Source organism: Parasutterella secunda, assembly GCF_024733725.1.
GTDB lineage: Bacteria > Pseudomonadota > Gammaproteobacteria > Burkholderiales > Burkholderiaceae_F > Aphodousia > Aphodousia faecalis.
In genome coordinates this window covers 115,343-230,685 of record NZ_JANRHP010000002.1, presented here as the reverse complement: position 1 = coordinate 230,685, position 115,343 = coordinate 115,343, and the positions used below count along the sequence as shown (strand labels likewise).

Annotated in this window: 100 protein-coding genes, 1 tRNA gene, 1 other RNA gene and 1 pseudogene (1 of these 103 cut by a window edge); 50 read left to right on the top strand and 53 right to left on the bottom strand. The window is 47.5% G+C overall.

All coding sequences use genetic code 11. The annotated features are described in order from the left end of the window. A protein-coding gene (locus NW199_RS02940; RefSeq protein ID WP_022473438.1) for an NAD(P)/FAD-dependent oxidoreductase crosses the window boundary here: on the top strand, positions 1-742 show its 3' portion. It extends 338 nt beyond the left edge of the window; the window shows 742 of its 1,080 coding nt (coding positions 339-1,080); its start codon lies off the left edge, out of view; its stop codon occupies positions 740-742. A 57-nt stretch (positions 743-799) separates the two neighbouring features. Here NW199_RS02940 and glnE read toward each other — a convergent pair whose 3' ends face one another. After that, entirely contained in the window at positions 800-3,616 is a 2,817-nt protein-coding gene (gene glnE / locus NW199_RS02935) for a bifunctional [glutamate--ammonia ligase]-adenylyl-L-tyrosine phosphorylase/[glutamate--ammonia-ligase] adenylyltransferase (protein ID WP_258333585.1), read from the bottom strand. Between the two features lie 160 nt (positions 3,617-3,776). On the opposite strand from glnE, the gene NW199_RS02930 reads away from it, so the two are divergent. The 5 genes from NW199_RS02930 to hydG all read left to right on the top strand — a co-directional run bounded on the left by NW199_RS02930 (position 3,777) and on the right by hydG (position 11,938). After that, positions 3,777-7,811 (top strand): YhdP family protein, encoded by a 4,035-nt coding sequence (locus NW199_RS02930; RefSeq protein WP_258333584.1) that lies wholly within the window; start codon positions 3,777-3,779, stop codon positions 7,809-7,811. Positions 7,812-7,825: 14 nt separating this feature from the next. Beyond that, positions 7,826-8,632 carry a carbon-nitrogen hydrolase family protein gene (locus NW199_RS02925; protein WP_258333583.1) on the top strand — a complete coding sequence of 269 codons (807 nt, stop codon included), beginning with the start codon at positions 7,826-7,828 and terminating at the stop codon, positions 8,630-8,632. A 141-nt stretch (positions 8,633-8,773) separates the two neighbouring features. Beyond that, on the top strand, positions 8,774-9,367 hold the full coding sequence (locus NW199_RS02920; RefSeq protein ID WP_022472991.1) for a lysophospholipid acyltransferase family protein: 594 nt from the start codon (positions 8,774-8,776) through the stop codon (positions 9,365-9,367). A 1-nt stretch (position 9,368) separates the two neighbouring features. Further along, positions 9,369-10,325 (top strand): phosphatidate cytidylyltransferase, encoded by a 957-nt coding sequence (locus NW199_RS02915; protein WP_022472990.1) that lies wholly within the window; start codon positions 9,369-9,371, stop codon positions 10,323-10,325. Between the two features lie 194 nt (positions 10,326-10,519). After that, positions 10,520-11,938, top strand: coding sequence for a [FeFe] hydrogenase H-cluster radical SAM maturase HydG (gene hydG / locus NW199_RS02910; protein ID WP_022472989.1), 1,419 nt, complete (start codon positions 10,520-10,522; stop codon positions 11,936-11,938). 99 nt (positions 11,939-12,037) lie between these two features. Here hydG and NW199_RS02905 read toward each other — a convergent pair whose 3' ends face one another. From NW199_RS02905 to dcuC, 3 genes are read right to left on the bottom strand one after another with little or no spacing between them, the layout of a single operon-like run. After that, a complete protein-coding gene (locus NW199_RS02905) occupies positions 12,038-12,571 on the bottom strand; it encodes a MarR family winged helix-turn-helix transcriptional regulator (RefSeq protein WP_022472988.1) in 534 nt (177 codons plus the stop codon). A gap of 2 nt (positions 12,572-12,573) precedes the next feature. Beyond that, complete coding sequence (locus NW199_RS02900; protein WP_022472987.1) at positions 12,574-13,857, bottom strand: amidohydrolase; 1,284 nt, start codon at positions 13,855-13,857, stop codon at positions 12,574-12,576. A 17-nt stretch (positions 13,858-13,874) separates the two neighbouring features. Next, positions 13,875-15,242 carry a C4-dicarboxylate transporter DcuC gene (dcuC, locus tag NW199_RS02895; protein WP_022472986.1) on the bottom strand — a complete coding sequence of 456 codons (1,368 nt, stop codon included), beginning with the start codon at positions 15,240-15,242 and terminating at the stop codon, positions 13,875-13,877. A gap of 203 nt (positions 15,243-15,445) precedes the next feature. On the opposite strand from dcuC, the gene NW199_RS02890 reads away from it, so the two are divergent. The 3 genes from NW199_RS02890 to NW199_RS02880 all read left to right on the top strand — a co-directional run bounded on the left by NW199_RS02890 (position 15,446) and on the right by NW199_RS02880 (position 19,097). Beyond that, complete coding sequence (locus NW199_RS02890) at positions 15,446-16,357, top strand: DMT family transporter (protein ID WP_258333582.1); 912 nt, start codon at positions 15,446-15,448, stop codon at positions 16,355-16,357. 82 nt (positions 16,358-16,439) lie between these two features. Then, positions 16,440-17,729 (top strand): amidohydrolase, encoded by a 1,290-nt coding sequence (locus NW199_RS02885; protein WP_258333581.1) that lies wholly within the window; start codon positions 16,440-16,442, stop codon positions 17,727-17,729. Positions 17,730-17,786: 57 nt separating this feature from the next. Next, on the top strand, positions 17,787-19,097 hold the full coding sequence (locus NW199_RS02880) for an NCS2 family permease (RefSeq protein WP_258333580.1): 1,311 nt from the start codon (positions 17,787-17,789) through the stop codon (positions 19,095-19,097). Between the two features lie 57 nt (positions 19,098-19,154). Here the strand turns inward: NW199_RS02880 and gap are convergent, their stop codons facing one another. Together gap and tkt are read right to left on the bottom strand one after the other, a co-directional pair. Beyond that, positions 19,155-20,183: a type I glyceraldehyde-3-phosphate dehydrogenase gene (gap, locus tag NW199_RS02875; protein WP_258333579.1), complete on the bottom strand. Its 1,029-nt coding sequence runs from the start codon at positions 20,181-20,183 to the stop codon at positions 19,155-19,157. A gap of 23 nt (positions 20,184-20,206) precedes the next feature. After that, the gene (gene tkt / locus NW199_RS02870) at positions 20,207-22,231 is read right to left on the bottom strand and encodes a transketolase (protein ID WP_258333578.1); all 2,025 of its coding nucleotides are present in this window, start codon (positions 22,229-22,231) and stop codon (positions 20,207-20,209) included. Between the two features lie 286 nt (positions 22,232-22,517). On the opposite strand from tkt, the gene NW199_RS02865 reads away from it, so the two are divergent. Continuing rightward, positions 22,518-24,017, top strand: coding sequence for a C69 family dipeptidase (locus NW199_RS02865; protein WP_022472980.1), 1,500 nt, complete (start codon positions 22,518-22,520; stop codon positions 24,015-24,017). 115 nt (positions 24,018-24,132) lie between these two features. Next, positions 24,133-24,852, top strand: a complete 720-nt coding sequence (locus NW199_RS02860; protein ID WP_258333577.1) for a 16S rRNA (uracil(1498)-N(3))-methyltransferase — start codon at positions 24,133-24,135, stop codon at positions 24,850-24,852. Here NW199_RS02860 and mgtE read toward each other — a convergent pair. From mgtE to mpl, 6 genes are all read right to left on the bottom strand, one after another. Continuing rightward, a complete protein-coding gene (gene mgtE, locus NW199_RS02855; RefSeq protein ID WP_258333576.1) occupies positions 24,849-26,363 on the bottom strand; it encodes a magnesium transporter in 1,515 nt (504 codons plus the stop codon). The two genes, NW199_RS02860 and mgtE, sit on opposite strands and share 4 nt — an antisense overlap. Positions 26,364-26,533: 170 nt before the next feature. Beyond that, a complete protein-coding gene (locus NW199_RS02850; RefSeq protein ID WP_258333575.1) occupies positions 26,534-28,339 on the bottom strand; it encodes a C69 family dipeptidase in 1,806 nt (601 codons plus the stop codon). Positions 28,340-28,468: 129 nt separating this feature from the next. After that, positions 28,469-30,427 (bottom strand): ribonuclease catalytic domain-containing protein, encoded by a 1,959-nt coding sequence (locus NW199_RS02845; RefSeq protein WP_258333574.1) that lies wholly within the window; start codon positions 30,425-30,427, stop codon positions 28,469-28,471. Further along, the gene (locus NW199_RS02840) at positions 30,427-31,038 is read right to left on the bottom strand and encodes a MarC family protein (protein ID WP_022472974.1); all 612 of its coding nucleotides are present in this window, start codon (positions 31,036-31,038) and stop codon (positions 30,427-30,429) included. The genes NW199_RS02845 and NW199_RS02840 overlap by 1 nt, the downstream gene beginning before the upstream one ends. A 15-nt stretch (positions 31,039-31,053) precedes the next feature. After that, positions 31,054-31,608 (bottom strand): YqiA/YcfP family alpha/beta fold hydrolase, encoded by a 555-nt coding sequence (locus NW199_RS02835; protein ID WP_258333640.1) that lies wholly within the window; start codon positions 31,606-31,608, stop codon positions 31,054-31,056. Positions 31,609-31,619: 11 nt separating this feature from the next. Next, positions 31,620-32,960 (bottom strand): UDP-N-acetylmuramate:L-alanyl-gamma-D-glutamyl-meso-diaminopimelate ligase, encoded by a 1,341-nt coding sequence (mpl, locus tag NW199_RS02830; RefSeq protein WP_022472972.1) that lies wholly within the window; start codon positions 32,958-32,960, stop codon positions 31,620-31,622. A gap of 388 nt (positions 32,961-33,348) precedes the next feature. Between mpl and accB the strand changes: the two genes are divergently transcribed. Genes accB through prmA form a run of 3 tightly spaced genes read left to right on the top strand, consistent with a single transcriptional unit; the run spans position 33,349 to position 36,087 of the window. Further along, positions 33,349-33,804 (top strand): acetyl-CoA carboxylase biotin carboxyl carrier protein, encoded by a 456-nt coding sequence (gene accB / locus NW199_RS02825; protein ID WP_258333573.1) that lies wholly within the window; start codon positions 33,349-33,351, stop codon positions 33,802-33,804. A gap of 5 nt (positions 33,805-33,809) precedes the next feature. Continuing rightward, complete coding sequence (gene accC / locus NW199_RS02820) at positions 33,810-35,186, top strand: acetyl-CoA carboxylase biotin carboxylase subunit (RefSeq protein ID WP_022472970.1); 1,377 nt, start codon at positions 33,810-33,812, stop codon at positions 35,184-35,186. Position 35,187: 1 nt separating this feature from the next. Then, entirely contained in the window at positions 35,188-36,087 is a 900-nt protein-coding gene (gene prmA, locus NW199_RS02815) for a 50S ribosomal protein L11 methyltransferase (RefSeq protein ID WP_249092485.1), read from the top strand. 29 nt (positions 36,088-36,116) lie between these two features. Here the strand turns inward: prmA and NW199_RS02810 are convergent, their stop codons facing one another. Then, complete coding sequence (locus NW199_RS02810; RefSeq protein ID WP_249092484.1) at positions 36,117-36,623, bottom strand: GNAT family N-acetyltransferase; 507 nt, start codon at positions 36,621-36,623, stop codon at positions 36,117-36,119. A gap of 140 nt (positions 36,624-36,763) precedes the next feature. Here NW199_RS02810 and NW199_RS02805 point away from each other — a divergent pair, with 140 nt between their 5' ends. Both NW199_RS02805 and NW199_RS02800 read left to right on the top strand, forming a co-directional pair. Beyond that, the gene (locus tag NW199_RS02805; RefSeq protein ID WP_258333572.1) at positions 36,764-37,732 is read left to right on the top strand and encodes a DUF3426 domain-containing protein; all 969 of its coding nucleotides are present in this window, start codon (positions 36,764-36,766) and stop codon (positions 37,730-37,732) included. Positions 37,733-37,768: 36 nt separating this feature from the next. After that, on the top strand, positions 37,769-38,713 hold the full coding sequence (locus NW199_RS02800) for a carbohydrate kinase family protein (protein WP_258333571.1): 945 nt from the start codon (positions 37,769-37,771) through the stop codon (positions 38,711-38,713). Here the strand turns inward: NW199_RS02800 and NW199_RS02795 are convergent. Genes NW199_RS02795 through NW199_RS02780 form a run of 4 tightly spaced genes read right to left on the bottom strand, consistent with a single transcriptional unit; the run spans position 38,710 to position 40,930 of the window. After that, positions 38,710-39,270 (bottom strand): YggT family protein, encoded by a 561-nt coding sequence (locus tag NW199_RS02795; RefSeq protein ID WP_022472965.1) that lies wholly within the window; start codon positions 39,268-39,270, stop codon positions 38,710-38,712. The genes NW199_RS02800 and NW199_RS02795 overlap by 4 nt on opposite strands. Continuing rightward, on the bottom strand, positions 39,270-39,866 hold the full coding sequence (ampD, locus tag NW199_RS02790) for a 1,6-anhydro-N-acetylmuramyl-L-alanine amidase AmpD (RefSeq protein WP_258333570.1): 597 nt from the start codon (positions 39,864-39,866) through the stop codon (positions 39,270-39,272). The genes NW199_RS02795 and ampD overlap by 1 nt, the downstream gene beginning before the upstream one ends. Continuing rightward, complete coding sequence (locus NW199_RS02785; protein ID WP_022472963.1) at positions 39,863-40,102, bottom strand: PP0621 family protein; 240 nt, start codon at positions 40,100-40,102, stop codon at positions 39,863-39,865. Before NW199_RS02785 ends, ampD begins: the two co-directional genes overlap by 4 nt. Positions 40,103-40,111: 9 nt before the next feature. Continuing rightward, on the bottom strand, positions 40,112-40,930 hold the full coding sequence (locus NW199_RS02780; protein ID WP_022472962.1) for a cytochrome C assembly family protein: 819 nt from the start codon (positions 40,928-40,930) through the stop codon (positions 40,112-40,114). A gap of 110 nt (positions 40,931-41,040) precedes the next feature. On the opposite strand from NW199_RS02780, the gene ffh reads away from it, so the two are divergent. The 10 genes from ffh (at position 41,041) to NW199_RS02730 (ending at position 48,348) form a co-directional block, all read left to right on the top strand. Then, positions 41,041-42,450 (top strand): signal recognition particle protein, encoded by a 1,410-nt coding sequence (gene ffh / locus NW199_RS02775; protein WP_258333569.1) that lies wholly within the window; start codon positions 41,041-41,043, stop codon positions 42,448-42,450. A 3-nt stretch (positions 42,451-42,453) separates the two neighbouring features. Then, positions 42,454-43,041 carry a crossover junction endodeoxyribonuclease RuvC gene (gene ruvC, locus NW199_RS02770; protein ID WP_022472960.1) on the top strand — a complete coding sequence of 196 codons (588 nt, stop codon included), beginning with the start codon at positions 42,454-42,456 and terminating at the stop codon, positions 43,039-43,041. Further along, positions 43,042-43,611, top strand: coding sequence for a Holliday junction branch migration protein RuvA (ruvA, locus tag NW199_RS02765; RefSeq protein WP_258333568.1), 570 nt, complete (start codon positions 43,042-43,044; stop codon positions 43,609-43,611). Positions 43,612-43,623: 12 nt separating this feature from the next. Beyond that, positions 43,624-44,658 carry a Holliday junction branch migration DNA helicase RuvB gene (ruvB, locus tag NW199_RS02760; protein WP_022472958.1) on the top strand — a complete coding sequence of 345 codons (1,035 nt, stop codon included), beginning with the start codon at positions 43,624-43,626 and terminating at the stop codon, positions 44,656-44,658. A gap of 18 nt (positions 44,659-44,676) precedes the next feature. Then, a complete protein-coding gene (ybgC, locus tag NW199_RS02755; RefSeq protein ID WP_249092479.1) occupies positions 44,677-45,120 on the top strand; it encodes a tol-pal system-associated acyl-CoA thioesterase in 444 nt (147 codons plus the stop codon). Positions 45,121-45,130: 10 nt separating this feature from the next. Next, positions 45,131-45,799: a protein TolQ gene (gene tolQ, locus NW199_RS02750; protein WP_258333567.1), complete on the top strand. Its 669-nt coding sequence runs from the start codon at positions 45,131-45,133 to the stop codon at positions 45,797-45,799. Positions 45,800-45,801: 2 nt separating this feature from the next. Next, positions 45,802-46,224, top strand: coding sequence for a biopolymer transporter ExbD (locus tag NW199_RS02745; RefSeq protein WP_022472955.1), 423 nt, complete (start codon positions 45,802-45,804; stop codon positions 46,222-46,224). 3 nt (positions 46,225-46,227) lie between these two features. Beyond that, positions 46,228-47,190, top strand: a complete 963-nt coding sequence (gene tolA, locus NW199_RS02740; RefSeq protein WP_258333566.1) for a cell envelope integrity protein TolA — start codon at positions 46,228-46,230, stop codon at positions 47,188-47,190. 18 nt (positions 47,191-47,208) lie between these two features. After that, positions 47,209-47,781: a hypothetical protein gene (locus NW199_RS02735; RefSeq protein WP_022472953.1), complete on the top strand. Its 573-nt coding sequence runs from the start codon at positions 47,209-47,211 to the stop codon at positions 47,779-47,781. Positions 47,782-48,051: 270 nt separating this feature from the next. After that, on the top strand, positions 48,052-48,348 hold the full coding sequence (locus tag NW199_RS02730) for an HU family DNA-binding protein (RefSeq protein WP_022472952.1): 297 nt from the start codon (positions 48,052-48,054) through the stop codon (positions 48,346-48,348). A 113-nt stretch (positions 48,349-48,461) separates the two neighbouring features. On the opposite strand, the gene NW199_RS02725 is transcribed toward NW199_RS02730, so the two are convergent. Then, positions 48,462-50,198: a proline--tRNA ligase gene (locus tag NW199_RS02725; protein ID WP_258333565.1), complete on the bottom strand. Its 1,737-nt coding sequence runs from the start codon at positions 50,196-50,198 to the stop codon at positions 48,462-48,464. A 98-nt stretch (positions 50,199-50,296) separates the two neighbouring features. Here NW199_RS02725 and NW199_RS02720 point away from each other — a divergent pair, with 98 nt between their 5' ends. From NW199_RS02720 to leuD, 5 genes are all read left to right on the top strand, one after another. Then, on the top strand, positions 50,297-50,818 hold the full coding sequence (locus NW199_RS02720; protein ID WP_022472950.1) for an RNA pyrophosphohydrolase: 522 nt from the start codon (positions 50,297-50,299) through the stop codon (positions 50,816-50,818). A 286-nt stretch (positions 50,819-51,104) separates the two neighbouring features. Next, positions 51,105-52,676, top strand: a complete 1,572-nt coding sequence (gene leuA / locus NW199_RS02715; protein WP_258333564.1) for a 2-isopropylmalate synthase — start codon at positions 51,105-51,107, stop codon at positions 52,674-52,676. Between the two features lie 28 nt (positions 52,677-52,704). Further along, positions 52,705-53,799: a 3-isopropylmalate dehydrogenase gene (gene leuB / locus NW199_RS02710; protein WP_258333563.1), complete on the top strand. Its 1,095-nt coding sequence runs from the start codon at positions 52,705-52,707 to the stop codon at positions 53,797-53,799. A gap of 2 nt (positions 53,800-53,801) precedes the next feature. Continuing rightward, entirely contained in the window at positions 53,802-55,205 is a 1,404-nt protein-coding gene (leuC, locus tag NW199_RS02705; protein ID WP_258333562.1) for a 3-isopropylmalate dehydratase large subunit, read from the top strand. An 11-nt stretch (positions 55,206-55,216) separates the two neighbouring features. Then, complete coding sequence (gene leuD, locus NW199_RS02700; protein WP_249092474.1) at positions 55,217-55,834, top strand: 3-isopropylmalate dehydratase small subunit; 618 nt, start codon at positions 55,217-55,219, stop codon at positions 55,832-55,834. 45 nt (positions 55,835-55,879) lie between these two features. On the opposite strand, the gene NW199_RS02695 is transcribed toward leuD, so the two are convergent. From NW199_RS02695 to rplU, 4 genes are all read right to left on the bottom strand, one after another. Next, positions 55,880-57,679, bottom strand: a complete 1,800-nt coding sequence (locus NW199_RS02695) for a M3 family metallopeptidase (protein ID WP_258333561.1) — start codon at positions 57,677-57,679, stop codon at positions 55,880-55,882. Between the two features lie 90 nt (positions 57,680-57,769). Next, complete coding sequence (gene obgE / locus NW199_RS02690) at positions 57,770-58,861, bottom strand: GTPase ObgE (protein WP_249092472.1); 1,092 nt, start codon at positions 58,859-58,861, stop codon at positions 57,770-57,772. Positions 58,862-59,012: 151 nt separating this feature from the next. Continuing rightward, on the bottom strand, positions 59,013-59,270 hold the full coding sequence (gene rpmA / locus NW199_RS02685; RefSeq protein WP_022472943.1) for a 50S ribosomal protein L27: 258 nt from the start codon (positions 59,268-59,270) through the stop codon (positions 59,013-59,015). A gap of 27 nt (positions 59,271-59,297) precedes the next feature. Further along, entirely contained in the window at positions 59,298-59,609 is a 312-nt protein-coding gene (rplU, locus tag NW199_RS02680; RefSeq protein WP_022472942.1) for a 50S ribosomal protein L21, read from the bottom strand. A 287-nt stretch (positions 59,610-59,896) separates the two neighbouring features. Between rplU and NW199_RS02675 the strand changes: the two genes are divergently transcribed. From NW199_RS02675 to NW199_RS02665, 3 genes are all read left to right on the top strand, one after another. Then, the gene (locus tag NW199_RS02675; RefSeq protein WP_258333560.1) at positions 59,897-62,143 is read left to right on the top strand and encodes an inorganic phosphate transporter; all 2,247 of its coding nucleotides are present in this window, start codon (positions 59,897-59,899) and stop codon (positions 62,141-62,143) included. Positions 62,144-62,224: 81 nt separating this feature from the next. Then, the gene (locus NW199_RS02670) at positions 62,225-63,220 is read left to right on the top strand and encodes a polyprenyl synthetase family protein (RefSeq protein ID WP_258333559.1); all 996 of its coding nucleotides are present in this window, start codon (positions 62,225-62,227) and stop codon (positions 63,218-63,220) included. 13 nt (positions 63,221-63,233) lie between these two features. Next, positions 63,234-63,310 (top strand) — tRNA-Pro (locus NW199_RS02665). Between the two features lie 20 nt (positions 63,311-63,330). Here NW199_RS02665 and NW199_RS02660 read toward each other — a convergent pair. After that, positions 63,331-65,055 carry an ATP-dependent nuclease gene (locus NW199_RS02660; RefSeq protein ID WP_258333558.1) on the bottom strand — a complete coding sequence of 575 codons (1,725 nt, stop codon included), beginning with the start codon at positions 65,053-65,055 and terminating at the stop codon, positions 63,331-63,333. A 107-nt stretch (positions 65,056-65,162) separates the two neighbouring features. On the opposite strand from NW199_RS02660, the gene NW199_RS02655 reads away from it, so the two are divergent. After that, positions 65,163-66,287, top strand: a complete 1,125-nt coding sequence (locus tag NW199_RS02655; protein WP_258333557.1) for an LOG family protein — start codon at positions 65,163-65,165, stop codon at positions 66,285-66,287. A gap of 1 nt (position 66,288) precedes the next feature. Here NW199_RS02655 and NW199_RS02650 read toward each other — a convergent pair whose 3' ends face one another. The 8 genes from NW199_RS02650 to NW199_RS02615 all read right to left on the bottom strand — a co-directional run bounded on the left by NW199_RS02650 (position 66,289) and on the right by NW199_RS02615 (position 72,508). Then, positions 66,289-66,531 carry a rubredoxin gene (locus NW199_RS02650; protein WP_258333556.1) on the bottom strand — a complete coding sequence of 81 codons (243 nt, stop codon included), beginning with the start codon at positions 66,529-66,531 and terminating at the stop codon, positions 66,289-66,291. Between the two features lie 18 nt (positions 66,532-66,549). Beyond that, a complete protein-coding gene (locus tag NW199_RS02645) occupies positions 66,550-67,335 on the bottom strand; it encodes a hydrogenase expression/formation C-terminal domain-containing protein (RefSeq protein WP_258333555.1) in 786 nt (261 codons plus the stop codon). A 23-nt stretch (positions 67,336-67,358) separates the two neighbouring features. After that, positions 67,359-67,841: a thioredoxin domain-containing protein gene (locus NW199_RS02640; protein WP_258333554.1), complete on the bottom strand. Its 483-nt coding sequence runs from the start codon at positions 67,839-67,841 to the stop codon at positions 67,359-67,361. A 9-nt stretch (positions 67,842-67,850) separates the two neighbouring features. After that, on the bottom strand, positions 67,851-68,183 hold the full coding sequence (locus tag NW199_RS02635) for a HypC/HybG/HupF family hydrogenase formation chaperone (protein ID WP_258333553.1): 333 nt from the start codon (positions 68,181-68,183) through the stop codon (positions 67,851-67,853). A gap of 28 nt (positions 68,184-68,211) precedes the next feature. Then, complete coding sequence (locus tag NW199_RS02630) at positions 68,212-68,823, bottom strand: HyaD/HybD family hydrogenase maturation endopeptidase (protein ID WP_249092252.1); 612 nt, start codon at positions 68,821-68,823, stop codon at positions 68,212-68,214. 98 nt (positions 68,824-68,921) lie between these two features. Further along, a complete protein-coding gene (gene cybH / locus NW199_RS02625; protein ID WP_022472929.1) occupies positions 68,922-69,632 on the bottom strand; it encodes a Ni/Fe-hydrogenase, b-type cytochrome subunit in 711 nt (236 codons plus the stop codon). Between the two features lie 12 nt (positions 69,633-69,644). Then, a complete protein-coding gene (locus NW199_RS02620) occupies positions 69,645-71,411 on the bottom strand; it encodes a nickel-dependent hydrogenase large subunit (protein ID WP_249092251.1) in 1,767 nt (588 codons plus the stop codon). Next, the gene (locus NW199_RS02615) at positions 71,411-72,508 is read right to left on the bottom strand and encodes a hydrogenase small subunit (protein ID WP_022472927.1); all 1,098 of its coding nucleotides are present in this window, start codon (positions 72,506-72,508) and stop codon (positions 71,411-71,413) included. Before NW199_RS02615 ends, NW199_RS02620 begins: the two co-directional genes overlap by 1 nt. A 303-nt stretch (positions 72,509-72,811) precedes the next feature. Here NW199_RS02615 and hybE point away from each other — a divergent pair, with 303 nt between their 5' ends. The 10 genes and pseudogenes from hybE to yacG all read left to right on the top strand — a co-directional run. After that, positions 72,812-73,327 (top strand): [NiFe]-hydrogenase assembly chaperone HybE, encoded by a 516-nt coding sequence (gene hybE / locus NW199_RS02610; protein ID WP_258333552.1) that lies wholly within the window; start codon positions 72,812-72,814, stop codon positions 73,325-73,327. Continuing rightward, the gene (locus NW199_RS02605) at positions 73,314-74,399 is read left to right on the top strand and encodes a hydrogenase expression/formation protein HupK (protein ID WP_022472925.1); all 1,086 of its coding nucleotides are present in this window, start codon (positions 73,314-73,316) and stop codon (positions 74,397-74,399) included. The genes hybE and NW199_RS02605 overlap by 14 nt, the downstream gene beginning before the upstream one ends. After that, entirely contained in the window at positions 74,399-74,749 is a 351-nt protein-coding gene (hypA, locus tag NW199_RS02600) for a hydrogenase maturation nickel metallochaperone HypA (protein WP_022472924.1), read from the top strand. Before NW199_RS02605 ends, hypA begins: the two co-directional genes overlap by 1 nt. Before the next feature lie 24 nt (positions 74,750-74,773). Beyond that, positions 74,774-75,589 (top strand): hydrogenase nickel incorporation protein HypB, encoded by an 816-nt coding sequence (gene hypB / locus NW199_RS02595; protein WP_258333551.1) that lies wholly within the window; start codon positions 74,774-74,776, stop codon positions 75,587-75,589. 13 nt (positions 75,590-75,602) lie between these two features. Continuing rightward, positions 75,603-77,939 (top strand): carbamoyltransferase HypF, encoded by a 2,337-nt coding sequence (gene hypF, locus NW199_RS02590; protein WP_258333550.1) that lies wholly within the window; start codon positions 75,603-75,605, stop codon positions 77,937-77,939. Between the two features lie 17 nt (positions 77,940-77,956). After that, on the top strand, positions 77,957-78,184 hold the full coding sequence (locus NW199_RS02585; protein WP_022472919.1) for a HypC/HybG/HupF family hydrogenase formation chaperone: 228 nt from the start codon (positions 77,957-77,959) through the stop codon (positions 78,182-78,184). A gap of 4 nt (positions 78,185-78,188) precedes the next feature. Beyond that, positions 78,189-79,328 carry a hydrogenase formation protein HypD gene (hypD, locus tag NW199_RS02580; RefSeq protein ID WP_249092245.1) on the top strand — a complete coding sequence of 380 codons (1,140 nt, stop codon included), beginning with the start codon at positions 78,189-78,191 and terminating at the stop codon, positions 79,326-79,328. A gap of 3 nt (positions 79,329-79,331) precedes the next feature. After that, the gene (gene hypE, locus NW199_RS02575; RefSeq protein WP_289567980.1) at positions 79,332-80,381 is read left to right on the top strand and encodes a hydrogenase expression/formation protein HypE; all 1,050 of its coding nucleotides are present in this window, start codon (positions 79,332-79,334) and stop codon (positions 80,379-80,381) included. Positions 80,382-80,554: 173 nt separating this feature from the next. Beyond that, positions 80,555-81,184 (top strand): dephospho-CoA kinase, encoded by a 630-nt coding sequence (gene coaE, locus NW199_RS02570; RefSeq protein WP_258333549.1) that lies wholly within the window; start codon positions 80,555-80,557, stop codon positions 81,182-81,184. Next, positions 81,181-81,345 (top strand): annotated as a pseudogene (gene yacG / locus NW199_RS02565) (DNA gyrase inhibitor YacG); the annotation flags it as partial. The gene coaE and the pseudogene yacG, both read left to right, overlap by 4 nt. 64 nt (positions 81,346-81,409) lie before the next feature. On the opposite strand, the gene NW199_RS08745 reads toward yacG, so the two are convergent. Together NW199_RS08745 and secA are read right to left on the bottom strand one after the other, a co-directional pair. Then, positions 81,410-82,264 carry an NUDIX domain-containing protein gene (locus tag NW199_RS08745; protein ID WP_309148108.1) on the bottom strand — a complete coding sequence of 285 codons (855 nt, stop codon included), beginning with the start codon at positions 82,262-82,264 and terminating at the stop codon, positions 81,410-81,412. A 56-nt stretch (positions 82,265-82,320) separates the two neighbouring features. After that, on the bottom strand, positions 82,321-85,098 hold the full coding sequence (gene secA, locus NW199_RS02555) for a preprotein translocase subunit SecA (protein WP_258333547.1): 2,778 nt from the start codon (positions 85,096-85,098) through the stop codon (positions 82,321-82,323). A gap of 230 nt (positions 85,099-85,328) precedes the next feature. Here secA and NW199_RS02550 point away from each other — a divergent pair, with 230 nt between their 5' ends. Further along, the gene (locus NW199_RS02550) at positions 85,329-85,787 is read left to right on the top strand and encodes a hypothetical protein (protein ID WP_022472912.1); all 459 of its coding nucleotides are present in this window, start codon (positions 85,329-85,331) and stop codon (positions 85,785-85,787) included. Here NW199_RS02550 and NW199_RS02545 read toward each other — a convergent pair whose 3' ends face one another. The 17 genes from NW199_RS02545 to NW199_RS02465 all read right to left on the bottom strand — a co-directional run bounded on the left by NW199_RS02545 (position 85,788) and on the right by NW199_RS02465 (position 107,240). Beyond that, the gene (locus NW199_RS02545; protein WP_258333546.1) at positions 85,788-86,438 is read right to left on the bottom strand and encodes a LysE family translocator; all 651 of its coding nucleotides are present in this window, start codon (positions 86,436-86,438) and stop codon (positions 85,788-85,790) included. A gap of 111 nt (positions 86,439-86,549) precedes the next feature. After that, positions 86,550-87,461: a UDP-3-O-acyl-N-acetylglucosamine deacetylase gene (gene lpxC / locus NW199_RS02540; protein WP_022472910.1), complete on the bottom strand. Its 912-nt coding sequence runs from the start codon at positions 87,459-87,461 to the stop codon at positions 86,550-86,552. A 14-nt stretch (positions 87,462-87,475) separates the two neighbouring features. Beyond that, entirely contained in the window at positions 87,476-88,759 is a 1,284-nt protein-coding gene (ftsZ, locus tag NW199_RS02535) for a cell division protein FtsZ (protein ID WP_258333545.1), read from the bottom strand. A 156-nt stretch (positions 88,760-88,915) separates the two neighbouring features. Beyond that, positions 88,916-90,208 (bottom strand): cell division protein FtsA, encoded by a 1,293-nt coding sequence (gene ftsA, locus NW199_RS02530; protein ID WP_249092240.1) that lies wholly within the window; start codon positions 90,206-90,208, stop codon positions 88,916-88,918. Then, positions 90,205-91,023, bottom strand: a complete 819-nt coding sequence (locus NW199_RS02525) for a cell division protein FtsQ/DivIB (RefSeq protein ID WP_258333544.1) — start codon at positions 91,021-91,023, stop codon at positions 90,205-90,207. The genes ftsA and NW199_RS02525 overlap by 4 nt, the downstream gene beginning before the upstream one ends. A 20-nt stretch (positions 91,024-91,043) precedes the next feature. Further along, positions 91,044-92,012: a D-alanine--D-alanine ligase gene (locus tag NW199_RS02520; protein ID WP_249092238.1), complete on the bottom strand. Its 969-nt coding sequence runs from the start codon at positions 92,010-92,012 to the stop codon at positions 91,044-91,046. A 15-nt stretch (positions 92,013-92,027) separates the two neighbouring features. Then, positions 92,028-93,425, bottom strand: a complete 1,398-nt coding sequence (gene murC / locus NW199_RS02515) for a UDP-N-acetylmuramate--L-alanine ligase (RefSeq protein WP_258333543.1) — start codon at positions 93,423-93,425, stop codon at positions 92,028-92,030. 31 nt (positions 93,426-93,456) lie between these two features. Beyond that, positions 93,457-94,539, bottom strand: coding sequence for an undecaprenyldiphospho-muramoylpentapeptide beta-N-acetylglucosaminyltransferase (murG, locus tag NW199_RS02510; protein WP_022472904.1), 1,083 nt, complete (start codon positions 94,537-94,539; stop codon positions 93,457-93,459). Beyond that, entirely contained in the window at positions 94,539-95,750 is a 1,212-nt protein-coding gene (gene ftsW / locus NW199_RS02505; protein ID WP_022472903.1) for a putative lipid II flippase FtsW, read from the bottom strand. The genes murG and ftsW overlap by 1 nt, the downstream gene beginning before the upstream one ends. After that, positions 95,747-97,204, bottom strand: coding sequence for a UDP-N-acetylmuramoyl-L-alanine--D-glutamate ligase (murD, locus tag NW199_RS02500; protein ID WP_258333542.1), 1,458 nt, complete (start codon positions 97,202-97,204; stop codon positions 95,747-95,749). The genes ftsW and murD overlap by 4 nt, the downstream gene beginning before the upstream one ends. Positions 97,205-97,217: 13 nt before the next feature. Beyond that, on the bottom strand, positions 97,218-98,372 hold the full coding sequence (gene mraY / locus NW199_RS02495; RefSeq protein ID WP_258333541.1) for a phospho-N-acetylmuramoyl-pentapeptide-transferase: 1,155 nt from the start codon (positions 98,370-98,372) through the stop codon (positions 97,218-97,220). Between the two features lie 3 nt (positions 98,373-98,375). Next, entirely contained in the window at positions 98,376-101,237 is a 2,862-nt protein-coding gene (locus tag NW199_RS02490; protein WP_258333540.1) for a UDP-N-acetylmuramoyl-L-alanyl-D-glutamate--2,6-diaminopimelate ligase, read from the bottom strand. 56 nt (positions 101,238-101,293) lie between these two features. Beyond that, the gene (locus NW199_RS02485) at positions 101,294-103,105 is read right to left on the bottom strand and encodes a peptidoglycan D,D-transpeptidase FtsI family protein (RefSeq protein ID WP_258333539.1); all 1,812 of its coding nucleotides are present in this window, start codon (positions 103,103-103,105) and stop codon (positions 101,294-101,296) included. Next, positions 103,102-103,446 (bottom strand): cell division protein FtsL, encoded by a 345-nt coding sequence (locus NW199_RS02480; protein WP_249092231.1) that lies wholly within the window; start codon positions 103,444-103,446, stop codon positions 103,102-103,104. The genes NW199_RS02485 and NW199_RS02480 overlap by 4 nt, the downstream gene beginning before the upstream one ends. Beyond that, entirely contained in the window at positions 103,443-104,393 is a 951-nt protein-coding gene (gene rsmH / locus NW199_RS02475) for a 16S rRNA (cytosine(1402)-N(4))-methyltransferase RsmH (protein ID WP_258333538.1), read from the bottom strand. The genes NW199_RS02480 and rsmH overlap by 4 nt, the downstream gene beginning before the upstream one ends. Before the next feature lie 10 nt (positions 104,394-104,403). Continuing rightward, a complete protein-coding gene (gene mraZ, locus NW199_RS02470) occupies positions 104,404-104,832 on the bottom strand; it encodes a division/cell wall cluster transcriptional repressor MraZ (protein ID WP_022472896.1) in 429 nt (142 codons plus the stop codon). 293 nt (positions 104,833-105,125) lie between these two features. Continuing rightward, positions 105,126-107,240, bottom strand: coding sequence for an acetate--CoA ligase family protein (locus NW199_RS02465; protein WP_258333537.1), 2,115 nt, complete (start codon positions 107,238-107,240; stop codon positions 105,126-105,128). A gap of 195 nt (positions 107,241-107,435) precedes the next feature. Between NW199_RS02465 and NW199_RS02460 the strand changes: the two genes are divergently transcribed. Further along, entirely contained in the window at positions 107,436-108,797 is a 1,362-nt protein-coding gene (locus tag NW199_RS02460) for a mechanosensitive ion channel family protein (protein ID WP_258333536.1), read from the top strand. A gap of 70 nt (positions 108,798-108,867) precedes the next feature. Here NW199_RS02460 and NW199_RS02455 read toward each other — a convergent pair whose 3' ends face one another. Beyond that, positions 108,868-110,058 carry a porin gene (locus tag NW199_RS02455; protein ID WP_258333535.1) on the bottom strand — a complete coding sequence of 397 codons (1,191 nt, stop codon included), beginning with the start codon at positions 110,056-110,058 and terminating at the stop codon, positions 108,868-108,870. Positions 110,059-110,431: 373 nt separating this feature from the next. On the opposite strand from NW199_RS02455, the gene NW199_RS02450 reads away from it, so the two are divergent. From NW199_RS02450 to feoB, 3 genes are read left to right on the top strand one after another with little or no spacing between them, the layout of a single operon-like run. Next, positions 110,432-110,671, top strand: coding sequence for a FeoA family protein (locus NW199_RS02450; RefSeq protein ID WP_258333534.1), 240 nt, complete (start codon positions 110,432-110,434; stop codon positions 110,669-110,671). A gap of 13 nt (positions 110,672-110,684) precedes the next feature. Beyond that, positions 110,685-110,915 carry a FeoA family protein gene (locus NW199_RS02445; protein WP_022472891.1) on the top strand — a complete coding sequence of 77 codons (231 nt, stop codon included), beginning with the start codon at positions 110,685-110,687 and terminating at the stop codon, positions 110,913-110,915. A 17-nt stretch (positions 110,916-110,932) separates the two neighbouring features. Continuing rightward, a complete protein-coding gene (gene feoB, locus NW199_RS02440) occupies positions 110,933-113,281 on the top strand; it encodes a Fe(2+) transporter permease subunit FeoB (protein WP_258333533.1) in 2,349 nt (782 codons plus the stop codon). A 282-nt stretch (positions 113,282-113,563) separates the two neighbouring features. Here the strand turns inward: feoB and rnpB are convergent. Both rnpB and NW199_RS02430 read right to left on the bottom strand, forming a co-directional pair. Next, an RNA gene (gene rnpB, locus NW199_RS02435) (RNase P RNA component class A) lies at positions 113,564-113,874 on the bottom strand. Between the two features lie 9 nt (positions 113,875-113,883). Next, positions 113,884-115,227 carry a sodium:solute symporter family protein gene (locus NW199_RS02430; protein WP_258333532.1) on the bottom strand — a complete coding sequence of 448 codons (1,344 nt, stop codon included), beginning with the start codon at positions 115,225-115,227 and terminating at the stop codon, positions 113,884-113,886. Between the last annotated feature and the right edge of the window lie 116 nt (positions 115,228-115,343).

Sequence of the window (115,343 nt, the reverse complement as noted above, 5' to 3'; positions counted from 1 at the left end):
CGTTGAAACCGATAAAGGCACGCGCTTTATGACAAAGACCGTGTTCATCGCCGCTGGCGTCGGCAGTTTCCAACCGAAGCGCCTAAGCGTCCCCGGCATTGAAAAATTTGAAGGCACTCAACTTCACTACCAAGTAAAAGACCCTGAACTCTTTTACGGCAAAAATATCGTCATCTGCGGTGGCGGTGACTCTGCTTTGGACTGGACGCTCAACCTAGTCGGTAAAGCCGAAAGTGTCATCCTCTTGCACCGTCGTGATGGTTTCCGCGCCCAATCAGCCTCTGTTGCCAAGATGCGTGAATTGTGTGAAAACTGGGAAATGCAGTTTGAAGTGGGCCAAGTCACTGGTTTTGAAGAAAAAGATGGAAAGCTTACCGAAATCCGCGTGACAGGCGATGACGGTGTTGTGCGCCGCATGCCGCTTGACCACTTATTAGTTTTCTTCGGTCTTACGCCCAAATTAGGACCTATCGCAGATTGGGGCTTGGAAATCTATCGTAAGCAAATCGTGGTTGATACGGAAAAATTCCAAACCTCCATCCCCGGCATTTTTGCCGTAGGTGACATCAACACCTACCCGGGTAAGAAGAAATTGATTCTTTGCGGATTCCACGAATGTGCCCTGGCAGCCTTTGCTGCCGCCGATATTGTGCATCCTGAAAAGAAGACCTTGCTGCAATACACGACAACGTCTCCCAAGCTACACAAGGTGCTTGGGGTCGAGACTCCAACTCTCGATTAACATTGCTTCGTTAATCCAAAAGAGATCATCCAAATTTGGTTGGTCTCTTTTTTGTTGTTATTTTCTCAAAGGACCTTCTGAACCGAAGACGGTTTTCCACAGTTGCATCACCGTCGCGATATTTTCACTTTGCGCGAAGCGATCAACCCGTACCGGCCCGTCTCCCAATTCCAGACGATGCTTTCTTTGGATGTGACGATAATTGCGATAAATGGACACACACCTCTGGGCGAGTTCTTCACCGATCAAACCGGCTCGAGCCGCCATTTCCAATAAAAGAATATTGCCGAAATTGTTGACCAGCTCCGGATGCTTGTGTGAGTAAGCGAGCACCATTGCCTGAACCGCGAATTCCACATCCACCATACCGCCTCGGTCGTGTTTGACATCAAAAAGCGAGGTCGGATTGGGATGTCCCTCAAGCATACGAGCACGCATTTCGCTCACATCAGAAAAGACTTTTGCTTTATCGCGCGGCAATCTCAAAATAGCTTCACGCTCTTTTTCAAAAGCTTGACCGATTGCTCTGTCGCCCGCGCAAAATCTTGCACGAGTAAGGGCCTGATGCTCCCAAGGCCAAGCGCCCGTACCGTCTTCATTTCTTTGATAGCGCTTAAACATCTCAAATGAAGAGACAACCAAACCATTTTCCCCATTAGGACGCAGGCGCAAATCCACATCAAAAAGAATGCCCGAAGAGGTTTGCACCGTAAGCCAACTCATCATTCGACGCACCAGTCTCGTGTAATTTTTACTGGCCTCGGGACTGGGATCATCGTAGAGATAAATTAAATCCAAGTCCGACGCATAACTTAATTCTTTCCCGCCTAATTTGCCGTAAGCTACGACAGCAAACTTCGGCACATCACAATGGCGAGAAGCAATGGTTTGCCAGGCAAGCGTAATCACCATTTCCAAAACCGCGTCAGCCAATGCTGAGAGTTGATCGGCTAAACGTTCAACCGTAAAACGGCCTTCCAAATCAGCCATCAAAAGTTTAAAAACCGCCGCGTGATGAGCGTCACGCAGAAGGTTCATCTGTGTTTCCTGATCCCCTTCAACTTCACGTAGCTTTTCCCACAAATCGTCCTGCCAACCGCTCCAATCAACGGGTGAAAAGTTATCTAATTCGCTCACGCGTTCATCAACCAACTCATCGAGCACAATCGGGTGCGCGGTCAAATAATCCGCCGCCCAGGCGCTTGTCTTTAAAACGAGTGCGACTTTTTCACAAACTTTCGGATACTGAATTAAAAGCGAAACGTAGGTGCTGCGTCCCGCGATCACTTCCAAAAGCGTGATAAAGCGCGTGAAAATCACTTCGGGCGCAACGCCTTTATCGTCACTTGCCAATTTGATGCACATTTCACTGATGCGTTTTACAAGCTGCGCCATCCGGGTTCGAGCGGACTCAGTCTGTGCAGCCAAGAATTTTGACCCCATTAATTCAAGCACGCGATCGGCACAATGACGGGCCTCTCCATAACCCATTTTTTCAAGGTCATTCGCCAGCGCTTCTTTGGCACGCTCAAAACCAACACTCCACCCTTCGGGCCAATCATCTTCCTGATTTTCTTCTTCGCCCACTTGGAAAATGCCGTCAAAAACCTGCGCCACGTATTCGCGGATTTGCATGAGCTTTTCAACCATCTGAGAACTACTCAACCCCAAAAGGGCAGCAATCTGCTCTCGAGCTTTCTCATCGGGCGGCAAGCGGTGTGTCTGTTGGTCATCGACGTACTGAATGGCGTGCTCCAAATTACGAAGAAACACGTAAGCGTCTGAGAGGCGCTGGACCTGCTCTGCGTTCATCACACCTAATTTTTCCAAAACCGACAACGCGCTCAAAGTACTTTTCAGACGTAACTGAGGTTCTCGGCCTGCGCGAATGATTTGAAATGTCTGGGTAATGAATTCAATTTCACGGATTCCGCCTCGACCTAGTTTGACATCAATACCAAGGTCCTTACCAGCTTCACGGCGCTGCGTTTCGGCACGGATTAACTTATGAAGGTTCGATAAGGCGCTGATGGCGTTAAAGTCCACGTAGCGCCTAAAGACAAACGGACGCACAACATCGTAGAGGTTTTTGCATTGCTTCTCGAACGTCTTTTCGTCAGTGAAAACCGGCTCATTGACAATCCTGCCTTTTAGCCATGCGAATCGCTCCCATTCGCGTCCTTGCACGTAGAGGTATTCCTCAAGCATTTCGCTACTGATCACAATGGGGCCTGAGTCGCCATTGGGACGCAATCTCATATCCACTCTAAAGACAAAGCCCGCACCAGAAATATCCGATAAGGCAGTGATGACTTTTTTTGAAAGACGCTCAAAAAATTCTGCGTTTGTTAATTCTCGCCTGGGATTGGGACACTCGGGCGTTGCCCGACATTGTCCTTGCTCGTCGTAGACAAAAACGAGGTCAATATCGGAGCTCACGTTGAGTTCTTCACCTCCCAATTTCCCCATACCGACAACAAGAAAGTCTTGAGGAACGCCAGAGTCTGACATCGGTACGCCGTACCGCAATGACAATGCCTTGGCATGCACGCGAACCGTTCGACTGACCGATTCTTCTGCCAAATCGGTCATCGTGCGGACAACTTCAAAGTAATCCGCCCGCCCGGTCACATCCCGCGCCACCAAAGTCAGCAACACTTCCCGCCTTAAAAGACGCATGCGCTCGGCCAATGTTTCCGCATCATCAGCGCCTTGCAAAAACGCTTTCATTTTCTCCCGACTGTAAGGCTGATCGGCAAGGCTCTCTAACCATTCCAACCGCTCATTGTCGTTGGACATCGGGCGGGCAGACATCAGGGCACGCTTTACGAAAAATGAATAATCCGGCAACGCTTGAAGAGTTAAACGGGGCATTTTGATTCAGAAAGAAAACTAATGCAACACAGTTTAGCGGAGCCGGTAATTTTTTCGAAAAGTTTCAGTCGAAAAATTTTCCAAAAATTTTCCTTCAAAAAGCTCAAACCGCTAAAATTCGGGGTAGTTCGTTCATTCTTTACGGAAACAGCCTCTTCTTTTGAAAACGACCCAAACAAGCTCTTTACAAAATACGGCTGGACTGCCGCGCAACCGTCACCCCAGCAAGTGGCGACTTCTTTTGCGCACAGCAGGGTGGGTTCTTTTGTTTTTATATCTGTTTTTAACGTTTGCACTGATTGCGGTCAGACTTTGGGTCGTTCCCAATATTGAAACGTTTTATCCGAAACTGGAAAGTTATATTGAAGAGCACACGGGAACGGAGATTGAAGCTCAGGACATCCACGTGGACTGGGAGTGGCTGCGCCTCCGCATCACACTCACGGAAATGACCTTTTCGCGTCCGGGCAAAAGGGCATCGCTCACTTTGCCCAAGGTGCAGGCGACGTTCTCGCTCTCCTCTTTTTATACATTTAGACCAACGTTTTCCCGTCTCGTTGTCTTTAGTCCGCGTTTTAACGTAGAAAGACTGGAAGAAGATCTATTCAATATTGCCGGCTTTGAAATCAACACGGCTCCTTCTGAAACCCGCACGGCTTCAACCGACGCGGCCACGGCACGAAAAGTCCTCGACTGGGTTCTTTCTCAAGAACATCTGGAAATCGTCGATGGCGATTTCAACTACATTGATCTGACGGTGGATCATCCGAGACCAGTTCTTTTGCACAACACAAACGCCGTGTTGCACCGCTACATGATTGCGTGGAATTTTGGCCTGCAATCAACGGCTATTCGTCAAAACAAAACACCGATTGACCTTCGTGCCACGTTCCGGGAAAAATGGTTCGGTTCTCCTAATCGTCTGGCCAAGCTCTACGGCACGGTTTATGCTTCCATCCCCTCCATTGACTTCGGTCGAATCGCTCGCCGAGTCAACCTTGATCATTTCCTTCAAGACGGAACCGGTCAAGCCAATATTTGGTTGGAATTTGAAAACCTCAAACCCACACAGTTAACTGCTGATGTTGCCCTCGATGACGTCAGTCTGCGTTGGAACTCAGACTCAGCCCCCATCCGCGTTGATTACCTCCAAGGGCGACTCAATGAAACACTCGATGGCAATCAGTTGACTTTCGGTACGCAAGATCTTGTCATTAAACCCATCGGGAACGATCCCGTATATTTCGGAGATGCCAAGATTGAGGCAACGTGGAAAGACAGAAACCTGTACGACGGCGCACTCACCATCAACTCTTTTGACCTTCGAGCCCTGACAACGATTGGCCTACAACTGCCAATCCCGGAAGAGGCTCTAAACTTTATTCGTGAGCTTCAGGCCGCAGGCACCATCGAAAACTTTGAAAGCTCCTGGCAAGGGCCCGTCAACGCCCCTGAGCGATATGAATTCAGTACAAAATTTAATGGCCTGACGGTTCAAGATCACGTCGCGCATGAAGATCACAATGTCAATCGATTCGGGTTTTCCAATCTTTCTGGCTCTATCGTAGCCGATGAAGCCGGTGGCACGGTCACACTGGATTCTCCCAACAGCACATTAAGCTTTCCCGGTATTTTCTTTGAAAAGGATTTCAGCTTAGATACACTGCAGATGCAGGCTTCCTGGACAATAAAACCCAAGCTTGAATTTAAAGTCGACAGTCTTTTAGTCTCCAACACCGACGCTTCTGCCCAAGTACACGGCGGTTGGGCGGACACGGGCGGAGCCGGCACTCTTGAAGTTCGCGGCGATCTGCACTACCTAAGAGCTTCTGCCGCACACAAATATATTCCCATTGTGGCAGGCGGCAAAGGAACCAACGATTGGCTCAAGGCGGCTTTGCAAGGCGGCATTGCCAAAAACGGCACCGTTGACCTATACGGTCCGTTAGATGAATTCCCCTTTGTTGACCAAAAAGACAAGGGGTATATCTTTAAAATTACCGGCATGGCCGAAGACGTGAAGCTCGATTATGTGCCCAGTTACCAAAAAGATAAAAATGGCCAATGGGTACCGGGCGAGTGGCCCACTTTTGAAAAGATAAACGGTGAAGCTATTTTTGAAGGCCTGTCCATGACCATCCATGCCCAAAGCGGTCAAACGCTTGGCGCAACCGTCACGGATGTCACAGCAGAAATCCCAAGCTACACCGCCCCTGGCGTACCGCTTATTATCAAAGGTAAAAGCCAAGCTTCGCTTCAAGCCATGGCCAATTGGGTAAACCAAAGCCCTGTTTCGGCCATGATCGGCAATCCCTTTGTCGGCACTACGGCAACGGGCAACGCCTCTTTGGAGTTGGAACTCAATATCCCGATCACAGACTTAGAGCGCACGGCAGTTTCCGGTGCCGTTTTATTAAACGGAAACACCATCAAAATGAAAAATGTGCCGGAGTTGGCTGCCGCACAGGGGCGAGTTTCCTTCACCGAAAAAGGTGTATGGGGCAGTTCTCTCACAGCAAATGTTTATGGGTGTGACGCACTCGGCAACATTACAACGGACGATCAAGGCAAGATTCGCATTACGGCATCGGCCAACGCTACCCCTTATGCCGCTTCTCGCATCATTGATTCTCCCGCTATTACATCCCTTCTGACGCATGCCGAAGGGGCTGCCCCCGTTAACACCGTTGTGGAAATTGATCATGGTGTCAATATCCACGTAAGCAGTAACCTTTTAGGCATCAAAGGCAATGCGCCAGCGCCCTTTAACAAAGCTGCCGATACGGCCTGGCCCTTGCAATTTGATTTTGTCCCCTGCGCATCAAAAGAAAAGTGCTCAACCAAGATGACACTTTCCATTGATGAAGTGTTCGGGATGCAAATTCACTACAACGATACCGATCAGGGACTTAAAACCCAAAGAGGGATTCTCTCTGTCGGTAAACGTTCCAACGCCAATCCGACAGCTAATGGTTTAGCGTTGATTATTCAATCGCCCTCTTTGAAGTGGGAAGAGTGGGAAAACATTCTTACCGAAGCTCAGGGGGCACTAGCATCTGACCCCAAGCGTGAGATGAAAACTCTGGATTTAAATCGTGCGGATATTCAAATCGGGCGTCTGACCTATAAGGGATTGAATTTTGACTCGGTGAAAGTCAATGCAAGAGCGTACCCGTCGGGCGCTTGGAGCGGTAACATTGCGAGCACCTTGGCAAAAGCCGATTTTAACTACACGCCACGCACGAGCCACTCTCATCCGCTTTTGACAGCCAACTTCGATTATCTGCACATTCCACGTCCAGAGCTTGTCGATGAAGCAATCAAAGTCGCTCCAAAAGAAACTCAGTCTTTGCCCTCTATCGCCTTAACCGTTAAGGATTTGCGCTACCAAGATTTCAACTTAGGCACATTAAAACTTTGGGCAGAAAATGAAGGTAGTGGTCCGAGCACCCTTTGGGACTTAAAACAGTTCTCGCTGGCTAACAGCGATGCAACGCTAAGTGCCAACGGCTCTTGGAATGCCGGACAACGGAAAAACTCGCAGACAACGCTCGAAGCAACCCTTGACGTTAACGATTTAGGCGAATTGTTGGAGCGCTTTAAATTGGCCCACGTCATCAACGATGGCAGCGGTCAGGTTCATGCTAAATTGCAGTGGAACGGCGCTCCGGTTGACTTCAACACCGACTCTTTAAACGGCACGATTTCCACGACACTCGCTTCGGGCCAAATTCTTCAAGTTGAACCCGGTGCGGGCCGCATTCTGTCGCTGCTGTCATTGCAAACACTTTTAAGACGCCTAACCTTTGACTTCCGTGACGTGGTCGGTCAAGGTTTTGTTTTTGACTCGATTTCGTCCAATGACACCATCACCGATGGTGTTCTGAATGCTAACTCGTTCCGACTGATCGGCCCACAGGCCACTATATTGGCCGAAGGCTCGCTTGACCTCAATAAGCTTACACAAAATATCACCGTTACGGTTTTACCCGACATCAGTTTAGGCGGAGCCAGTCTTGCGCTTGCCGTTGCCAATCCCATTTTAGGCGTCGGCAGCTTTATTGCTCAGTTGGCACTTCAGACGCCGCTATCGGAATTGCTAAGCACAGAATATAAAATTACCGGTTCAATTGATGAACCCATTGTTACAAAGGTGGGAGAAGCGACAGAGACCTCGGCTTCTTCTCAAAAATAAGAAAAGGAAAAATCATGCGAATTGCTGCTTGTCAGATGGTTTCGGGGACGAATATTGATGAAAATATTCATACCGCGAAATCTTTAATTGACTCGGCCGCCCAAAGTGGAGCCGAACTGGTTGTACTGCCCGAGTATTTTTCTTTGATGCCCACAAGCGACAAAGATTGGGTGGCGGCGGCCGAGACTTTCGGCGACGGCCCTGTGCAAAAAGCGATGAGTCAGGCTGCTCAAGAGGCTCAAATCTGGCTTGTTGCCGGCACCATTCCTCTTAAAGCTGATGATGACCAACACTTCATCGATGCCTGCATTGTTTACAACCCAAGCGGAGAAGTGGCCGCTCGTTATGACAAAATTCATCTCTTCCAGTTCGAACGAGGCGAGGAGCACTACGAAGAGGCTCAAACAACACAAGCCGGCCGTGAAGTAAAAACCGTTGCCATAGAGACCTGGGAAGGCGCCTGGAAGGTCGGCCTTTCCGTGTGCTTTGATCTTCGTTTCCCGGAATTGTTCCGCAAGCTCGATACACCCGACATCATCACTTTACCTGCGGCCTTCACAAGCTTTACGGGGCGCGCCCATTGGGATCCCCTCTTACGTGCCCGAGCCATTGAAAACCAATGCTACGTGCTTGCCTGTGCTCAAGGTGGCAATCACGAAAACGGACGTCAAACCTGGGGGCACAGCATTTTAATTGATCCTTGGGGAGCCACCGTTGCGGAATTAACACAAGGCGAAGGCGTGTTGCTCGCAGAGGTTCAGGCGAGCCGCATCAAGCAGACAAGAGATATTCTGCCCGCTTTGAAGAGCCGCGCGCTTTAATGCTTTTGCGCCGATATTGACGGCAACATTCACCATCTTCGGACAATTGCATTATTATCTGTATTTGGAGTTAATTTTATTTTTGAGACCTGTCTGCAATCAGGCCTTAAGATCAAAAGGGGTTTGATCTTGTTTCGTTTAATGACGCCTATTGTGTTGCTCACGCGACTTTTAGTTGGCGCCTATCCTCAATGGATCGGCAGTACGCCCTCGGATAAGCAACGCATCTATTTTGCCAACCACACTAGCCACTTGGACACTATTGTCCTGTGGTCGTCGTTGCCTAAAGAAATTCGCTCACATACCCGCCCTGTAGCCGCCAAAGACTACTGGGTGAAGGGTGCCATTCGCAGACGCATTGCCATTGAAGAGTTAAATGTGGTTTTGGTCGACCGCCGCCGCACCGAACACAGTGATCCTCTCGAACCCCTGAGAGAATGCCTGCGTGAAGGCTCTTCCATGATTATTTTCCCGGAAGGCACGCGTCGCCCTCAGGCCATACCGAGTGAATTCAAAAGCGGTATCTGGCGCTTGGCGCGTGAATTCCCGAACGTGGAATTGATTCCGGTTTACATTGAAAACCTTTACCGAGCCATGCCTAAAGGTGTTTTAATCCCCGTGCCCACGGTTTGCTCTGTCCGTTTTGGCGCTCCCTTGCCCTTCACGCCCGAGGATCCGAAAGAAGAATTTCTGACGAGAGCCCGCGAAGCGGTCATTAAATTGTCGGAGGCTTGATATGCGGTTGGGTATTACCTTACAAGAAACCTACACGCTGGTTCTGGTTGTTTTGGTGCTTTTGGCCATTATCGGGACAAGCTATTGCCAATGGGCTATTCGCAAAGCCGTCGCTCCGGAACAAATCGAACGGATCCGTGTCGTCAACTCCCGAGTCAAAATGGGTTGGTGGCTTATTATCGTTTTCACTTTGGCGTTCTGGGCCGGTCAAAACGTCCTTTTGATTGTCTTTGCCTTGGTGAGCTTTTTCACCTTCAGAGAGTTTGTTGCCCTGACTCCGATTAAAGTCTCGGACCATTGGGCGCTCGTTGTCTCTTTTTATATCGTCATTCCGCTTCAGTACATCTTAATTGGGCTTGACCGCTATTGGCTTTTCACCGTATTTATTCCGGTCTACCTTTTCTTGCTGTTGCCCGTTTTGATGTCCCTGCGTCCGGACAATGACCGATTCCTTGAACGTGTAGCCAAAATTCAATGGGGCGTGATGTTAAGCGTTTACTGTATCAGCCATGCCCCGGCCATCATGAATTTTGACATCACACGCTTTGGCTCTAGCCCGTCGCTGCTGTTGCTCTTTTACCTCTTGATTGTTTTCTTGGGTGATCTCTTCGTCGTTATGGCTAGTTCCTACTTCGGCGGTAAGACCCTGCGAGACAACCCGCATAAAACCGTTAAAGGCATTTTGGTGGGCGGCTTTATCACCATCCTTGTCGGCTACGCGCTTTTCTGGATGACGCCCTTTAGAACATGGCAGGCCTTGGTTATGGCCACCATCATCGTGGTAACCGGTGCTTTCGGTGATATCGTCATCTCGTCTGTTAAGCGCTCCTTAGGCAGCCGCTTCTTGGACGGTGACAAGTACATCGGCCGCGGCAACCTTGAGCGTCTCGCCCCCCTGATGTTCTCCGCCCCGATTTACTATCACATTACACAGGCCTACTTCTCGGCCAATTGGTAAATCATTTTGAGAGCTCCCAATGTTGGGAGCTCTTTTTTTGCGTCCGCACAATATATACCTCTAAAGAGGGTTGTAAATGCTGTTTTAATGCTTATTTATTGAAATATTTATACTTTTGTATAACTTAAATCCGCCATTTAAAGACTTCTCGGGCATACACTAAAAAGTATCTTTTCATCTACCGGAGTTCTTTTATGTACGACCCCAAATCAAAAGTCGCCACAGAATTCATCTCTCACGAAGAAATTGAAGCGTCGCTGGCCTTTGCCGAAGAGCACAAACATGACCGCGAATACATTCAAGCTGCTCTCAAAAAGGCAGAAGCTTTTAAAGGCCTCACTCACAGAGAAGCCGCGGTTTTACTCGCTTGCGAAGAACAGGATTTAAACGACGAAATTTTTGCAACCGCCAAAAAGGTTAAAGAGCATATCTACGGCAATCGTATCGTACTGTTTGCCCCGCTTTATCTTTCCAACTACTGCGTCAATACTTGCACATACTGCCCGTACCACGCTAAAAATAAACACATTGTTCGCAAAAAACTCACACAAGAACAAATCCGTCAGGAAGTCATTGCCCTTCAAGATATGGGCCACAAACGTCTTTTACTCGAAGCAGGAGAACATCCGCGCTACAACCCCATCGAGTACATTTTGGAATGCATCAATACGATCTATTCCATTAAGCACAAAAACGGTGCCATTCGCCGTGTCAACATCAATATTGCGGCAACCACGGTTGAAAATTACAAAAAACTTCACGAAGCCGGTATCGGTACTTACCAACTTTTCCAAGAAACCTATCACAAAGACCAGTACGAACTGCTGCATCCAAAGGGCCCAAAGAGCGACTACGCTTACCACACAGAAGCGATGGACCGCGCGATGGAAGGCGGAATTGATGATGTGGGCTTAGGCGTTTTATTCGGTCTGACGCTTTACCGCTACGATTTCGTTGGTCTTTTAATGCACGCGGAACACTTGGAAGCGGTCTGGGGTGTTGGACCGCATACCATTAGTGTGCCGCGCATTTGCCCGGCCGATGATGTGGACCCGAGGACCTTTACCAACGCCGTTCCTGACGAGCTCTTTTTAAAGATTGTTGCACTGATTCGTTTGGCCGTTCCCTACACCGGCATGATTATTTCCACGCGCGAATCGGCACGCGTGCGCGGCAAGTGTCTTGAAATGGGTGTCTCACAAATCAGTGGCGGCTCTCGCACAAGCGTTGGCGGTTATGTCCTTGAGGAAGAAAAGGAAGAGAACTCCGCCCAATTTGAAACAAGCGATCGCCGCACGTTGGATGAGGTGGTGAAATGGCTATTGGACGGCGGCTACCTGCCCAGTTGGTGCACCGCTTGCTACCGCGCAGGCAGAACCGGAGACCGTTTTATGTCATTGGCCAAAACCGGTGAAATCGCCACGTATTGCCAAGCCAATGCCATCATGACGCTAAAAGAATACGCTCAAGACTATGCCCGCCCGGCTACACGTGAAGCCGCACAAAAAGTCATTGAGGCGGAAATTCCGAAGATTGTCCACGAAAAGATCCGCAAAGCTAGCGTGATTCGCCTTCAAAAAATTGAAGAAGGCGAACGCGATTTCCGATTCTAATTTTTTCTAAAAAAACAAACCGGCGAATTGTTAAACTTTTCGCCGGTTCGTTTTTTCTGGTGCTAGAAGCAGGCAGAGCCAGAGCACACTTTCAGGTATTTAGCGCAAACTGTTGCGGTTTAACTCGCGCTGCTGAGACAGAATCATATGTTTGAGCAATCGAGCCAATTCGCGTTGCTCTTCCACGCTTAAGCAAGAAGCAAATTGCCGCTCCACTTCAACGTGGGAGTTAACTGCGTCCAGTGTCAGAGCCTTACCTTTTTCAGTAGCCTTCAAAATGACGCCTCGTCTGTCACCCGTATCCGGAAAGCGCTCAAGCAGTCCCTTTTCCTCAAGCTTACGGATTCGATTGGATAGCCCACCCGAAGTGATCAAAATTTTGGTTTGCAAAATCTTGGGCGTAATCACCGCATCGGGATTACGTGTCAAAACAGCCAACACTTCAAATTCACCACGGGTAAGATCGTAGCGGGCGAGGTTTTCAGCCACGCGCCGCTCCACGTAGTAGCTCATGCGAACTAAACGCGCCACAACCGAAATCGGCTCTGTGCTTAAAGTCGGAACCTGAGCCTTCCACTCTTCTTCGAGCGAATCGACAAAGTCCTTCAAATTGCGACTGGTATCTTCCGTCACGGTTATTTTGCTCCTAAGCGCTTAATGGCCAGATAGTGATAGATGTCAAAGAGTTCTTGCAGACGGAATTCTTCAAATTCAAACTTGGCTTGATGGTGACCAGCCTTTAATTCAGAACCGACAACCACGTAACCGGCCTTACCGCCTTTGTTTTGTACTCGACGCATCAAAACGGTCGCATCATCGCTGCCGTTAAAGTTCATGGTGTCACTGATCTTCGTGCAGTACTTAGCGTGTTGAGCTGCTTCAGCAAAATCGTTTTGAACTTCTTCGTCTTTCACAAAGTCGATGGCTTCGCCCATCACTTCGCTTTCAGCTTGGCAACCGTACATAGCGGCTGCGCCGTTGACACGAGCCACGGCCTCTTCAAACATGCAATTATTAATCGCTTCCGTTTCACCACGCACTTCCACTTGCATTTCAGCCGTCGAAGCGATCACATTACGACCTTCACCTGCGCGCATATAGCCGACGTTAACACGCGTCATGCCTTGACCGTGACGAGGAATAGCCATCAAAGCCAAACTTGCCGTTGAGGCGGCCATCAACGCATTACGACCTACTTCGGGCTGCATACCTGCGTGAGACGGCGTTCCCTTAAAGCGGAAGTCAACCTTGGTCGTGCAAAGGAATTTTTCCGGAGCGGTGACCACTTCACCACCGGGGATATCACAACCCAAGTGACCGCAATAGAGATAGTCCAAATCATCCAAGACACCGCTTTCAGCAATCGGACGACCGCCACGAGAACCTTCTTCGCCCGGTTCAAAAATGAGTTTAACGGTACCGCAAAGCTGATCCTTGTTAGCAGCCAACCATGTAGCCAAACCCATCAAGACAGCTTGGTGTCCATCATGACCGCAGGCATGCATGTAACCCGGGATTTGAGAAGCAAAACCTTCCTTTGTCGGAGCGTGTTCAGGATCGCTTGATTCAGTCACCGGAAGGGCATCCAAGTTGCAGAGAAAACCGATCGTGGGACCGGGACGGCCGGTTTCCAAAACACCAATCACACCCGTTACCCCTTGCATACGTTCAAGGATTTCCGGGCTCACCTTCTTTTGAGCCGCTTCGTAGAACTTCGCAATTTGCGGCTTGATTGCACCGCGAATAAAGTCCTTGTTGATCACATCGTAACCACACAAGACCTTAAAGCCCAGTTTTTCCATGTGTTCAATAACACGGGCGCTGGAGACGAATTCACACCAACCGGGTTCCGGCCAAGCATGAATTTCGCGACGCTTGGCAATCAACCACTCTTGAGAGATCGGTTCTAAATAGGCCATGACAAATCTCCTTCAAATTAGATATAGCGAACGAACGACATAACCATCACGGCAATGAAGCCCGCCAAAATCGGTACAGAGGTGCGCTTAACCACTTCAAGCGGATTAGCACGCACGGAAGCCGCCACAATAATAATCACTGCGGCCACAGGCGAAATGGAACGAATTAAATTCGAGGTACATTGCATCGGCAAAGCGACCATGATCGGATCAATACCGGCGTTTTGAGCAATGGACGGAATCAACTCGATGAAACTATAGAAAACCGCGTTACCCGAACCACTGATAAACGTAATCAAGGCGGTGATACCGGAGAAGGCAAACATGAGGCCTGCACTTGCGTTTTCAACACCGGCGATAGAGTTGGAAATCATGTCAATCATGCCCATGGCACGGAGCCCCGCCACCATGGTGGAAGCCGCCACAATCAACACCACAACCTGAGAGAAGCCCTCACCCATTCCCTTGAAAAAGAGATTAGCGTCCTTCATACCTTGCTTAACGTTACCCTTGCGAACTAATTCGCAAATGAAAGCCAATGCAAAGCAGAAAAGGGTAATTTCAACTAAGCCCACCTTAGCGTGTCTGAAGCAAGCCCAGAAGAAGATCACCAAAATCAACGGCAAAACCGGGAAAAGTGCGTAGTAAACAGGAACTCCCGTCAAATCACGTACTTTGAGTTTGCTTTCATCAATTTCGGCAGAAACTTGACCGGCTTGACGCTTATCCATGTAGCGCTGCCAGAAGTAGTGAACGATACCAATAACAATCAAGGCCGGAATCGTGATCGGAGCATGGTGATAGAAAACATAGTCAACCACGTGATCAAAGCCCAAGACACGAGCGGCCACCACATTGTCCCCGCCGAGCGGTGTCGGAACAATTGTTGCCGTTGTGGCGATCACACCAGCGGCTGTCAAGACGCTCATACGAGCGGCGCGAAGCACCGGGTAAAGCGTAGCCATCAAAATAACAGCCAAAGACGAGGCGCTCGGGATAATGATGGAGAGCAACGTACCGACCCAGAAAACTAACGGTACGAGAATATACGGCGAATGAATTCTTTCAAGCGGTTTGCTCAACACTCGGATCACCATGTCATTGGCACCGATATGCGACATATAAGCAGCAAAACCGAAAAGAGTCAGAATGATTAAACCGGCATTGGAATATTGACTGATAAAGAGATCTTTCATCGCTTTAAACGGATCAACCCAATTTAAACCGGAAGATGCCTTAGCACTGACCGCAGGATGACCAAGCATCACTGCAACAGCTAAAAGCACCAAGCCCGTGGCAAAGAGCACAACCTTGGCGTCGTAGTTTTTAGCAATTGCCCAACCGGCAATAACAAGTGCCACCACGCAAATAATTAATTCAAGCATTACCTATCCTTACAAGAGAAAAATAAGCTTTTTGAGTTAAAAAAGAGACCGAGGTCACTATACGCAACTTCCACCACTCGGGCAATAGATAAATACACCGAAAGGCCATTCTTAAAGATCAAATATCTTCTCAAAAAGTATCTTCACGTGAAGATATTTGGTTATAATTTTGTTATTACTTGATTTTCAGTATTATTTTTTTCATGATGAAGTTTGTTTTTTCAGGTTTTATTCTGGCCGCCTTTGCCGCAGTCCTGTGGGGAACGGCCGGCACCGCCCAAACATTTATCACGAGTCCCTCTCTTTCTCCCCTATGGGTGGGAGCGTTGCGCCTGGTGTGCGCGTGCCTTTTTTTCTACCCCATGCTCGCGATCAGTCAACGTCAATTACAACCATCAAACGCTTCTGCTAAAGGTGAAGATCACTACCTTTTAAAAGTAATTGCCGCAGGTTGCTGCATGGCCATGTTTAATCTCTTATTTTTTAGCGGCGTCAAAATTGCCGGCGTCGCGCTTGGCTCTTGCACAATCATCGCCTCCGCCCCAGTGTGGGCCGGCATCCTAGAAGCCGTGATTAAACGTAAAGCGCCCGACTCTTTGTGGCTTACCGGTGTAGCCGTCGCCATTGCGGGCGGTATTTGGATGGCCGTTTCGCAGGCTGAAAATATTGAAGTTAGTGCCTTTGGTTTGGGTATTTGCCTCACAGCCGGCTTCTTTTACTCAAGCTACTCTTTACTTGCTAAAGAATTGGTTCGAATCACTACCCCATTGAGAGCCTCAACTCACTCATTTACCGTGGCCGCTGTCATCGCTTTGTTGGCTGCCTGGATCTTTTCTCAGACGCCTGAAATTATCTTTGAAGACATCCTCATTGTTTTTTATTTGGGTGTTGTCGTAACAGGTTTTGCCTATCTGCTTTACGGAACAGCGCTTAAAACCACCCGGGTTTCAACCTGTGTGGCTCTGGGACTTTTGGAACCCGTGACCGCCTTTGTCCTAGCCATCGTTGTTGTGGGTGAAAATGTTAACCCCTGGGCCACGTTAGGATTGCTGGCCATTCTTGCCGGTCTGGCTCTGGTTTTACGATCAGAACAAAAACAAAACACGGCCTCCTAACGAATAGAGTTTTTCTTTTTGAGAAGTCTGCGATCATTTTTGACTACAATGATCGCAGATACTCTCACGGAGGAAACTCTTCATGCTGCATTTAGCTGCCTATATCCCGGAGATGATTGAGACAAGACGCCATCTCCACCACCATCCTGAAATTGCCTGGACAGAATTTCTTACCACTCAAACCATCGTCAAGCGCGTTCGCGAATTAGGCTTTAAGACAATTCTCGGCAAAGCTTTGTTTGACACCGAGCACGCTTTGGGCCGTGAAGAAAAAGTCATTGAAGAAGCGATGCAACGCTCTTTAAAGCTTGGCATGGATCCTGTACTTCTGAAAGAACTCGAAGGTTACACGGGCTGCATGGCTGTTTGGGAAACCGGTAAACCGGGACCTGTTACTGCTTTACGATTTGATATTGACTGCGTCAATGTTGAAGAAAATCACGATGCCTCCAATGAAGCGAATCGTGAAGGTTTTGACAGTGAATGCTGCGGTCTCATGCACGCCTGCGGACACGATGCCCATGCGGCCATGGGTCTAGCTGTTGCCCATTGGATTCATGACAATGCCAAAGAGCTCAAAGGAACCATCAAACTGATTTTCCAACCGGCAGAAGAAGGCACTAAAGGGGCCGCCGGCATCGCTTATTCCAAGAATTTGGATGATGTCGATTATTTGGTTGGCGGTCACATCGGTGTTGATGCCAAATTGCACGAAGTGGCGGTCATTCGCAATGGTTTCCTTGCCACCACCAAAATGAATGTTACTTTCACCGGTGTCCCGGCTCACGCGGGAGCTGCCGCCGAATTGGGGCGCAACGCTTTGATGGCCGCTTGCTCAGCCGCTATGCAAATCATGGGCATCGCCCGTCACGGAAAAGGTGACACCAGTGTCAACATCGGCACTATTTCAGCCGGCGAAGGACGAAATGTCGTACCGGTTCACGCCAAAATGGAATTGGAAGTTCGCGGCAAAAACGATGAAATCAATCGTTATATGCAAGAAACGGCTGAACGCATGATTCGTGGTTCGGCTGAAAGCTACGGCGTAAAGTACAAAATTGACGTGATGGGCATGGCTACCGATATCCACTCAGACTCCGCCCTATCGGATATGCTTGAAGAAGAGGCGAAAAAAGTCCCCACTGTTAAGAAAGTCTTTGATATCAACTCTTGCACCGGCAGCGAAGACTGCTCGTTGCTGATGAAGACGGTTCAAAAACACGGCGGTCAAGCCACCTTCTTTTACTATGGCTGCAACCACCACGGCCACCACAGAGGTGACTTTGAAATTCAAGACACAGAAAGTATGCCCGAAGGTTTTGAAATCTTTGTTCGCATGCTGGAACGCTTAAATTCTGATTCCGCCCAATAATCATAAAAGGCCTCGGGACTCAATCCCTGAGGCCACACTCTCTTCAGGAATACTGGGATGCAGTTTCTTGCTCAATTTTTCAAGTTCGAAGAAAAAAATACAAACTGGCGCCGAGAACTGATGGCAGGCTTCACGGGTTTTGTCACCGTTTGCTACGTCGTGCTCGTGATTCCTGCCATGTTGGCCGATGCCGGCATGAATTTGCAGGCTGCGACGATTGCTGTTATTTGGGCCACGGCGTTTGCCAGTCTCTTAATGGGATTAGTGGCTAATTTTCCGGTTATCGTTGCACCGGGACTTGGCATTTGCGCCTTTTTCTCTTATTACGTTTGCGGACCGATGGGCCTCTCTTGGCAAACCGCTTTGGCAGCCGTCTTTATTTCTGGCGTCATCTTTTTCTTGTTGACGGTCACCAAAATTCGTCAACTGATCATTGACGCGGTGCCAACCGATATTAAGCACGCCATTGTTGTCGGTTTAGGTTGCTTTATTTCATTCATTGGTTTGAAGAACGCCGGACTGATTGTGGCCGATCCCTCCACTTTCGTTGCTTTGGGAAATTTGCACAAAGCTGAACCGCTTTTGGCTGCCTTAGGTGTTCTTTTAATCAGCGCATTAATGGTTCGACGGATAAAAGGTGCCATGATTATCGGCATCTTGGCCGTCACTGTCTTGGGATTACTCTTGGGTGTCTCACCGCTTCCTGATCTGTCAACACTAAGCGCCCCCTCCTCGCTGACACCCAGCGAAACCTTCTTTGAATTGGATTTCAATTCTGTTTTTGCTTATGGCATTGTGACCATAGTTTTCACGCTGACGATGGTGGATCTATTTGACAACATGGGAACCTTGATTGGTCTATCCATTCGCGCCAATATGCTCGATCACAAAACCGGACACATTGAAGGCTTGGAAAAGGCGCTTTTTTCGGATTCTGTTGCAACCATGGCCTCAGGTATCATCGGCACACCCACCTGCACAAGCTATATTGAAAGTGCCGCGGCAATCGCCGAGGGCGGACGAACAGGTGTTGTCCCCATTGTCAGCGCCATCCTATTTTTGCTCTGTCTCTTTGCTTTGCCTTTTGTGACGGTTGTTCCGGCTTACGCCACCGCTTCAGCGCTCATTGTGGTTGGTGGATTAATGATGCAATCCGTTGTTCACATTAATTTCAAAGACTTCTCAACCGGTATGCCGGCTTTCCTGACCATCATCACAATGCCCTTAACATTTAATGTGGCAACCGGTTTCGGATTGGGCTTTATCAGTTACGTGTTTCTCAAGCTACTGACAAATCAAACCAAAGATCTCAACATCGTGACAATTCTTGTTGCTTTGGCTTTTGGCATCAACTTCATGATGCGCTGAAAAAAAAGAGCGCTCCACTTTTGAGAGCGCTCCTTTTTCGTTCAGTTCAGAAACGAATTATTGGGCGGCCATCATGGCGCAAGCCGTATCGAGCATACGGCAAGAGAAGCCCCATTCGTTATCGTACCAAGCCGTCACCTTCACCAAACGCGTACCAGAGACCTTCGTCAACGTGGCGTCAAAGATAGAAGAGTGCGCATCGTGGTTGAAGTCAATGGAAACGAGCGGTTCATCGTTGTAGCCCAAAATGCCTTGGTTTTCAGACAATTCAGAAGCAGCCTTCATCACCGCATTGATTTCTTCAACCGTCACATCACGCTTGGCTTCAAAGGTCAAGTCCACAAACGAGACGTTGATCGTCGGAACACGCACAGCAAAACCGTCAAGCTTACCGTTTAAGTCCGGCAACACAAGACCCACAGCGGCGGCAGCGCCGGTCTTGGTCGGGATCATGGAGTGCGTTGCGGAACGAGCGCGACGCAGATCCTTGTGATAAACGTCAGTTAACGTTTGGTCATTGGTGTATGCGTGAATTGTCGTCATCAAACCACGTTCAACACCGATCGCCTTATGTAAAGCATTGACAACCGGAGCCAAGCAGTTTGTCGTGCAGGAAGCATTGGAAACAACGGTCATATCCTTGGTCAAGACGTCTTGGTTAACACCGTAGACCACCGTGGCGTCCACCCCCTTACCCGGAGCCGAAATCAACACTTTCTTAGCACCGCCTTCCAAGTGGGCCAAGCATTTTTCCTTGGTACGGAATGCGCCCGTGCATTCGAGCACAACGTCCACGCCCAATTCTTTCCAGGGCAGATTGCGGGGATCGCGGTCGCAGAACACGCGCATGCGGTCGCCATCAACAATCAGGTATTTTTCCGTGTCAGAAACTTCCTCAACCTTCACTTCGTGGTTGAAGTGTCCGTGAACCGTGTCATGACGCAACAAATGAGCATTGGTCTTGATGTCACCCATGGCGTTAATGGCCACAATTTCGATATCGTGCTTTTTGCCCAATTCATAGTGGGCGCGCAACACGTTACGACCGATGCGGCCAAAACCCGTAATGGCAACTTTAATGGTCATTTTGAAAATCCCCTCTTTAGTAATTAATGATTAATGGCTTTCATAGCGGCCTCAACCACGCGATCCACGGTAAAGCCGAATTTTTCCCAAAGCACACCGGCAGGAGCCGATTCACCGAATGTATCGATGCCGACCACTTCACCGTTTTTAACGTACTTGTACCACAAACCGGTCACCGATGCTTCGATGGCAACTTTGGGCGCATCCGTTAAAATCGCACGCTTTTCTTCTGAAGACAGTTTATCGAAAAGTTCCGTGCAGGGCATGGACACCACTCGTGTACCGATGCCTTTTTCTTCCAAAGCTTCGCGAGCCTTCACCGCCAAGGGCACTTCGGAGCCCGTGGCAATGAGAACGCAGTCGACCTCATCGGCGCCTTTACCCGACTCTTTCATGACGTAGGCACCGGCTTTAAGAGCTTCTTTAGCATCACGCACGACCTCTTGCGGATCACGGGCGATGAATTCAATATTTTGACGCGAACCAATAATGATTGACGGCGTATGGCGGGATTCAATGGCGCTTTGCCAGGCCACCAATGCTTCAACCGTGTCACACGGGCGCCAGACATTTAAATTTGGGATAAGACGCAAACTCGGAATGTGTTCTACAGACTGGTGCGTCGGGCCGTCTTCACCCAAACCGATGGAATCATGAGTGAAAACAAAGATGGAGCGCTGCTTCATCAACGCAGCCATGCGGATGGCGTTTCTCGAATAATCGGAGAACGTCAGGAAGGTGGCGCTGAAAGGCACAAATCCATGATACAAGGCAATGCCATTTTGAATTGCAGACATACCGAATTCACGAACACCGTAGTTAATGTGACGACCCAAATAGGTGTCCGGTCGCATGGCTTCGACACCGGTCCAGTTGGTCAGGTTAGACCCCGTCAAGTCAGCAGAACCGCCGAGCAATTCAGGCAGATGCGAAGCAAAAGCATTTAGCGCTTTTTGACTGGCCTTGCGGGTTGCCACGGTTTCTTGAGCCACTGCAGCCTTCTCAATGGCTTGCTGCATGACCGCTTCGAAGTCTTCAGGCAGATCACCCTTCAGACGACGAGAAAGCTCTTTACAGAGTTGAGGATATTCTTGGCCATAACGAGCCCACATCTCGTTGTACTCGGCTTCAAGTTTTTCACCCTTTTCACGGGCGTTCATCGCATCGTAAATTTCCTGCGGAATGACAAACGGATCCCATTTCCAGCCAAGTGCCTCGCGGGTGAGTTTGAGTTCTTCTTCACCCAACGCTTCACCGTGAACCTTGCTTGTGCCTTGACGGTTGGGAGAGCCTTTACCGATAACCGTACGGGCGATAATAAGCGTGGGTTTGTCTTGGCTTTGCTTAGCCGTGGCAATCGCGCGATCCATCTCATCGATGTCGTGACCGTCAACCGGTCCAATCACATTCCAACCGTACGATTCAAAGCGCTCACGCGTGTTATCCGAGAACCAGTTGATTACCTTACCGTCAATGGAAATTCCATTGTCATCGTAAATCACAATCAACTTGTTGAGCTTCCAGGTACCCGCCAATGAGCACACTTCGTGGCTGATGCCTTCCATGAGGCAACCGTCACCTAAGAAGCAGTACGTATAGTTGTCAATAACATTAAAGCCCGGACGGTTAAATTCGGCCGCGAGCATTTTTTCAGCCAAAGCCATACCCACCGCGTTACCGATACCTTGTCCCAAAGGACCCGTGGTGGTTTCCACACCGGGCGTCACATCCACTTCCGGGTGTCCGGGCGTCTTGCTGTGCCACTGGCGGAAGGCCTTTAAGTCATCAATTGTCAGATCGTAGCCCGTCAAGTGCAAAAGCGCATATTGCAGCATTGAGCCATGGCCATTACTCAAAATGAAGCGATCACGGCCAATCCACTTCGGATCGGCGGGATTGTGGCGCAAATGTTTTGTCCACAAGGCAATCGCAATATCGGCCATGCCCATCGGCATACCTGGGTGACCGGACTTGGCCTTTTGCACGGCATCCATGGCCAAAGCACGGACAGCATTAGCCATCAACTGAGGAGTGACACAACAAGTCATAGTGTTTCTAACCAATTTAAAAGGAGAAAATCACACATCAGACGAAACCATTTTCATCCGACTTAAACAATAAGATTGTACTGAAATTGTGGGCGTAATTCGGTCTAAAGCGCAAAACTTTTTGACCGAATAATTTAGAGTGACCACCACTTTTCAAACTTTGACAATAAGGAAATATCCCTAGGCGTTTTCATGGAGCTTCTAGGTAGTTTGGCGTAGTATTTTCCGCGGCCGGGTATGTTCCGGCTGCCGGACAAGTCCGGCTGAACATTATGAGGAGTTTTTCATGTTCAAAAAAGCGACTTTGGTGGCCTCTGTTTTGGCCGCATTCTCTACCATGAGCTTGGCTTGCACGACTGTTTTGGTCGGCCCTGAAGCAACTGCAGACGGTTCTTTCTTCGTTGGCCGCAACGCCGACAGCGATGCTTTGAAAGCTCAACACATGGTGATCCATCCCGCCAAAAAGAACCAAAAAGGAATGTATCGCACACAAGACTACAAGGGTGCCACCAACTTTGAATATCCGCTTCCGAAAAATGCTATGCGTTACACGACCGTTCCTAACTGGAAGACGCAATTGCACGGTGCCGTTGGTTTCAACGAAGCCGGTGTCGGCATGTCTGGAACGGAGTCTATTTTTGCCCGTGACGATGCATTAAAACTTGACCCCTACAATGAAGCAACGGGTATTACCGAAGACGATATTTTGGATGTCATTTTGCCGCGAGCCAAGAGCGCGCGAGAAGGCGTTCAAATCTTAGGCAGCATTGTTGAAACGATCGGTGCCGGCGAAGGATTTGGCGTGGCATTCGTTGATGAAAAAGAAATGTGGTACCTTGAAACCGGTACAGGCCATCAATGGATTGCTCAACGCATCCCGGCTGATCAATATTTTGCCTCCGGCAACCAAGGTCGTCTGCAGGCCTATGATCCGAAGAGCCCCGACTTCATGGCCAGCAAGAATTTGGTGAAGTGGGCAACAGATAACGGCTTTTACGATCCGAAAAAAGACGGCGCCTTTAATTTCTCCAAGGCATACACCCGTGATGACTCTCGCGATCGCGTCTACAACGACCCGCGTGTCTGGCAAATTCAAAAGATCTTGACGCCGAGCTTGAAGCAGCCCGTGCAAGAAGGCCGCAGCTTCCCGGTTTATGCCAAACCTGAAAAGAAGGTCACGCTCGAAGACATGAAGAGCATCTTGCGCAATCACTACGAAGCCGGTGAATTGCAAAGCCATGATCCCTATTCCAAAGGTTTGCGCGGTGACGAAGAATACCGTCCGATCAGTGTTTTCCGCACCTATGAATCCCACGTGATGCAAGTGCGTCCTTGGATGCCGCGTGAAATCGGTTCTGTGATTTACGTGGCCATGGGAATGCCGAATCTTTCCGTTTACGTCCCGTACTACCACGGTCTTGACGCTTACCCCGCCCATTACGGTATGGGTACAAATGAAGCTGACAGCCAATCCATGTACTGGAAGTACCGCAAACTTCAAACGCTCGTGATGACCGACTACGTCAAGTTGGCGCCGATTGTTGAAAAGGCCTATCACGAATTCGAAGCCGATACGGCTAAGAAACAAAAGGCTTTCGAAGACGAATATCTGAAGATCTATAAGAAAGATGCCAAGAAGGCTGACAAGATGCTCAATGACTTCAACTTGAGCGTCATGGCAAGTGCTGAAAAATTGGCTGAAGACTTAACAAATCAAATCTTCACCATTCGCACGGCTGATATTCAAGCCGCCAACTTCTTTGCCAATAAGAGCAAGAAAGACTAATTAGGTTTCTCCTAAACGTCTCATCAGCCGTCCATTTCTGCTTGATTTGGGCGGCTTTCTCGTTTCAGAAAAGTCCTTTACAATCCTTCTGACTCTTTAACCAATATCTTATAAGATGGCTCCCCGCTTTTACGTTGATTGTGATTTCCAACCCGACAGCACTCTTGTGCTGCCGGAAAAACCGGCTCACCACGCCAGTCGTGTCCTTCGCATGAGAGAAGGAGACAGCGCCGTGCTTTTTGACGGACGGGGAAACGAAGCTCAGTGCATCCTGCACTTTTTCTCTGATCGAACTGAGGCAAACATTCTTTCAGTGGCCCCAAGCCACACGGAAAGTCCCTTAAAAACCGTATTAATTCAAGCCCTAGTATCTCAAGAAAAATTGGATTGGATTTTGGAGAAAGCAACCGAACTCGGTGTATCCAAATTGGTTATTGTTCCTGCTGAACGAAGTGTGACTAAATTGGACGCAAAACGCTTGGAAAAGCGCCTCAGTCAATGGAAAAACACCGTGCAGAGCGCCTGTGAACAATGCGCCCGAAGTCTGATTCCCAGTGTGCAATACTGTGAGCAATTGCAAACCGCTCTTATCGAAAACAAAAGTGAGCGCAATCTTGTTTTGGCCCCTGCGGCGCAAAAGAGTTTCTATTTGGGGAACTCTCAGAGTGTGACGTTTGCTGTCGGCCCCGAAGGTGGATTTAGCGCGCAGGAAATCGAACTTGCCAACACATTGGGCTATGAAAGCGCACTACTGGGTCCGAGAGTTTTAAGAACGGAAACCGCAGGCCTCGCGGCACTTGCTGTTGCTCAAAGCCAATGCGGAGACTTTCGTTAGAAAAAGATTCCGGCTAATCCCAGGAAAATTAAGAATCCACCACTATCGGTGATGAAGGTAAGAAGAACTGAGCTGCCCATGGCGGGATCACGGTCAAATTTCTTTAGTGTCAGCGGAACAATCAACCCCACCAATGCGCCAACGATAATGTTGAGCATCATCGCAAGGAACATCACTAGGCCCAACTTCATCCCAAAGCTTGCGTCAAAGTAAAGTAACCAAGCTCCCAAACCGGCAATCGCACCCCATAGCAGACCATTGATTAAAGCAACACCCAATTCTTTTTTAAAGAGATCCATGGTGTTGCTCGCGGTCACTTGACCCATGGCGATTGAGCGCACCAAAAGCGTCAATGTTTGATTGCCCGTGTTGCCCGCAATATTGGCGGCAATCGGTAAAAGAGCCGCCAAGGCAACCACTCGGGAAATTGTCCCTTCAAAACAGCTGATGACTCTTGAAGCTACAAAAGCCGTGCACAAATTGACACCAAGCCAAATCCAACGACTCTTAGCGGCCTCCCAAACACTTCCGAACAAGTCTTGCTCATCACTCAAACCGACCGCTGCGTAAGCATCTTCGTCGCTGCTTTCACGAATCACATCCATCACTTCATCGACCGTCAGACGACCGACTAAGCGACCGGTTTCATCAACCACAGGAGCACTCACCAAGTCATAACGTTCGAACGCCTGGGCTGCATCGGTTGCGTCATCCAAGGGATTTAACGTTAAGACATCACCCTTCATCAATTCCCGGACACTTCTTTCCGGATCACTGATCAAAATTTTCGATACGGGCAAAGCCCCTTTGAGTTTTTGATTCCGGTCGACCACGAAAATCATGTCGGTCAATTCCGGCAATTCTTCAAAACCTCGGAGATAACGGAAAACCGCCTCCAATGAAAAATCTTCACGAACCGAAATAATTTCAAAGTCCATGCGCGCGCCGACGCTTTCTTCCGGGTAACTCATGGCCGCGCGCAACTGCGCACGTTCTTTTGTCGTCAACCCTTCTTGAACTTCAGCCACCACATCGGGCGGCAAGTCTTCGACCAAGTCGGCAATTTCGTCGGTATCCAATGTTTCCATGGCATCGACGAGTTCCTCTCGGTCCATCGCGTCAATCAAGGTTTCACGAACACTATCGTTGACTTCAACCAACACGTCACCGTCTTGGTTATTGCGCACCAAATCCCAGACAATCAGACGATCATCTGTCGGAAGAGCTTCGAGGATGTAGGCGATATCGGCAGGATGCAGAGGCGCCAAAATTTTGGCGATCTCGGATTTGATTTGAACATGAAAGCTCTCGCGTAATTGAGCTTCTTGTTCCTTAGTCAGAGCGCCGCTGGCACTAATTTTGTGGCGCTGATCTTCGGCTTTTTCAAGGCATTGTTGAATGCGAGCGAGGGCGCGGCTTGCGAGTTCGGGTTCGCGAGCCGATTCTACCGTCTGTGCGGTACCAACCCCATTCGGAGCTGTTTTAAATTCAATGTCTCGAGCTTCTGGCATCGAGGCACCCCGTCATTCATAAAAACCTCTGCTATCCAAAGGAAAATTTTGTTTAAAGCCCCTGCATTGTACCACCGTACTCTCAGAGCTCAACTTAATCGCTTAGAAAAATAAAAAAACCTGTCCGAAGATTCTTTCAACGGACAGGTCTTACTAGGCTAACCTGCTAGTTATTTGACGATTTTCACTGTATCAAAGGCTGCAACTGGTTTCCCATCAACCTTCGTGAAAAGGAATAATTCCGTATTCACGTCTTGGAATGTTGTAGCCACAGCACCCTTGACAGGGAATGTGATAACAGCATCTTTTAAGCCGTCACCGTCAACGTCTCTAAAGACAACCTTGACGGGTTTGGCACGATGACGATTGAGTTCATCCTCACCGTCAGACCAAGCGGATCCGAATTCCGTCACGGATTGATCCAGTTTTGTTGCGTCAAAATCTTTTTGAGACAATAAGACCACATCCACCGTCCCCTTTTCATCCGACAAGCTCAGCTTATCCTTCATGATCACGATGTCTTGCTTATTGGCCTTCATCAAGACCTTGGAGGCAGCTCCTAAGGCTTCGTTGTAATTGAGTACATTGAAGTTGTGCATAAATTCAACGGCACGATCCTTATCTATCGCCGCAAGCGATTTGGCGCGGGCTTCAACTGCGCCCAATTCCTCGGCCTTGCGCTCTTCATACTCTTCAATGGCGTCAATAACATCTTCACGCAGACTCGGCATCCAATCCAAGAATTGTTCAGCCAAAACGAACGTAAAGACGTTCTTGTCCAAAGAGAAGCTCATCTGTTCGGGTGTTGCGTGGAATTGAGCGCGCGTGCCGACTGCCGGACTCATGAAAGCTTGAGCCAAGGCCGGTTTAGCAAGCGGGAAAGCGGGCACAAACGCCGTTTCGTACGGACGCGCGTTACTTCTCCATGTCACGGTTAAAAGCGGATCTTTGGCGAGCTTAAAGACGACGCTATCGTGAGTGTCGATATTGCCAATGTCTCGCAAGTCATACAAATGCCAACCGGTCACTGAGCGATCCACTTGATCGGACTGAGCGCGCATAATCTTTTGCACATCCCACGGTGTCACCTTGTCCTTCGGAACAATGGATTGAGGAATGGCGTTGTGATCTTCGATCATTTCACCGGTCATGATCTTCATGAAGGTTTGAACACGCTGTTTATTCCAGTCAGCGGCGCGACGACGATCAGGCTGATAGGCTTCGCGGAAATTGAAGTCAGAATAATCCCCAGCCTTGGCCGGTTTATAGGTGCCGATCTTGATGGCATGTTCAACCAAATCGGGCGAGGCAATCACATTTTCCTTATCGTTTAAATCGACGTTTGTTAACGAATAAGAATTCGCTAAGAAGGCGACTTCGTTGTCCTTAACCTTACGGGCGAGATAGCGGTGTCCACGAAGGATAGCCATTTGCCAAGCTTCATTATGGTCGGCGAATGTATAGGTGCGGCCTTCATGTGTGTAACCATATTTTTCAACCAGCTCAATGGCAATCTGTACGGCTTCACGAGCAGTATGGGCACGTTCTGCGGTGATACGACGAATACCGTAGCCTATGCCACCATTTTTCACCTTTTCATCCTTTTCAACCGTGTCACCACAGTTATTGGATGTAATCAATACACCGGCTTCATTAAAGAAACCGTCGGAAAAACTATAGCCTTCAGGTGCAAGCGTCTGCGTCCACCAGTAACCCAACGTCTTCGTTACTTGAGGAATTTTGGCGGCCGTCGGTTCGTATTCAATCATTTCACCTTTTTTATGTGTCGCTGCCGGCACCCAGTATTGGCTCATGAGAATACGACGGTCATTGTCTTCATTGTGACCGATAATAATTTCGCCGGTAGAGGATGCATCTTTACCGACGATAACCGTGAAACACGCTTGAGCTGACATCGCTGTTCCTAACATAAGAGCGGCAACCGAAGCCGCCATCAGTGTTTTTCGAATAATCATAAGAAAACTCCTTCCGATAGGATATTGATCAAACCCCAAGGTTCAGTTTAGGCCCCCTCTATAAGGTTTGCTCAATCTACGCACAAGGAGTTTCCCTGATTGCTTTTTTAACGATACAGGATACAAAAGCTATTCAGAGTCTGAAGGCTTTTGCTCTTGCTGACTGTCTGTTTCTTCCAAAGGTTCATCCTCTTCGAGCGACTCTTCGTCGGTCTCATCAAGCACTTCTTTTAACCGCGCATCCAAAAGAACATCGACGTAGTCAACACCCAAAATGTCCAAGAGAATCTTTTGACCGCGAGGCAATTCCGGCAGCCCCGGCATTCTTTGCATAAAAGGCAGGCCTTCGATTCGGATTAATTCACCTTTGACAACCACCGCTTCAATTGTCTTAAGCCCCTCTTGCTCAATCCAGCGCAAACTCCAATACCTTTCCATCTTGCGCTGAAATTCCGAATAAGCCCCGTAGGTCAATGTGAAATTAGAGACGATGGCAAAAAGATCCGTATCACTCGGTCGATAACTTGGCGAACGATCAAGTACCGCGCTGATTAATTGCCGTTGGTTAACCAAATCAACATACCGACGCAGCGGGGAAGTACACCACGCATACTGTGCGACACCCATTCCATCGTGCGGCCCCGGCGTTGTACTCATCTTAACCCGGCCCATGCTTTGAGAACGGTAGATACCGGCTACATTCACTTCTTCAAGCCAACCACCCCAAACGGTGTTGGCAAAAATCATCAATTCACCTACGGCTAAGTCCAGGGGCGAGCCTCGTCTGCGAGACTTCAGATGAATAACAGCATCCTCTCCGTCTCCCTCTAAGTCGAAGCTCCACTCAACGCGACCCAACTGTTCCGGTTTCCCTCTGACAGCTTCCCGCTCCGATAAGCATTTTTTAGCGAACTTCCAAAGCCACGTGATTTCTTCAGCAAACGGATGATTGACGTTTCCGCTTAGAAGTTTCTCTTCGGTAAATTCATCTTCAATCAAGTCGTAGCGAATATTGGAGCACACTTTAATGCGCTCTAAGTGAGTTTCCGTAGCGGAAACTTCAAGCGTTTCTTTGTTAACCAACACGTAAAGAGACAAACAAGGAACGGCTCTGCCCTCATCCAAAGAGAACTCTTTAATCCAATCCTCCGGCAACATGGTGGTCTTGATGCCAGGAGCATAAACCGTAGAAAGTCTTGAACGGGCTACGCGGTCGATATCGCTGTCACGCTCAATTCCCAGTCCCGGCGCCGCAATGTGTACACCGATTCGAAGAAGCTTGTCATCAACATGCTCAACACTTGTCGCGTCGTCAATTTCTGTTGTTGACGAGTCATCAATGGAGAAAGCTTTGACATTGGCAATAGGGAGATCATCCCAACCATTTTCAGATGGTTTCACCAAATCGGCGGCAAAACCCTTTCCTTTCGGAAAATACTGTGCATAAAAACTATCAATGTGCCAACGATAAGCGGACTTAATTGCCCCCAAAGAGAGCAGCAGACGAAGTGGCGTCATACGTGCTTCGCTTGCCGCATCAGAAAGAGCCTTCCACAAATTACTGTTTTTATCGGGTGAAACCAGTAAATTGATAGCCTGAGAGACAATTTCCTTCGGAGCCGTTTGCTCATCAATCATCTGCCGCACCCAAGCCTTTTTCTGCTCTTCAGCTAAACGCTTCTTTTCTAACGCTGCCAAAGCGGCCTTCAATATTTCTTCTGGTGCTTTACGATAATTACCGCGACCTTTTCTGTGAAAGTAGACGGGATGATTGTGAAGTGTCAGCAGTGTGGCGATCTTCTCAATGACGGAAGCTTCTTCTCCGAAATATTCGACAGCCAAAGTCTCAAAGCGAAACTCTCCCTCGGGAGCGACTTCCCAAAGAAACTGGGGATCGATTTCGGTGCTCATGGCTTCCGCTTTGGGCATTACGTCTGATGCCACAGGCGATTCAAATTCAAAAAAGACGTGCCCGCCTTTGACTTTTGTACGCCTACCGGTCAAAAGCTCCACTTGATAGGCACTGCCGTTTTGCGACAAAATCGTGCCGACTTTAAAGGTACCGTCTTCTTCAAAAAAGAGATACATTAAATCGCCCCTTTCAGCGTTGTTTGAATAAATTGCGTAATCCCAGTTAAGAACATTTGAACGGCCATTGTAGCCAATATCAATCCCATCAGTCGTTCAAAAGCGGCGGTTGTTCTTTCCCCTACGATTTTCTGAACACGTTCGGCAAATACCAAAATCGCAGCACTAATGGCGCAAGTGAGCACCACGACCAAAAGCCACTCCGGAATACGATCAGGGTCACTGCCGACTAAAAGTAAAATCGTTGCCAACGTCGAAGGCCCTGCAATAGCAGGTACTGCCAAAGGCACGATAAAAGGCTCTCCACCGGGCGCTTCTCCAAAGACCCCTTCCTTGGATGGGAAAACCATTCGAATGGCCATCAACAAAACAATCAGGCCGCCCCCCATTGACAAGGCCGCTTGACTCAATCCCAGTGCGTCTAAAAATGCTTTTCCGCCGAAGGCGAAAATGCACAAAATCAAAGCCGCGATCACACACTCACGTATCACCACACGAGAGCGCCTATGCTCCGGAACAGACTTCAACGAAGAAATAAAAATAGGAATGTTTCCGAGGGGGTCGGCCATTAAAAACATCAACAACAGGGCCGATACAAAAGAGTGCTCCATTCAGATGTTCCTTTCTTATTGATTGGCTGCCGCGAAATGTTCGATTTCCGGCAAACATTGTTCAAAATCGGTTATTTCGTGCGTGTTTTCAGGCAGAAGAATTTGCCTGCAGGCACTGTATTTTTTCTGCGCCTTATGCCAGTCCAACACTTCATCTGCCGTTGACAAAAAGACCAGATAACGCTCGGGGTGAATAATTTCACAATGCATACTTTTTGCTTGATCGGCAAATTCCGGTTTGACTTCGATGGTACGCCCCGTATTGGCAATGGGCTGTACCCCCAGATAATCATTAATGACACACCAGGGTTCTGTCGCCGGATTAAAAAGAATGGCCCGACAGCCGATTTTTTCGGCAAGCCAAGTCGCGTAAAAGCCCCCAAGGCTTGAGCCTGCTAAACATAATTGACTCGGATTGATGTCCTTAACCGTTTCAAGCAATATCTTTTGAACGGCAAGCGGTGAAACATTTAAGTCAGGTGCCAAAAAGGTAAACTTTTCGCCTAAGGCCTCACGCATTACCTGACCTTTATTGCTATCGGGTGAAGAGCGAAATCCGTGCAGATACATTAAAACCATTTTCAGCCTTTATTTTTCAGCAAGGAAAGAAGCTGACCGTGAATACCGCCAAAACCTCCGTTGCTCATCACCAAAATATCATCGCCCTTTTGGGCTAAAGAAGCCGCAACTGCAGCGGTTTCTTGCACCGTATGAAGCACATGAAGTTTTTCACCTAAAGGTGCTAGAGCTGCACTAACATCCCACCCCAATTTTGGATCGGCATAACAGACAACAAAATCAGCTTCTTGCAAACTGCCTGCCAGTCTGTCTTTCATGGTACCCATTTTCATAGTGTTACTTCTGGGTTCCAAAACAGCAATCAGGCGTCCTTTTTTCTCCATTTTGCCGCGCAAGGCTCGAATCGTTTCGTAAATGGCTGTCGGATGATGAGCAAAATCATCAATCACTGATACTCCATTTTCGATACCTTTTAATTCCAAACGGCGTTTTACGCCCGAGAATTCCTCCAAAGCGGTCAATGCTTCCTTGGGATCTATTCCGACATGAGTCGCCGCAGCAACCGCTGCCGATGCATTCAATAAATTGTGGTGCCCAGGCAAAGACAAACGCAGCGCACCAATCAAACGACCTTTATAAAAAAGTTCATTACCTTGAAGGTGCCAACCGCGCTCATCATTGAAATAGACGCAATCACTATAGAGCCCCCGATTCAGGACGCGCTTTAACGCTTCACTCTGACCATTCACTACGACTCTGGCGTTTTGAGCCATCATTCTGACTAAATGATGAAATTGTGTTTCAATGGCGTGCAGATCCGGGAATATATCTGCATGGTCATATTCGAGATTATTGAGAATGGCGGTTTTAGGCCGATAGTGTACAAATTTTGAGCGTTTATCAAAGAAGCAGGTGTCATACTCATCGGCTTCAATCACAAAATAGCGAGAAGAAGTGAGTCTTGCCGAATGAGCAAAATTAGCCGGCACCCCTCCGATTAAAAAACTCGGATTTTTGCCACAACGCTCCAAAATCCACGCCAAAAGCGAACTAGTCGTTGTTTTCCCATGTGTTCCGGCAACAGCTAAAACATGACGGGAACCCAGAATCGTCTCTCCCAGCCATTGAGGTCCCGAAGTGTAGGGCAATTGATCATTTAAGATCTTTTCCAATAAGGGATTGCCTCGGGAGATAGCATTGCCGATTACATACAAATCCGGTCGCAAGGCAACCTGACTTTCATCAAAGCCTTCAATGAGTTCAATACCGGCAGAGGCGAGTTGATCGCTCATTGGCGGATAAACATTGGCGTCACACCCGGTCACACGGTGACCCGCCGCTCGCGCCAACTGAGCTATACCTCCCATGAAGGTTCCGCAGATACCTAATATATGAACATGCATAAAAAGCCTAACCTCATTGAAAAACCAGAATATTTTAGCCAAATCACCGCCTGTTCAGTGCATCAATATTCATATTTTTGAGCATTTCGCCTAATTTCTAAGCAAGGCCGACAAGTTATTTTGAAAACAGTCGCTAACTTCTTACAAAATTCAAGATTTTTGCAAGATCGCGCCTTGCCGTCCAAATGGTCGAATACGTCAGGACTACCACATTTCCGTGATGCAAAAATGAATGAAAATCGAAAAATTAAACGAAATTACTAGACATTTAGCGAAAAAAGCATGAAAATGCAGTTTAAATACTAATTTATCCGAAATGACATTCTTTAAAGATACTTTCTTAGAAGATGAATGTTCGGAATTCGCATATTTTTAAGAGGTCTCTGAAATGGATTTACGCAAACTTAAAACGTTGATCGACTTAGTAGCCGAAAGCGGCATTTCCGAATTGGAAGTGACGGAAGAAAACGATAAAGTGCGTATTGTTAATAAGGTGCAAACCGTTGCTGTTGCTGCTGCCCCTGTGGCTGCTCCTGTTGTTGCTGCCCCGGCTCCCGCTGCAGCGCCTGCCGCTCAAGAACCGGCTCCGGCCCCTGAACCCGCAGCTACCGGAACAACCGTGACCTCTCCGATGGTGGGAACTTTCTACCGTGCTCCGAACCCCGGTGCTGAACCTTTCGTGAAGGTGGGTGATCATGTTGAAGCCGGTCAAACACTCGGCATCATTGAAGCCATGAAGCTTTTAAATGAAATCGAAGCAGAAACCTCCGGCACAATCAAAGAAATTTGTGTGGAAAACGCCCAACCGGTCGAATTCGGTCAACCCCTCTTTATCATCGGCTAAGCATTATGTTCGGAAAAATCTTGATCGCTAACCGCGGTGAGATCGCTCTTCGTATTCAGAGAGCTTGCCGTGAAATGAACATCAAGACGGTGGTGGTGCACTCAACGGCTGACGTTGACGCCAAATATGTTCGTTTGGCCGACGAGTCCGTTTGCATTGGACCAGCCCCGTCTGTTGACAGTTATTTGAATATTCCCGCTATTATCAGCGCCGCCGAAGTGACTGACGCTGAAGCCATTCACCCCGGTTACGGCTTTTTATCTGAAAATGCCGACTTTGCCGAGCGCGTGGAACGTTCCGGTTTTGCCTTTATCGGTCCCCGTCCGGATTCCATCCGTATCATGGGTGACAAGGTCTCTGCCAAGAAAGCCATGATTGAAGCCGGTGTTCCGGTTGTTCCGGGCTCTGACGGTGCCTTGCCGGAAGATCCTGACGAAATCATTCAGATTGCCCGCAAGATCGGCTACCCTGTCATTATTAAAGCCAGCGGTGGCGGCGGCGGACGCGGCATGCGCGTGGTTCGCACTGAAGCGGCATTGATTAACGCTGTTTCCATGACGCGCCAGGAAGCTCAAGCGGCTTTCGGCAACCCGACCGTATACATGGAAAAATTCTTGGAAAATCCGCGCCACATCGAAATTCAGGTCTTGGCCGATAACTTCCACAATGCCATTTACTTGGGTGAGCGCGATTGCTCCATGCAACGCCGCAACCAAAAGGTTTTGGAAGAAGCCCCTGCTCCCGGCGTGCCCCGTAAACTGATTGAAAAAGTGGGCGAACGTTGCGTCGAAGCCTGTAAGCGAATCGGTTATCGCGGTGCCGGTACGTTTGAATTCTTGTACGAAAACGAACAGTTCTACTTCATCGAAATGAACACCCGTATTCAGGTTGAACATCCGGTGACAGAACTCATTACCGGTGTTGACCTTGTACGTGAACAAATTCGTGTGGCTTACGGCGAACGTTTGAACTACAAACAACGCGACATCCAAATTCGCGGCCATGCTATCGAGTGCCGTATCAACGCCGAAGACCCCTTCACATTTGTTCCGAGTCCGGGACGAGTGACGGCTTGGCATACACCGGGCGGCCCCGGCATCCGTTTTGACAGCCACGTTTATTCGGGCTATTACGTGCCGCCTTATTACGATTCGATGATCGGCAAATTGATTGCCTATGGTGACGATCGTGACACGGCCATCGCCCGCATGAAGATCGCTCTGTCTGAAATGGTCGTCACGGGTATTAAAACCAATCTGCCCTTGCACCGTGAACTGATGATGGACGAAAAATTCCGTCAAGGCGGCGCAACGATTCACTATCTTGAAGAACGTCTGAAGGATCTTCAAAAGCAACGCACGACCCACGAGGATAGTCTCTAATATGCGTGAGATCACTTTATTGGTTAACGACCGTGCGGCTGAAGTTTTAGGTGACGCTTTAATGGATGCGGGAGCTTTGTCCGTATCCATTGAAGATGCCGATGCGGACACGCCTGACGAGCAACCGCTTTACGGCGAACCGGGACTTGAGCCCACTAAGCTTGCTTGGAAAAATTCCTACCTGAAAGTTCTCGTCAACGATGACTTTGATTTTGGGTTGGATATGGCCATCGCCGTTAAAGGCTTAGGTATTGAAGAGCCCAAGGTCGTCAGTGACAAGGTCGTTGAAGACGCCGATTGGGTTCGAATCACCCAAGCACAGTTCCAGCCGGTTCGCGTTTCCGATCGTCTCTGGATTGTACCGACATGGCATGAACCACCCGCTGGCGACACAGCCATCAATATTCGTTTGGATCCCGGTGTCGCTTTCGGTACCGGCAGCCACCCGACAACTCATCTTTGCTTACAGTGGCTTGACGCCAATGTTAAGTCCGGTGAAAGTGTTCTTGACTACGGATGTGGCACAGGCATTCTGGCAATCGCGGCTAAAAAACTCGGTGCTGGAGAGGTATTGGGTACCGATATTGATCCCCAGGCTGTAGAAGCCGCCATTGACAATGCGAAATCGAATGATGCTCCCGCTACCTTTGTTTTACCCAAGGATATGCCGGAGGGAACATTTGATATCGTTGTTGCCAATATTCTTTCCAATCCGCTAAAGCTATTGGCTCCGGCTCTCTTAGCGAGAGTTAAACCGCACGGACATTTGGTTTTGTCAGGAGTTTTAGCCCGCCAAGCTCAGGAAGTTATTGACGTTTATAAGGAAAGTGATCCTTCCGTTAAGCTTTCTGTCTGGCAAGAAAGTGAAGGTTGGGTTTGCATTGCCGGTTCGAAGAACTGATTGCTTCTTCAGCTAAATGTATTAGACGGTCATTTCCTTACGGAAATGGCCGTTTTCAATTTTCTTTTTAAGTAGACCATATCGCGCAACAAAAGACCTTCGTCAACAATAGGATGGTCATAATTGTCCAGGAAAAAGTTCTTTATTCTGTGTGAATAAATAAAACCATTTTTCTTGTAGAAATTCAGTGTCCTCTGAGTCTGCCCCGTCCCGACATAAATGGTATGACAACTCTTGCGATACTGATTAAACAAATACTGAAGCAAAAAGCTACCTATTCCGTGCTGCTGATAACTTGTATCTACCGCCAAATTTTTCAATTCACAGATTCCGTTTTGTTCTACTGTCACGACAGCAACTGCAATCGCCACATTCTCATCAGACAAGACCCACAAATCACCATGTTCTAAATAACGATCGATCATACTTTCTTGCTCATCACCGAGCAATAATAGATCAAGAAAGCGTTTTTTCTTCTCTGCTACCAAAGCTATCTTCAATCTTTTTCCTTCAATTAGGAGATCAATCGCTGACATTTGAGATTTTTCCTTTCTAGAATTTCTTATCCTATCGTTAACACATCCGATTCGATTTCAGTATGATGATCACTCATTAATTAAAAGCTGAATCGACTCTTTGACGTGTCTTCAAAGAAGTATTTCAAATTTAATAAATTATGACGGTTTACATTACTCGCTGCCCTGCCTGTCAACAGGCCTTTAAAATCACTGAGAACATTCTGCAGGCCAAAAACGGTCAGGTTCGCTGTGGCTTTTGCCAAAACGTATTTAATGCCCGAGAACATCTCTATAAGTCTATTGATTTGGAAGGAAGTTTAAACCGTATTGAACGCGAAGCCGAGGTCGAACGTCAAGGCATTGCCAACATGAAATCCTTGGCCGACCAACTCAAGGGCTTTGATTCCGTCGATGACAACCAGGGATTGGTCGGGGTGAGAACCGAACCCAGAAATGGCCCCGAAAGGCTCGACATTATCAATGGACCGAGCATTGAAGTGATCTCGCATCCGGCTCCTAATCAAAATCTGAGCGACGATGAAAGCGAAGATGAAGACTCCGAAATACAAGAAGAGTCGACAAAGCCTCGTTCCTCGAAGACATGGCTTTGGGCCATCATCGCCTTGGTGGCCATCATTGCTATTGCTTTGAAGGTTCTAGCTTCCAACCAAAATGCTGTTTTGGACAAAATTCCTCAGGCTGAACCGCTTTTCGGTTTACTTTGCGACAAAATCACCTGCGAACCTCGTCGAACGGTCACACCTTTAGATGCGCCGATTAAATCGGAGACGACTGAAGCAACACCCTCCAATCCTGCAACTTCTGTTGTTAACCAACCGGTGGCCGTTCTTTCACACAAATTACAGCAAATCGAAGGAAACCGTTACGCCATCTCCGTTGAACTGAAAAACAATACCGACAGCGCGCAAACCTATCCGATTCTCACCGTTGTTTTAAAAGGTGAAAAGGAAGACATCATTACCCGTCGCCGAATTGCTCCTCAGGAATATCTCAGCGATGCAAAGCAATCCATCGCGGCTCAAGCAACCGAAACGGTCACGCTTGCCTTTGATATGACCGATGGGGATCCTGCTACACTTTCGGTTGAAATTGATTCAATTAGTTAGTTTTTTTGCTTCCCGCCTCAGGCGGGAAAATTTTTTATGAGCACTTTTATTTCCGGTTCCGTCGCATACGATACGATCTTGAGATTTGACGGCGTGTTTGCTGATCATCTGCTTGCGGGCAGCCTCAATACAATCAATTTGACCTTTCAAACCCCCAACATGGACAAACACTTTGGGGGATGCGCAGCTAACATTGCCTATAGTCTCAAAATGACCGGTGGCGAGCCGCTCATCGTTACAACCGTTGGCAAAGATTCTCAGGATTACCTCAATCATCTGCAATCACTGGCAATCCGCACCGATGGTATCAAAGTTATAAAAAACACCTTTACCCCGCAGGCTTTCATCACCACTGACCGATTAGGCAATCAGATGACGGCCTTTCACGAGGGCGCCATGGCCTGGGCAGATTTGGCATTGCCAACGGAAAATGAAAAACTCGATTGGGCCATCGTCACTCCTACTGCCACGCCTGTGATGAAGGCTCACATTAACTATCTCAACGAACATCGCATTCCTACTATTTGGGACATGGGGCAAGCCAGCGCTTATTTAAGCGGTCAAGACATTGGGTGGTTTTTAGAACATGTTGACGTTCTGACACTTTCTTCGTACGAATGGGATGTACTCAAGCAGAAAACCGGTTTAGACATAAAATCCGTCGCGCAAAAACTTACCGCCACCATTATCACTAAGGGTGACAAAGGAGCTCTGCTATACGCTAATGGAGACTCTGATTACTTCCCGGCTTTGACACTAAACGGTCCCACCTATCCTGTTGGTTGCGGAGATGCTTTTAGAGGCGGTCTTCTTAGAGGACTTACGCTACGATGGGATTGGACAGATACCTTGCACCTGGCAACGCTAATGGGGGCTATTAAAGCTCAATCACCCGAGGCCCAAGGCTACTCTGTCACTACAGACGAAATTGCGCGCCGTTTTGAGCGCGCATTCGATAAGACGGTTAATCTGAAAGACTAGAACCAAGCACTCACGAAGTAACCCTGCGAGAGCGGTGTTACCCAGTAGAGCAAAGCGTTGACAATCAGGAAAACAATAAGGGGCGACCAGTCAAGTCCAGCAATACGTGGCAAACGCGAGGAAATCGGGCCTAAGATCGGATTCATTAAACGCCAAACCATCCCATAGGCGGGAGAGGTCGGTTGAAGCCAGGACAGAATAACGAAAATAATGGTTCCCCACAGCACGAGTTCCAACACCCAACGCAACAATAAAAACACCGCACAGACGGGAACTCCCAACCAACTGATCGGCAAACCGGTGACCTGACGAGTCACGATCGCAACCACTGCCGCCATAATGAAGGCTGACAAAACAGATGCCCATTCCCAACGTCTGCCCGGTTTAACCAAGCGGGAAACGGGAATAACCAACCAGTTAGTACCGAACCAGGCCAAACGAGCGATGGGATCGAAGATGGATAAGCGCTGATAAAAAATAAACGCACGAAGAATCAAGAGGCAACCGACAAAAGTGGTCACCATGTTGAAAAGAAATGCGATAAAACTGGCCATCATTATTGTTTGTTAATGGATTGAATAGTCGAATATTTTAACTGTTTTGCGATTTCCGGTTCAGAAAAGACGCGCTTCCAGTCAAAATAGGGACCAGGGTCGGTTTTTCGATCCGGTGCAATATCGCTGTGCCCCGTAATATACGCCAAATTTGGTTCAGCCTTAAACAAAGCCTCCAGTAGCTTCTGCAACGCTTCATATTGAACAGATTCAAAAGGAACGAAATCCGATCCTTCCATCTCAATTCCTATGGAAAAATCGTTGCAACAGCTTTTTCCCTGAAAAATAGACCGACCAGCATGCCATGCTCTCTTTTTGATACTGACAAACTGGTTAATCAGTCCCCGCCTGTCAATAAAAAAATGGGAAGAAACTTTTAATCCCCTGAGCGATTCGAATCCTTGGATATCGTTTTGAAGCAAATGACCCAAAAAAAGCGCTCTGACGTAACCCAAACCGAAAACGCCGGCCGGAAGAGAAATGTTATGCATGACGACGAGATTAACCGTGGTATCGGCTTGTCTGTCATCAAAAAAGGGGCTTGGCTCACAAACCGTACCACTGCCCCTAATCCATCCTTCAGAATCAAAGCTGATCATTCTGTTGAGCCTTTTGCTTTCTCTGCGCACTCGTGACTGCAGTACATCGTTCCATTTACCCACACACCGTCCACTTCAACAAAGTGCACGCCGCAAACCGGACACTGAACCATCTTTTTGGATTCGGGCACTTTTCTTTCTGATTCCTCACGCTTAACCTGTGCCACTCGTTTCTTTTGCCAAAAAATAAAGATGAGCAATCCCAAAAGAACCCAAAAAAGAACTTTACCCAACATGGTTTTATCCTACTTCAAGACATCCAAAACAAAACGGTAGGCTAAAAAAGCGATGACCTGCAGGGCTACAGCTATCCAAAAAATAGTTAAAGCCTTACGGCTGCGCCACCCCAGAAGTTTTCTCCCTAATAACAAAATACCGAAAACGAGCCAACTTAAGATCGTCAGCACAGTCTTATGGTCAAAAGCCAAAAGGGCATCCAGATAGTGCACGGTAGACACCATGCCCGTGATGATGGTTAATGTCAGAACGACAAAACAGGCAAAAATGACTCGGAAAAGAATGCGCTCCATTGTCATAAGATTGGGCATGGAAGCGACGATACCTTCCGGTTCCTCCAAGGCTTCATGATTTTTGAGTCTGGAATTCAAAATACTCATTAGAACGGCCTGGACAACACTCATCAGCATAAAGCTATAAGCCAAAAGGCCGAAAGCAATATGAAGCTTAAAGCCCATGGTCGAACCAACAATCGGCTGAGCGTCTGAAGGAAATAAGAGCGGACTCCAAATCCCCAAACCAGCAATTAAAAGGACAATCCCATAAAGGGCATGGACGCGAGAATAAAGCGCTCCAAAAAACAATATCAACGTGCTGAAAAAGCAAATAGCCGATATTGAATTACCGAAAGTCACCCAAATCGTCTGCGGTGCACAAAAAATAGAAGACTGTAAAACCCAAAAATGGGCAACAATGGCTGCTGCAATGACCGGCAAAGACCAAGTCGGCGCCTGATCTCCACGTTTTTTAAATGTGCTGACAATTTTTCCGCCCACAATCAGATAAAAAATTGACGCAACACCGTACAATATGATGTTTAAATCCATTTGACGAGCTCACCTATCCGACACTGTCGCTGATATGTTTTTAACAGTGTCTCATTGTAAGGGATAGGGCTGTCAATGTTGTGGTTATCTTTCTAATTTTTTGAAACGAAATGCTCAATACATTAAGCCAACGCCTTTCGCGCGTCATTAAAACCATGCGCGGTCAGGCTCGTCTGACCGAAGAAAATACCCGCGATATGCTGCGTGAAGTTCGCATTGCACTGCTGGAGGCTGACGTTGCCTTGCCTGTAGTTCGCGAACTGATCGCGCGTATCAAAGCTAAAGCCATGAATGAGGAAGTCATTGGCAACCTCAATCCCGGACAGGCGCTCGTCGGTGTTGTGCAACGTGAACTAACCGATATCATCGGTGGCAGTCTCTCTGAAAAAGAAAAAGAGATTAATCTTGCTACTCAACCGCCTGCGGTTATTCTGCTCGCTGGCCTTCAGGGTGCAGGTAAAACGACTTCTGCCGGTAAACTTGCTCGTTTTTTAGTTAACGACAAAAAGAAAAAAGTCCTCACGGTCTCAACCGACGTGTACCGCCCCGCCGCAGCGGACCAATTGAAGGTGATTACAGGGCAAGCCGGAGCAGATAATTTTGCAATGGATGCGAACCAAAAACCGCTGACCATTGCCAAAGACGCCTTGGCGCATGCCAAACGCTACTTCTACGATGTTCTCATTGTGGATACGGCCGGGCGCTTATCCATCGATGAAGCAATGATGAATGAAGTGGCTGAGTTACATGATGAACTCAAGCCCTCAGAAACAATGTTCGTGGCTGACGCCATGTTGGGTCAGACAGCTGTTCAAGCCGCGCAGGCCTTTAACGAAAGACTTTCGCTGACAGGCGTTATCCTCACGAAGCTTGATGGTGACAGCCGCGGTGGTGCCGCTTTGTCGGTGGCCTACACAACCGGTAAACCGATTAAATTTGTCGGTGTCTCTGAAAAAATCGATGGTCTGGAACCCTTTAATGCCGAAGGAATGGCAAGCCGCATCCTCGGCATGGGCGATATCGTCGCTTTGGTAAAAGACGTCCAAAAAGCCATTGACGTCGAACAAACTCAAAAACTTGCCCAAAAGATGAAGGCGGGCAATAAGTTTGACCTCAACGACTTTAAGGCTCAATTAGCTCAAATGAAAAACATGGGGAGCTTTTCGGGTTTAATGGAAAAACTGCCTACACAATTTGCAGAGGCCGCTTCCAAAATTAACGATGACGATGCCCAGAAGGCCATTGCCAGAACCGAAGGCATTATCAACTCGATGACACCTTTCGAGCGCATGCACCCTGATATCATCAAGGCAAGCCGTAAACGCCGCATTGCCGCCGGCGCAGGAGTGCCCGTTCAGGAAGTCAACAAAATGCTCAAGCAGTTTGAACAGACGCAAACCATGATGAAAAGCATGCAAAAGGGCGGCCTAGCAAAGATGATGCGCGCCTTGGGCGGTTTGAATAAATTTGGTGGCGGCCTAGGCGGTCTGGGCGGTTTCGGCAACTTTGGCAGGCACTAAACAGTGAGCGACTTTGTTCGAATCATGGGCGTTGACCCCGGACTTAATCACACGGGGTTTGGGGTCATTGATGTTTACGGCAACGAGTTGAAGTTCGTTACCGCCGGTGTCATTAATGTCCCCAAAGGAGAATTGGCTGAACGACTTCGTTTTATTTTTACGGAAGTCGGCAAAATCGCTCGTGAAACAACACCAAGTTTTGCAGCTTGCGAGAAAGTGTTTGTCAACATGAACCCATACACAACGCTTCTTTTAGGCCAAGCCAGAGGCGCGGCGTTGACGGCACTGGCAAACGAAGAACTCTTGGTGAACGAATTTACGCCAACGGAAATCAAACAGGCGACTGTGGGCACAGGTCGAGCCAATAAAGCCCAGGTTCAAGCCATGATGTCCCGCATGCTGGGACTGCCGGAAAAAATTCAAGCCGACGCGGCCGATGCTTTGGCATGCGCCGTTTGTGCGGCTCAGTCTTTTCGTATGATGGGAGCCATGCAGGCTCCTAAAACCAGTGCCGGCCACGCCAGACGTCACTCTGGGGCTAAAAATCGGGCTGCTTGGGAAGTGCATTTAGGCTTAGCGAGGAAACCATAAATGATCGGACGCATTAAAGGACAATTGGCAGAGAGCAATCCTCCCCACATTCTTGTTGATGTGCACGGGGTAGGCTACGAGATTGATGTTCCAATGTCCACGTTCTATAACCTGCCGTCTATCGGCTCCGAAGTGACGCTATTGACACACATGGTCGTGCGCGAAGACGCGCAGCTGCTTTACGGTTTTCTCACCGCTGAGGAGCGAGAAACATTTAGGCAATTGCTAAAGGTATCAGGTATCGGCGCCAGAACGGCTCTGTCAATTCTCTCCGGCCTATCCGTGCCGGATTTGGTTAACGCTGTAGCCATGCAACAAGCTTCACTTCTTACCCGTGTTCCCGGGATCGGCAAAAAAACGGCAGAGCGTTTAATTTTAGAACTTAAAGACAAGTTGACCGGAACTCTTTCAACGGTCTCTACCGTTGCTCAAAATTCTGCGACTGCCGATATCATCAACGCATTAATTGGTTTGGGCTACAGTGAACGGGAAGCCACAATGGCAGTCAAGAAGCTACCGGAAGATATTTCTGTTTCCGATGGTATCCGTATGGCCCTACAAAATATGTGAGTATGATCCGTCATGCAAACGATTGAACGAATTGTTGCCGGCGAAGTCGCTTCGCCAAATGAAGAAAGCGTGGACCGCGCTCTGCGACCCACGAAGCTGAAAGACTACGTTGGTCAACCCAAAGCTTGCGAACAACTCTCCGTTTTTATCAAAGCGGCAAAGTCCAGACATGAAGCTTTGGACCATTTACTGGTTTTCGGACCTCCCGGTCTAGGCAAAACAACTCTGGCGCATATTGTGGCCAACGAAATGGGGGTAAATCTTCGCCAAACCTCCGGTCCAGTGTTGGAACGTCCTGGCGATCTTGCCGCCATTTTGACTAATTTGCAGGAAAACGATGTACTGTTTATCGATGAAATTCATCGCCTATCCCCTGTTGTGGAAGAAATCCTGTATCCAGCACTTGAGGACTTTCAGATTGACATCATGATCGGTGAGGGCCCTGCAGCCCGCTCGATTAAATTAGATCTGAAACCATTTACTTTGATCGGTGCGACTACTCGCGCCGGTATGCTTACTAACCCATTGAGAGCACGGTTTGGAATCGTTGCCCAATTGCAGTTTTACAGCAACGAAGACTTGGCCAAAATCGTTAAGCGCAGCGCCAAACTTTTAAACGTTCAAATCGATGAAGAAGGCGCTTTTGAGGTCGCCCGAAGAAGTCGCGGAACGCCGCGTATTGCCAATCGTTTGTTGCGACGGGTTCGCGATTATGCTCAGGTTAAATACGATGGAGTGGTGACCCGAGAAGTAGCAGATAAAGCGTTGCAAATGCTCGATGTTGATCCTTTGGGATTCGATTTGATCGACCGTAAATTCCTCCTGGCCATCATTGAAAAATTTAACGGTGGCCCGGTCGGCATCGACAATTTGGCCGCCGCAGTGGGCGAAGATCGCGAAACCTTGGAAGATGTGGTTGAACCCTATCTCATTCAACAGGGGCATCTGCAAAGAACACCGAGAGGACGCGTGGCGACCCTTCTTGCGTACCAGCATTTTGGGTATGAAGCCCCTGGCGCAGCCGGACAAACTTCGTCACTTTTTTAACAAAAACAACGTGTTATAATGCCAACCCCTATTTCGCAAGAGTTTATTTGGAGTGCCCGCGTATATTTTGAAGATACTGATGCGGGCGGTGTGGTTTATCACGCAAGTTACCTCAAATTTTTTGAAAGAGCACGCACCGAGTTTCTGCGCAGTTTAGGCTGGAGCCAAAACGCTCTTTTAGAAATGAAAACTTGCGCTTTTGTTGTCTCGGATTTATCAATCCAATTCAAGCGTCCGGCCAAGCTCGACGATGAGTTAGAGATCCGAACAACATTAAAGAGCTTGCGAAGGGCGAGTTTTGTTTTCGATCAGCGTGCATACAAGGGGGAGACTCTGATGACTGCCGCTGAAGTTCGTGTTGTTTGTATTGATCCGCTTAAAGGCGTACCAACAGCAATCCCCTCGCCTATTTTTGAAACGATTGAAAAACTGTTGCTTGTTAACCCCAACGCAACCGAATAAAGGAAGTTTTATGAACGCTAGTGCCGACATGTCCATCTTGTCTTTGCTCACACACGCCAGTGTCGTGGTTCAGGCAGTCTTGGCCATTTTGATTATTCTGTCCTTAATCAGTTGGACTCGAATTTTTCAGAAATTCTTCCAGCTTCGCCAAGCCAAACAACTGAGTGAAGATTTTGAAAGTCGCTTCTGGAGCGGTGCAGAACTCAATAAACTCTACGAGCACGCTCAAAATCACCGTGAACACTCCGGCACACAGGAACGAATCTTTGCCTCCGGAATGACTGAGTTTCTCAAACTCTCGACCCGAGGTTCTGCCGAAGCCCTGGATGGTGTCCGTCGCGCCATGCGTGCCACCTATCAACGTGAAATGGATAGCCTTGAAAGCGGCTTACCCACTTTGGCTTCGATCGGCTCCGTCTCTCCCTACATCGGTTTATTCGGTACCGTTTGGGGCATTATGAATGCCTTTACGGGTTTGTCCGCGCTCGATAACGCCTCTCTTGCAACAGTCGCCCCCGGCATTGCCGAAGCATTGGTTGCAACGGCAATTGGTCTTTTTGCCGCTATTCCTGCTGTTGCGGCTTATAACCGTTTCGCCAATGACGTGGAACGTTTATCCAATCGCTACGAAAGTTTCGCTGAAGAATTCCAAAACATTCTTCAACGTCAAAGAGGCTGATTATGGAAGGTCTGCGTTCCTCTCGACGTTCTTCTCGTCGACTAATGGCAGAAATCAATGTTGTTCCATACATTGACGTCATGCTTGTGCTCGTGGTTATCTTGATGGTAGCCGCTCCGTTCGTGAACCCGTCATTAGTCAATTTGCCCAGTGTCAAAAAAGCAGAAAAGGCACCTGAGGCAATTGTTGAAGTGATTGTGCACCCGACAGGTGCCATGTCTGTCAGAAAAGGCAAAGAGCTTTTGGCGGTCGATATGCCCGGTCTCATTGCGACCGTGAAAAAAGCACAAGAAGGACGTGCTGATATTCCGGTTGTCATTGCTGCTGACAAAGTCGTTCAATATGAACAAGTCGTCAATGTTATGAAGCAACTTCAAGCGGCAGACATTGCCCGAGTCGGTCTTTCTTTGAAAGTTGAGAAATAAGCCGTGAATCCATTAAAGAAGAACAAACCGGCGGTTCATCAACAAAAAAATGATGCATCCCGACAACAGCCACAACAGCCCAACCATTGGGGGCTGCCGTTTGTGCTGGCTTTGTTCATGCATGCGATTCTTTTTATCGGTCTGTTTTTTGTTTTCCAATGGAATACTGAAAGCACCGATGTGGTGTACGCGGAGCTTTGGTCTCCCTCACAAATGGCTAACGTAACTCCTGTAACACCACCCAAAGAAGTGCAAAAGACAGAACCTCCTAAAGAAGAACCGGAGCCGGAGCCGGAGCCAGAACCCGAGCCCGCTCCGCCTCCGCCTCCGCCGCCAGCGAAGGTTGAAAAGCCCGTCGAGCAAACGCCTGATGAAAATGTAATTCGTCAGCAAGAGGAAGAAAAAAAGAAACTCGAAGAGCAGAAAAAATTAGAAGAGCAACGCCAACTGGAAGAACAAAAGCGTCTTCAAGAAGAGCAGCGTCGCCTTGAAGAACAGAAAAAGTTGGAAGAAAAGCGCTTGGCCGAAGAGAAAAAGCGCCAAGAAGAAGCTCAACAACGCAGACGCGAGCAAGCCAGACGCCTGGCTCAGCAAATGCAACGCGAACAATTAAAAGAGCTTCAAGCCTCTTCTCAACAAAATGTGGCCGGGGTCACGGTTCAAGCGGGCGGACCTCAATCGGCGCTCTATAGCTCACGAATCATTGCGTGCATTCGTCCCAATATTGCTTTTGCCGTTGCCCCCAATATGAAGGCAGGACAATATAAAGCGGTCTACGAAGTGCACCTTTTGAACGACGGCCGTCAAGCCGGTGCTCCTCGCCTGCTCAAAGCAAGCGGTCTGCCCGCCTTTGACCAAGCCGTGGAACGCGCTATCCGCGCTTGTAACCCATTCCCGAATCATCCGACGGGCAATCCCCCCAGGACGATTCAGCTCACCTTTGACCCGGTGGACAGTAAACGTTAATTTATTAGGTTTTCGGAAATGAGCAAAATCATTACTAACCAATTTGCAGAAGATTTAGGCTACACCTATGGCGGTTGCATTCGCGACTTAGTACGCTTTACCGCTCGTGAAGCAGCTCGAGTCTCAAAGGCAAAATTGCCCTTATTTGATTTTTTAAATCCCGGTCCTTATGACATGTTTAAGGCGCTCTGGAGCGCACTTTTACAAGCCACTGCCATTCGAACCACCTTGGATAACTGTCCTGAATACCGGGAAAATGAAAAACTCGTAAAAAAAACGCTTTTCCAAATGAATTATCACGGTGAAGAAGTGATGGCCGATAAAATCTTCAAACGATTGTCGGATGAACAAATCAACCGTTACGAGGACGCTAAACAAAAATTGATCGCTAAAGCAATCAAACCTGACACGGTTAAAAGCGAACTGGCAGATCTTTTCCTTGAGATTCTTCACGGCGCGGGCAGTGATCGAATCAACGACAAAACACGAGCAGCGGTCCTCAAGCAAATTACATTGTCTTCTGAAACTTTCCGCCGTTTAATCGACGTTTCAAAGAAAAATCCATCTCAAACAAAAGCGGTCGCTCAATAGAGAAACTGTGTTTGAAAAAAGCGCTCCGAAACAACTTCTGTTTTGGAGCGTTTTTTTATTTAGTTTTCGAGTTTAAGGCCTGCTAATTGGGGCATTGAAGGCGACTACTGTCTCCTTTTTGCTACATTTTTGTTATGTTTTTAATTCAAATCAATAAAAATTACCCTTTTTCTTTCATTTTTTAACGCAACCCTCTGGTTTTAAAGGGAATAGATGGAGTATATTAAAGACGTTCATCGTTCTGATGCTCATTTTTTTAGGAGAATTCCAATGAACAAGCAAGAACTCATCGCTATCGTTGCTGAAGAAAACGAACTTTCCAAGGCTCAAGCCGGTCGCATCGTTGACTCTGTGTTTGAAGCTATCGTTAAGGCTGTTGCCAAGGGTGACGGCTTCCAATTGATCGGTTTCGGTACGTTCAAGGCCACGAAGCGCGCTGCTCGCGAAGGTCGCAATCCTTCCACGGGCGAAACGATCAAGATCCCGGCCACCGTGTTGCCGAAGTTCACCGCTGGCGCCGCTTTCAAGGCTGCTGTTGCTTCTAAGAAGAAGTGCTGCAAGCGCTAATCAGCGACTCGCGATTCTAAAGAAAAACCGCTCGTTTTCGAGCGGTTTTTCTTACCCTTTAAAAAGCTCGGAAAACTTCCCAGTCACCGAGCTTTTTTAACGAAGAAAATTGTTTATTGCTTTAAAAGAAAGCTGACAATTTCTTCAGTTTTGACCATTTGTTTTTCCTTAATGGTACGGCGATTGGCATACTCCACTTCTCCGTTTTTGAGACCGCGTTCACCAACCACAATACGATGGGGAATACCGATCAATTCCCACTCTGCGAACATAACGCCGGGGCGCATTTCTCGGTCATCCAAAATCACATCTACGCCGGCTGCTTTCAAATCCTCATAGAGTTTATCGGCCGCTTCCCGCACCATTTCACTCTTGGAATAGTTCATCGGGCAAATGACCGTTGTAAACGGCGCGATGGATTCCGGCCAAATAATGCCTTGTTCATCGTGTCCTTGTTCAATGGCAGCACCTAAAAGACGCGATACGCCGATACCATAGCAACCCATCTCCAAAACTTGAGGCTTACCGTTTTCATCCAAATAAGTGGCATTGAGCGCTTGAGAATACTTCGTTCCCAAGTAGAACACGTGACCCACTTCGATACCGCGTTGAAGCTTCAGTACGCCCTTACCATCCGGAGAAGCATCCCCTTCAACAACGTTACGTAAATCGGCCACTTTGGGTTCCGGCAAATCCCTTGCCCAGTTCACACCCGTAATGTGGAAACCTTCTTCGTTAGCTCCGCAGATAAAATCAGTCATATTGGCGGCCGTCTGGTCCGCGTACACAACGATATCGTCCTTGATGCCGACAGGTCCCAAGTAACCCGGCTTACAACCAAACGCCTTAATGATTTCAGCATCCGTAGCAAAACGGAATCCTTCCTTTAATTCAGGAAGTTTCCCAGCCTTCACTTCATTTAAATCGTGATCGGCTCGAAGCAAAATCATCACGATTTGCGGCTCGATGGCCTCACCCTTTTCATTAAAACGTTCGGCAGCCAAAACAACAGACTTCATTGAAGAAGTCAATTCGCGGCCCAAAAGTTCCACCACATCCTCGCACTTTTCCTTACCGGGCGTCGGAACTTTTTGCATCGTTTCCTTGGCCTCTGCACGCTTGGCAATTAAGCAGGGTGCCGGAGCTAATTCAATATTGGCCGCGAAATCACTGTCAGGACAATAAGCAATTAAATCTTCACCGGTATCCGCGATGACTTGGAATTCGTGCGAGCGGTCTCCACCAATAGAACCGGTATCGGCCGCCACTGCACGGAATGTCAGACCCAAACGGGTGAAAATACGTTGATAGGCCTCATACATCTTGTCATAGGACTTCAACGCACCTTCTTGGTCACGGTCAAATGAATAACCATCTTTCATTGTGAATTCACGACCACGCATTACACCAAAACGCGGACGACGTTCATCACGGAATTTCGTTTGGATCTGATAGAGGTTTACCGGGAGCTGACGCCAAGAGCGAATTTCCTGACGAGCAAAATCGGTAATCACTTCTTCAGAGGTGGGCTGAATCACAAAATCGCGTTGATGACGATCTTTAAAGCGCAAAAGTTCCGGACCATACTTTTCCCAACGGCCAGACTCTTGCCATAGTTCGGCGGGTTGCACCATCGGCAACAACAATTCAATCGCACCCGCGCGATTCATTTCTTCACGAATAATGTTCTCGATCTTACGAAGGGAACGCAAACCCATCGGCATATAGGTATAGACCCCCGCAGCCAGCTTCTTGATCATGCCGGCGCGAATCATTAACTGTTGGCTCACAATGTCGGCATCCGACGGAGCTTCTTTTAATGTAGAAATAAAAAAGGAACGAGCGCGCATTGTTTTCTCGCTAATTAAGGTACAATTTTTTGATGTGCACTTTTTACCATGCACTTGGTAAAAGTAAAAGAGTAATTTTAGAGATTTTGAGGCCTTTCATGTTGGACAGCGACGGTTACCGTCCGAATGTCGGCATTATTTTAACCAATGACGACAAAAAGGTATTTTGGGCCAAACGACTGAAAAAACCGGCTTGGCAATTTCCCCAGGGAGGTATTGACGAAGGTGAGGATATTGAGACAGCGCTGATGCGTGAACTCAATGAGGAAATCGGCTTAACGCCCGATGACGTTAAAATCATCGCTCATACGAGTGAGTGGCTCTATTACGATGTTCCCGAACCTTTCAGACGTGCTGACCGTTCGATATACCGCGGACAAAAGCAAATTTGGTTTTTGTTAAAACTCGTTGGACCAGAATCGAAAATCAATCTTTTCGCTTCTTCCCAACCAGAGTTTGACGCATGGCGTTGGAATGATTACTGGGTTCCATTGCGCGATGTCATCGATTTCAAACACGATGTCTACCGAAAAGCGCTAGCTGACTTAGCACCCCATCTTTTCGGTGAACATGACAAACGATCCAAACCCAGCCAAGACTGGTTACTGTACGGATTCTGAGTCATTGCCCGCGTTGCTTGTCAGACGCGGGCATTTTTGTATCCAATTTCACACTCAAAAAAAATCAAAATCTTCCTTAATAGCAAAATACCTTTTTACAAAAATAGTATCTTTTGCAAATCAAAATCTTACAAATTTATTAATTTTTGAAATTATTTTTTATTTATTTTCAATATCTTATATTTTTAAAAAATAGACTAATACATTATACTTATTGACACAAAATCCCTGAAGTCGTAAATTTTTCACATTGCAAAACTTCGTCTTTTCGCATCGAGGGGAATTTATGGCTCAACACTACGATCCCAATAAAATTATTATTTTTGATACAACTTTGCGCGATGGCGAACAGGCTTTACCGCAAAGCTTAAGCTCACAGCAAAAACTTCAAATTGCCATGGCTCTGGATCAATTAGGAGTTGATGTCATTGAAACCGGCTTTCCGATTTCCTCAGAAGGTGACTTCCAATCTGTTCAGCTAATTTCCCGCAACCTTAAACACGCCATTCCCTGCGGGCTTGCCCGTTGCGTTCCCAAAGATGTGGATGCCTGTGGAAATGCGCTGAGAGATGCCAAACATTTCCGTATTCATACTTTCATCGCCACCTCAGACATTCACGTCCAGGACAAGCTGAAAAAGAGCCGTGATGACATTATGGCAATGGCTACCGCTTGCATAAAACAAGCCAGAAACTACACCGATGATGTTGAATTCTCCTGTGAAGACGCAGGACGTACCCCGATAGACTATCTTTGCCGAATGGTCGAAAACGCCATTAATGCCGGCGCAACAACCATCAATATTCCGGACACTGTCGGCTACACATTACCTGAAGAATTCGGCGACATTATCTCCAACCTCTTTAACCGTGTGCCCAATATTGATAAGGCCATTATTTCTGTGCATTGTCACAACGATTTGGGGATGGCTACCGCCAACTCCCTCACCGCCATCCGCCACGGCGCTCGGCAAATCGAATGTTGTATGAACGGATTAGGAGAGCGCGCCGGCAATTGTTCACTTGAAGAAGTGGTTATGGCCATTAAGTTAAGAGAAAAATTCCTTAAAGGGCTGTATACCGATATTGTTGCCAAGAATATCGCCAGAACGTCCACTCTTGTCTCCAAAATCTGCAACGAACCGGTACCGCCTCATAAGGCGATTGTCGGTTCTAACGCTTTTGCTCATAGCTCCGGTATCCACCAAGACGGTGTTTTGAAGAACCGAGAAACTTACGAGATTCTGACGCCTGAAAGCGTGGGCTTTACCGGCAACACCATGCATATGACAGCTCGCTCCGGCCGTCACATGATCCGAGCCTGCTTAAGAAACCTAGGCTACTCTGACGACAGCTACGATCTTAATGATATCTATGATCGATTCCTGCAACTGGCCGACAAAAAAGGTCAGGTTTTCGATTATGACTTGGAAGCCCTACTCTTTTTCCAAAAGCGTGATGAAGCCAATGAAAATTACTTCAAGCTTGACACGATCAATGTCATGAGTGGCGGCGCCCATGGTGCTATTCCGACGGCAAGCGTTCGCCTGAAAGTAGGTAAGCGTACCCGCACGGAATCCAGTATCGGAAACGGTCCCGTGGACGCGGTCTATAACTGCATCACTCGTTTGACCGGTATTCGCTGCAAACTGACAAGCTACACCATCAAGGCCAACGGCGCTGGCATGGATGCCCTGGGTCAAGTTAATGTCAACGTTGATTACGAAGGTCGAATCTTCCACGGCATGGGACTTTCCACTGATGTGATCGAAGCTTCAGCTCTTGCGTTAATCGACGCCTGCAACATCATTGAACGAGCCCGTTTGATTGAAAAGAAACGCGAAAAACAACAGGCTTAAAACAAAGATTTATCGAAAGGATTTATTCATGTCAAAGAATTACCACATTGCTGTTTTAGCCGGTGACGGCATCGGTCCTGAAGTCATGGCAGAAGCTCTCAAAGTGATGGATGCCGTTGGCAAAAAACATGGCTTTACCGTTTCACGCGAAGAACATTTAGTAGGAGGCGCAGCCATTGATCACTGCGGCAAGCCTTTGCCCGAAGACACTGTTAAAGCCTGTGACAATGCGCAAGCTATTTTATTTGGCAGCGTGGGCGGTCCCAAGTGGGATCATCTTCCGCATCATTTACGCCCCGAAGCTGGAGCTCTTTTGCCACTGCGTAAACGCTACGGCCTTTTCTGCAATTTGAGGCCGGCCAGAATTTTCCAAGGCTTAAACGCGTTAAGCCCATTGCGTTCAGATATTTCTGCTCAAGGATTTGATGCCATCGTCGTTCGCGAACTCACCGGCGGCATCTATTTCGGCACTCCGAAGGGACGTGAAGGAGAGGGTGAGAATGAACGCGCCTACGACACGGAAGTTTATAGCCGAAAAGAAATTGAACGAATCTCACGCGTTGCATTTAAAGTGGCAATGGGACGAAGAAAGAAAGTAACATCCATTGATAAATCCAATGTCTTGGCTAGTTCGGTTTTATGGCGTGAAGTCGTCACAGAGGTTGCTCAAGACTATCCCGAGGTGACACTTGAACACCTCTATATCGACAACGCCACCATGCAGCTCATTAAAAACCCCGCTCAATTTGACGTTGTGCTTTGCTCCAATATGTTCGGAGACATTCTCTCCGATGAATGCGCAATGATCACCGGTTCCATGGGACTTTTATCCTCTGCCTCGCTGGCTTCCGGGACTTTCGGTCTTTACGAACCCGCAGGAGGTTCAGCTCCTGACATTGCCGGTAAAGGCATTGCCAACCCCATTGCGCAGATTCTGTCAATGGCGTTGATGCTGAGACATTCATTTGGTGAAAATGCTGCGGCTCAAGACGTGGAAAATGCGGTCGCCCGTACCCTTCAGGATCAAATTATCACCGCTGATTTAGCCCGTGCCATGCCCGACGCTCAAGTGGTCAACACGGTGGAAATGGGACAAGCCATCATTGAGCGTTTAGGAGAATAGTCATGGGTAAAACACTATACGAAAAAGTTTACGATGCTCACGTTGTCTATGAGGCCGAGGGCGAGCTACCGCTTTTATATATTGACCGTCACCTCGTCCACGAAGTAACCAGTCCCCAAGCCTTTGCCGGATTACGGGAAGCCGGTCGGGTTCTTCGTCGGCCCGAACTGATGATGGCCACCATGGACCACGACATTTCCACTCAAAAAGCGACCATTGACGCCTGTTCGTGCGTAGCCAAAAAGCAGGTGACCACATTGATTAAAAATTGCGAAGATTTTGGCGTGACGCTTTTTGGTCTCGGTCATCCTAATCAAGGCATCGTACATATCATCGGTCCTCAAACGGGCTTTACTCTTCCGGGAACAACACTTGTCTGCGGCGACTCCCACACCGCAACGCACGGTGCCTTTGGAGCCTTGGCGTTCGGAATCGGCACCAGTGAAGTTGAGCATGTCATGGTTACACAAACGATCAAACAGGCCAAATTAAAGACCATGAGAATCAATTGTGTCGGCAAGCTCCCCGAAGGTGTCTATGCCAAAGACCTTATTTTGGAAATCGCCCGTGTTCTCACAACGGCTGGCGCCACTGGTTACGCCATTGAATTCGCAGGCGACGGTGTTCGTGCTCTATCCATGGAAGCACGTATGACGCTCTCTAACATGGCTATTGAAATCGGTGCGAAAGCGGGCATGATTGCACCCGATGAAACAACATTTGCTTATCTTAAAGACCGTCCTTATTCCCCGAAAGGCGCGGATTGGGATGAAGCCGTTCGCTACTGGAAGTCTTTAGCTAGTGATGAAGATGCAGTGTTTGATAAAGAAGTAACTATTGACTCCGGTCACTTAACCCCCATGGTTACTTGGGGAACCAACCCTGGCCAAGTCTGCCATATCACTGACAATGTCCCCGATCCTAAGTTATGTGACGATGAGCAAGAGCGTCATTCCATTGAAGCCGCCTTAGCTTACATCCAAATTGATGCCGGTCAACCGATCAAGGACGTCCCGATTGACACCGTCTTTATCGGATCTTGCACAAACGGACGAATTGAGGATTTTCGTGAAGCAGCTAAAGTTCTTCGTGGTCGACACATCGCTCAAGGTATCCGTGCTTTAGCAGTACCCGGCTCAATGGCCGTAAAGGCTCAGGCAGAAAAAGAGGGATTGGATCAAATATTTAAAGACGCCGGTTTTGAGTGGCGGCTTCCCGGCTGCTCCATGTGTCTGGGGATGAATGACGATATTGCCGCTCCCGGTTCTCGCGTTGCCTCCACTTCCAACCGCAACTTTGTTGGTCGACAAGGGCGAGGCAGCCGCACCCACCTGATGAGTCCTGCGATGGCGGCAGCGGCGGCTATCAACGGGAAAATTGTTGATGTTCGAGATTACCTGCAATAAAGGAGAGCAGCATGCATAAATTTACAAGTTTGACAGCGGTGGCTGCTCCGATGGACGCATCCAACATTGATACCGATCAGATCATTCCCAAACAGTTTTTGTTGGCGGTCGATCGTAAGGGATTTGGCAAACACCTTTTTCATAATTGGCGTTATTTGGACGAAGCCGAAAATATGCCCAATCCGGACTTTATCCTCAATAAACCATGCTATCAAAAAGCCCAATTCATTGTAGCCCGCCACAATTTCGGCAATGGTTCCAGCCGTGAAGCCGCACCTTGGGCACTGCTTGATTTTGGTATTCGTGCTGTCATCGCTTCCTCGTTTGCGGATATTTTCTCCAATAACTCACTGGGAAACGGTCTTTTACTCGTCCGTTTAACTGAAAAAGAAATCGATGAGATTATGCAAGCGCTCAAAGCCAATCCCGGTATGCAAATTTCAGTTGATCTTGAAAATTGCAGCGTAACCGTTGGAGATAAGCACTACTCGTTTGAAATGGATCCCTTTAGAAGACATTGCATCCTTGAAGGATTAGATGCCATTTCTTTGACCCTTGAGCACGAAAAAGCCATCGCGCAATACGAAGCAAAACGCCCCAGCTGGATTAAGAAAGGTATCGCGGTTTAGCTTAAATGGGGGCCTCTTTGTTTTTATCAAAAAGGCCCCTTTATTTTAAATTTTTGACTTGATCAGTGTTTTAAATTCTTTAATGTATCCACAGGCCTGATCCAAACATAAATTCCAGAAATCTTCCTTTGTTGCATCAAGGCCTATGTGTTTGCTGATCAATTCATCTACTGTCATCCGCCCCGTATCTCTCAAGAAATTTCGATAAAACTCAGGGAAATCTTTTCCTCGTTTTTTCTGTTCAAGACAGAGTCCTTGTGAAATTAAGTAACCGATCGTGTAGGCATAGTTGTAGATATATTGATCGGTCATGTAAAAATGTAGCTTATAGCACCATAAATACGGATCGCTGTCCTCAATGGCCTCTCCCATATACTCGTGCCAAGCCTGCTGCATCATCGTCTCAGCTTCTTCTTTACTGACAAGCCCCGTTTGACGTTTTTCAATAAAGCGTGTTTCGAATCCCATTCGAACGGGTAACTGCAGGCAAAAGTTCGCACAACTGATTAATTCTTGCCACAAAATTGATAAGCGCTCTTCATTATTTTGGGCATGTTGAGCACAATAACGCCTGACGTTCGCTTCATTAAATGTACTGGCAACCTCCGTGAGAGTCATCGGGAACTCGGTTTGATTGGTTGGCAGATCCCGCATCACCCAATAATGAAATGCATGTCCCAATTCATGAGCTTGCTGTAATACAGAGCCAAAACTGCCTAAATAGGTTGTGAACACCCGTGGCTGCTTTAACCGATTGAAACGGGAGTAAAAGGCGCCGCCCGCTTTTTTAGAATCAACCTTGGCATCCAACCAATGTTTTTCAAGCATCATGTCAATAAAGGCAGGAATATCTGGATTAACTTCCTGCAAGGAGGCTTTGACAGTCTGTATAGCTTGTTCATAGGGAATGTAGGGCGTTTCTTTAATCGAAGAACTGGGCATCGGAGCAAAAAAGTCACAAGCTTTCATTACGTTGCGCCCAAAGAAAGGGGCACGTACCGTTATAGCCTGCTGTATTTGCGGTTGACGGTGTTTAATCGCCCCCAAAGCGGCTTGAAGAGCTTCTTTACTGATGCGGTTTTGTTCAAGACTCGGTTGCATCCAATCGGATAAACCCGCCAATGAAAATTGTACTTTACGGAAACCATGCAGAAGATTTAATAAATCCACATAGTAGCCGGCTTGCTTTTTGTACCAATCATTGACTGCCAACTGAGCTGTTTCTCTCAAAACAGGATCATCAGCCCCCTTCAAAACTCCAACACACTGAGAATGCGTAAGGTGAACTGTTTCTCCTTGACTGTTTTGAGCCTGTACCCGCATGGACTTATTTAAGCGCTTATACATGGCGTCTACAGGATAAAAACTCGTTGCGGCAAATTTATTAATAATCTCGTTTGTGGCTGAATCCAGACCCTGACGCCAGGACTTATTCTTTTCACGAGCATTAAATTGCCAATGAGAAACAATAGAATTTTCCCAAAATGGATCGTTATCCGCTATTGAACCCAGCTTGGCAAAAAGGGGCGAGGCAATGGATTCCAGTTCTGCATATAAAGCTTGTGTTTGCGCGTAAGCAGCGGCTGCCGCCGAATCCGTTATATCGGCACTTGAAGCACAGTAGGAAAAAGAAATTAGCGAACTAATCCCCTCAACAGCATCTTCGTAAATCGGAAGACATTGCAATACATTTTCTTTTGTTGGATTCGTGGGCAATAAATCACGTAATGTTTTTATTTCACCATAAATCTTTTGTAATTCATCCTGAAAGCGCTTGTCTTGAACAGTCCCGTAAGCATCTTCCAATGTCCATCCCGGGAGTTGCTTTTGTATTGTTTGATCCATCTCTGCACCTTTTTCTAACTGAAAAACGAGAAAATTCTAAAAGAAAAGGAGCGAAACCGCTCCTTTTAAGTACAGAGAAAAATGATGAACCTATTCTTCAGTCAACTTGAGCTCATCGTCTTCAAGATCAATTCGTTCGTCATCTTTGTATTGATTTTCACGACGTCGCTCTTCATCCAAATATTGGGCAATGGCAGCAACCAATTCCGGACAACCCTCACGAGTAGCCGCCGAAATAACAAAAACTCTTTCATCCTCCGGAATCTGCAATGCATCCAATAGATCATTGATGCGATCGTCTTGTTCTTCTTGCGCGATCAAGTCCACTTTATTGAGAACAAGCCAGCGAGGTTTGTTATAAAGCGCTTCATCGTACTTTCTTAACTCTTCAATAATTGCCTTGGCTTCAGCAGCCGGGTCGACACTCTCATCAAACGGAGCCATGTCAATGAGATGAAGCAACAGTTTCGTGCGGGATAAATGACGCAGGAACAAATGCCCCAAACCGGCTCCTTCTGATGCCCCTTCAATCAACCCGGGAATATCTGCGACTACAAAACTTTGCTCTGGTCCCACTCTTACCACACCCAACTGCGGATGCAAGGTTGTAAAGGGGTAGTCCGCAATCTTTGGACGAGCGTTGGAGACAGCAGAGATAAAGGTGGACTTACCGGCATTGGGCATCCCCAGGAGACCGACGTCGGCCAATACTTTTAATTCCAGATTCAGAAAACGATGCTCGCCTTCTTCACCGGGCGTGCATTGACGCGGGGCTCGATTAGTGCTGGATTTAAAGTGCAAGTTGCCCAATCCACCCTTTCCGCCTTTAGCTAAGAGGTAACGCTCACCATGGCGAGTCAAATCGGCAACCAATTCTCCCGTATCGGCATCAGTCACTAAAGTGCCAACGGGCATCCGAAGCTCGATATCGTTGCCGGCCGCACCATAGCAGTCCGATCCACGACCGTTTTCACCATTTTTGGCAAAGTGTTTACGGGCATAACGGAAATCAATCAACGTATTAATGTTACAGTCAGCGACCGCGTATACATCGCCGCCTCGGCCACCATCTCCACCATCAGGGCCACCTTTGGGAATAAATTTTTCACGGCGAAAAGACGCTACGCCATTGCCGCCCTTACCCCCGGCAACTTCAATACGTGCCTCATCAACGAATTTCATGCCTATTTACCTCAAACGTCTAAAATAGCGTGGACAAATCCGAATAACTTTAGACTTTAACACAGAAAAAGCCATGTCATCGACATGGCCTTTTCAAATTTAAATTCATTTCCCCGATTGAGCTTACTCAACCGAGAGGTGCTGCTAGAAATTAAGCAGGAATCACCTTAACGAAACGATGATTTTGAGGTCCCTTGACTTCAAACTTCACCGTGCCGTCAACCTTGGCAAACAAGGTGTGGTCACGACCCATACCGACGTTGTCGCCGGGGTGAAATTGCGTACCACGTTGACGAACAATGATGCCGCCAGCATTGATAGCTGCATCACCAAAAACCTTCACACCAAGACGCTTAGCTTGGGAGTCACGACCGTTGCGGGTAGAACCGCCGCCCTTTTTATGTGCCATTTTCTTACTCTCTTAGAAAAGTCCAAATTAAGCCGCGATCGAGTCGATCTTGAGCTCCGTGTAGTTTTGACGATGACCAGCGCTCTTGATGGAGTGCTTGCGACGACGCATCTTGAAGATGCGAACCTTGTCGTGACGGCCGTGAGAAACAACCGTGGCCGTAACGCTGGCGCCTTCAACGAAGGGAGCACCGACCTTAAGTTCATTGCCATCGGAAACAGCCAAGACTTCAGAAAGGGTCACTTGGGAGCCGACTTCGGCATTCAAGGTTTCAACCTTGATCGTGTCACCGGCAGCAACGCGATATTGCTTTCCGCCGGTCTTAATAATTGCGTACATTGTTTATTACCTCGCCCGTTTCGCTCAGCCAACGCACTGTCTGCGAAACCTTTTTATAGTTAATCGGCAGGACAAACCCCGCCTACTCATGCGTGGAAAGACGGATTATTTCATAAATCAATTAGTTATGCAAATTAATTTACAGCACGCACCCACAGAATCAGCAATAACCCGAAAAATATACGTTTGATCCGTTATTTTGTCATATTGTTGTCATAATTCTGTCATAAACTTCGCGCAACGTTACAAGACGTTGACAATATTACGAACTTTCCGACGGGGAACTCATGGAATATTACTATATAGCGATGCTTGTGTTTTTGGCTGGCCTTGCATGCTTCGATCTCTTCGTTGGCGTCAGCAACGACGCCGTGAACTTCCTTAATTCCGCTATGGGATCACGCATCGCAAGCTTCCGCACAACAATGTGGGTTGCCACCTTCGGGGTTCTTTTAGGGGCGACCTTCTCGTCAGGTATGATGGAGGTAGCACGTTCCGGCATCTTCCACCCGCAGATGTTTAATTTCACAGAAGTGATGATTATCTTCTTTGCGGTCATGATCGCCGACATCGTCTTACTTGATACCTTCAACTCCCTCGGTCTTCCCACCTCCACCACCGTTTCCATCGTCTTCGAATTATTAGGCAGTGCCATTGCCGCCGCGGCTATTAAGTTATATTGGGAAGGCGGTTCTTTACAAATGGTCTTTGACTATATTAATACCAGTGAATCATTGACCATTATTTCTGCCATCTTGATTTCAGTTGTCGTGGCATTTATTTCAGGCGCTGTGGTGCAGTACATTATGCGACTGATCTTCTCTTTCTACTTCGAAAGAGTCTATCCCTACGTCGGCGGTGTTTTCGGCGGTTTATCCATCACGGCTATTGCGTATTTTCTGGTCATGAAGGGAGCTCGCGGTGCCAGCTTCATGCAACCGGAATGGATTGAATGGATTGAAGCCAATACTCAAATGCTTGTCATTGCATTATTTGTCGGTTTCTCCATTCTCTTTCAACTGCTCATCCTTGTCTGCAAATTCAATGTTTTCAAAATTGTCATCTTGGCCGGCACCTTCTCCCTGGCTTTTGCCTTCGCTGGTAACGACTTGGTGAACTTCGTCGGTGTTCCGCTTGCCGCCTATGATAGCTTCAAGATCTGGATGGCTTCGGGCGCACAACCTGACGATCTCATTATGAGCGGACTATTGGTTTCGACGAAGACCGACACGTTCTTCCTGCTTGCTTCCGGCATCGTCATGGTCTTTACGTTGTGGTTCTCTAAAAAAGCCCACCGCGTGCTTCAAACAGCTCTGAATCTGTCTTCTCAGCAAAGTGATCATGAACAGTTCGGCTCCTCGATTCCGGGTCGTGTTATCGTCCGTGCCTCTATGGGCCTTGGAAGCATTGTTAATCAATTAATCCCGGGAGCTGTTAAGAAAACCCTGGACTCTCGTTTCAAACACAGAAGATTGAAGCGTGGTGAAGTGCCCCTTCCTTTTGACTATGTTCGAGCATCCGTCAACCTTGTGTTGTCTGCTGCGTTGATTTCTTCAGCTACATCCTTGCAATTGCCGCTTTCAACCACTTACGTTACGTTTATGGTCGCAATGGGCTCTTCTTTTGCTGATGGCGCTTGGGACCGTGAAACTGCCGTTTACCGCATTTCCGGCGTCTTAACCGTGATCAGCGGCTGGTTCGTTACGGCATTGACCGCCAGTACATTGGCCGCCGTTGTCTGCTCGATCATTTTCCTGGGAGGTGGTTTCGTGGCGTTCTTGCTTGCCATCCTGGCGTTTATTCTCATCATCCGAAGCAATATGCGCTTTAAGCAACAGGAAGCCAACTACAAAGCCGAACAAGCTATTCGTTACGACGTCAATAAGATTCGTGAAATTTTGAATCAACGTGTCGGCGAAAACCTTTTGACCACTGTCACGCTCTATAACAATATCGTTGAAACTTTCCTCAATGATGATGAAAGCGGATTGCGTAAGCTCAAACTGCAGTCGAATGAAAACTTCGATCAGCTCACTCATGAGCGGGGCATTTATTACAAGATGGAAAATTCCGGCTTTGTTCCCACCAAAGAGGACAATGACGCCCGTTACAGCTATTTCCGCACATTCACCAATCTGCGTGATGTGGGACGCTCACTGCAAGCTTTGGCTCGTCTTTCTAAAGATCACATTGCCAATCGCCACCGCACTTTCCAAGGTGAACTGAGTCAAGATTTAGCGGACTTATCTCAGCTTCTGCTTGAAATTGTTGGCAACCACAACGGCAAAGCAGATGTGGCGGCTTTGCACGCCAATGCGCAATCGCTTCTTGCTCGCATTGAAACCATTCAGGAAAAACTGCTCCGTAACGGTCCTGACAAAGGTTTCTCCGCACGTGGTTGCGAACTCTTCTTAAGTTTCCTGCTCTTTGCACGAGAACTGATTAACCACTACGAAATCATCGCGATGTTGCAACAAAAACTCAATGCAACAACGCCGGAAACACAAGATTCCAGTAAGGTTCAATCGGCGTAGAGTCAGTAAGAGCAATAATCTAGAAGGGAGGATGTTTTCCTCCCTTTTTTGTCGGAGTTCGTGGGTATAATGAGCCACACTATGACATCGAATACCTCTTCTATCAAGAAATCTGCTCAAACAGTCCTCGCCCCCATCGCCGAGGATCTCAAAGCCGTCAACGACATCCTTGCTCGGGAATTTGCCCATAGCCAAAGCCCGACAATCACGGAAATCGGCTCCTACATCACACAAGCCGGTGGCAAACGTATGCGCCCCGCGCTTTTAATGCTCATGGCAAAAGCTTTAGGGTACAGCGGCAACGATCATCGAGAACTCGGTGCGACCATTGAAATGCTTCATACAGCCACATTGATGCATGACGATGTCGTAGATGAGGGCATGATGAGGAGAGGACGAGCGACCGCTAACGCAAAGTGGGGCAATAGCGTCGCGGTATTAGTGGGTGACTTCATGTATACCCGCTCTTTTGAAATGATGATCCGCATCGGCAATTTACGGGTTATGCAAGCCCTAGCCAGTGCCGCCAACACTTTAAGTGAAGGCGAAGTTATTCAGATGAAAAACGCTCACGATCCCAGTGTTGATGAAGCTCGTTATCTCAAAGTCATTGAAAGAAAAACTTCGGTACTTTTTGCCGCTGCGGCAGAAATGGCCAGTGCTCTTGCCGGTGCGTCTAAGGAGGCAGAGGAAGCGCTCGTAAACTATACAATGGCTCTCGGCAATGCTTTCCAAATTGCTGATGACATCCTGGACTACTCTGGCAATCCTACAGAAAGCGGAAAGCAAATCGGCGCAGATTTTGAAGAAGGGAAGGTTACGCTGCCAGTCATTTACGCAATGCAGGCTGCCAACGATCAGGATCGTGCATTTATTGAAAAAGCCATTCGTGACGGCCACGGTGACTTTGAAAAAATTTCTCAAATTATTCAGACAAGTGGAGCCATTGAGCGTTGCAAAGTACGAGCAAAAATGGAGCTTGAAAAAGGAAAGTTAGCACTTGATGTTCTTCCCTCTTCCATTTTCAAAAATTCTCTGATAGAATTGCTGTCCTTCGTTGTTGAGCGCAAGGCTTAATAACGGTGATCGTCGGGGTGTAGCTCAGCCTGGTAGAGTACTACGTTCGGGACGTAGGAGTCGGAGGTTCGAATCCTCTCACCCCGACCATCTTTCAAAATTGCGATCTGTTAACGGATCGCTTTTTTATTTTCTTTTCCAAGCCAAACTGAAATCAGCTCAAACGCCCGTAATATCGCCGACGGGATCATATTTTCTATTGGTTGTGAATACGTATTTTGGGCAATGATATCTCCCAAAAAACCAGAGTATTCTGCCTTTTTCTTTTCCAAGCGTCGTTTTATATCTCTGGGAGCCATCGCCATTAGACGCTCATACTGCAACCTTTTCGACTTAACAGATACATTAGGAGATGCATTACAAGCCCAAAGCGCATCATAGAGCTCTCTTTTCAGCCCAGTCTTGTACACTAGCTCCCCTTCCATAGCCAGTCCGGGTGATAGGAAAAAGACGCCACTTTGGCAGTCTTCTGCTTTGCAATGTAAGCGTCTCTCTGTTTCGCTAAGCTGCTTTAACACGACATGTCTTGCATCACCATCATTGTCACTAATCACACAAAATGGCTTTTTAAGACTCAGAGCCAACATTAAAAAAGGTGCGTAACTCTTTCCGTCAACGCCCATAATGCTAATACCGAACGCACTTGGGTCATCTCCAAAATAAGCCTGAAACATTCCACGGATCAATTGCTCTTCAGTGACTCCCTCCACAAAAATAAGACCACGGGCAAAAAGCGTTTCTCCACGGAATCGCAATATCAACCGTTTAATCGCTCGAGCTTCTAACGGATCAATATTTTGAGGCAACCATCTAACCTGAATATTTTCACCATCCCTTTGCATACTTCTAAATTCATACGGCTCACAGACGGAAGCCACATAAGGAGAGTGCGTTGAAACAATAAATTGATGAGAGAGCGCTTTCAGTTGTGTCATCAAGGCTCGCTGCGCATTGGGGTGTAAATGAATTTCTGGCTCTTCTGCGGCAATTAACATGAATAAGGGGCGTTCCTGAAGGGCCGCTTGTTTGGCCAACAAATCCACCAACGTAACGATTGATAAAATGGCGACACTTTTTTGACTACCCTTACCTTGCAGGGCCGAAAAAGGAATTATTTTTTCAGAATCACTTTTCACGAGTGAAAAGAACTCTTCAATATTGTCTGCCGTAAGACTCACTTCTTCCGGTAACCGCGTCCCCGGCCCTTCCAGCGTCTGACACAAAGAATCCAGCACTGACCTTAAATCTTCAATTGGCTTATCGGCATAATCGGGATGTTTTTTTAAAGCGCTTCCCAAACCACTTACCATACGACTGACAAAGGAGTTCTCATTTTTAAGATCTTCCCGGAGATTTTCTTCAGCATCAATACTGACAAACTGCAAAGAATGGGGGACGTCTTGAAGTTCTTCACCTAACTTTTCCCGATCCCAATGATTAATAATGAAACGCTGCTTGGTAATTGTCCCGTCAGAAAACCTTTGAAATTTAGTTCTAAAAGCAAAATACTCACGTTTGTAATGATCTCTTCGGATTAAACCATCAAATTCCTTTTGCCAACCAATTTGAAAGGCTGAAAACCGCTTGAAATCTTTATTTAACGGCACAAACCGAACATCAACCCAGAGCTCATCGCCAAACTCTGCTTTCTCGTTGAGGTGAAAATCTTCCTTTTGAACAGTGATTTCGTCACTGAGGGCCAACTCCAAAGCTTTTAAAACCGTACTTTTGCCACAATTGTTGGCCCCTAGTAAAACAGAACTACGCCCCAAGGGCATCTGCAAACTACGAATACTTCTAAAGCCGTTAATACGTATGCGATCAATAATAATCATGACAATTCCTGATTCTTTTCTTCTATTCTAAAAGGCTTATAAGTATCAGGATAGAGCTTTTGACAACCTTCGCTAAAATAGATAATGGAAACGAATGGAGCCAAACAATGCGCGAATACACCGAAATTGAAACGATCACTCAATTATTAGGTCTTGTCACCGAACCGGGACACATTGATCACCATGTTTTCCAAAATATTGATTTCTCAGATCTGGCGGACTTGGCCTCCCAGTCCACATATAGCGATTGTTTATTTTTAGGTTGTGTTTTACCCGAATCCTTTTCGCAGCAATTGGATAAAACGAACCTGATTTTTCCGAAACTGGACGCCCCCTTTGATATCTATCGCAGTTATCTGTACTCAGCCAATTCGCTTTATTCCGGGTTTGATCCCCGCGATGAAACTTCCATAGAGAATACCTACGACAGACGTGTTTATAAACATTTTTTGCAAAGCGGTGTCATTTCCAAAAATATTAAAGAAACACTGTCACGGTATTTACACGATCACTCCATGAGTAACGCCATCAAGGACTTCTTGGCTAACTATCATGAACGTCAAATCGTTGGCATCATGGGCGGTCATGACCTCTTAAGAACCGATCCTTTCTACAGACAAATTGTTTTTCTGAGCAAACGTCTGACAGAAATGGGATTTATCATGGTTAGCGGAGGCGGCGCTGGTGCTATGGAAGCCACGCATTTGGGAGCTTGGCTTGCAGAAAGATCTGATGAAGAAGTTGAAGAAGCGCTCAATATCCTTAAGGTGGCTCCAAGTTGGCAAGATAAAGGCTGGTTAAGCAGCGCATTCAAAGTAATGCTCAAATTCCGTCAAACGCATTTCATCAGTCTAGGTATTCCAACTTGGCTCTATGGACATGAGCCGGCAACCCCCTTTGCCACTCATATTGCAAAGTTTTTTGATAACAGTATCCGCGAAGATACGATCTTAAGTATTACAAGAGGTGGGCTTATCTACACTCCGGGTAGCGCCGGCACCATCCAGGAAATCTTTCAGGCAGCCGTCCCTAACCACTACAAAACATACGGTTATTCGAGCCTGATGGTTTTCTTAGGCGTAGATTTTTGGCGAAAGGAATTGCCCGTTTATCCGCTCCTAGAGCATCTTGTCAATACCGGAAAATACAGCGGTTTGCGAATCGGCATCACAGATGACATTGAAGAAGTCGCCCAAACAGTGAAAATGTTCAAACCGCAAAAAAGCGAATAAGCTATTGAGCGGGCTCCTCGTTTGAATTTAAAGGAATAAAGCCCGCTTTTTCATTACCACAGCCCGGACAGGTAAAAAAATCGGGCAAGTCATAAAACGGTGTGCCAGGAGCAATGTCAAATTCCTCACAACCTTGCTTCGGATCGTACACATACCAGCAAACCTTGCACTGCATTTTCGTTTCAGCCCCGATACGTTCCCGATTTAACCGATCCAACAGACGATCTATCGTTTCTTGAGCCATTTCCACTCCAAGACCTCTTTATAACGAACCGCTTTGAATATCTTCCTTAAGCCACTGCAAGATTTCTTCACAGTGCTGAGCACCTAACTTCATTTCTTCTGCGGACTCCCCAACCTCAGGCGGCAACATCGTCACTACATAGGCATCAAAAAGCGCTTTACCGGCATTATTAAAAATCCGATTTCGCCAAATCCCTTTCATCGCAGTGCTTTGAATATGAGCGCTCGCAAAACCCGAAATACTGATATCTATCATTCCCTTACCCAATGCGGCCTCAAGAAAAGATCCATCTTCCGGGCTAAGGGGCTGACGAGAAATTTCAACCGTATAGGGCGGCTCCACTGACAACTTCTCTAGATTTTCTGTTCGCTGAGCTTGGGAAAGTTCCTGAAGAATAGCCGAAGCAGCAAAGACACCTTGAGGAATTTCAGTTAATTGAGGCTCTAGCGGCGTTGTAGAAAGGTTTCTTAATAGATCCGAAGGAACCGTAACGACTTCAAAACGATCAACCCCGTTTTCCTGCACGCGCCACAGCCCCTCAATAGCCGTTTCTTCCAATCGAACTGATTGGCCTATCGTTGCCCTAACTTCACCACTTCCAACCGTTGCTAAAACAAAATCCAGGTGCTTAGGGTCGAATTCTCTAAAGGGAATAGTTAATAACGTCTTGTTGGTTGAAAAATCCCCCTCGGACAAAGTATCCCTAACTTTTTCGAGAAATTTCACCGTCGCAATTGCCGCTTCGTGTTCGGTTTGCCTGTCTAAATTTACATTGGCCCAACGGCTCGATGATATTTGTGCCATACCTGATCCTTTTTGAAGTTTTCTCAGCAATCACAACTGTCCTGTTTTTCAACAGGCATGATCGCAATTGTACGAACCACAGGTTTATTTCTAATGACGATCTCAGATAGCAAAGAACAATATTCATCCCACGGTTTAAGGCCCTGAACGGCCCCCAGTAAATCCTTATTTCGAAAGATTGCTACCACGGGCATTGAACGCAAACCCCAACGAGCAGCCATGCTGCGCGATTCTTTAAAGTCAGCCCAAGCCGTCGCCGTCAAAGCACCATTGAAAGCTTTTTTTAATTCCGGAGCAATAACAGCTATGTCCAATGTTGTTTTTCTTTCATTAGGGTCATCGGCAAAAACTAACATCTTCAAACCATCTTGAGATATGAAGTTTTCTAACTCTTGCGATGTCAGCCACTGAAAACCGGCCTCGCCGAATAGACGCTTAAATACCGGATGCGAAGCCATATCTAGCTGATTGATCTGAGCGGTAACCGCATTAAAGGCTTTAGGCATAGGCTCCCCCTACATCACTTTTTTACCTACTATACGAGCCAGATGCGGAGGCAAAGCAGACGAAGCGTTGTCTAAATCGGCAAAACTGGCTTGAATCTGATTTTCATCAAACTCCCCATCCATTACTTTCTGGACGCAATCCAATGCTGACTGAATCTTCGCCGCTTCCTCTGCATCAACGACTCTCAATGCATTGCCTCTGAATACCAGCACAAAATCGCCGACCGATACCGATTCAATCAGTGAGGTGTCCACACGTTCCAACTCGCCGCCATTATCCACATCCGCGCTCGTGCCGCTTGCTGTTTTATGCAGGGCCAGGACTTTTTTGGGTATTGCCACACACATCTTTTCAAGTCACCTCTAAAAATTATTTAACCTTAATAAAGCGAAGATCTCCGTAGCGAAAGGCTTCTTGCTCGCTCGGGCGTCCTTTTTCGTATGGTTCTTTCTCTAAAATCTCTTCACTGAGTGCTCTAGGCTGATCGTTTCCAACTCTTTCTTGAGGAGCAAACCCCCAGGCGGTCATTTCCTTCATGGCTTCATTGACGGCAGGATAGACTTGTGCGTCAACCACTGAGGTTAGGCTACCACCATAATCATTTAATTCCAAAGGCTGCACCCCAATAACGGTAATGGCTTGCGGTTCGTAACCGCTCAAAGCGGCTGTCACCAAGACGTCATTCATGCCGGCTTGATGGGCCGATATTTTGGTCGATGACCAAAGTCGAATATCGTCATCGCGAAGAACTTTTAAAGTTCCTGGCTTATCTTGAAAATCGCAGCAATCAAAAATAAGTAACCTTTTGGCACTCATAACCTCATTGATTAGGTAGGCTCCCAATGTACCTCCATCAATGACTCGTACTCTTGGGTCATCGGCAAACCGTTCATGATACGACTCGACTGCTCTGACACCGAACCCCTCGTCAGCCCACAGGATATTGCCGATTCCGATCACTAAAACTTCAAACTGCTGCATACGATCTACCTTAAATCTGTTCTTTTATCTTAATCCCACATACAAAAAAAGGCCTGAGAAGCTTCAGATCGACTCCCCAAGCCTTCTATCGTCGGCAATTAATGATGCGTTTCCTTAAACATTCTCAATCCAGTTGACATAGAAGACAACGTGGTTGCCCCGCCCATGACGTCCTCTCTAAAGGACATATAGATGTGAGCAATTGAAAAGAGAATAAAAACGTACATGCAGGCATGGTGAATGGTTCGCACGGCTTGAGCGTCTCCGGCTAAGCTAAATACCCAACCGAACCAGGCCATCCACCCTGTATCCCATCCCCAGGCTTGCGCATAAAGAGCAAAACCCGTGATAATGACCACAAAGCTGCCCAATACAAACATGGCAAACATAGCCAGCTGTGCAAGCGGATTATGGCCTGCGTATTCCGGTGCCGTTTTCTTGATGAAAAGGTAGTAAAGCACTTGAGCGATAACACCCTTCCACCATTTGAGAGACCACAGCGGCGGAATAAAAATCATCCGAGCGTAGCGATTTCCAACAATAGCCCAAAAGATCCGGTATACGAAAAGGATCGTAAAGATCATACCGGCCACAAAATGAGCCAGACGGATATAGCCGAAATCGTAAGTCACCCAGGTATCGCCTACATTGGCAACGAGCGGAGCACCGATCAGAAAACCAGTCACAATCATGACAGCCATGCAAACCGCCATCGCCCAGTGCCAAATCCGCACAGGAGCTTCCCAAACGTAAATCGGATGGGTCCCTCCCGACGTATCAACTTCAAAAGTGACAGGATCAATCTTCATAAAGAGACCCTCCTAACGAACACGCACATTGCAGAGCTCGTGACCTTGCGGATCCAAAACGTGCGTTGCACAAGCCAAGCACGGATCAAAACTGTGAATCGTACGAATGATTTCAAGCGGTCGTTCCGGATCAGCAACGGGCGTGCCAATCAGTGACGTTTCAAAAGCACTTTGTTGTCCTTCAGGCGAACGCGGCGAAGCGTTCCATGTCGTCGGAACAATGGCTTGCCAATTTTCAATACGTGTATTCTTAATCACGCACCAGTGTCCCAAAGCTCCGCGAGGCGCTTCGCAGAACCCAACACCTCGGCATTCTTTAGGCCACGTCTTCGGTTCCCAGAATTCCATATTGGCCGCGACTTCATCACCGCTTTTGATATTGGCAATCAAGTCATCGACATACTGAACCATCTTGTGCGCAGTCCAATTACACTCCAGAGCACGCGCAGCATGGCGGCCCAACGTGGAGTACACGGCTTCAAGCGGCAAGTTGAGTTCCTTCAGAAGATCAAGTGCCGGTTCCTTGAAATGCTTCACATCCTTAGCAACCGACATGATCAAACGAGCAAGCGGCCCCACTTCCATCATGTGGCCTTTCCAGCGCGGGCTCTTGATCCACGAGTACTTGCCTTTTTCACCCAACCATTCAAACTTAGTCTTCGTGCCAACTGAGCCTTCGGGCAGTTCAAAGGCTTGATCCGTCACGCCTTCCCAAGGGTGAAGACCTAGTTTACCTTCGGGGTATTTGTACCAAGAGTGATCCACAAATTCCTGAATTTGGGTGAGATCTCTCAAATCCACTTCCTGTACATGAGCCAAATCCCCGTCAACAATGGCACCGGCCGGCATCTGCAGAGATTTTTCAGACCAGTCATTAGCAATTTCCGGGAAGTCCCCGTAGCAAAGCACATTTTTCTTCACCAAACCGCCGCCATACTTGAACCATTCCGGATAGAAGGAGGCGATCGCCTTGATATCGGGCAAGTAAACGTTCTGCACAAATTCAACCGACTGCTTGGCGATATCGCGCATATAGTTCATGGTCACTTCATTGATCATGTTGCCAGCCGCGCCGGTATCGTGCATGTTGATCGGGCAAGCCACACCACCGACCAAGTAATTCGGATGCGGGTTCTTGCCGCCCAAAATCGTATGAATCTTGATGATTTCACGCTGGAAATCAAGTGCCTCTAGGTAGTGCGTTACCGCCAAGAGATTGACCGCCGGCGGCAACTTCATGGCAGGATGCCCCCAATAGCCGTTGGCAAAAATCCCCAATTGACCGGAAGCAACAAACTTCTTCAAGCGATTCTGCACATCACGGAAATAACCCGGAGAACTTAGCGGATGATGCGGACTGATTTTCTTTTGCAATTCCGAGACTTCTCGAGGATCAGCCGACAGAGAACTGACCACGTCAACCCAATCCAATGCAGAAAGTTGGTAAAAGTGAACAATATGGTCGTGCGTGTAAAGCGTTGCATTCATTAGGTTGCGAATGATGTTCGCATTTTTGGGAATTTTGATGCCAATGGCATCTTCAACGCTTCTGACAGCTGCCAGGGCGTGAATACCCGTACACACCCCGCAAATACGTTCCACAAAGGCCCAAGCATCGCGAGGATCCCGGCCTTTAAGAATCACCTCAAGACCACGCCACATCGTGCCTGTACTTTGGGAGTCCGTAATGACTTTCCCGCCATTACCCAACACCGCTTGAACGCGCAAATGACCCTCAATACGCGTCACCGGGTCAACAACAATACGACGATCTGCCATTATTCTTCCCTCCCGAGATCTTTATTGGTCTTTTTTGCTCGCGCTTGAGCAACAGCCGATAGCGCGGCATGGGCAATAGCTGCAGCACCAACAACGCCAACCGTCGCCAGGCCTACCTTATCGACAGTCGCTTCAATACCATCGAGTCCCGGCGGCAAAATCGTCGTTTCATGTTCATAGAACGAGCCCTTGTCAAAGAAATTAGGCTCAGAACAACCGATGCATCCGTGGCCGGACTGCACAGGCCAGCTCAATCCCTCATTCCAACGAATCGTTGAACAAGCATTGTATGTGGTCGGTCCTTTACACCCGACCTTATAGAGGCAATAGCCCAATTTGGCGCCTTGGTCATCAAATTTCTCAACGAACTGACCGGCATCGAAATGCGCCCGACGATAGCATTTATCATGAATACGCTGACCGTAGAACATCTTCGGCCGTCCCAACCGATCAAGCGGCGGAATGCGATCGTAAGTAAGAATATAAGTCACAACGGCTGTCATCACCTCAGGAATCGGCGGGCAACCCGGAACAAGTACGATAGGCTTATCCGTAATGATTTCTGTAATGGGAACAGAATGCGTCGGATTGGGTTTAGCCGCCTGCACGCATCCCCATGCGGCGCATGATCCCCAACCGATAACGGCTTTGGCCCCAGCGGCCACGTGTTTAATTTTTTGCAGGAAAGTTTCTCCTGCAGGAATGCAGTTAACCCCATCATCATTCAAAGGCACATTGCCTTCAACGGCCAAAATGTAATTGCCTTTGTACTTGGTAATGGTTTCTTCAAGTGCCGCTTCGGCCTGATGTCCGGCGGCAGCCATAATGGTGTCGTCATAGTCGAGCGAAATCATGGACAACACCAAATCCTTGGCAACCGGATGGTAAGAGCGGATAAACGACTCCGTACAACAGGTGCACTCCAGGCCGTGTAACCATACAACCGGCATCCTAGGCTTGGTTTCAATGGCTTGAGCAATCTCTTGAGCTCCTGCGCTTCCCAATCCCAAACTGGCGGCCGTCAGCGAGCAAAATTGCAAAAAACTGCGGCGGCTAACACCTTGGCGCCGCAACGCTTCATATTGAGTTTCAAACATAAGGGGATTCTCCTTAGCCTTTTATTTCGCATGGAGTCCAGCCAAACGAAAATAGGCTCGCTTTATTGCACGCTCTCGCGTTCTTAATTTAGATTGTATGGTACGAAAACTCGAATACTTAGACGCAAACGACTTCTTTTATTACACCAAAGAGGTATATTTTGCTTATTTTGTTATAACTGCATTTAAAAAGCTTATTTTTTGATAAAACTTTCACAAAAATAGCCAAAACGGTACGATTTTACTCACACTTTTCAGTCTATTTAAGTGTACGCTGAACTCGTATGCTGTTAAAGGTGAAAAGTGATCAATATTAACCATTGTCCAGCCTCTGATTTTGAAGCCGAGTTTCAGCTCATTTTCAACAATCACATGAAAGGTTTGCCCATTTGTCATAATGGACTGCAAGTGCGTGCGATCGGTTTTCAAAACTTCAAAAAACACTGGATCGGTGCCATGGTTACACCATGGTCCATTTTGGTGGTTCTTGCGCAGGGTAATAAAAGCAACTGGCCGGAGATTCAAGTTGGGAAAATACTGTCGATTACTTTGCCTGCGGGAGCTTTCAGCTTTCTAGGAATGGCTAGCGACAGACTGGGGAAATTTCTAGCATGCTCTCTGATGAGTCCGGTTGATCCCTTGTTCAATCAGCGAAGTGCAGAGGCTTTTGCTGCCCGCGCTTTGATGTTGATGCTTACACCTGAAAGCGATAGTTCCCATACAACGCACAGCACTAGAAGTGCCATTCCAGAAAATTTGTCTCGGCGAGATTTTTTCACCACTTTCAGCAAGGAGATGATCGCAGATGATAAACCCTGATTTCTCCTCTGTTTCTTTGATAGTTCACGAAGAAAAAAATGGTCTGAAGGTAGAACTTCACAACCATCGCACTAGAGTCATTGCGCAAACAGCGGAAAGCCTTGGAGCCGAGAAAGCGATTGAAATTCTTCGCGCCCTTCTTGGGTTATGCCCTATTGCCCAGGTTAGTGCTTTTAAAGCTGCTCAACACGCAATTACCCACCAAAATCCCAATCAAGGGTTTTCGTCTTACGATACAAATATTCAGAGTTTGGTTACGGCAGAAGCCATCTTAGAAACCGTCCGTGTATTAAGCATGGATTTGCAGCCGTTCACGATTCACGGCAAAGTCAGTCAGGAATGTTTAAAAACACTTGGAGAATTAAGAGCCAGGTTATGGGATCTGTCAAAAAGTGCCTGCATTGACAACGCCGCCCTTGAGTCTTTCAACGAAGATTTAAAGGCTCTCATTATCTTGTGGTTTACTCGCGAAAAGAAAGCCATTGGCGCGATCAAGCACACGTTTGAACGATTCGACAATATCCAATTGGATGGTAAAGGGTTACTCTTTCCTGAAGAAGTCAGCAACCGCGAAATCCTCAAACTGTTTCTGCGCATTCTCCAGGAGTATCCCGAATGGGCTCTGTCGCCGCAACTGGTCGGCGCTCGTATACCCGGCGCACTGGCTCGTTGCCGCAGTCAAACGGATAAAGGCAGAAGAGATCCTTTTTCAATCCGAGATCTGGTGCTCGCAAGACTGGAAGAATTAAAAAATTTTGCCTCCGGTCTTCCCTCTCCCTTTACCGTTAGAAGCATTAACCTAGGGAACAATTGGGGAGTCGGACTCGTAGAAACTGCTCGCGGCACTTTGATGCATTTTCTGCAAATTGACAATAACAAAATGCGCTTTCATATTGTGGCGCCGACAGAATGGGCATTTCAGGAAGAAAGTCCAATGGTCGATGCAATGAATCTATTTATTAAAGAAAAATCAAACGCGGTCAAATCGGTAATCACCGGATTAAATCTGATTGCCTGCGCATTTGATCCCTGCACAAAGATAGATGTCAAGTGGCCACAAAAGGAGGGTTGATGCACGAGCTATCTATTGCTGAAGGCATCGTCGAGATTGTTGAGCGCACGGCCAAATCCAACAACGTCAACCGAGTGAAAAGCGTGCGAATTGCAGTCGGTGAGTTAGCTGGTGTTGACATTGACTGTTTACGCTTTGCTTGGCAATCGGTCACTCGACAGGGGTGCGCACAAAACGCACAACTCATCATTGAGCGACCGCCCGGCAAAGCCTGGTGCATGGACTGTGCTCAAACCGTTTCTTTGAAGCGATACGGCGAGGCTTGCCCGATTTGCGGAGGCTTCCATTTAACGGCAACGGGTGGAACAGAACTTAAGGTCATCGACATTATTGCCGATGACTCTCAATAAAAGAATTTGGTAAGGAGAAATTTTATGTGCACGACTTGCGGCTGCGGAGGCAATCATACTCACACCCACACACATGTGGATGAAAACGGCAATCTGGTCACTCACACTCACGAGGATCACGAGCATCATCATGAGCATTCCCATGGTCCCGTTCATTCACACGATTCAGCGATATCGGCAGAACGCGCCATTAGTATCGAAGAAGACATCCTTGCCCGTAATAACGCCATAGCCGACGATAACAGAAAATACTTCAGGCAAAAGCATATCTTGGCGCTCAACTTTGTCTCCAGTCCCGGTTCCGGCAAAACGGAATTGCTCTGTGCGACGATTAAAGCGGCAAAGGATGATCTTTGCGTTAGCGTAATTGAAGGCGACCAACAAACCAGCAATGACGCCGACAGAATTCGCCAAACCGGTGCCCACGCTCATCAGATCAATACGGGGAAAGGCTGTCATTTGGATGCGGAAATGATCCGACATGCATTAAGCCATATGGAGTTGACCGACAACAGTGTGCTCTTCATTGAAAATGTCGGCAACTTGGTTTGTCCGGCGGAATTTGATTTGGGAGAAGCTCATAAAGTCGTGATTTTGTCGGTAACCGAGGGCGAAGACAAGCCGTTGAAGTATCCGGACATGTTCCGCGTCTCTGATGTCATGATCATCAATAAGATTGATCTTCTGCCGTACGTAAATTTCAATATCGAAGCTTGCGAAGAATATGCCCGACGAGTCAATCCGAAAATCCAAATCTTGAGAGTTTCTGCAACTAAGGGCGAGGGACTTGATAAATGGATTATGTGGCTGAAAGCCCAAAAAACATTGGCTACTCTTTGAGATAGAACTCAGCATGATCGCGAAATTTTTTCGTATTAACGGACTTGTTCAGGGAGTCGGATTTCGTCCGACTGTTTACCGAATCGCGACTGAACTCGGACTGAAAGGCGAAGTTTTCAACGATGCCGAAGGTGTCGGGGTTATCTTGGAAGGAGAGGCGGATCAGGTTTCTCGGTTTCCGACACTTTTGCGGGAACAGAAACCCCCTTTGGCTCGAATTGATTTCATTCATCCTTCCGTTGTGGATCTTAAAGGCTATACCGATTTCACAATCACTGAAAGCCAGGAAGGCAAGGTCAATACCGCTATTACCGCTGATGCCGCAACATGCAAAGCATGTCTTCAAGATATGTTTACACCCGGCAACAGGCGTTATCGTTATGCCTTTACCAATTGCACGCACTGCGGCCCTCGTTTCACAATCACAAAGCACCTTCCATACGATAGGCCGCAAACGACAATGGCCCCTTTCAAGATGTGTGAACAATGTTTGTCAGAATACAAAGACCCTCTGGACAGACGTTTTCATGCTCAACCCAATGCCTGCCCGGTTTGTGGGCCACAACTATGGTTTGAATACATAGGAGGCCAGCCAATTGACGGAGATCCGATAGATCTAGCCGTTGAAGCCATTAGAGACGGAAAAATTATTGCCGTAAAAGGACTGGGGGGATTTCATTTAGTTTGTGACGCCAAAAATCCTCGCGCTGTTGAAAAACTTAGACAACGCAAAGGACGTGATGAAAAAGCGCTCGCGGTCATGATGGTCAATGCCATCAGTGCGAGTATTTATACCCATGTCAGCCCTAAGGCCCGCGAGGTGTTGGAGAGCTCTGCCCGCCCGATCACTCTTTTACCCAGAAAAGATCAACACTCACTCAAAGGAATTGCTGACGGGTTAAGTGACATAGGCATCATGCTTCCATACACCCCTGTGCATTGGCTGCTTTTCCATTCTTTGGCCGGTAAACCGGACGGAGCACAATGGACGGACAACTTGAGTTTGGATGCCGTACTGGTCATGACATCAGCAAACCGTTCCGGTGAGCCGCTGGTCACCGATAATGATGAGGCGCGCTCCAAACTCTCAGGAATCGCGGATTTTATACTGCTGCACAATCGGGATATCCTTGTTCGGTGTGATGATTCAGTCGTTCGCTTGATCGGTGAAACCCCCATTTTTATTCGACGCTCCAGAGGTTATGCCCCCGAAGCCGTCAAGTTGGAGACTGATTTAAAACCGACGTTAGCCGCAGGTGCTTACCTTAAAAATACCGCTGCGCTCACACGCGATAAAGATGTCTTTCTGACTCAACACATCGGTGATTTAGAAAACAGTCAAACTGACCAAGCCTACCGAGATGCAATTTCGCACCTGGCGCATCTCTATGAAATTAAACCCAGAATTGTCGTTGCTGATGCTCATCCGGATTTTCCCAGCACAAGATTGTCGGCCCACGTTGCCAAGCAACATGGAGGTCTTTTCGTTCCTATCTACCATCATGCTGCTCACATCGGAGTAGCCATGGCTGAAATCAATCGAAAAGAAACGACTGTCGGATTAGCGTTGGACGGCGTGGGACTCGGACCCAATGATGAAGCTTGGGGTGGAGAGCTGTTATTAGTAGGAGCTTCTAATTTCTACCGATTGGGCGCTCTTGAACCGCTTCCGTTACCCGGTGGCGATAAAGCCGCCCATGAACCACGAAGAATGGGCGCTTGCGTGCTGACTCTTTTAGGCAAAGAGGACCTGATTGAAAAGTATTTTCCAGAGTTGCCGAATGCTAAATATTTCAGCCAACTTGTTAAAAATTCTCAGCTTTCACCATTGACCACTTCCACCGGAAGACTTTTTGATGCCATGGCTGCATTGCTTGGCCTGTGTGACGTTCAACATGATGATGCAAGGGCTGCGATGTTGCTCGAAAGCGTTGCGAGCACGATGAAACCTCAAGCGCATAAAAAGGGATTTACCATCAAAAATCATCGGATTAGTTTCCTACCGTTTTTTGAAGAAGTTATTCAGGCAGGAAGGAAACTATCTGCTGATAAAGTGTCACAACTGGCCGCTGATTTCCATGCGACCCTGGCATTAGGACTTACGCAGCTTGTGTATCAGGCCTGTGAGCGTCTTCAGTACAAAGGTCCCGTTATGCTGACCGGAGGTTGCATGGCCAACAGATTGTTGACCGCCGCTTTAGTCCAAGAGCTTGGGAAACTCTCTATCGAGAGCTATTTCCCGCAAAAGGTACCTGCCGGTGACGGCGGTATAGCTTTGGGACAAGTCTGGCTATCGCACCTAATGGTAGAAAGCGGTGCTGAAAAATATGAGTTCTCCGGTGACTTGTAACTTACATTGAGGTAAATATGTGTTTGGCAGTGCCTGCAAAGATCACCAAACTGATAAACAATGAAACTGCTTTATGCGATTTCAACGGTATTGAAAAAGAAGTCAATGTTTCCTTGATTGACTCTCCCCGAGAGCAAGAATGGGTTATTGTCCATGTTGGTTTCGCTTTAAACCGTATTGATGAAGAAGAAGCCCGAAAAACCATGGAAATATTGAATGCATTACCTTCGGAGGCTAAAGCCTAAACTTATGCAATACATCAGTGAATATCGCGATCGGGATAAAGCAAAAGCGTTAAGCAATGAAATTGCTAAAGAAGTAATGCCCGCCCGCTCTTATCGCTTTATGGAATTTTGCGGCGGCCACACCCACGTTCTGTCACGCTGGGGATTAACGGATCTTTTGCCAGACAACGTAAAAATGATTCACGGTCCGGGCTGCCCGGTCTGTGTGTTACCGGTTGGTCGTATTGAAATGGCGATTGACTTAGCGTTAAGCGAAAAAGTGATTTTGTGTACATACGCTGATACGCTCCGAGTGCCTACATCAAAAGGGCAGTCACTTTTCAATTGCCGCTCACTTGGCGGTGATGTTCGCATGGTTTACTCACCAATGGACGCGATCAACATAGCGAAGGCCAATCCAGACAAAGAAGTCGTCTTTTTTGCTATTGGATTTGAGACCACCACTCCGCCCACCGCCGTTGCTATTCAAATAGCCAAGCGTCTCGGACTTAATAATTTTTCGGTTTTCGTCAATCATGTCCTCACGCCTGCCGCGATGGAGCACATCTTAAAAACCGCTCAAGAAGGAAGCCGCGCGCCACAGCTTGACGGACTTGTCGGCCCCGCTCATGTTTCAACGGTTATCGGTTCAAAAGCTTATGAACCTTTTTCAGCGAAATGGGGAAAACCGGTGGTCATTGCCGGCTTTGAACCGCTTGATATGCTTTTGGCGATTTTGATGATGATCCGACAAGTCAACGAGGGACGACATGAAGTGGAAAATGAATTCACACGAGCGGTCTCTCGTGAGGGCAACCGACTGGCCGTCGACTTAATGAATGAGATTTTTGAGTTAAGAGATTCTTTCGAATGGCGAGGCTTGGGCTATGTTCCCTTCTCGGCTCTAAAACTCCGTGAAAGATACTCGCAATTTGATGCAGAAAAACGCTTTCAAATGACTGAACGACATAGCCCGGATAACAGAGCCTGTGCCTGCGGCGCTATTCTCAGAGGAGAAAAGGAGCCGTTCGATTGCAAGCTTTTCGGCACGGTTTGTACCCCCGCTCATCCGATGGGGGCTTGCATGGTCAGTTCTGAAGGAGCCTGCGCGGCTTACTGGCGTTACGCTCCTAAACATAAAACAGTTCCAAACACTGAGGAATAAATAATGTCTTCTGTCAAACCCGATTATGTTCGTCGATTGGATCTGCGTCACGGCCGCATTGAAATGACTCATGGCGCAGGAGGACTTGCCAGTGCTCAATTGATTGAAGAAATTTTCTCCCGACATTTCACCAATCAATGGCTTGACGAAGGACATGATGGTGCTGTTTTACCCAGTCTTGAAAAACCAATCGCCGTGTCATGCGATGCACATGTCATTTCGCCTCTATTCTTTCCGGGAGGAGATATAGGACGCCTAGCCATTTGCGGAACTGTCAACGATGTCGCCATGTGCGGAGCAAAGCCTCTCTATATTGCGGCAAGTTTTATTTTGGAAGAGGGTTTTGAACTCTCCAAACTTGACCAGATCGTACAATCAATGGCTAATGCTGCGAAAGAAGCAAACGTTGCCATCGTTACCGGAGACACTAAAGTCGTCGAAAAAGGTCATGGTGACGGTATCTATATTTCTACAACCGGTATCGGTGAAAAGTTAACGGACTTTCCCATATCAGGTCGGAATGCCCAACCGGGGGATGTGGTGATTATTTCGGGATCAATGGGTGACCACGGCACGGCTATCCTTTCCAAAAGAGAAAATATGTCGTTTTTAACAGAAATTGAAAGCGACACAGCCCCCTTGAACGGATTAATCAAATCGGTTCTCAATGTCACACCAGATGTGCACGTTCTGCGAGATCCAACCCGAGGAGGTTTGGCTGCCACTCTCAATGAAATTGCTCACCAAAGCGGTGTTGGCATTTTCCTGCATGAAGAAAAGATTCCGGTTAAGCCCGCTGTCGCCGCCGCTTGCGAATTTCTTGGGTTAGATCCCCTTTTTGTCGCTAACGAAGGAAAAGTGATTGTGATTTGCCGTAAAGAGGAAAGCCTAAAAGTTCTGCAAGCCATGAAATCGGATCCTCACGGTCAAGAGGCTTGCATTATCGGCGAAGTGACGGCAGAGAACGCCGGATGTGTTGAAATGGAAACACTCCTTGGCGGGCGACGCAGTGTTGATTGGCTCAACGGCGAACAGTTGCCTCGAATTTGTTAGCAATCCTCTATATCCTAAGAACAAATAAGTTTGGAATAGGGCTTATTTATCCACGCCCAATGCGTAAGATGATCTGCCTACCTTCTGTTGTTATTGTTGCCTAAGTTCAGGAATACAGAAACAAAGAACGTATAATTCAAGAACCTTCATTTATCATCAGGGATTTTTTAATAATGACTTGGATTGTCGGGCTTACGGGAGGCATCGGCTCCGGAAAAACTCAAGCAAGCAATGCTTTTGAGGCATTGGGAGTTCCGGTGATTGACACTGATTTGATTAGCCATGCGGTTACTGCTCCGAATGGACTGGCTATTCCCGCCATCAGAGAGGCTTTCGGAGATGAACTTATTGATGCCTCCGGTAAATTGGACCGAGCAAAGATGCGTGAGCTTGTCTTCACAAATCCCGATGCCAGACACAAACTGGAAGCCATTTTGCATCCCCTTATTGCTAACGTCACAATGGCCTCCGTGTCGCAGCATTCTGATGCTCCTTACGTTGTACTGGTTGTTCCCCTCCTTGCCGAAAGCCCGCAATGGTTAAACCGATGTGACAGAGTTCTAGTTATTGATTGTGAGGTTGAAACCCAAATTGAACGGGTCATGACACGATCTCAATTGTCACGTGAAGAAGTTATGGCCATTATTGCAACGCAAGCAACACGTGATGCTCGTAAGGCTATTGCCAATGAAGTCATTGTTAACGAATCAACACTTGATGCACTTAACCAACAAGTGCGCAAGCTCCACGACTTCTACCTTACGATGGCAAGACAATCACCCAAAGCGGGAGTACCCATATGATTGTGAAGTGCCCTATATGCAAAAAACCGGTGGAATGGTCTGAGAAGAATCCTTGGCGTCCATTTTGCTCTGAACGATGCAAATTGATTGATTTAGGCGAGTGGGCAAGCGATGCTTACGTCATTCATGGCAATTCGTATGCTCAGACCAATGAAAGCGAAGCAGACAAACTTGCCCAAGAACTTTTCTCTCATCTGGAAGAAGAAAAGAAAACAGAGCCCAAAACTAAATAGTTTCGATCCAACCGTTCGCCCCGTGCGGTCTTAACAGTTTTTCATCGTTTATTTTGACATTGGTTAAATACAACGGAACGGGGTTATCACTTAAAAGTCGCAACCAGGCACTTGAAGCTACACGAATTGCCGGATCAACCCAAGCAAATAATGCCCCACTTTGAGCGATACTCTCCCAGTTTGAACAGTCAGCTTTGACGGCAAAACGTTCGTGGGTAACGTTTCCAACGCTTTGACCTTCATCCACAAAAACACCGTCTGCCTTTTTTTGCTGTTCGTCACTTGCCGTTGCATCAACCCAAATTTCTTTAATACCCAAAGCCATTAAGCGCTTTTTCCAATCATCAAACTCTTTGATGTAATCGCCACACAAAATGGCTCCGTCAAAACCTCTTTCTTTTTGAGCCTCAAGGTTTTCTAATGCGCTTTCTGACTGAATTTTTACCCAATGTTTAGGCATTAAAAGCCATTTTTGAATGGGTTCGCTCGCTTCCAATATGGGAGTCGGCCAATCAAGCGGGGAAAAGAAACCAAAGGATTGTCCCTCCAATGAACGTGGCTCTCCTCGCCACTGCCAACTTCTGACAAAATGAAGTCGTACGCGTGCATGGGGATAGTCGTGTACCAAAGTTACCCATGGAGAAGAATTTTGAAGATCAATCCCAAGTTCTTCACGCATTTCACGCTTGGCGGCTTCCTCCACAGTTTCCATGGCCTCTAATTTTCCACCGGGAAATTCCCACCAGCCGGCATACACTTTCCCCTCCGGTCGGCATCCCAGCAAACTTCGCCCTTCGTTATCGATCATCACCACGCAAGCAACAAGTGTTTCTGTTCGATTCGTCATATTCGTCTCTCAAAAAAAGCGCCCATTTCAGAGCGCTTTTTAAGTTGGTTTAGCGATTAGTCAATGTGACCGTGGCAGTTCTTAAACTTTTTGCCTGAACCGCAAGGACACGGATCGTTGCGAGAAACACCTCGCCAATCCACCTTATCAAGGTCTACACCGGCCGCTGAGATTCCGGTGAAGGATAATTCATGTCCTTCGTCATCGTGAACAACTTTGTTTTTAGCTTCTTGTTGAGCTTGAGCAATTGCTTGAGCACGGGCAGCGGCCTGTGCGCGAGCAAGTGCCTCTTCTTGGGCTCGTTGTTGTTCAGCCATCGCTTCTTCTCGTGTTTGAATTCTGACTGTCATCAATACACGCATGACATTTTCACGCACTCGGTCAAGTAACGTTTCAAACATCGAGAATGCTTCGCGCTTGTATTCTTGCTTAGGTTGCTTTTGAGCGTAACCGCGCAAGTAAATACCTTGACGCAAAGCATCCAAAGCGGTGATATGCGCTCTCCAAATGCTATCCAACACTTGCAGCGTCACCTGCTTGGCGAAATCATTCATCGCCTGCGGACCGGCCAATTCAACCTTGTCATTGTAAATTCGGTCACACTCATCAATGAGAACCTTCAACAAGTCTTCATCAGTGGTTGAATTGCTCTTTTCAAGCATTCCGGCAAAGTCGATATCAATGCCCCATTCACTCTTGAGAATGGTCGTAAGGGTTGACAAGTCCCATTGCTCTTCAACGGTATCGGCAGGCACATAAGTTCTGAATAAGTCGGTGAAATAGCCGTGACGTAAATTGGTCACCATTTCACTCAAGTCGTCACTTTCCAAAATCTCGTTGCGCAAGCGATAAATTTCACGACGTTGATCATTTTGCACGTCATCGAATTCAAGCAGTTGCTTACGAATATCGTAGTTTCGGCCTTCAACCTTACGCTGAGCGCTCTCAATCATACGAGTAAGCATATTGGATTCGATGGCAACGCCTTCTTCAAGCTTGAGCTTATCGGCAATGGCGCGCATGCGGTCACCGCCAAAGATTCGAAGCAACGGATCTTCCATCGACAGATAAAAGCATGAAGAGCCCGGGTCACCTTGGCGGCCAGCACGACCACGCAATTGGTTGTCAATACGACGTGACTCGTGACGTTCACTGCCGATAATGCGCAAACCACCGGCGGCAACCACCTTATCGTGTTCAATCTGCCACTCAGCCTTGATCTTTTCAATCGCCGCTTTCTTTTCTTCATCAGAAAGATCGGGGTTGGTCTTAACATCATCAATATGCTTATTAATGCCACCGCCCAAAACAATATCGGTACCACGACCGGCCATGTTAGTGGCGATTGTCACAACCCCAGGACGACCGGCTTCAAGCACAATCTGAGCTTCCCGTTCGTGTTGCTTGGCGTTCAACACATTGTGCTTAATACCTTCCTTATCCAAGAGTTTGCTGAGCGCTTCAGAATTTTCAATAGAAGTCGTACCCAACAGCACTGGTTGTTGGCGCTTATTGCACTCCTTGATATCTTCAATAATGGCTTGGTACTTTTCGTTGATTGTGCGGAAAACCTTATCTTGTTGGTCAACACGAATCATCTTCTTATGAGTCGGGATGACAACCGTTTCCAAACCATAAATATCCTGGAATTCATAAGCTTCCGTATCAGCCGTACCGGTCATACCGGAAAGCTTCTCATACATACGGAAGTAATTCTGGAATGTAATAGAGGCAAACGTTTGGTTTTCTTGATTAATCTTCACGCCTTCTTTAGCTTCGACAGCCTGATGAAGACCTTCGGACCAACGACGACCCGGCATTAAACGGCCCGTAAATTCGTCCACAATGACAATTTCGCCATTCTGGACAACGTAGTGCTGGTCGCGCTTAAACAAAGAGTGAGCGCGAAGAGAGGCCATCAAGTGATGCATCAAAATAATATTTTGAGCAGAGTACAGACTTTGGCCTTGAGGAATCAATCCTCTTTCCGTGAGGATTTGCTCAATATGTTCGTGTCCTTGTTCGGAGATGTAGACCTGATGGGCTTTTTCATCTACCCAATAGTCACCTTCACCCTTTTCGGTTGCCTGACGCGTTAAAAGCGGAGGAATTTCATTAATCTTGGCATAAAGATCGGTGTTGTCATCAGCCGGGCCGGAAATGATCAAAGGCGTACGCGCTTCATCAATCAAAATCGAGTCCACTTCGTCAACGATTGCATAATGCAAACCGCGTTGACGACGATGATGAATGTCATACTCCATGTTGTCGCGCAGATAGTCAAAGCCGAATTCGTTATTGGTACCGTAGGTGATATCGGCCGCGTAAGCTTGAACTTTCTCGTCATTAGGTTGCTGACTGTAGATGGTACCAACTGTCATCCCTAAGAAGTTGTACACGCGTCCCATCCACTCTGCGTCACGCTTGGCAAGGTAGTCGTTCACTGTCACAACGTGAACACCTTTAGCTGGCAGGGCATTCAAGTAAACGGCCAATGTAGCCGTTAATGTTTTACCTTCACCGGTTCGCATTTCTGCGATCTTGCCGTCATTGAGCACCATACCGCCGATAAGTTGAACGTCAAAGTGACGCATTCCCAACACACGCCAACTGGCTTCTCTGACGACTGCAAACGCTTCAGGCAACAACGCTTCGAGCGTCTCACCTTTGGCTAAACGATCACGAAATTCTTGAGTCTTAGCCTTGAGCTCATCATCGCTCAAAGCTTTGATTGTCGGCTCCAGCTTATTGATCGCAGCGCACTGACGACGGTACTGTTTAATCAAGCGGTCATTGCGACTGCCAAACACTTTCGTTAAAAGCTCAGAAAACATCTTTTGATACCCTGCACGTCACTGCATTTTCAGGCAGCACGCGTTTTGTTAATTTTTGGACGACAAAATTTGTCGAGAGAATAAACTACAGCTGGCAATTATCGCATATTGCAGAAATGATTTTCCTTTGAAAATTCTTTGTTTTTTAAGAAATCCGACCTTTTTTGTAACTTTTTTCGTTTCGATTTCAATGCCTATTTGTGAGAAAATGCACGCGAAAGGAAAACGGCATGTACGGATTGGAAAGTATTGACAAACTTTTAAACTCTTTAAACCCTGATACGCTCATTGCGCGGCAAATGTTAAGCGTCAGGGTGGCTCAAGTTTTGCAACGTGCCTGCCAAAGCAAGCGTCTGCATATTGATTTTCAACGGGCTGTGCATGTTGAATGTGCCTCTCAAGGTATCATCATTAACACAACGACGCCGACAATCGCTAATCGACTCAAGCAAATTCAACCTTCTCTTGAAAAATATCTTTTTGATAGCGGTCTTAATCTTCCGATTCTAGGAATTAAAGCGGGGAAAATTCTCCCTCTGCCTGATTTGGAAAATTATCCCAAGGATCCCCCTCGGATTGCCCAACCTGGCGCCGCTGACGCCGTTCGGCAAAACGCGCAAAGAGCTAAAGACGAAGATATCAAAGAAGTTCTTGAAAAACTGGCTGACGCGCTGGAAAACAGAGCCTGATTAGAAGAAACCGACCAGAGCGAACCCCAACACCAAAAAACCGATCGCAAAGAAAACACATGCGGTTGCCCGGTTAATAATCTGTGAACCCCTGGGACCAGTAAAAAAGCGTCTGGCTCTTTCAGCCAAAATTGCGTAAACAACCAGATTGATAAAGACCATCACAGCGTAAACGGAAATCATCAATACGGCTTGAGCGACGTAGGGTCGTTGCGGATCCACAAATTGGGGTAAGACACTGATTCCAAAGATAATCGGTTGTGGATTGCAAAGCGAGATCACGATGCCTTTCGTAAAGTTTGCCAACCCATCTTCAGGGACCGCGTGCCTACCTTCTGATTTTTCCTTATCGGGAGAAGTGCCAAAGTGCATGGCCGGTTTATGCCAACTTCTCCAACCCAAATAAAGAATGAAAAAAGCACCGGCGATTTTAATCACGTTAAATAAGGTCGGGCTGTTGGCTAAAACCACCCCCATACCGGACATGGCGGCAGTAAACAATATCGATATGCCAATAGCTTGACCTAAACTGAAAAAAACGGTCTTATGCCACCCTTGCTGCAGCGATAAAACAATGGCAAATATCACACCCATTCCCGGCGACAGGATATTGGCCAATGAGGTGATGAGGAATAGGGAAAAAAGTGACATATCAGAAAGAAACAACCGATTTTCTAACCAATTGGATATTACGCTTTTTCTGTGCAGACAAACACAAAAGAAACACCCAACCGCAAATAGAAAATCGGTTACAGCGCGGCTTTAGATCGCAAAAACACGCTCAAAAGAAAAATCTCTTGGGGCTTTTTCAGACTCAAATGTTGCCCATTCCCAAGCTGAATCATCAGCCAACAACGCTCTTAAGAGCTGGTTGTTCAAACCGTGACCGGATTTATTGGCACTATAGCGAGTCAAAAGCGGGTGACCTAAAACATAAAGATCCCCCATGGCATCCAAGATCTTGTGCTTCACAAACTCGTCCTGTCCCCTGAGGCCTTCGGGATTAAGCACCCGATACTCATCCATTACAACAGCATTTTCAAGAGTTCCCCCTTGAGCTAAGCCGATAGAACGAAGCATCTCTACGTCTTGCACAAAACCAAATGTTCTGGCTCGGCTGACAGCATGAGCATAATCAACCTTAGCCAAATCAACTTCAGTAAATTGCAAAGTGCTGTCGATTGCAGGGTGGCCAAAATTAATGGAAAAAGCCAATGAAAAACCTTCATGAGGCTCCAGCTGGGCCCATTTATCGCCATCGGTTACACGAACAGTTTTTTTCACTCGAACAAAACGCTTTGGAGCGGGTTGCTCAACTATGCCGGCAGCTTGGATCAGGAAGACAAAACTTGCACCGGATCCATCCATAATCGGAATTTCCGGTGCATCAACATCAACATAGCAATTATCAATTCCCAAACCATTGAACGCACTCATCAAGTGTTCAATGGTGGAAATTTTGACCGGACCTTCGTTTAATGTTGTTGCCATGCGCGTGTCATTCACACGCGTAGCTTCTGCCGGCATAACAACGGGCGGATTTAAATCGACACGGGTATACACAATGCCGGTATCGGGGTCAGCCGGACGTAAAGTCAAATTTACTTTTCGACCGGAATGCAGACCGATACCAACCGTACGGACGACTTTTTTAAGCGTTCGTTGTTTGAGCATAACTAAATTTGTTCTTACTTATTGTCGTGACGAATAGACCACCAACCCGTTTCCCATTCATCGGCTGCCTTTTCTTCCTGTTTTTCAGGCTCTTGCGGCTGTTGGGGTTCCGATTGAGCAGGTTGTTGAGCAGCCGGAATACTCGGTTGAGGCTCGGGCTTGGCAACCGTAGGCTTAGATTCCACCTGCGGTTGAGCCACCTTCGGAGCGGCAGGCTGCTGAGCTACACTTTGACGACTGGTCCAAGGATCTGCTTGTTGCGGTTCTGCATAACTGCGGTTGTTATGTTCCCAAACATCTCGCTTTTCATCGGGTTTTTCGAGCGGAGCAACTTCTTTGTCCTTACCGCCATCCAGGCCTGTGGCAACCACTGTCACACGCATGGAGTCGCCCATACTGTCATCGTAGGCTGAACCGTAAATAACTTGAGCGCCTTTTGCCGTGAAGTTCGTGATGATATTCATAACCGTCTTGGTTTCCTTCATCTTCATCGTTTCTTCACTAGCCGTGATGTATACCAACACGCCGCGGGCTCCGTTGAGCGTTACCCCCTCAAGCAACGGACAGGCCACTGCATTTTCAGCGGCAATACGGGCGCGATCAGGACCGGAGGCAATAGCCGAACCCATCATGGCCGTTCCGCGTTCACTCATCACCGTGCGCAAGTCTTCGAAGTCCACACCGATCAGACCCGGTGTTTGAATAATTTCGGTGATGCCTGCACAAGCCTTAAACAAAACGTCATCGGCTGCGGCAAAGCATTCACTCACGGAGGCATCCTCACCCAACTCATCTTCCAATTTGTCATTCAAAATGACAATTTGGCTGTCCACGCATTGTTTGAGTTTGACTAAACCTTCTTCGGCGCGTTGCATGCGAAGAGCTCCTTCATAACTGAAGGGCTTAGTTACAACAGCAACCGTCAAAATACCCATTTCCCGAGCAATTTGAGCCACCACAGGGGCCGCACCGGTACCGGTACCACCACCCATCCCGGCAGTAATGAAAACGAGATTTGCACCTTGCAAAAGTTCACGAATCCGATCTTTGGCTTCAACTGCAGCCTGCTCGCCAACTTCCGGACGAGCACCGGCTCCAAGTCCAGTTTTACCGATTTGCAAAGTGGCATGAGCTCTAGAATGTGACAATGCCGTATAGTCGGTATTAATCGCAATAAATTCAATACCTTGAGCACCGCGCTCAATCATATGTTCTACGGCGTTACCACCGCCGCCGCCCACACCGACAACCTTAATGACGGTCTGACGGGGATCATTATCACCGAGTACTTCAAACATGGGAATAGGCCTCCAAATCCAATCTTGTAATTATGTATGAATAAGGATCGTTTTGCTTGGATTTTCAAAAACTTTTTTCAATTTTAAAAATCATAATTGCTATTTTTTAGTTCATCCAAATCAAGTGCAAATGAGGCGCGAGTTAAGGAAGAAAGCTTAGTACTGGCCTATAAAGAATTCAATCAAAAAACGCTTGGTTTTAGCCCACAAAGAGTCATCAGAGGCCGCCTTTTCCTCCTCGTCCTCATCACCTTCTTTGAATCGCAGTGCCTCGTAGGCGATTAATCCCATGGCGGCACTTTCCTTGGGAGAATTCAAACCAATGCAAGCATCACCGGTATAACGCGACCGACCTAAACGAGTACTGAATGTATAAGCCAAGGGGCCCGGCATGGCTGAAAACAGCTCTGTTATTCCTAACAACAACGAAGTACCGCCCGTGAGCACAATGCCACCCGTGAGTGTATTGCATGGCGCACCATTAACAGACTTGTACCATCCGGCCTCAAAGAGTTTTTTACCAATAGTCAGATTCAAACTGCGAATCTCGTGGTAAACCATCTTTGACAATTCGAGCTTGGAGTACTTTTTACCTCCCTCTTCCAGAGGTGCACGGTAGAGAATGACCTCTTCATCTTCCGGAGAGCAACGCAGATCCAACTTGTTCTTAATGGATTCAGCCTCTTGCATGGAACAATGCACAAAGCCACTGATTCGCTGAGTTATGCGGCGACCGCCGTAATTTAAAGTGTACGTGAAACGGGGAAGACCGGCCTGAAAGACCGCCACATCTGTTGTCCCGGCCCCGATATCAATCAACACTACACCATTTTGAATTTCATCTTCCGTAAGCACTGCATAACCACTGGCCCAGGCTTCCGGAAGGATTCGGGAAATGTCCATGCCGCTGCGACGAATCACTTTTACACGAGCTAAGGCATTAGCTGCACTGGCCACCGCCGAATGCATATGGGCGGAAATACGAGAGCTTTTCGCATCAATCGGATTTTGGCCGACATAACCCTCGTCTTGGTTATCGAGCATGTAATACAACAGCTCCGATTTAATCAAACGCTGATCTTCTTTTAATTCAACGGCATCCTGGGCCATACTCTGGACATTTTTCATGTCCGACAACGTCACCGTCCTGCCCCTAAGCGGCATTTCGGCACTGGAGTCCTTTCCTTCCACAGATTTGCCAGAAATATTGGTGCAAACATCGTTACTGGGAATTTTGCCTGCAATACCAAAAGCCTCGACTAGAGCAGACTTGACCTGAGGCTGAACCTCCTCAATACTCGTTACATTTCCGTCGAGTACTCCCTGAGACTCGGTACGCCCTTGAGCCAGAACTCGAAACGTACCGTCCTTATAGACTTCGGCGACAACTGCAAGGATTTTGCTTGAACCAATATCCAATGCGGTGACAATTTTTTTATTTTCTTTCATCGCGCGTTACTTTGCCTATTAGCCTCTGCAATGGATTCAGCCGCCTGGCGACGACCAGCCTGTGAACGATATTGCCTCAAACTTCTTTCCGGTAATGTAGCCGAAAAGGCTAATTCATACCGGGCATCAATACTGGACGGTGGTCCTTTCATCAATTTGACCACATCAGGATATTGTACGATAACAATCCCAAATCGATCCTCAAGGGTCCAATTTTCATGCTCTACCCCCAATTCAATTCGAGTGGGCGGAATGGTGTCTGAAGCTATGGCCAGTGCCCAACTATCACGATCGTTTACGCTTACTTCCGTTACACGCGCTTTAGGCATGACAACCTGAAGCATTTTATTGAAGCGTTTATAACGTCTCGTTACCTCTTCAACCATTTCAGCTCGCCCGAAGAATTCGGGTAAAGCCAAGGGGTTATCCACTTCCTCGGGATTGGCGGCAAACAACTCCCCGTTAACCGACACCAACCGCCCGTCTTCCCATAAGGCAAGCGGTTTATATTCGGTAATTTCAATATTTATTTTATTGGGCCAAACGCGCCTAACATTTGCCGATTTAACCCAAGGAGCCTTTAACGCAGCCTCTCGGATAGCATCTAAATTAACGTTAAAAAAAGTCCCCGAGGCTGTGTTGCCTAAAACTCGACGAAAATGCAAAGATGAGATGTGGTCAATTTCACCGGATAATTCCACAGAGCGAATGGTAAAAAAAGTTTCCACATAACGCGGAAAGCTGCTTACTGCCACAGCAGCAAGCAGCAATACCAACGCAAATGCAATTAAAACCGCTTTAAAAAACCGTTTCATCAACCCAAGAACAGAACTCTTTAGTGACGAGGAAAGTCTAAACGAGCTTCAGACAACATTTGAAGCACTAATTCCTGATAACTCATACCTGCATTTTTGGCAGCCAACGGAACCAATGAGTGCGCGGTCATTCCGGGAGAAGTGTTCATTTCCAAAAGGTTAAACGAACCGTCCTCGGACAAAATCAAGTCGATTCGACTCCAGCCTCGTGCCCCCAAGGCTCGATAGGCGCTCAAACAAGCTCGGGAAATATCTTCATGAAGATCATCGGACAATTTCGCCGGGCACTCATAACGAACATCATTCGTGAAATATTTGTTTTGGTAGTCGTAATCTCCATTCGGAGCGATGATCTCGATAATGGGTAAGACTTTTGCGTCTTGACCGGCTCCTAAAACAGCCACCGTCAATTCACGCCCAAAAATCCGTTCCTCTACTAAAACGTGGCGATCCAAAACCAAGGCTTTTTCAATGGCCTCGTGCAACTCTTCAACAGTAGCATCCTTTAATTTCGTCAGACCGATGCTAGAGCCTTCACGTGCAGGTTTCACAACCAAATCACGTCCCAATTCCTGCATTACGAAGTGTAAGTCGCTATCAGCTGACACTAGCATTCCCTTCGGACAGGGAATCTGACGTTCACGCCAAATTTGTTTGGTCAAATTCTTATCGATGGCAATCGCACTCGTTTTAACACCGGGACCGGTATAAGGAACACCTAAATATTCCAGAACACCTTGAATCGTTCCATCTTCACCATAGCGGCCGTGCAAGGCAATAAACGCGCGGTCAAAGGCGCCCTTTTCAAGCTCAGAAATGCTCTGCTCCTTCGGGTCAAAACGCGTAACGTCCACGCCTGCCTCAACCAATGCATCGTAAACGCCCTTTCCGCTCATCAATGAGACTTCGCGTTCACTGGACATTCCACCGAGAAGCAATACAACCTTACCTAAACTTTCAGGCTTAATTTCCTTTTTCTCTTCTTGCATTTAATCGTATCCTCATTATTTCGATAAACCGGCACGAGCTTGCAGACGACCCGGTACACCGCCGACGCTGCCTGCCCCCATGGTCACAACTACGTCACCATCACGAGCCAATTTCATAATGGCGTCATCCATTTCTGCAGGCGTATCCACAAACACCAACTCCGTTTGACCAACAATTCGTATAGCACGAGCAAGTGATCGGCCATCGGCTCCGACGATGGGCTTTTCTCCCGCCGGATAAACATCGGCGAGCACAAGAGCTTCAACACTGCTCAGAACCTTAACAAAATCCTCGAAGCAATCTCTCGTTCTCGTGTAGCGATGGGGTTGGAAAGCCACCAATACACGACGCCCCGGGAAAGCCCCGCGCACAGCATCCAGTGTTGCCTTCATTTCATGCGGATGATGGCCGTAATCATCGATCAGCGTAAATGATCCGCCGGACGGCAAAGCAATTTCACCATAACGGCTAAAACGCCTTCCTACGCCGGTGAAGTTTTCCAAAGCAAATTGAATTTTGTCATCCGGCACATCAACCATTGTGGCAATCGCAATAGCCGCCAAGCTATTGCGAACGTTATGTAAACCGGGCAAATTCAAACGCACATCTAGCGGTTCTCGTCCTTGACGTAAAACGGTGTAGCACATCTGTGTGCCTTCAGCACAAATATTAATGGCTCGAACGTCCGCTTCTTCGCTTAAACCGTAAGTTACAACAGAACGCGGCACGCGGGCGATGATGGAGCGAACATTTTCATCATCCAAACACAAAACCGCCTTGCCGTAAAACGGCAGTCTTGTCAGGAAATCAATAAATGCCTGTTTGAGCTTTTCGAAGTTATGATCATAGGTATCCATATGATCAGCATCGATATTGGTAACTGCAGAAATCACTGGAGACAAACAAAGGAAAGAGGCATCCGACTCATCGGCCTCTGCCACAATGAATTCCCCTCTGCCCAATCGGGCATTGGCTCCTGCTGAATTCAAACGACCGCCGATAACAAAGGTCGGATCAAGACCGCCGGCTGCCAATAAACTTGCTACCAATGAAGTGGTCGTTGTTTTACCGTGAGCCCCGGCAATGGCGATGCCGCTTCTGAATCGCATCAACTCAGCCAACATTACCGCTCTGGGAACAACCGGAATACGAGCTTGTCTAGCCGCAACAACCTCAGGATTATCCGCTTTAATAGCCGAAGAAATAACAACGACATCTGCGCCCTTCACGTTTGCGGCAACATGCTCATGAAAAATCTGAACACCCAAACCACTCAGGCGTTCAGTCGCCGCGTTGGTTGCCATGTCCGAGCCTGTCACCTTGTAACCTAAAGTCACCAAAACTTCGGCGATACCATTCATACCGGTTCCGCCAATTCCCACAAAGTGGATTTTGTTTACCGCAAATCTCATTGTTTACTTGCCTTCGTTAAACCACCAGAAACTATAATTTTGCCAAACGTTCGATAGTATCGGCTACTGTTTTCGCAGCTCCCCGTTTTGCAAGGCTTCGGGCCTTGTCAGCCATTGTCAGAAGATCTTCACGGGTCAGACTTCTTAATTTTTCATAGAGTGAGTCAGGGGTTAAATCTTTCTGTTCAAGCAAAATCCCCGCTCCTTCATCTTGCATGTAGCGAGCATTACCCAATTGATGTTGAGTTGTCGAGACAACAAAAGGCACCAATATCGCAGGAATTCCTCCCGCCGTTAATTCACTGACTGTTGTTGCGCCAGCTCTGCACACAACGACATCGGCTTTATTGTAGGCACTTGCCATATCATCAATAAAACTGATGACTTGCGCTTCAACTCCATACTTCGCGTAGAGAGCTTTAACATCCTCAACCGCATTTTTACCACACTGATGGGTAACAATCGGACGTTCTTCTAAAGGGAATTTGGCGATAGCGGCCGGCACTGTTTCATTGAGAACTTTGGCTCCGAGAGAACCGCCGAAAACCAATAAATTGAGTTTTCCTGTACGGGCAGCGTAACGTTGTTGCGGTTCGGGCAAAGCCAAAATATCTTCGCGGACGGGATTGCCGGATACAATCGCTTTGGAACCGGCCCGATGAGCGCATTCGCCGTCAAATCCGCACATCACCGCTTGAGCCCAAGGCATCACTGCCCGCACGCTCATGAGGCTGCCAGCATCGCAATTCATCATAATGAGCGGCTTATTTTTGCTTCGGGCTCCGAAAGCAGCCGGCACGGCAATGTAGCCACCGGTCGAAAACATTGCGCTGGCTTGTCTTTTTTCCACAAGTGCTTTGGCGGCAAAACATGCTTTTACCAATTTCAATGCACCGGTAAACATGTGCTTGATGCCTTTGCCCCGCATACCGGTAAAGTCAAGAGCGTCAAATTCAATATTTCTCTGACCCACCAAACGCGATTCCATCCCAACCGGTGTTCCAATCCATGATACCGTCCAACCGCGCTTTTTCATTTCTTCAGCCACAGCCAATCCGGGCATAACATGTCCGCCCGTACCGGCAGCTGCAATAATCAAATGTTTTGTTTGCATCACCGTCTCCTCTTTCCTCTCATCAGAAGGCGATTTTCATAGTCAACTCGCAGTAAAAGGGCTAGTGCGCACAGCGTTACAACGATTGACGATCCGCCGTAGCTTACTAACGGCAAGGTTAGCCCCTTCGTCGGAAAAACGCCGATTGCTACGCCAATGTTAATCAAGGCCTGAACGCCAATCCAAAGCCCGACACCTTGGGCAACAAGACCGGAATAAACAGACTCCAAACGTACTGCTTGACGTCCGATCTCAAAAGCACGCCTGACTAACCAATAAAAGAGCAATAAAACGAATGTGAATCCCACTAGCCCAAGTTCTTCACCAATGACAGCCAAGATAAAGTCCGTGTGCGCTTCAGGCAAGTAGTGCATTTTTTCCACGCTCGCTCCTAAACCAACGCCAAAAAGTTCTCCTCTGCCAAAGGCAATAAGCGAGTGAGTTAACTGATAGGCTTTGCCCAATTGATTTTCTATATCCCAGGGATTGAGGTAAGCAAACACACGTGCCGTACGCCAAGGCGACAGTGCAATTGAAAAAACAATGACGGCAAAAATCACTATGCCGAAGGGGATAATGATGCTCCAACTCAAGCCGCCTAAAAAAACCACACCTAAAACAATCGCACTGATGACAACCGTAGCTCCCAAGTCAGGCTGCAACGACAACAGCATTGCCACCGCTCCAATGTAGAGCATGACGGGAATTAAGCCGCGAGTGTATGAATGCATATAGGCTTGCCGTGTCACCACAAAGTGTGAAATCACCAATACCGAAACAAACTTAACAACTTCCGAAACTTGAAGATTGATCGGGCCAAACCCAATCCAACGGGTTGAGCCATTTACCTCGTGTCCAAGCCCCGGCACAAACACCGAAATTAAGAGCAAAATGCCAAACAGCCCCAAAGGGTAACTAAGGGGATACCAACGAGATAACGGGACTTTAAAAACGAAAAAAGCCGCCATTAATCCAATCACAATATAAATGGCGTGACGAACGGCAAAGTAGCCCTCTGAAGTCTGGTATTTCGGCGAATCACCCAGTGAAATGGAAGCCGAATAAACCATGATGAGCCCTAAAATCAGAAGGGCCAGAATGACAGCGATGACACTGTAGTCAATTGAAGAAATGGTCGCAAAAGAACTCCGAGATGACCAGTCCTCATGTTTTTTATTACGATTTTGGAAAAAGTTCTTAATGCTGATCATTGCTGAGCATCACCGGCTAAAGCCTTAGCACTGGCAATAAAGATAGCCGAACGTTGTGCATAATCTTTAAACATATCCCAACTGGCGCAAGCAGGGGACAACAATACACAATCGTGAGGCTGCGCTAATTCAGAGGCTTTCTGAACCGCCTGCGGCATATCTTTGGCGTGGATGATAGGGTACTGTGCCCCTTGCAAGGCTTTCTCAATCAAAGGTGCATCACGACCAATCAAAACGGCACCACGAGCGTGCTTCGCCATAGAATCCGCAATCGGAGAAAAGTCTTGTCCTTTTCCATCTCCGCCTAAAATCACAACCAATTTTATTCCGTTGGCACCTAGCCCTTCCAGAGCTGCAACGGTTGCACCAACATTGGTCCCCTTACTGTCGTCGATGTAATCAACCCCATTTACGGTCATTACGTATTCAACTCGATGCGGTTCACCTCTGTATTGAGCCAGCGCCCGCAATGCATCGCTGATGGGCAAACCCGCAGCATAAATAAGTGCCAACGCCGCCAGTGCGTTCATGCTGTTGTGACGCCCCCGGATGTGCAAAGCGTCTTCTGGCATCAAACGTTGTAAAACATGCCCTTCCAGAACTTTGCGCTTGGTCAGTTGCACAGAATCATCTTCATTGAAGGCAAGCCATACGATACCGTCTTCTTTCACCAATCCCCATTCATTGGGATGCTGCGGTTCGGTTGCTCCGAAAGTAAAAACTCTTCTATCCTGCGCAGCAAAATTCATCACCGTTGAATCGTCACGATTTAAAATTCTTGCCGTTTTTTCATGAGCAAAAATTTTTCCTTTGGCCGCGACATATTCATTCATTCCGCCGTGCCAGTCCAAATGATCTTGGGTAATGTTTAAAAGTGCAGCCGCATCCGGCGCAAGCGATGAGGTGGTCTCCAATTGAAAACTGGACAGTTCCAGCACCCAAACATCCGGCAATTCACCACTTTCCAAATAACGATCCAGTTCCGTCACCGCATTTGGACCAATATTGCCGGCCGCAACGGCTTTCAATCCGGAGGCTGCCGCCATTTTCGTTGTCAACACCGTCGTTGTCGTCTTGCCATTGGTACCGGTGACCGCAATTATTTTCGGTTCATAAGCCATTTCACTTTTTAGTCGAGCCAGCTCTCTGGCAAAAAGTTCGATCTCTCCGACCACTTCGATTCCCAAAGATTGAGCTGACCTCACCAATGGAGTAACCGCAGAATGCCAAGGGCTAATTCCCGGAGACATTACCAACAGATTGCAATCGTTTAATTGTGCTTGAGCCTCTTGCAAAGAAACAAAGCTAAAGCCTTCCGTACCGGATAGGCGAGAAAGCGCGGGCGGTTCGCTACGGGTATCTGTCGCGCGGACTTGCCACTGCCGTTTAAGCAAAAATTTCGTACAAGCTTCTCCAGAAGCTCCTAAACCGACCACCAATGCTTTCTGCTGCATAATCTTCGCCTTTTTAACGAATCTTTAACGTCGATAAGCCAATCAGTACAAGGATGAAAGTGATAATCCAAAAACGCGTAACCACCTGCGTTTCCTTCCATCCCTTCAACTCAAAGTGATGATGAATCGGCGCCATCAAGAAAATTCTCTTACCGCCCGAGAGCCTGAAATACGTTGTCTGAATCATCACGGAGAGCGTTTCAACAACGAAAATACCGCCCATAATCGCCAAAACGAATTCCTGACGAGTAATAACAGCCACCGTTCCCAATGTTCCACCTAAGGCCAAGGCTCCGACATCGCCCATGAAAACTTGGGCTGGGTGAGCGTTAAACCACAAGAAAGCCAGTCCCGCTCCTGCCAAAGCCGCACAGACGACAACCAACTCACCGGCACCGGGGATATAGGGGAACAAAAGGTAATGAGCGAAGTCCACTCGGCCTTCAACGTAAGCAAAGATTCCCAAAGCACTGCCCACCATGGCCGCTGGCAAAATGGCTAATCCATCCAAACCATCAGTTAAATTCACCGCGTTGCTTGTTCCGACAATCACAATGAAAGTCAGTACGATAAAGCCGAAAATACCGAGCGGATAAGCAAAGTGCTTAAAGAACGGAATGATTAAGTCAGCATGCGGCGGCATCTGCATGGGGAAACCCGATTCAACCCAGCCGATAAGCATATGCACCACGTGAATATCGTTAGGTGCGCTGATCGCAAAAGCCAGATAAACAGAGGCAATAATGCCGATTAAAGACTGCCAACCGAATTTTTCTTTAGCGCTCATGCCTTTTGGATCATGGTGAACAACCTTACGGTAATCATCCACCCAACCGATCCATCCAAAACCGAGCGTCACAAAGAGGACCACCCAAACAAAGCGGTTACTTAGATCCATCCAAAGCAGCGTCGACAAACCGATCGCAATCAGAATTAAAACACCGCCCATGGTTGGCGTTCCATCTTTGACAATATGGGTCTTCGGACCGTTTGTGCGGACAGCTTGCCCCATTTTCATCGCACGTAAATAACGAATCGTGGCCGGGCCTGCCATAAAACCGATAGCCAGAGCGGTCAGTGCTGCCAATACCGCTCGTAAGCTTAAGTAGTTAAACACCTGGAAAGCTCTGATATCTTCTCCGAGCCAACGAAATAATTCCAAGAGCATTCTTTAATCCTTTTTATTCTTTGTAGCGTCTACCACTAAGGCTTTAACAACTGTTGTAAGTTTCATGCAGTTTGAACCTTTGACACTAACCGTTCGGCAGTGGTGACTTTCTTCGATGACCGCCTCCATAAACTGGTCACGATCATCCATCCATAGTGAACGCGCCTGGGGAGACAGTTCACGGAACTTTTCGACAGCGTAACGCATATGTTCACCTATGGCAAAAAATGCATCAATGTGCTTTTCGGCTGCGTAAGCGCCGATTTCCTCATGATATTCGATGCTTTTACTACCTAATTCAGCCATATCGCCCGCCACTAAAAAACGAGGACCGGGATAAGTTGTTAACAGATCAATCGCCGCTTTCATACTATCGGGATTGGCATTATAGGCGTCGTCAATGACAGTTAAGCCTCCCACTGTATGAACCTGACCCCGACCTTTTATTGCTTCAAAAGCCTCAAGTCCCTGATGAATAATCTCAAGCGAAACATTTAGTCCTAAACAAACCGCCGTAGCAGCTAAAGCATTTTTAAAATTATGTTCGCCTCTGACCTTCATTTTGGCTTCAAAAGTTCCAATCGGCGTCTTAATTAACGCCTTCATGCCGTTGGCTTCGGTTTTCATGCAGCCGTTCACGTCCGCAGTCGCATCAATACCGAAAGTCATCACATTGGCATGTTGAGCCATTTCAAGCCAAATCGAACGACATGGATCATCGGCTGAAATGACTGCGACACCGTTTGATGGCAAAACTCGAAACACTTCGCCATTTTCCCTCGCTGTCGCTTCAACGCTTTGCAAAAATTCCTGATGCTCGCGCTGAGCATTGGTAACAACGGCAATGGTCGGCTGCACCAGACCACTTAAGTAGCGCATTTCACCGACATGGTTCATTCCTGTCTCAATAACCGCCGCCTCGTGATGATCACGCAAACGCCAAAGCATAAGCGGTACCCCGATATCGTTATTGAGATTGCCTTCAGTAGCAAGCGCGTGTTCCCCATAGCGGATCTTTAATATCGTGGCAATCATTTGCGTGGTTGTTGTTTTCCCATTGCTTCCCGCAACGGCCACTAATCCCAAAGATTTTCCACGACGCCAAAAACCTGAAGTAACCCCTAAAGCCAACTTGACATCTTTGACAACAATTTGCGGCAACGGACAATAAACCTCGTGATCCACCACAACAGCGGCAGCTCCGGCTCTCATAGCCTGCATAACAAAGTTATGACCGTCAAAACGTTCCCCCTTTAATGCAAAAAAGAGAGAACCTTCCGTGACTTGACGGGTGTCCGTACAAACATTCGTAAAAGGAACGTCACTGCCAAACAAGTGAGAACCCGGTAGTAAGTTCGATAAGAATTTCACATTTAAAAGTGTGTCAGCAGGCGGATTCTTCAACCGTTGTGCATTTCGTGCTTCAACCACATCACTAAATGGATGTTTGACTCCATTGATCTCCTGATACTGCTCATGGCCTTTGCCGGCAATAAGTACGACATCCTCCGGCTTTGCTCGCTTAATAGCTTCATGGATAGCTTCACGCCTATCGGCAATGATCAGTTGCGGTGTTTTTAGGCCTGCCGCCATTTGTCTTAGGATGCTATCCGGATTTTCTGTTCTTGGATTATCGCTTGTAAGAATAACGTAATCAGCATTCTCTTCTGCCACTTTAGCCATAAGCGGACGTTTGCCGGCATCCCGGTCACCTCCCGCACCCAAGACAATCCAGAGCTTGCCGCGACGAACTTTAGCCACACCCTTTAATGCTTCGAGGGCTTTTTGAACAGCATCGGGCGTATGGCTGTAATCCACGATGGCCAAAGCGGCTCCTTCGTAAGGCACCTTTTGCATGCGTCCATTCGGAGCAACCAACAGGGGTAATTTTTCAACAATTTCGGCAAGGGAAAAACCACGGCACAAAGCTGCCCCGACAACTCCCAGCAAATTTGAAACGTTAAAAGCTCCGAAAATAGATAAATGCACCGTTTGACGCTCTGAACCATAGACAATATCAAACAGCATCCCTTCAGGCATCGGACGGACATTTTCGGCTGACAGTAAATGCGTTCCCGTCAAAGCGATGGCTCCCCGCATGCTTGTGACAATCGTGTGAATTCCACGATGAGCACAACGTTCAGCCATTCTGACACCCGCCTCATCATCGATGTTAATAACTGCATGCTGAAGACCCGGCCAATCAAAGAGAATCGCTTTGGCGCTTTCATAAGCTTGCATGTCATGGTGGTAGTCCAAATGATCACGGGTCAAATTGGTAAATACCGCCACATCAAAACGTGTCCCCTGAAGCCGTCCCTGCTCAAGACCAATGGAACTTGCCTCCAAGGCAACCGCTTTTGCCTCGGCTTTCAAAAGTTTCCTGTAAAGTCCCTGCATAGTCAGGGCGTCCGGGGTTGTCAACGGCGCACTTTCATAGGACTGTCCGTCCATAAAACAGCCTATCGTTCCAATGGCCGCGCATTTCTGCCCTAACAATGAAAAAAGTTGGGACATCCAATGCGAAGACGTCGTTTTACCATTTGTGCCAGTTATACCGATGGTAAAAAGTTTGCTACTCGGATCATGGTAAAAATCTGCGGCAAACTCACCTAAGTGTTTTCCCAACTCAGGAACAGCAATGGCGGGTACTCCAAATGTCCTGCGTTGCCCGTCATCTTCGTAGACCAATGCGCAAGCTCTTTTCGCCGCATCAGTTAAAAAATCTCTACCGTCACGATGAAGTCCTGGAACGGCAAAAAAGACATCTCCCTCCCGCAAATTTCTTGAGTCTAGTGTCAAGTGATTTGCTTGAGGAGCCAAGCGCTTTAACAATCGGACATAAGATTGGATGTTGTCGATCATAGGATTCACTATTGAGTACAGGGTCTGCCTTTATTGTTGCTTCAAAGACATCCCGATTAATGAGTTGTTCTGGCCAATAACCCGCCTCCGGCCACCATCATCGGATCATCCGGATTCACAAGCAGAGTCCGCAAGGCGGCTTCTACGACTTCTCCAAATACGGGAGCTGCCACCACGCCGCCCACGTGCCCGGAGTCCTTCGGCTCGTCAATCATGACAGCCACGACCAACCGAGGCTGTGTAGCCGGGGCCACGCCAACAAAGGAGGCGACGTAGTCTTTCACATATTCACCATTTTTTACCTTGTAGACCGTACCCGTCTTACCGGCTACCGTATACCCCGTCACTTTAAGGCGAGAGGCTGTGCCGCCTCGATGCACTGTCGTCATCATCATGGCTCGCATTTGACGGGCAACCTCGGGCCGATAGACTTGCTCACCTGCGGCCGGGTGGTCTTGCTTCATCAATGTCAGCGGAATGACATCACCATTACGGGCAAAAACCGTATAGGCCTGGGCAATTTGCATAAGCGAGGTTGATAAACCGTAACCATACGAGATGGTAGCCTGCTCAACAGGACCCCACGTTTTCGCAGGACGCAAACGACCGGCTACCGCACCGGGGAAACCGACCTGCGGGGCTTGACCGAAACCTAGTCGACTGTAGGTTTCCCACAATGTTTGTGCAGGAATCTGCAAAGCGATCTTGACAGTCCCCACGTTGGAAGACTTTGCAATCACTTGTGAAACCGTCAGCAAACCAAAATTGCGAGTATCACTAATCTTGCGGTCGGCCACCATGATGCTGCCCGGCGCCGTCTCAATAAGACTATCCGGACGCACAATACCCATATCCAAAGCCTTAGCGATAGCAAAAGGCTTCATAATAGAACCCGGCTCGTATGTGTCCGTCACCACACGGTTGCGAATCTTGTCAAACACAAATGTACTGCGGTCGTTGGGATCAAATCCTGGCCAACTGACTAAGGCCAAAATTTCACCGGTAATCGAGTCAGCCACAACCACCGCCCCGGCCTTTGCCTGGTGTTTCTCAACAGCATTACGAACGGCAGAATAAGCGATGTACTGAATACGAGAGTCAATGGAAAGATGCAGGTCTTTACCCGGAACAGGCTCCTGAGTCCACATTTCTTCGATAACGTGGCCCAATCGGTCCCGAATCACCCTACGCGAGCCGTTTTGACCCGTCAACGTTTTATCATTGGCCAACTCCACGCCTTCTTGGCCGTGATCCTCTCGATTATTGAAACCAACAATATGAGCAGAAACTTCACCACCCGGATAGTGACGCTTAACGTCAGGTGAATAGGTGAGTCCTTCCAAGTGCATTGCCTGCACACGACGGACTACATCCATATCGACTTGGCGGGCTAAGTTGACAAAGGCGTCTTTACGAGCCAAGCGTTTTTGAAGTGTACGTTCCGAGACCCCCAGCAAATCTGACAATTCACTGATTTGTTGAGGCGTTGCCGTGACTAAATTCGTTGTTGCCCAAATACTTCTAGCCGGCAAGGAAGCCGCCAATACCACTCCATTTCTATCAAAAATCTGACCACGGCCTGCGGCAATTTCAAGTGTTCTGGCGTAACGTACTTCGCCCTGCTTTTGCAGAAATTCCGTGTTAAAGCACTGTAAATAACCTGCACGTAAAAAACAGACGACAAAAATCCCCACCAAGGCGCCAAGCACCATGTGCGAACGCTTCTGGGAGATTTCCAAGGCCATCCATTCTTTATCGCGTTCTTTAGAACGTTTAGGCATACGCGGAGCCGTATCTTCGCTCCAGAATTTGTGCCACCGCCTCTTGAGCCAATTGAGCAACTGCCGCATCAGGGATTCTCTCATCATGACGGATCCCCTTCTTTTCGTGTCACAAAACGCGGCACCGGTTTAGGCTGCAAAATAACGGTATTTTCATTTCGAGCGGGCTCCAGTCCCATCTCGTTTGCGCCGGAAGCGATGTATCCCGGAAGTGTCACTTTAGCCAATTCGATATTGATTTCCCGCTGTTCATCGAGCAAACGGCGAGAAAGCTCCTGCTCTTGCTCAATATCACTGATCAAAGCACGTACTTTGTACTGATTGTTGACAATAAGTAATGCAAGCCAAACGAGCGTGACCGTCAGCAACGCAATAATGAGAATGTTGGCGTTTTGGCGAATGCGGCGCATTAATTCCAATCGAATCATGACAGCCTCCCCGCACGAACGCGCGTGGCCAAGCGCAAAATTGCGCTTCTTGCACGAGGATTAGAATCGCATTCTTCCTGACTGGGTAAAACCCTCTTGATATCCTTTAACTCAGGCTGCGGCAATTGATCCGCTCTTAACGGCAAACGCGAATCCAACGCTTTTTCAGGATGCGCTTTTTCATCAAAAAAACGCTTTACGATTCGATCTTCAAGCGAATGGAAAGTAATAACACCGATGCGTCCTTCGTCATCGACTAATTGCATTGCCGCGTTAAGCGCCAAGGAGAGCTCATCAAGTTCACTATTAATGTGAATCCGTATGGCCTGAAAAGTTCTTGTGGCCGGATTTTGCGTGGGATCCTTTTTGTTAGCAGGCACCACTTGAGCAACCAACTGAGCCAATTGCTGAGTGGTCTCAATGGGTGTCTGGCTTCTAGTCTGAACAATAGTGTGAGCAATTCGTCTGGCAAATCGCTCTTCTCCAAGCGTGTGGATGACTCGAGCGATTTCTTCTTCGCTAGCCTTGGCAAGCCATTGAGCCGCGGTTTCTCCGCAGCTTGTGTCCATGCGCATGTCTAGCGGGCCATCCATTCGGAATGAAAAACCGCGGCTAGCGTCATCAATTTGCGGACTTGAAACACCGATGTCCATGAAGACACCATGGACAGATTGAATTCCCCTTAGAACTAACTCCTCACGCATGCGGGAAAAAGGAGCATGAATGATTGTAAAGCGATCATCTACAATTTCTTTAGCAGATTCAATGGCTTGCAGATCACGATCAAATGCGATGAGTTTTCCTTTAGGTGACAGGAGCGAAAGAATGCGGCGCGAATGCCCCCCTCGGCCGAACGTTGCATCAACGTACGTTCCGTCTGGATCCGTTACCACCAAGGGCGGCGCCACCTCTGCCATAACGGAGAGGTGAGTGAAGCGCTTATCCATTCACCCTCTCCTAAAGCACTAAATCAAACACTTCCGGCGGCAATCCTTTCTGTAATTCCGCTTGTTCAAACTGCATGTATTTCGCTTGATCCCACAATTCAAAATGGTTACCCAAGCCCACCAAAGTCACTTCACGGTTAAGACTGCAGAGGCTTCGTAAATCGCTTGGCACCAACAGTCGTCCCGAAGCATCGGCATTGACGTCAAAGGCGCTGCCCAACATGATGCGCTGCAGCGTGCGAGCCGCATAGGGAAGGGCGGCAAGCTTCGCACTTAGTTGCACCCAAACGCCACGGGGATAGATCAATACGCAGCCGTCCGGATGACGTGTTAGGGTCACTTCCCCTTGGCAAGGTACAAGAAGGCTCTCCCGATACTTCGCTGGTAACGAGAGACGACCTTTTGCATCCAGCACGAGTAAAGATGTGCCCTGAAACATCAGTCCACCCACGGCAATTTATGTAAAAACACAAAAGCAGTTTGCACCTTTTTAGGCACAAACCTCCACTTTTTCCCACTTTCTTACACGGAAATTTAAAAGGATATGAATACTAAGTCAAGGAATTTCCATTATTTTTTTCAGAGAAATTTGCCTAAAGGCTATTGCATACATGATGTTGTTGTTCTGATCCTTAAAAACAACTAGTTTTGCACTAAAAAACGTTTTGACAGCTGTGATCTGTTTTTTCGACAAAAAAGGGCGCCGAAGCGCCCCTTTCTCACACTCTCGGATTAGAGTTTTTCTAAATTGACCTTGATACGACCGTCAACGGCAATACCTTCCCCGTTCTTTTCACTAATAATCAAAGGATTGATGTCTAATTCCGTGATAGCCGGGAAATCTTTCACTAATTGAGAAATTCTCAATAGGCATTCCCGCAATTGATCCATTTGAGCCGGCGTTGTCCCGCGTGCGCCTTCAAGCAGCTTATAAGCCTTGACACCACGGATCATCTCATCGGCATCAACATCGGTAAGCGGTGCCATGCGGAATGTAACGTCTTTCATCACTTCGATGAAAACACCACCCAAACCAAACATAACCATATGACCGTATTGCGGGTCGGTCGCAACACCGCAAACCATTTCACGGCTACCCTTTACCATTTCTTGGATAATCACGCCTTCCAAACCCTCAAGCAGGTTCTTTTCCTTAAGTTTGGCGATCAAATCACGGTATTGAGCTCGTAACTGATCGGCGTTTTGAATGTTGACGCGAACACCGCCCACATCCGTCTTGTGAGAGGTCGTCTTGGAGGTCATCTTCATCACAACGGGGTAGCCCACTTTGTCAGCGATGGCGACGGCTTCCTCTTCATTGACCGCAAAACCTGAACGACAAACACGGATACCGTACGCATCCAACACATCGATACTTTCACGAGTCGTTAATTGCTCACGCCCCTGAGAGGCGCTTTGCATAATGATTTCGCGGGCGCGTTCACGATTCACGGTAAATTCAGGACATGTTCCCAAGGGCTTTTGAACCCAAATACGCTGTTGATTGAGTCGATTTAAACCGTCGGCTGCCTGCTCGGCATACATAAAGAACGGAACATTTACCTGCATGCCAGACAATTGCGAGAAGAACTCACTCTTTGTCATGAAGACCCCGACAATCGGCTTTTCAGGATGCTGAGCCTTAATTTCCATGACCGCTCGAGCCACATCAATATCCTTTAAGCCCAAGAACGGCAAATAGATGACGATGACCATGTCAACATTGTCATCAGCCAAAACGGTCTCAAGCGTTTGCTTGTAGTGTTCAATCGGTGCCGAAGCAATCATGTCGACAGGGTTTTTAACCGAAGCGGCAGCCGGCAGGAATGCGCGCAACTTAGCCTTCGTTTCTTCCGACAATGGCGCCATCTTCATACCGTATTCGCAAACAGCATCTGTTGCCATAATGCCGGGACCGCCGGAATTGGTAATAATGGCTACTCGATCTCCTTTGGGAATCGGGCAATTGGCAAATACCTTGGCCGTTGCAAAGAGATTTTCCAATGAGTATTCACGGATCACCCCAGACTGCGTTAAAAGTGCGTGAGCCGCCTTATCGGCTCCGGCCAAAGAACCGGTGTGAGAAGAAGCGGCACTGGCGCCAGCCGCACTGCGACCAGCTTTTAACGCCAAAATCGGTTTTTTCTTGGATACGCGGCTTGCCAGTGTTCTGAAATTGGCAGGATTTTGAATGGATTCCATATAAAGCAAAATCTGCTTCACATCGTCTTCATTTTCCCAATATTCAATAGCGGTTTCAGCGTTGACATCAGCCTGATTGCCAATGGAAATAAATTGGGCAAAACCTAAATTCAAATCTTTGAGGATATTTAAAATACCTCCGCCCAACGCACCGGATTGGGACACAAAACCAATGCCACCACGCTCAGGCAAACTTTCAGCAAAACAACCATCCATCCGAATATCCGGATGGGTATTAACCACGCCTAAGCAATTCGGGCCGACACAGCGCATGCCATAGGCACGAACTTTCTCCAACAGAGCCTTTTCCAGTTCCGCCCCGTCTTTTCCTGTTTCCTTAAAACCGGCACTAATCACACATAAGCCGCCCACTCCTTTTTCGTGGCACTGGTCGATAGTGGAGAGGACAAATTTGGCGTTAACCACCACGATGGCCAAGTCCACTTCTCCCGGCACATCCAATACGGTTGGATAAGCTTGCAAACCTTCGATGACCCCACCCTTTGGATTGACGGGATAGATCTTGCCTTTAAAGCCGTACTCCTGCAGCCTTTTCATAATGTCCGAACCAATCGTGTGTGCCTTGGTCGATGCGCCAATGACCGCAATAGCGCGAGGTTTCATGATTTTGTCAAGATTTTGCATAACCAATCCTTTGTTTAAAGCATAAGCGCTAAAAATTCCTCCCTTATGATACAGGGGCCAAAACAAAAAAATAACCCCCAAAAATAGCCTTTTGGCTACAGCTACACTCTGTCACCAAACGGTTCACATTTTCCTTGAATTAATTAAAAGCTTCGCTAGACTAGGCTCATAGTGACTGTTTTGAGAATAAACAAAATGCAAGAAGTATCTATGCAACACATGATGGTCTTTGTGGGCAGCATCATTGATTTTTTAGCCCGAGAATTAACCCAAAGCGCTTTTTGGTATCAAGTGTTGGCTATTGTCGTTGCAGTCTTGTTGTCTTATTTTGTCGCACGAGTTTGCAGTCAAAAAGTGGCTACTTGGGAAGAAAACTTCTCCAAAGAAACGATCAGTCACAAACTTTGCCGATTTTCGTTAGAACTGACACGAAAACTTTTCTTCTCTATTTTTGCAGCGCTATTTCTCTCTCTTGGTGCCAGCACAATCTCTGATATGGGATTGTTAACAGATAATAACTTCAATCTCATTCATGTCGGTTACCAAATCTTTTACGCCTGGGCACTGTTGGTATTTTTAATTCAGGTATTCGGCGCTTTTATTGCGCCCGATAGCGTTTTGCTGCAAATTAAAAAACCGCTTTATATCCTCTTTTGGATTCTGGCGGTCTTGGAAATTGTCGGTGTATTGCCGAAATTTATCCAAGCCATGCGAGAAATCAATCTGCCCGTCGGCCCTGATTCTCTGACCCTTTGGGCTCTTGTTGTGGGCATTATCACTGTCATTGTGTCTGTTTTGATTGCTCAGTGGCTCTCAGGCCTATGCGATAGCGCCCTTTATTCAGCAAAAGATATCGACAACAATCTCAAAATTGTCTTATCACGCCTCATCCACATCGCTTTCATAGCCATCGCCATTTTGATATCGCTATCTTCCGTAGGCTTGGATTTAACCATTTTGAGTGTCTTCGGTGGTGCAATCGGCGTTGGCCTGGGCTTTGGGTTGCAAAAAATCGCCTCCAACTACATTTCTGGCTTCATTATTCTTTTCGACCATTCGGTCAAAATTGGCGATACAGTGGAAGTCGGTGGTTTTAATGGAAAAATCACTCAAATTAAAACTCGTTACTCAGTCCTGAGAAATTTTTCAGGAGAAGAGATGATTATTCCGAATGAAACCTTTGTCACCCAAAACGTAAAAAATTTCACGTTCACAGACAGAGCCTCTGTTGCGACCGTTGAAACAAGTATCGGTTACGAATGTGACGTTAACCGCGCATTGGCAATTTTGGTTGATATCGCCAAAAAACAAGCTCGAATTTTGGAAACGCCCCAACCGTGGGCTGTGGTTTCCGGTTTCGGCAATGACGGAATCAATCTGAAATTAAGTTTCTGGGTAAAAGATCCAGAAAACGGCACCTCTGTTTTACGTTCAACGATTATGAAGGAAATCCTTGAACGCTTTAATCAGGAAAATATTTCAATCCCCTACACAATTCGTGATGTGACTTTGAGGGGCGAATTGAAAATTAAAGCCGCCAATGATTCAGCTCATTAACGGAAAATGCCACTCGGATTTTTGATTTCGAGTGGCATTTTTATTTTTAGCCTCGTTCGAGGTGACCGAATTAGAAGTTATGAACGAGACCGACACCTACTTGAACGCTGTCTTGCTCAAAGTGTTCTTTTTCGCTTGAATTCACATCGCTTTCGTCGTACTCCTGATAGTCGTAACCGATGCCAGCATACAGACTCGTGCGTTTGCTCAATTCATAATTGTGGAATAGTGCCACACCATACCGCTTCACATTCATCTTGGAAACTTCAGGTGATTGAGTCGTCTCGTCTTGGTAGTAGCCGTAAGCTTTCCCGTCTCCATCGGCGTAGTAAACAGAAACCTGCAATTCACCGCCCCAAATAGGGAAGGCGGAGCCCACAGCCACGGCATAACCGTCAAGATCACCCACATAGCTTTCTGTTTCGTCCGTTTCAACCCCGGGAACGCCACCGATCATTTGTTCATGCTGGCCGTATTGGAAACCGATGAAAGGCTTCATGAAGCCCATGTCATAATTGGCACCAATGCTAAAAGCCATCGCATCATCAATCGCCTTGTCGTAACCGGTAACTGTCTGACGGTTTTTCATCACGGTATCCACGACAGCCACCGCCGAGAAATTTCCGGTGCTAAACGTGGCTCCCAAAGCCGCATAACGTTCCTTATCGCGTGATGGCATCATATCGTCGCCCGAGGTACCGAAAGAATATTGGGCGAAGGCAGTAATACCGGCGAACTCAGGTGATTGGAAAGAGATCATGTTGTCATAAATACCGCGATCCATCCAGTAACCAGCACCTATGTAGTCAGCATAGCCACCGTCCATGGCATCCCCGTTGACCATAAAGATGTCATAGGTTCCTTCACCGGCTGTCAGCGCTCCCATACGCCCAAGGCTCACCGTTCCAAAAGACGAAGTAACAAATAACTGAGCCTCTTTGTCAAAAAGCGTATTTTCTTCAGCAAAAGAGCCGTCATCGGAATTGAAACTGTTTTCCAACACAAAACCGACAGAAAGATCATCGGAGATATTTTCCATACCACGGATCCCGATCACACTGGCCGTATTCGTTCCACTGGCCACACCCCAGTTGTCTGCACTTTCGTGGATTTTTTTATTATTATCTTTTGAATCGCTTGACTCATGCGTATAGAGCAGACCGGTATCAACCGTACCATATACTTCAACGGAAGCCGCTTGGGCTGAACCCACAGCCACCATCAAAGCCACAGCAAAAGAAGACTTTTTAAATGAGTTCATGCTATTTCCTTTAATGAGAATAGTTCTTATTTCGTAATTTTATTCTTATTTATCCTTCAATTCAATAACTACTTCTGCTTACATCTAAGAATAATTTCTTTATTTATCAATATAGTTATCCATTTCCTAGTGTATTTTTTAATCTTTAAAAATCGTCAGCTAGGACAATAATTAATTTCATTAAAACACTATTAATAATTATTTCTATTTAATTTATCTATTTGTTTTATATAGATTTATACAAATTTCTAAAGAAAAAACTTCAGTTAATTCATAGATAAAATAACCTAATTCACTCTTGATATTGAGATTAATTCCTATTACGATTGCGACTTAGATCTGGCGTCCAATCCCGGACGCAGGTGCCATGATCATGAAAAAAACTATGTCTCAAATTCATCCTCTAACCGAATCGGACCTGATGACCAATGTGACAGTTGTTCGAATGAAGCTTGATGTTTCCGAACAGGAAAAACTGTCGCAATTGGGACTGCATCAGGGCGGAACGATACGTGTTTTACAACGCGCACTAAACGAACCCCTTCTCTTGGCAATCGGTGACGCCAGAATTGGTGTCAACTACGAAACGGCCAAAAAGATCTTTGTCTATTAAAAGGAATCGGAATATGCAATTGAAAGACATGGCGATCGGAGCTAAGGGTCGTGTGAAATCCATGACCACTTCGACCCCTGAATACCGCAGACGCTTACTGATGCTAGGTGTTACACCGGGAAGCGCTCTTGAAGTCGTCCGCGTTGCTCCACTCGGCGACCCTATTGAAATCCGCATTCGCGGCTGCCTCATCACCGTTCGCAAAGACGAGGCTGAAATCCTTGATATCGACCCGATCGGTTAATGAAGGAGTTTGCAGTAATGAGTCAACATATCATCAGCCTTATCGGCAATCCCAATTGCGGCAAAACAACGTTATTTAATGCTCTCACCGGTTCTCGACAACGTGTCGGTAACTGGCCGGGCGTCACTGTTGATAAAAAGACCGGAAATTTCTCCTTCGAAGGCCACGATATTGAAGTTGTAGACTTGCCTGGTATTTATTCAGTGACCCCGACATCCGTCTCTGGCGAAGATGAAATCGTCGCTCGCGATTATCTCTTAAGCGGTCAAGCACAAGTAGTCGTTAATATTGTCGATGCCTCTAACCTCGAACGTAACCTTTACCTCACCAGTCAGCTAATTGAAATGCATGTACCGATGATCGTTGTCGTCAACATGCTCGATATTGCTAAACAACACAAAATCAAACTGGATTTGGATGCCTTAGAAAAACAACTGGGTTGCCCAGTTATCGGTCTTGTTGCCAACCGTAACAAAGGTATCGAAGACCTTAAGAAGGCTCTGGTGAAGTTTCTTGATGCGCCTGTCACAACACGCGTTACCGTTCAATATGACGAAGTGATTGAAAAGGCCGCAGATCTCATTTCCGCTCAATTGGGACTTAAAGAAAACGGCCGCTGGTTTGCCATACAGTTTCTTGAACATGTTCCGGGCATTGAGGATAAGTTCGAAGGTATTAATCTCGAAAAAGTGCATCAAGTTGTCCAAGAAACAGATCAGCATTTTGAAGGCAACACCGATATTGAAATCACTAATGCCCGCTACGAGTTAGTCTCCCAAATCGCTGAAAAAGTGGTGGTCCGCGAAGGCGATATCACGGGTACCTTGACCGACCGTATCGACCGCATCATCTTGAACCGTTGGATGGGGTTGCCGATCTTTTTATTGATCATGTACCTGACCTTCCTCTTTACCCAAAATTTCGGCGCTGTCTTCATCGACTTTTTCGATATTTTAGTGGGCGGCATCTTTGTGGACGGTCTGGGACAACTTCTTGCCTCTTGGGGAACGCCTGAGTGGCTCACAGTCTTTCTGTCTAACGGTATCGGCGGTGGTCTGCAAACCATTTCCACCTTCATTCCGGTTGTCTTTTTCATGTTCCTGTTCTTAGCCATTTTGGAAGAATCAGGGTACATGGCCCGTGCCGCATTCGTCATGGACCGCCTGATGCGTGCGCTCGGACTTCCGGGCAAAGCCTTTGTTCCGCTTTTAGTCGGATTCGGCTGCAACGTGCCCGCTATCATGGCCACACGCACAATGGACCGCGCCAGTGACCGCATCATCACCGTCATGATGACACCGTTTATGAGCTGTGGCGCACGCCTTCCGGTATACGTTCTCTTTGCCACAGCTTTCTGGCCGACAAACGGTCAAAACCTGGTCTTTGGTCTCTATCTCATCGGCATTGCCGCTGCCATCTTGACGGGTTATCTCTTAAAACGTACGGCTCTTCCCGGCGCTGCCAGCGCTTTTGTCATGGAAATGCCGCCGTACCACATCCCGACTCTCAAGGGTGTAATGCTTCGCACCTGGGATCGTGTCCGCACCTTTATGTTCCGTGCCGGTAAGGTGATTGTTGTTATCGTGGCATGTCTGGCATTCTTAAATTCTATGGGCACAGACGGCTCCTTCGGTAATGAAGACAGTGAAAAATCGGTTCTCTCGCAAGTCGGCAAAACCATTGTTCCGGTCTTTGAACCCATGGGCATTCAGGAAGAGAACTGGCCGGCCGCCGTCGGTGTGTTTACCGGCATTTTCGCCAAAGAAGCGGTAGTCGGTACGCTTAATTCGCTCTACGACACATTGGCCGTTGACAAGGTCCACGAAGAAGCTGCTGCAACCGGTGATGAGCCTGCTGAAGAAGGAGGATTCTCTCTCTCGGATACCTTCGCTGAAGCGGTCGGCACAATTGGTGAAAACTTCGCCGGTTTAGCCGGAGCGTTATCCGATCCCCTGGGTATTCGCGTTGATGATCTCTCGGATCAAGCTTCTGCCGCTGAGGAGCAAGGCGTATCCCTTGGCACAATTGACACGATCAAAACTTTGTTTGGTTCAAGTTCCGCGGTCTTTGCCTATCTCCTGATGGTCCTGCTTTACGTCCCGTGTGTAGCCGCTGTTGCTGCAATCTATCGTGAAGTAGGAACAAAATGGACAGTTTTTGCGTGCGCTTGGACATTGGCGCTCGGCTACTCTGCCGCCACCATCTTTTACCGTGTGGCTAACTTTGCCGCTGCACCAGTCTATTCAATCGTCTGCATAGTGATTGCTCTTGGCATCCTCTACGGTATGTATTGCTGGATGAAGCGCATGGCTAAAAAAGATGCCGGGAAAGGTCCGAAAATTATTCCGATCATTCCTGTAGCCTAATTATTTTCTTTCTCTGAAAAAGGCGGCGATGGGCACCTTGCCGCCACTTGCCCCGAAAGGTTTCACCTTTCGGGGATTTTTTCAAAAAAACGCGGATGAAAGCATTGACCGATACCTTCATCCGCGTGCGACCTAACGAGAGATCGTTGATCTTTTAGGTTTGATTGAATCAAACGTTTTTAGCGTCGATAATCCTACTCCACCCAACAACGGACGGTATAAGAACGGGAAAGATTTTTTAGCCTAAAGGCAAAAGAATGCGTTTTTGAAAAAAGACAGGAAAGACAAAGCCCACCGATAAGCCGGATTATGTTTCGAGAAAAAGCATCCTCGACCGACAATCATTCATCTAGGACAAAACTCGCGCCTTGCCTCAAGCCATCTACCCGCAACCTCCCCGAGCAGGATCAGCGGTTGCCTATTTGATGTTGCTCCCCGTAGAGATTGCCCGTTTCACCCGACCCTAACGCCGGCTCGTCTCTGTTGCTCTAATCCGTACCTTGCGGCAGGCAGCCGTTAGCTGCTACGGTGCTCTGTGGAGTCCGGACTTTCCTCGTGAACCAATGGTTCCCGCGATCGTCGTGGCGGACTTTGCCAGGCGCTCATTTTAACGAATTTTCTCTTTTCGGGATCACAGATGGATTTTCCATCTGACTCGTCTTGGAAAACCAGGCAAACATGGCAGACAAAACCACTCCCACGATGGCGAGTGGCCAGCCCGTTAAATTCCCTGCAAGCCCCAAAGCGCCGCCAATAATAGCTCCGACAAGCCAGATACGTTTATTGACCGAACCCTGTTTCTTTAAGAGCAGTACCAAAAGGGGCACTGCAACCCCCGGCACAAATAGAGCGTACGCATATAAGAGCCAGCCGATGATGTCCGAGGATTGATAAGTCAGTAAAACCGCTCCAAAACCAAACAATGCGATCAAGCGGCGCAACCGTGATGATTGGTCCCCATCAAGAAGATCCTTTTCTACAATACCCGCTGCAGACAATAAAACCGTGTCAGCCGATCCCGCTAAAGCGCTTACCAGCCCCAGCGCCAGAGCCACTTTAATAAAAGAGGGCATAACAGAGGCATCGGAAAGCCATCCAGACAAGGGGTTGGATGCCGACAAATTGCTCATTGCCAAAAACGTAATAATGACGGCAAAAACCAATAAAAGTGCGGATCCCACCCATGCTCCCAATGAGGCCGAGCGGCTAGAGGATGCGGCAAACGTTCTTGAAAAAATATCAGGACCGACCATATAAGTGACGCCCACCAAAAGAGCAAGCTTCAGCCAATCCCAAGCACCAAACGAATCATTAAAAGGAATCGGATCAATTGCGCCCCAGTCGACACTGGAGCTTGTCAGGCACCAAAGGGCTGCCGAGACAAACCCACCGGTTAAAAGAGCTGTCTGCATGGCATCTGTACGAAGAACAGCTTTTTGTCCGCCAAAAGCCGTGTGTAACACGATGGCCACCGTCAGAAGTAAATAAAGCACTTCCCCTTGTGATGAGGGCAGAATATCTGTCAATAAAGTCCGAAGCGCCGTGAATTGAGCAGCAACCACCCCTACCCAACTCACCACGATAATAAAAGCACTCCAACGCTTGGCACCGTTGCCCACAAGACGCCCCAATACATCGGGTAAAGTACAAGCTCCTGTTGAACGAATCGCACGGGCGATCCACAAACCGTGCAAAAAGAGCCCAATTGCACCGACCCCCAGCCACCAAAAAGCAGCTGTTCCGATCTTTTGAGCCAAAGCACCAATACCGAGCGTGGCAGAGCCGCCGATGATGGTACTAACCAAAGATAAGGCACAGAGTATGGCGCTGGCGCTGCCACTTGCCGTTAAAAAATTTCGAGCATTTTGTTCTTTTGTTTGTTTAGAGCGATACACACTCAAAACAATTAACAAAAAGATGTACAAACAAAGTAAAGCAAGAAGCATAGGGACGATCCGGCAAACGTCAGATGGAGTTCTGATTGTATCGAAAAAGTTCAGAAACTTTAGAATCTTCACGGCTCTTCTGACTATCTCTCTTTTCTGCAAAAGATTGGTGATAA

What these genes read in the sequence shown, in the direction of transcription:
- mraZ (WP_022472896.1), bottom strand. Translation starts at nt 104,832, where the DNA reads ATGTTTCAGGGCACATCTTTACTCGTGCTGGATGCAAAAGGTCGTCTC.
- NW199_RS02890 (WP_258333582.1), top strand. Translation starts at nt 15,446, where the DNA reads ATGATGAAGTTTGTTTTTTCAGGTTTTATTCTGGCCGCCTTTGCCGCA.
- NW199_RS02490 (WP_258333540.1), bottom strand. Translation starts at nt 101,237, where the DNA reads ATGATCGACAACATCCAATCTTATGTCCGATTGTTAAAGCGCTTGGCT.
- hypF (WP_258333550.1), top strand. Translation starts at nt 75,603, where the DNA reads ATGATCGCGAAATTTTTTCGTATTAACGGACTTGTTCAGGGAGTCGGA.
- NW199_RS02785 (WP_022472963.1), bottom strand. Translation starts at nt 40,102, where the DNA reads ATGTTGGGTAAAGTTCTTTTTTGGGTTCTTTTGGGATTGCTCATCTTT.
- NW199_RS02880 (WP_258333580.1), top strand. Translation starts at nt 17,787, where the DNA reads ATGCAGTTTCTTGCTCAATTTTTCAAGTTCGAAGAAAAAAATACAAAC.
- lpxC (WP_022472910.1), bottom strand. Translation starts at nt 87,461, where the DNA reads ATGCTCAAACAACGAACGCTTAAAAAAGTCGTCCGTACGGTTGGTATC.
- glnE (WP_258333585.1), bottom strand. Translation starts at nt 3,616, where the DNA reads ATGCCCCGTTTAACTCTTCAAGCGTTGCCGGATTATTCATTTTTCGTA.
- NW199_RS02810 (WP_249092484.1), bottom strand. Translation starts at nt 36,623, where the DNA reads ATGTCAGCGATTGATCTCCTAATTGAAGGAAAAAGATTGAAGATAGCT.
- NW199_RS02585 (WP_022472919.1), top strand. Translation starts at nt 77,957, where the DNA reads ATGTGTTTGGCAGTGCCTGCAAAGATCACCAAACTGATAAACAATGAA.
- NW199_RS02670 (WP_258333559.1), top strand. Translation starts at nt 62,225, where the DNA reads ATGACATCGAATACCTCTTCTATCAAGAAATCTGCTCAAACAGTCCTC.
- NW199_RS02545 (WP_258333546.1), bottom strand. Translation starts at nt 86,438, where the DNA reads ATGTCACTTTTTTCCCTATTCCTCATCACCTCATTGGCCAATATCCTG.
- NW199_RS02840 (WP_022472974.1), bottom strand. Translation starts at nt 31,038, where the DNA reads ATGGAGCACTCTTTTGTATCGGCCCTGTTGTTGATGTTTTTAATGGCC.
- obgE (WP_249092472.1), bottom strand. Translation starts at nt 58,861, where the DNA reads ATGAAATTCGTTGATGAGGCACGTATTGAAGTTGCCGGGGGTAAGGGC.
- feoB (WP_258333533.1), top strand. Translation starts at nt 110,933, where the DNA reads ATGAGTCAACATATCATCAGCCTTATCGGCAATCCCAATTGCGGCAAA.
- hypA (WP_022472924.1), top strand. Translation starts at nt 74,399, where the DNA reads ATGCACGAGCTATCTATTGCTGAAGGCATCGTCGAGATTGTTGAGCGC.
- NW199_RS02615 (WP_022472927.1), bottom strand. Translation starts at nt 72,508, where the DNA reads ATGTTTGAAACTCAATATGAAGCGTTGCGGCGCCAAGGTGTTAGCCGC.
- ybgC (WP_249092479.1), top strand. Translation starts at nt 44,677, where the DNA reads ATGCCAACCCCTATTTCGCAAGAGTTTATTTGGAGTGCCCGCGTATAT.
- NW199_RS02655 (WP_258333557.1), top strand. Translation starts at nt 65,163, where the DNA reads ATGCGCGAATACACCGAAATTGAAACGATCACTCAATTATTAGGTCTT.
- tolQ (WP_258333567.1), top strand. Translation starts at nt 45,131, where the DNA reads ATGAACGCTAGTGCCGACATGTCCATCTTGTCTTTGCTCACACACGCC.
- accB (WP_258333573.1), top strand. Translation starts at nt 33,349, where the DNA reads ATGGATTTACGCAAACTTAAAACGTTGATCGACTTAGTAGCCGAAAGC.
- coaE (WP_258333549.1), top strand. Translation starts at nt 80,555, where the DNA reads ATGACTTGGATTGTCGGGCTTACGGGAGGCATCGGCTCCGGAAAAACT.
- ftsA (WP_249092240.1), bottom strand. Translation starts at nt 90,208, where the DNA reads ATGAAAGAAAATAAAAAAATTGTCACCGCATTGGATATTGGTTCAAGC.
- NW199_RS02720 (WP_022472950.1), top strand. Translation starts at nt 50,297, where the DNA reads ATGTTGGACAGCGACGGTTACCGTCCGAATGTCGGCATTATTTTAACC.
- NW199_RS02520 (WP_249092238.1), bottom strand. Translation starts at nt 92,012, where the DNA reads ATGCAAGAAGAGAAAAAGGAAATTAAGCCTGAAAGTTTAGGTAAGGTT.
- NW199_RS02920 (WP_022472991.1), top strand. Translation starts at nt 8,774, where the DNA reads ATGACGCCTATTGTGTTGCTCACGCGACTTTTAGTTGGCGCCTATCCT.
- mpl (WP_022472972.1), bottom strand. Translation starts at nt 32,960, where the DNA reads ATGCATGTTCATATATTAGGTATCTGCGGAACCTTCATGGGAGGTATA.
- NW199_RS02800 (WP_258333571.1), top strand. Translation starts at nt 37,769, where the DNA reads ATGAGCACTTTTATTTCCGGTTCCGTCGCATACGATACGATCTTGAGA.
- NW199_RS02650 (WP_258333556.1), bottom strand. Translation starts at nt 66,531, where the DNA reads ATGGCTCAAGAAACGATAGATCGTCTGTTGGATCGGTTAAATCGGGAA.
- NW199_RS02885 (WP_258333581.1), top strand. Translation starts at nt 16,440, where the DNA reads ATGCTGCATTTAGCTGCCTATATCCCGGAGATGATTGAGACAAGACGC.
- rsmH (WP_258333538.1), bottom strand. Translation starts at nt 104,393, where the DNA reads ATGGATAAGCGCTTCACTCACCTCTCCGTTATGGCAGAGGTGGCGCCG.
- NW199_RS08745 (WP_309148108.1), bottom strand. Translation starts at nt 82,264, where the DNA reads ATGACGAATCGAACAGAAACACTTGTTGCTTGCGTGGTGATGATCGAT.
- NW199_RS02900 (WP_022472987.1), bottom strand. Translation starts at nt 13,857, where the DNA reads ATGGCCTATTTAGAACCGATCTCTCAAGAGTGGTTGATTGCCAAGCGT.
- mraY (WP_258333541.1), bottom strand. Translation starts at nt 98,372, where the DNA reads ATGCTCTTGGAATTATTTCGTTGGCTCGGAGAAGATATCAGAGCTTTC.
- hypE (WP_289567980.1), top strand. Translation starts at nt 79,332, where the DNA reads ATGTCTTCTGTCAAACCCGATTATGTTCGTCGATTGGATCTGCGTCAC.
- NW199_RS02805 (WP_258333572.1), top strand. Translation starts at nt 36,764, where the DNA reads ATGACGGTTTACATTACTCGCTGCCCTGCCTGTCAACAGGCCTTTAAA.
- NW199_RS02725 (WP_258333565.1), bottom strand. Translation starts at nt 50,198, where the DNA reads ATGCGCGCTCGTTCCTTTTTTATTTCTACATTAAAAGAAGCTCCGTCG.
- NW199_RS02630 (WP_249092252.1), bottom strand. Translation starts at nt 68,823, where the DNA reads ATGCAGCAGTTTGAAGTTTTAGTGATCGGAATCGGCAATATCCTGTGG.
- NW199_RS02445 (WP_022472891.1), top strand. Translation starts at nt 110,685, where the DNA reads ATGCAATTGAAAGACATGGCGATCGGAGCTAAGGGTCGTGTGAAATCC.
- murD (WP_258333542.1), bottom strand. Translation starts at nt 97,204, where the DNA reads ATGCAGCAGAAAGCATTGGTGGTCGGTTTAGGAGCTTCTGGAGAAGCT.
- NW199_RS02480 (WP_249092231.1), bottom strand. Translation starts at nt 103,446, where the DNA reads ATGATTCGATTGGAATTAATGCGCCGCATTCGCCAAAACGCCAACATT.
- NW199_RS02860 (WP_258333577.1), top strand. Translation starts at nt 24,133, where the DNA reads ATGGCTCCCCGCTTTTACGTTGATTGTGATTTCCAACCCGACAGCACT.
- NW199_RS02525 (WP_258333544.1), bottom strand. Translation starts at nt 91,023, where the DNA reads ATGAAACGGTTTTTTAAAGCGGTTTTAATTGCATTTGCGTTGGTATTG.
- NW199_RS02620 (WP_249092251.1), bottom strand. Translation starts at nt 71,411, where the DNA reads ATGGCAGATCGTCGTATTGTTGTTGACCCGGTGACGCGTATTGAGGGT.
- hypB (WP_258333551.1), top strand. Translation starts at nt 74,774, where the DNA reads ATGTGCACGACTTGCGGCTGCGGAGGCAATCATACTCACACCCACACA.
- leuA (WP_258333564.1), top strand. Translation starts at nt 51,105, where the DNA reads ATGGCTCAACACTACGATCCCAATAAAATTATTATTTTTGATACAACT.
- NW199_RS02550 (WP_022472912.1), top strand. Translation starts at nt 85,329, where the DNA reads ATGTACGGATTGGAAAGTATTGACAAACTTTTAAACTCTTTAAACCCT.
- leuD (WP_249092474.1), top strand. Translation starts at nt 55,217, where the DNA reads ATGCATAAATTTACAAGTTTGACAGCGGTGGCTGCTCCGATGGACGCA.
- leuB (WP_258333563.1), top strand. Translation starts at nt 52,705, where the DNA reads ATGTCAAAGAATTACCACATTGCTGTTTTAGCCGGTGACGGCATCGGT.
- gap (WP_258333579.1), bottom strand. Translation starts at nt 20,183, where the DNA reads ATGACCATTAAAGTTGCCATTACGGGTTTTGGCCGCATCGGTCGTAAC.
- hypD (WP_249092245.1), top strand. Translation starts at nt 78,189, where the DNA reads ATGCAATACATCAGTGAATATCGCGATCGGGATAAAGCAAAAGCGTTA.
- NW199_RS02430 (WP_258333532.1), bottom strand. Translation starts at nt 115,227, where the DNA reads ATGCTTCTTGCTTTACTTTGTTTGTACATCTTTTTGTTAATTGTTTTG.
- ruvB (WP_022472958.1), top strand. Translation starts at nt 43,624, where the DNA reads ATGCAAACGATTGAACGAATTGTTGCCGGCGAAGTCGCTTCGCCAAAT.
- cybH (WP_022472929.1), bottom strand. Translation starts at nt 69,632, where the DNA reads ATGAAGATTGATCCTGTCACTTTTGAAGTTGATACGTCGGGAGGGACC.
- NW199_RS02485 (WP_258333539.1), bottom strand. Translation starts at nt 103,105, where the DNA reads ATGATGAGAGAATCCCTGATGCGGCAGTTGCTCAATTGGCTCAAGAGG.
- ruvA (WP_258333568.1), top strand. Translation starts at nt 43,042, where the DNA reads ATGATCGGACGCATTAAAGGACAATTGGCAGAGAGCAATCCTCCCCAC.
- prmA (WP_249092485.1), top strand. Translation starts at nt 35,188, where the DNA reads ATGCGTGAGATCACTTTATTGGTTAACGACCGTGCGGCTGAAGTTTTA.
- NW199_RS02695 (WP_258333561.1), bottom strand. Translation starts at nt 57,679, where the DNA reads ATGGATCAAACAATACAAAAGCAACTCCCGGGATGGACATTGGAAGAT.
- NW199_RS02850 (WP_258333575.1), bottom strand. Translation starts at nt 28,339, where the DNA reads ATGATTATTCGAAAAACACTGATGGCGGCTTCGGTTGCCGCTCTTATG.
- murG (WP_022472904.1), bottom strand. Translation starts at nt 94,539, where the DNA reads ATGCAAACAAAACATTTGATTATTGCAGCTGCCGGTACGGGCGGACAT.
- ftsZ (WP_258333545.1), bottom strand. Translation starts at nt 88,759, where the DNA reads ATGTTTGAAGTACTCGGTGATAATGATCCCCGTCAGACCGTCATTAAG.
- NW199_RS02735 (WP_022472953.1), top strand. Translation starts at nt 47,209, where the DNA reads ATGAGCAAAATCATTACTAACCAATTTGCAGAAGATTTAGGCTACACC.
- murC (WP_258333543.1), bottom strand. Translation starts at nt 93,425, where the DNA reads ATGAGATTTGCGGTAAACAAAATCCACTTTGTGGGAATTGGCGGAACC.
- NW199_RS02645 (WP_258333555.1), bottom strand. Translation starts at nt 67,335, where the DNA reads ATGGCACAAATATCATCGAGCCGTTGGGCCAATGTAAATTTAGACAGG.
- NW199_RS02605 (WP_022472925.1), top strand. Translation starts at nt 73,314, where the DNA reads ATGATAAACCCTGATTTCTCCTCTGTTTCTTTGATAGTTCACGAAGAA.
- NW199_RS02915 (WP_022472990.1), top strand. Translation starts at nt 9,369, where the DNA reads ATGCGGTTGGGTATTACCTTACAAGAAACCTACACGCTGGTTCTGGTT.
- hydG (WP_022472989.1), top strand. Translation starts at nt 10,520, where the DNA reads ATGTACGACCCCAAATCAAAAGTCGCCACAGAATTCATCTCTCACGAA.
- ampD (WP_258333570.1), bottom strand. Translation starts at nt 39,866, where the DNA reads ATGATCAGCTTTGATTCTGAAGGATGGATTAGGGGCAGTGGTACGGTT.
- leuC (WP_258333562.1), top strand. Translation starts at nt 53,802, where the DNA reads ATGGGTAAAACACTATACGAAAAAGTTTACGATGCTCACGTTGTCTAT.
- NW199_RS02660 (WP_258333558.1), bottom strand. Translation starts at nt 65,055, where the DNA reads ATGATTATTATTGATCGCATACGTATTAACGGCTTTAGAAGTATTCGT.
- NW199_RS02745 (WP_022472955.1), top strand. Translation starts at nt 45,802, where the DNA reads ATGGAAGGTCTGCGTTCCTCTCGACGTTCTTCTCGTCGACTAATGGCA.
- mgtE (WP_258333576.1), bottom strand. Translation starts at nt 26,363, where the DNA reads ATGCCAGAAGCTCGAGACATTGAATTTAAAACAGCTCCGAATGGGGTT.
- NW199_RS02460 (WP_258333536.1), top strand. Translation starts at nt 107,436, where the DNA reads ATGCAAGAAGTATCTATGCAACACATGATGGTCTTTGTGGGCAGCATC.
- NW199_RS02925 (WP_258333583.1), top strand. Translation starts at nt 7,826, where the DNA reads ATGCGAATTGCTGCTTGTCAGATGGTTTCGGGGACGAATATTGATGAA.
- secA (WP_258333547.1), bottom strand. Translation starts at nt 85,098, where the DNA reads ATGTTTTCTGAGCTTTTAACGAAAGTGTTTGGCAGTCGCAATGACCGC.
- NW199_RS02455 (WP_258333535.1), bottom strand. Translation starts at nt 110,058, where the DNA reads ATGAACTCATTTAAAAAGTCTTCTTTTGCTGTGGCTTTGATGGTGGCT.
- NW199_RS02865 (WP_022472980.1), top strand. Translation starts at nt 22,518, where the DNA reads ATGTTCAAAAAAGCGACTTTGGTGGCCTCTGTTTTGGCCGCATTCTCT.
- rplU (WP_022472942.1), bottom strand. Translation starts at nt 59,609, where the DNA reads ATGTACGCAATTATTAAGACCGGCGGAAAGCAATATCGCGTTGCTGCC.
- NW199_RS02835 (WP_258333640.1), bottom strand. Translation starts at nt 31,608, where the DNA reads ATGTATCTGCACGGATTTCGCTCTTCACCCGATAGCAATAAAGGTCAG.
- NW199_RS02730 (WP_022472952.1), top strand. Translation starts at nt 48,052, where the DNA reads ATGAACAAGCAAGAACTCATCGCTATCGTTGCTGAAGAAAACGAACTT.
- NW199_RS02795 (WP_022472965.1), bottom strand. Translation starts at nt 39,270, where the DNA reads ATGATGGCCAGTTTTATCGCATTTCTTTTCAACATGGTGACCACTTTT.
- accC (WP_022472970.1), top strand. Translation starts at nt 33,810, where the DNA reads ATGTTCGGAAAAATCTTGATCGCTAACCGCGGTGAGATCGCTCTTCGT.
- dcuC (WP_022472986.1), bottom strand. Translation starts at nt 15,242, where the DNA reads ATGCTTGAATTAATTATTTGCGTGGTGGCACTTGTTATTGCCGGTTGG.
- ftsW (WP_022472903.1), bottom strand. Translation starts at nt 95,750, where the DNA reads ATGATCAGCATTAAGAACTTTTTCCAAAATCGTAATAAAAAACATGAG.
- NW199_RS02450 (WP_258333534.1), top strand. Translation starts at nt 110,432, where the DNA reads ATGAAAAAAACTATGTCTCAAATTCATCCTCTAACCGAATCGGACCTG.
- NW199_RS02845 (WP_258333574.1), bottom strand. Translation starts at nt 30,427, where the DNA reads ATGTATCTCTTTTTTGAAGAAGACGGTACCTTTAAAGTCGGCACGATT.
- NW199_RS02675 (WP_258333560.1), top strand. Translation starts at nt 59,897, where the DNA reads ATGGAATATTACTATATAGCGATGCTTGTGTTTTTGGCTGGCCTTGCA.
- tkt (WP_258333578.1), bottom strand. Translation starts at nt 22,231, where the DNA reads ATGACTTGTTGTGTCACTCCTCAGTTGATGGCTAATGCTGTCCGTGCT.
- ffh (WP_258333569.1), top strand. Translation starts at nt 41,041, where the DNA reads ATGCTCAATACATTAAGCCAACGCCTTTCGCGCGTCATTAAAACCATG.
- NW199_RS02780 (WP_022472962.1), bottom strand. Translation starts at nt 40,930, where the DNA reads ATGGATTTAAACATCATATTGTACGGTGTTGCGTCAATTTTTTATCTG.
- rpmA (WP_022472943.1), bottom strand. Translation starts at nt 59,270, where the DNA reads ATGGCACATAAAAAGGGCGGCGGTTCTACCCGCAACGGTCGTGACTCC.
- NW199_RS02465 (WP_258333537.1), bottom strand. Translation starts at nt 107,240, where the DNA reads ATGCAAAATCTTGACAAAATCATGAAACCTCGCGCTATTGCGGTCATT.
- NW199_RS02640 (WP_258333554.1), bottom strand. Translation starts at nt 67,841, where the DNA reads ATGCCTAAAGCCTTTAATGCGGTTACCGCTCAGATCAATCAGCTAGAT.